Origin of the sequence: Neobacillus sp. C211, from assembly GCF_051842875.1 — a bacterium.
Classification (GTDB): domain Bacteria; phylum Bacillota; class Bacilli; order Bacillales; family Cytobacillaceae; genus Neobacillus.
In genome coordinates, this window is the sequence record NZ_JBPXRO010000003.1 from 229,150 (window position 1) to 333,778 (window position 104,629).

General features: G+C 38.1%; 92 protein-coding genes and 1 other annotated feature (1 of these 93 cut by a window edge). Of the genes, 26 read left to right on the forward strand and 66 right to left on the reverse strand.

Going from position 1 to position 104,629, the window contains the following annotated elements; all coding sequences use genetic code 11:
* Positions 1-185, forward strand: partial view of a hypothetical protein gene (locus tag ACSU6B_RS04735; protein WP_410883165.1) — the 3' portion only. Its footprint begins 166 nt before the window's first position; the window shows 185 of its 351 coding nt (coding positions 167-351); its start codon lies off the left edge, out of view; it ends in the stop codon at positions 183-185.
* Here ACSU6B_RS04735 and ACSU6B_RS04740 read toward each other — a convergent pair.
* Together ACSU6B_RS04740 and ACSU6B_RS04745 are read right to left on the reverse strand one after the other, a co-directional pair.
* A complete protein-coding gene (locus tag ACSU6B_RS04740) occupies positions 182-811 on the reverse strand; it encodes a TVP38/TMEM64 family protein (RefSeq protein ID WP_410883167.1) in 630 nt (209 codons plus the stop codon). The two genes, ACSU6B_RS04735 and ACSU6B_RS04740, sit on opposite strands and share 4 nt — an antisense overlap.
* 110 nt (positions 812-921) lie before the next feature.
* Positions 922-1,695 (reverse strand): C40 family peptidase, encoded by a 774-nt coding sequence (locus ACSU6B_RS04745; protein WP_410883169.1) that lies wholly within the window; start codon positions 1,693-1,695, stop codon positions 922-924.
* A 360-nt stretch (positions 1,696-2,055) separates the two neighbouring features.
* On the opposite strand from ACSU6B_RS04745, the gene ACSU6B_RS04750 reads away from it, so the two are divergent.
* Positions 2,056-3,237, forward strand: coding sequence for a TIGR04053 family radical SAM/SPASM domain-containing protein (locus ACSU6B_RS04750; RefSeq protein WP_410883171.1), 1,182 nt, complete (start codon positions 2,056-2,058; stop codon positions 3,235-3,237).
* Between the two features lie 196 nt (positions 3,238-3,433).
* Complete coding sequence (gene corA / locus ACSU6B_RS04755) at positions 3,434-4,384, forward strand: magnesium/cobalt transporter CorA (protein ID WP_410883173.1); 951 nt, start codon at positions 3,434-3,436, stop codon at positions 4,382-4,384.
* Positions 4,385-4,420: 36 nt separating this feature from the next.
* On the opposite strand, the gene ACSU6B_RS04760 is transcribed toward corA, so the two are convergent.
* The gene (locus ACSU6B_RS04760; protein WP_410883175.1) at positions 4,421-4,732 is read right to left on the reverse strand and encodes a hypothetical protein; all 312 of its coding nucleotides are present in this window, start codon (positions 4,730-4,732) and stop codon (positions 4,421-4,423) included.
* 219 nt (positions 4,733-4,951) lie between these two features.
* On the opposite strand from ACSU6B_RS04760, the gene ACSU6B_RS04765 reads away from it, so the two are divergent.
* Entirely contained in the window at positions 4,952-6,001 is a 1,050-nt protein-coding gene (locus ACSU6B_RS04765; protein ID WP_410883177.1) for a M42 family metallopeptidase, read from the forward strand.
* Between the two features lie 130 nt (positions 6,002-6,131).
* Positions 6,132-6,347 carry a twin-arginine translocase TatA/TatE family subunit gene (locus ACSU6B_RS04770; protein ID WP_215012873.1) on the forward strand — a complete coding sequence of 72 codons (216 nt, stop codon included), beginning with the start codon at positions 6,132-6,134 and terminating at the stop codon, positions 6,345-6,347.
* A 363-nt stretch (positions 6,348-6,710) separates the two neighbouring features.
* Here the strand turns inward: ACSU6B_RS04770 and ACSU6B_RS04775 are convergent, their stop codons facing one another.
* The 7 genes from ACSU6B_RS04775 to hmpA form a co-directional block, all read right to left on the reverse strand.
* Complete coding sequence (locus tag ACSU6B_RS04775) at positions 6,711-7,274, reverse strand: hypothetical protein (protein WP_215003254.1); 564 nt, start codon at positions 7,272-7,274, stop codon at positions 6,711-6,713.
* 332 nt (positions 7,275-7,606) lie between these two features.
* Complete coding sequence (locus ACSU6B_RS04780; protein ID WP_410883180.1) at positions 7,607-7,975, reverse strand: glyoxalase; 369 nt, start codon at positions 7,973-7,975, stop codon at positions 7,607-7,609.
* A 160-nt stretch (positions 7,976-8,135) separates the two neighbouring features.
* Positions 8,136-9,116 (reverse strand): ABC transporter permease, encoded by a 981-nt coding sequence (locus ACSU6B_RS04785; protein WP_410883182.1) that lies wholly within the window; start codon positions 9,114-9,116, stop codon positions 8,136-8,138.
* A complete protein-coding gene (locus ACSU6B_RS04790) occupies positions 9,109-10,023 on the reverse strand; it encodes an ABC transporter ATP-binding protein (RefSeq protein WP_410883184.1) in 915 nt (304 codons plus the stop codon). The genes ACSU6B_RS04785 and ACSU6B_RS04790 overlap by 8 nt, the downstream gene beginning before the upstream one ends.
* A gap of 13 nt (positions 10,024-10,036) precedes the next feature.
* Complete coding sequence (locus ACSU6B_RS04795) at positions 10,037-10,810, reverse strand: SGNH/GDSL hydrolase family protein (protein WP_410883186.1); 774 nt, start codon at positions 10,808-10,810, stop codon at positions 10,037-10,039.
* Between the two features lie 188 nt (positions 10,811-10,998).
* Positions 10,999-11,607: a DedA family protein gene (locus ACSU6B_RS04800; protein ID WP_410883188.1), complete on the reverse strand. Its 609-nt coding sequence runs from the start codon at positions 11,605-11,607 to the stop codon at positions 10,999-11,001.
* A 190-nt stretch (positions 11,608-11,797) separates the two neighbouring features.
* Positions 11,798-13,012, reverse strand: coding sequence for an NO-inducible flavohemoprotein (gene hmpA / locus ACSU6B_RS04805; protein ID WP_410883190.1), 1,215 nt, complete (start codon positions 13,010-13,012; stop codon positions 11,798-11,800).
* Between the two features lie 304 nt (positions 13,013-13,316).
* Between hmpA and ACSU6B_RS04810 the strand changes: the two genes are divergently transcribed.
* The 3 genes from ACSU6B_RS04810 to ACSU6B_RS04820 all read left to right on the forward strand — a co-directional run bounded on the left by ACSU6B_RS04810 (position 13,317) and on the right by ACSU6B_RS04820 (position 16,250).
* Positions 13,317-14,165 carry a DegV family protein gene (locus ACSU6B_RS04810; RefSeq protein ID WP_410883192.1) on the forward strand — a complete coding sequence of 283 codons (849 nt, stop codon included), beginning with the start codon at positions 13,317-13,319 and terminating at the stop codon, positions 14,163-14,165.
* On the forward strand, positions 14,165-14,752 hold the full coding sequence (locus ACSU6B_RS04815; protein WP_410883194.1) for a YdcF family protein: 588 nt from the start codon (positions 14,165-14,167) through the stop codon (positions 14,750-14,752). The genes ACSU6B_RS04810 and ACSU6B_RS04815 overlap by 1 nt, the downstream gene beginning before the upstream one ends.
* A gap of 169 nt (positions 14,753-14,921) precedes the next feature.
* A complete protein-coding gene (locus tag ACSU6B_RS04820; RefSeq protein ID WP_410883196.1) occupies positions 14,922-16,250 on the forward strand; it encodes an IS3 family transposase in 1,329 nt (442 codons plus the stop codon).
* A 70-nt stretch (positions 16,251-16,320) separates the two neighbouring features.
* Here ACSU6B_RS04820 and ACSU6B_RS04825 read toward each other — a convergent pair whose 3' ends face one another.
* Complete coding sequence (locus tag ACSU6B_RS04825; RefSeq protein ID WP_410883198.1) at positions 16,321-16,887, reverse strand: GNAT family N-acetyltransferase; 567 nt, start codon at positions 16,885-16,887, stop codon at positions 16,321-16,323.
* A 325-nt stretch (positions 16,888-17,212) separates the two neighbouring features.
* Positions 17,213-18,643, reverse strand: coding sequence for a proline--tRNA ligase (gene proS, locus ACSU6B_RS04830; RefSeq protein ID WP_410883200.1), 1,431 nt, complete (start codon positions 18,641-18,643; stop codon positions 17,213-17,215).
* A gap of 78 nt (positions 18,644-18,721) precedes the next feature.
* Positions 18,722-18,938: a binding site (T-box leader), on the reverse strand.
* A 153-nt stretch (positions 18,939-19,091) separates the two neighbouring features.
* Here proS and ACSU6B_RS04835 point away from each other — a divergent pair.
* Both ACSU6B_RS04835 and ACSU6B_RS04840 read left to right on the forward strand, forming a co-directional pair.
* Positions 19,092-19,223 (forward strand): hypothetical protein, encoded by a 132-nt coding sequence (locus tag ACSU6B_RS04835; RefSeq protein ID WP_282599713.1) that lies wholly within the window; start codon positions 19,092-19,094, stop codon positions 19,221-19,223.
* Positions 19,224-19,389: 166 nt separating this feature from the next.
* Positions 19,390-20,283 (forward strand): cupredoxin domain-containing protein, encoded by an 894-nt coding sequence (locus tag ACSU6B_RS04840; protein ID WP_410883202.1) that lies wholly within the window; start codon positions 19,390-19,392, stop codon positions 20,281-20,283.
* A gap of 60 nt (positions 20,284-20,343) precedes the next feature.
* Here the strand turns inward: ACSU6B_RS04840 and ACSU6B_RS04845 are convergent, their stop codons facing one another.
* From ACSU6B_RS04845 to ACSU6B_RS04855, 3 genes are all read right to left on the reverse strand, one after another.
* Positions 20,344-21,606, reverse strand: coding sequence for a sensor histidine kinase (locus tag ACSU6B_RS04845; protein WP_410883204.1), 1,263 nt, complete (start codon positions 21,604-21,606; stop codon positions 20,344-20,346).
* 9 nt (positions 21,607-21,615) lie between these two features.
* On the reverse strand, positions 21,616-22,287 hold the full coding sequence (locus ACSU6B_RS04850) for a response regulator transcription factor (protein ID WP_410883206.1): 672 nt from the start codon (positions 22,285-22,287) through the stop codon (positions 21,616-21,618).
* A 127-nt stretch (positions 22,288-22,414) separates the two neighbouring features.
* On the reverse strand, positions 22,415-23,380 hold the full coding sequence (locus ACSU6B_RS04855) for an efflux RND transporter periplasmic adaptor subunit (protein ID WP_410883208.1): 966 nt from the start codon (positions 23,378-23,380) through the stop codon (positions 22,415-22,417).
* Positions 23,381-23,622: 242 nt separating this feature from the next.
* Between ACSU6B_RS04855 and ACSU6B_RS04860 the strand changes: the two genes are divergently transcribed.
* From ACSU6B_RS04860 to ACSU6B_RS04870, 3 genes are all read left to right on the forward strand, one after another.
* Entirely contained in the window at positions 23,623-24,084 is a 462-nt protein-coding gene (locus ACSU6B_RS04860) for a MarR family winged helix-turn-helix transcriptional regulator (protein WP_410883210.1), read from the forward strand.
* Positions 24,085-24,088: 4 nt separating this feature from the next.
* The gene (locus ACSU6B_RS04865; RefSeq protein ID WP_410883212.1) at positions 24,089-27,229 is read left to right on the forward strand and encodes an MMPL family transporter; all 3,141 of its coding nucleotides are present in this window, start codon (positions 24,089-24,091) and stop codon (positions 27,227-27,229) included.
* Positions 27,230-27,420: 191 nt separating this feature from the next.
* Positions 27,421-28,905 carry a TerD family protein gene (locus tag ACSU6B_RS04870; protein WP_410883214.1) on the forward strand — a complete coding sequence of 495 codons (1,485 nt, stop codon included), beginning with the start codon at positions 27,421-27,423 and terminating at the stop codon, positions 28,903-28,905.
* Between the two features lie 44 nt (positions 28,906-28,949).
* Here ACSU6B_RS04870 and selB read toward each other — a convergent pair whose 3' ends face one another.
* Positions 28,950-30,806, reverse strand: coding sequence for a selenocysteine-specific translation elongation factor (gene selB / locus ACSU6B_RS04875; RefSeq protein ID WP_410883336.1), 1,857 nt, complete (start codon positions 30,804-30,806; stop codon positions 28,950-28,952).
* 407 nt (positions 30,807-31,213) lie between these two features.
* Here selB and ACSU6B_RS04880 point away from each other — a divergent pair, with 407 nt between their 5' ends.
* The 4 genes from ACSU6B_RS04880 to ACSU6B_RS04895 all read left to right on the forward strand — a co-directional run bounded on the left by ACSU6B_RS04880 (position 31,214) and on the right by ACSU6B_RS04895 (position 35,402).
* Complete coding sequence (locus tag ACSU6B_RS04880) at positions 31,214-32,518, forward strand: Nramp family divalent metal transporter (RefSeq protein ID WP_215003285.1); 1,305 nt, start codon at positions 31,214-31,216, stop codon at positions 32,516-32,518.
* A 230-nt stretch (positions 32,519-32,748) separates the two neighbouring features.
* Entirely contained in the window at positions 32,749-33,195 is a 447-nt protein-coding gene (locus ACSU6B_RS04885; protein ID WP_215003287.1) for a hypothetical protein, read from the forward strand.
* Between the two features lie 199 nt (positions 33,196-33,394).
* The gene (locus ACSU6B_RS04890; RefSeq protein WP_410883216.1) at positions 33,395-35,050 is read left to right on the forward strand and encodes an FAD-binding dehydrogenase; all 1,656 of its coding nucleotides are present in this window, start codon (positions 33,395-33,397) and stop codon (positions 35,048-35,050) included.
* A gap of 34 nt (positions 35,051-35,084) precedes the next feature.
* Positions 35,085-35,402, forward strand: a complete 318-nt coding sequence (locus ACSU6B_RS04895) for a putative quinol monooxygenase (protein ID WP_410883218.1) — start codon at positions 35,085-35,087, stop codon at positions 35,400-35,402.
* 105 nt (positions 35,403-35,507) lie between these two features.
* On the opposite strand, the gene ACSU6B_RS04900 is transcribed toward ACSU6B_RS04895, so the two are convergent.
* The 5 genes from ACSU6B_RS04900 to ACSU6B_RS04920 all read right to left on the reverse strand — a co-directional run bounded on the left by ACSU6B_RS04900 (position 35,508) and on the right by ACSU6B_RS04920 (position 42,762).
* Positions 35,508-38,645 (reverse strand): AAA family ATPase, encoded by a 3,138-nt coding sequence (locus ACSU6B_RS04900; RefSeq protein ID WP_410883220.1) that lies wholly within the window; start codon positions 38,643-38,645, stop codon positions 35,508-35,510.
* On the reverse strand, positions 38,642-39,787 hold the full coding sequence (locus ACSU6B_RS04905) for an exonuclease SbcCD subunit D (protein WP_410883222.1): 1,146 nt from the start codon (positions 39,785-39,787) through the stop codon (positions 38,642-38,644). Before ACSU6B_RS04905 ends, ACSU6B_RS04900 begins: the two co-directional genes overlap by 4 nt.
* A 199-nt stretch (positions 39,788-39,986) precedes the next feature.
* Entirely contained in the window at positions 39,987-40,187 is a 201-nt protein-coding gene (locus ACSU6B_RS04910; protein WP_007083969.1) for a cold-shock protein, read from the reverse strand.
* Between the two features lie 451 nt (positions 40,188-40,638).
* Positions 40,639-40,992, reverse strand: a complete 354-nt coding sequence (locus ACSU6B_RS04915) for an ArsR/SmtB family transcription factor (RefSeq protein WP_088086799.1) — start codon at positions 40,990-40,992, stop codon at positions 40,639-40,641.
* 21 nt (positions 40,993-41,013) lie between these two features.
* The gene (locus ACSU6B_RS04920; RefSeq protein ID WP_410883225.1) at positions 41,014-42,762 is read right to left on the reverse strand and encodes a SulP family inorganic anion transporter; all 1,749 of its coding nucleotides are present in this window, start codon (positions 42,760-42,762) and stop codon (positions 41,014-41,016) included.
* 1,230 nt (positions 42,763-43,992) lie between these two features.
* On the opposite strand from ACSU6B_RS04920, the gene ACSU6B_RS04925 reads away from it, so the two are divergent.
* Positions 43,993-44,787 carry a TIGR00266 family protein gene (locus tag ACSU6B_RS04925; protein ID WP_410883227.1) on the forward strand — a complete coding sequence of 265 codons (795 nt, stop codon included), beginning with the start codon at positions 43,993-43,995 and terminating at the stop codon, positions 44,785-44,787.
* A 58-nt stretch (positions 44,788-44,845) separates the two neighbouring features.
* On the opposite strand, the gene ACSU6B_RS04930 is transcribed toward ACSU6B_RS04925, so the two are convergent.
* The 7 genes from ACSU6B_RS04930 to ACSU6B_RS04960 all read right to left on the reverse strand — a co-directional run bounded on the left by ACSU6B_RS04930 (position 44,846) and on the right by ACSU6B_RS04960 (position 51,240).
* Positions 44,846-45,838, reverse strand: a complete 993-nt coding sequence (locus ACSU6B_RS04930) for a hypothetical protein (protein ID WP_410883229.1) — start codon at positions 45,836-45,838, stop codon at positions 44,846-44,848.
* Positions 45,835-46,710, reverse strand: coding sequence for an ABC transporter permease subunit (locus ACSU6B_RS04935; protein WP_215003297.1), 876 nt, complete (start codon positions 46,708-46,710; stop codon positions 45,835-45,837). Before ACSU6B_RS04935 ends, ACSU6B_RS04930 begins: the two co-directional genes overlap by 4 nt.
* A gap of 146 nt (positions 46,711-46,856) precedes the next feature.
* Complete coding sequence (locus ACSU6B_RS04940; RefSeq protein WP_410883231.1) at positions 46,857-48,320, reverse strand: DUF4153 domain-containing protein; 1,464 nt, start codon at positions 48,318-48,320, stop codon at positions 46,857-46,859.
* Between the two features lie 71 nt (positions 48,321-48,391).
* On the reverse strand, positions 48,392-49,027 hold the full coding sequence (locus ACSU6B_RS04945; protein ID WP_410883233.1) for an HAAS signaling domain-containing protein: 636 nt from the start codon (positions 49,025-49,027) through the stop codon (positions 48,392-48,394).
* Entirely contained in the window at positions 49,008-49,355 is a 348-nt protein-coding gene (locus ACSU6B_RS04950) for a PadR family transcriptional regulator (RefSeq protein WP_410883235.1), read from the reverse strand. Before ACSU6B_RS04950 ends, ACSU6B_RS04945 begins: the two co-directional genes overlap by 20 nt.
* A 118-nt stretch (positions 49,356-49,473) precedes the next feature.
* A complete protein-coding gene (locus ACSU6B_RS04955) occupies positions 49,474-49,647 on the reverse strand; it encodes a hypothetical protein (RefSeq protein ID WP_410883237.1) in 174 nt (57 codons plus the stop codon).
* Positions 49,648-49,797: 150 nt separating this feature from the next.
* Complete coding sequence (locus tag ACSU6B_RS04960) at positions 49,798-51,240, reverse strand: amino acid permease (protein WP_410883239.1); 1,443 nt, start codon at positions 51,238-51,240, stop codon at positions 49,798-49,800.
* A 498-nt stretch (positions 51,241-51,738) separates the two neighbouring features.
* Between ACSU6B_RS04960 and ACSU6B_RS04965 the strand changes: the two genes are divergently transcribed.
* Positions 51,739-53,157 (forward strand): sigma-54 interaction domain-containing protein, encoded by a 1,419-nt coding sequence (locus tag ACSU6B_RS04965; RefSeq protein WP_410883241.1) that lies wholly within the window; start codon positions 51,739-51,741, stop codon positions 53,155-53,157.
* A 575-nt stretch (positions 53,158-53,732) separates the two neighbouring features.
* Here ACSU6B_RS04965 and ACSU6B_RS04970 read toward each other — a convergent pair.
* Positions 53,733-54,764, reverse strand: a complete 1,032-nt coding sequence (locus tag ACSU6B_RS04970) for a VanW family protein (protein WP_410883243.1) — start codon at positions 54,762-54,764, stop codon at positions 53,733-53,735.
* A gap of 361 nt (positions 54,765-55,125) precedes the next feature.
* Between ACSU6B_RS04970 and ACSU6B_RS04975 the strand changes: the two genes are divergently transcribed.
* Complete coding sequence (locus ACSU6B_RS04975) at positions 55,126-56,292, forward strand: polysaccharide deacetylase family protein (protein ID WP_410883245.1); 1,167 nt, start codon at positions 55,126-55,128, stop codon at positions 56,290-56,292.
* A gap of 87 nt (positions 56,293-56,379) precedes the next feature.
* On the opposite strand, the gene aspA is transcribed toward ACSU6B_RS04975, so the two are convergent.
* Together aspA and ACSU6B_RS04985 are read right to left on the reverse strand one after the other, a co-directional pair.
* The gene (aspA, locus tag ACSU6B_RS04980; protein ID WP_410883247.1) at positions 56,380-57,798 is read right to left on the reverse strand and encodes an aspartate ammonia-lyase; all 1,419 of its coding nucleotides are present in this window, start codon (positions 57,796-57,798) and stop codon (positions 56,380-56,382) included.
* 42 nt (positions 57,799-57,840) lie between these two features.
* A complete protein-coding gene (locus ACSU6B_RS04985; protein WP_215003315.1) occupies positions 57,841-58,266 on the reverse strand; it encodes a MarR family winged helix-turn-helix transcriptional regulator in 426 nt (141 codons plus the stop codon).
* A 227-nt stretch (positions 58,267-58,493) separates the two neighbouring features.
* Between ACSU6B_RS04985 and ACSU6B_RS04990 the strand changes: the two genes are divergently transcribed.
* Positions 58,494-59,708 (forward strand): MFS transporter, encoded by a 1,215-nt coding sequence (locus ACSU6B_RS04990; protein WP_410883338.1) that lies wholly within the window; start codon positions 58,494-58,496, stop codon positions 59,706-59,708.
* Between the two features lie 48 nt (positions 59,709-59,756).
* Here the strand turns inward: ACSU6B_RS04990 and ACSU6B_RS04995 are convergent, their stop codons facing one another.
* The 13 genes from ACSU6B_RS04995 to ACSU6B_RS05055 form a co-directional block, all read right to left on the reverse strand.
* The gene (locus ACSU6B_RS04995) at positions 59,757-60,641 is read right to left on the reverse strand and encodes a YitT family protein (protein WP_215009887.1); all 885 of its coding nucleotides are present in this window, start codon (positions 60,639-60,641) and stop codon (positions 59,757-59,759) included.
* Between the two features lie 238 nt (positions 60,642-60,879).
* Positions 60,880-61,605, reverse strand: coding sequence for a sirohydrochlorin chelatase (locus ACSU6B_RS05000; protein ID WP_410883249.1), 726 nt, complete (start codon positions 61,603-61,605; stop codon positions 60,880-60,882).
* Between the two features lie 24 nt (positions 61,606-61,629).
* On the reverse strand, positions 61,630-62,229 hold the full coding sequence (cysC, locus tag ACSU6B_RS05005) for an adenylyl-sulfate kinase (protein ID WP_369448211.1): 600 nt from the start codon (positions 62,227-62,229) through the stop codon (positions 61,630-61,632).
* 16 nt (positions 62,230-62,245) lie between these two features.
* Complete coding sequence (gene sat / locus ACSU6B_RS05010; protein WP_215003324.1) at positions 62,246-63,394, reverse strand: sulfate adenylyltransferase; 1,149 nt, start codon at positions 63,392-63,394, stop codon at positions 62,246-62,248.
* A 5-nt stretch (positions 63,395-63,399) separates the two neighbouring features.
* Positions 63,400-64,497, reverse strand: a complete 1,098-nt coding sequence (locus tag ACSU6B_RS05015; RefSeq protein WP_410883340.1) for an inorganic phosphate transporter — start codon at positions 64,495-64,497, stop codon at positions 63,400-63,402.
* Between the two features lie 8 nt (positions 64,498-64,505).
* On the reverse strand, positions 64,506-65,222 hold the full coding sequence (locus ACSU6B_RS05020; protein ID WP_215009883.1) for a phosphoadenylyl-sulfate reductase: 717 nt from the start codon (positions 65,220-65,222) through the stop codon (positions 64,506-64,508).
* Positions 65,223-65,301: 79 nt separating this feature from the next.
* Entirely contained in the window at positions 65,302-65,457 is a 156-nt protein-coding gene (locus ACSU6B_RS05025; RefSeq protein ID WP_285289242.1) for a YezD family protein, read from the reverse strand.
* A 185-nt stretch (positions 65,458-65,642) separates the two neighbouring features.
* Positions 65,643-66,734, reverse strand: a complete 1,092-nt coding sequence (locus tag ACSU6B_RS05030; RefSeq protein ID WP_410883252.1) for a GerAB/ArcD/ProY family transporter — start codon at positions 66,732-66,734, stop codon at positions 65,643-65,645.
* A 239-nt stretch (positions 66,735-66,973) separates the two neighbouring features.
* Positions 66,974-68,236 (reverse strand): Ger(x)C family spore germination protein, encoded by a 1,263-nt coding sequence (locus tag ACSU6B_RS05035; RefSeq protein WP_410883254.1) that lies wholly within the window; start codon positions 68,234-68,236, stop codon positions 66,974-66,976.
* Complete coding sequence (locus ACSU6B_RS05040; RefSeq protein ID WP_410883255.1) at positions 68,229-69,767, reverse strand: spore germination protein; 1,539 nt, start codon at positions 69,765-69,767, stop codon at positions 68,229-68,231. Before ACSU6B_RS05040 ends, ACSU6B_RS05035 begins: the two co-directional genes overlap by 8 nt.
* Before the next feature lie 57 nt (positions 69,768-69,824).
* Entirely contained in the window at positions 69,825-71,852 is a 2,028-nt protein-coding gene (locus tag ACSU6B_RS05045; RefSeq protein ID WP_410883257.1) for a YhgE/Pip family protein, read from the reverse strand.
* A 136-nt stretch (positions 71,853-71,988) separates the two neighbouring features.
* Positions 71,989-73,941: an LTA synthase family protein gene (locus ACSU6B_RS05050; protein ID WP_410883259.1), complete on the reverse strand. Its 1,953-nt coding sequence runs from the start codon at positions 73,939-73,941 to the stop codon at positions 71,989-71,991.
* A gap of 463 nt (positions 73,942-74,404) precedes the next feature.
* Positions 74,405-77,569: an efflux RND transporter permease subunit gene (locus ACSU6B_RS05055; protein WP_410883261.1), complete on the reverse strand. Its 3,165-nt coding sequence runs from the start codon at positions 77,567-77,569 to the stop codon at positions 74,405-74,407.
* 154 nt (positions 77,570-77,723) lie between these two features.
* Between ACSU6B_RS05055 and ACSU6B_RS05060 the strand changes: the two genes are divergently transcribed.
* Together ACSU6B_RS05060 and ACSU6B_RS05065 are read left to right on the forward strand one after the other, a co-directional pair.
* Positions 77,724-78,584 (forward strand): TetR/AcrR family transcriptional regulator, encoded by an 861-nt coding sequence (locus ACSU6B_RS05060; protein ID WP_410883263.1) that lies wholly within the window; start codon positions 77,724-77,726, stop codon positions 78,582-78,584.
* 121 nt (positions 78,585-78,705) lie between these two features.
* Positions 78,706-80,310 carry an MDR family MFS transporter gene (locus ACSU6B_RS05065; protein ID WP_410883265.1) on the forward strand — a complete coding sequence of 535 codons (1,605 nt, stop codon included), beginning with the start codon at positions 78,706-78,708 and terminating at the stop codon, positions 80,308-80,310.
* A gap of 34 nt (positions 80,311-80,344) precedes the next feature.
* Here the strand turns inward: ACSU6B_RS05065 and splB are convergent, their stop codons facing one another.
* Together splB and ACSU6B_RS05075 are read right to left on the reverse strand one after the other, a co-directional pair.
* Positions 80,345-81,373 (reverse strand): spore photoproduct lyase, encoded by a 1,029-nt coding sequence (splB, locus tag ACSU6B_RS05070; RefSeq protein WP_410883267.1) that lies wholly within the window; start codon positions 81,371-81,373, stop codon positions 80,345-80,347.
* Positions 81,366-81,614 carry a transcriptional regulator SplA domain-containing protein gene (locus ACSU6B_RS05075; protein ID WP_410883270.1) on the reverse strand — a complete coding sequence of 83 codons (249 nt, stop codon included), beginning with the start codon at positions 81,612-81,614 and terminating at the stop codon, positions 81,366-81,368. Before ACSU6B_RS05075 ends, splB begins: the two co-directional genes overlap by 8 nt.
* 189 nt (positions 81,615-81,803) lie before the next feature.
* Between ACSU6B_RS05075 and ACSU6B_RS05080 the strand changes: the two genes are divergently transcribed.
* A complete protein-coding gene (locus ACSU6B_RS05080) occupies positions 81,804-82,148 on the forward strand; it encodes a hypothetical protein (protein ID WP_374103871.1) in 345 nt (114 codons plus the stop codon).
* A gap of 189 nt (positions 82,149-82,337) precedes the next feature.
* On the opposite strand, the gene brnQ is transcribed toward ACSU6B_RS05080, so the two are convergent.
* From brnQ to ACSU6B_RS05155, 15 genes are all read right to left on the reverse strand, one after another.
* Positions 82,338-83,663, reverse strand: coding sequence for a branched-chain amino acid transport system II carrier protein (gene brnQ, locus ACSU6B_RS05085; protein WP_215003351.1), 1,326 nt, complete (start codon positions 83,661-83,663; stop codon positions 82,338-82,340).
* Between the two features lie 147 nt (positions 83,664-83,810).
* A complete protein-coding gene (locus ACSU6B_RS05090) occupies positions 83,811-85,022 on the reverse strand; it encodes a GNAT family N-acetyltransferase (RefSeq protein WP_410883273.1) in 1,212 nt (403 codons plus the stop codon).
* A 171-nt stretch (positions 85,023-85,193) separates the two neighbouring features.
* Positions 85,194-85,964 carry a L,D-transpeptidase family protein gene (locus tag ACSU6B_RS05095; RefSeq protein ID WP_410883275.1) on the reverse strand — a complete coding sequence of 257 codons (771 nt, stop codon included), beginning with the start codon at positions 85,962-85,964 and terminating at the stop codon, positions 85,194-85,196.
* Positions 85,965-86,178: 214 nt separating this feature from the next.
* Positions 86,179-87,027 carry a tryptophan 2,3-dioxygenase gene (kynA, locus tag ACSU6B_RS05100; RefSeq protein WP_410883277.1) on the reverse strand — a complete coding sequence of 283 codons (849 nt, stop codon included), beginning with the start codon at positions 87,025-87,027 and terminating at the stop codon, positions 86,179-86,181.
* A 56-nt stretch (positions 87,028-87,083) separates the two neighbouring features.
* Positions 87,084-88,511 carry an amino acid permease gene (locus ACSU6B_RS05105; protein ID WP_410883279.1) on the reverse strand — a complete coding sequence of 476 codons (1,428 nt, stop codon included), beginning with the start codon at positions 88,509-88,511 and terminating at the stop codon, positions 87,084-87,086.
* A 24-nt stretch (positions 88,512-88,535) separates the two neighbouring features.
* A complete protein-coding gene (gene kynU, locus ACSU6B_RS05110; protein WP_410883281.1) occupies positions 88,536-89,807 on the reverse strand; it encodes a kynureninase in 1,272 nt (423 codons plus the stop codon).
* 49 nt (positions 89,808-89,856) lie between these two features.
* Positions 89,857-90,648, reverse strand: coding sequence for a 2-keto-4-pentenoate hydratase (locus tag ACSU6B_RS05115; RefSeq protein WP_410883283.1), 792 nt, complete (start codon positions 90,646-90,648; stop codon positions 89,857-89,859).
* A 46-nt stretch (positions 90,649-90,694) separates the two neighbouring features.
* Positions 90,695-91,474 carry a 2-keto-4-pentenoate hydratase gene (locus tag ACSU6B_RS05120; protein ID WP_410883285.1) on the reverse strand — a complete coding sequence of 260 codons (780 nt, stop codon included), beginning with the start codon at positions 91,472-91,474 and terminating at the stop codon, positions 90,695-90,697.
* A gap of 71 nt (positions 91,475-91,545) precedes the next feature.
* A complete protein-coding gene (locus ACSU6B_RS05125) occupies positions 91,546-93,012 on the reverse strand; it encodes an aldehyde dehydrogenase (protein WP_410883287.1) in 1,467 nt (488 codons plus the stop codon).
* The gene (locus tag ACSU6B_RS05130) at positions 93,005-93,478 is read right to left on the reverse strand and encodes a RidA family protein (RefSeq protein ID WP_410883342.1); all 474 of its coding nucleotides are present in this window, start codon (positions 93,476-93,478) and stop codon (positions 93,005-93,007) included. The genes ACSU6B_RS05125 and ACSU6B_RS05130 overlap by 8 nt, the downstream gene beginning before the upstream one ends.
* Before the next feature lie 22 nt (positions 93,479-93,500).
* Complete coding sequence (locus ACSU6B_RS05135; RefSeq protein ID WP_410883344.1) at positions 93,501-94,505, reverse strand: amidohydrolase family protein; 1,005 nt, start codon at positions 94,503-94,505, stop codon at positions 93,501-93,503.
* Entirely contained in the window at positions 94,496-95,035 is a 540-nt protein-coding gene (locus ACSU6B_RS05140; RefSeq protein WP_410883289.1) for a 3-hydroxyanthranilate 3,4-dioxygenase, read from the reverse strand. Before ACSU6B_RS05140 ends, ACSU6B_RS05135 begins: the two co-directional genes overlap by 10 nt.
* A 34-nt stretch (positions 95,036-95,069) precedes the next feature.
* On the reverse strand, positions 95,070-95,636 hold the full coding sequence (locus ACSU6B_RS05145; RefSeq protein ID WP_410883291.1) for an NADPH-dependent FMN reductase: 567 nt from the start codon (positions 95,634-95,636) through the stop codon (positions 95,070-95,072).
* A 61-nt stretch (positions 95,637-95,697) separates the two neighbouring features.
* On the reverse strand, positions 95,698-96,222 hold the full coding sequence (locus ACSU6B_RS05150; RefSeq protein WP_410883293.1) for an FAD synthetase: 525 nt from the start codon (positions 96,220-96,222) through the stop codon (positions 95,698-95,700).
* A gap of 32 nt (positions 96,223-96,254) precedes the next feature.
* Complete coding sequence (locus ACSU6B_RS05155; protein ID WP_410883295.1) at positions 96,255-97,733, reverse strand: 4-hydroxyphenylacetate 3-hydroxylase family protein; 1,479 nt, start codon at positions 97,731-97,733, stop codon at positions 96,255-96,257.
* A gap of 379 nt (positions 97,734-98,112) precedes the next feature.
* On the opposite strand from ACSU6B_RS05155, the gene ACSU6B_RS05160 reads away from it, so the two are divergent.
* Together ACSU6B_RS05160 and ACSU6B_RS05165 are read left to right on the forward strand one after the other, a co-directional pair.
* Positions 98,113-98,748: a Crp/Fnr family transcriptional regulator gene (locus ACSU6B_RS05160; RefSeq protein WP_410883297.1), complete on the forward strand. Its 636-nt coding sequence runs from the start codon at positions 98,113-98,115 to the stop codon at positions 98,746-98,748.
* Positions 98,745-99,401, forward strand: coding sequence for a Crp/Fnr family transcriptional regulator (locus ACSU6B_RS05165; RefSeq protein ID WP_410883299.1), 657 nt, complete (start codon positions 98,745-98,747; stop codon positions 99,399-99,401). Before ACSU6B_RS05160 ends, ACSU6B_RS05165 begins: the two co-directional genes overlap by 4 nt.
* 58 nt (positions 99,402-99,459) lie before the next feature.
* On the opposite strand, the gene ACSU6B_RS05170 is transcribed toward ACSU6B_RS05165, so the two are convergent.
* The 5 genes from ACSU6B_RS05170 to ACSU6B_RS05190 form a co-directional block, all read right to left on the reverse strand.
* Positions 99,460-100,383: an AEC family transporter gene (locus tag ACSU6B_RS05170; RefSeq protein ID WP_215003389.1), complete on the reverse strand. Its 924-nt coding sequence runs from the start codon at positions 100,381-100,383 to the stop codon at positions 99,460-99,462.
* 146 nt (positions 100,384-100,529) lie between these two features.
* Positions 100,530-100,679 carry a hypothetical protein gene (locus ACSU6B_RS05175; protein ID WP_179195770.1) on the reverse strand — a complete coding sequence of 50 codons (150 nt, stop codon included), beginning with the start codon at positions 100,677-100,679 and terminating at the stop codon, positions 100,530-100,532.
* Between the two features lie 59 nt (positions 100,680-100,738).
* The gene (locus tag ACSU6B_RS05180) at positions 100,739-102,031 is read right to left on the reverse strand and encodes a CitMHS family transporter (RefSeq protein ID WP_215003391.1); all 1,293 of its coding nucleotides are present in this window, start codon (positions 102,029-102,031) and stop codon (positions 100,739-100,741) included.
* A gap of 191 nt (positions 102,032-102,222) precedes the next feature.
* Positions 102,223-102,906 carry a response regulator gene (locus ACSU6B_RS05185; protein WP_410883302.1) on the reverse strand — a complete coding sequence of 228 codons (684 nt, stop codon included), beginning with the start codon at positions 102,904-102,906 and terminating at the stop codon, positions 102,223-102,225.
* Positions 102,899-104,506: an ATP-binding protein gene (locus tag ACSU6B_RS05190; protein ID WP_410883346.1), complete on the reverse strand. Its 1,608-nt coding sequence runs from the start codon at positions 104,504-104,506 to the stop codon at positions 102,899-102,901. The genes ACSU6B_RS05185 and ACSU6B_RS05190 overlap by 8 nt, the downstream gene beginning before the upstream one ends.
* Positions 104,507-104,629: the final 123 nt, after the last annotated feature.

Here is a 104,629-nt window from a genome sequence, read left to right on the forward strand (position 1 = left end):
ATGCACTTTTATACGATTTAAAAAAAGAAAAAGTTTCTATCGATTGTTTTTTATATTACTCCTCACAGGTGATCGAAGATTTTATTTACAGCTATCCAGCTAAATGGCTTATTTTAAAAAGCTTCTTTAAGAAACTAATCTCCGTTGAGGAACAAAATGATTTAAATATTCAAGAAGTTGTTTAATCAAGAGAATTCTTTGCCTGCTTTCGATAAACAATAACAAAGTTAATCAGGATAATGATGACCATATAGGCGCCGTAAAGTCCGAAAGAATAAAGCTTGTTGTTACTAAATGAAGCACCTGCATACGACAAAAGCAGAATGTTTGGAACTTTTCCGATTATGGATGCGATAAAAAATGTTAGCCATCTGACATGACTTAATCCACAAATGATATTGACAACCGGAGCTGGAATGATAGGAATTAATCGACAGGTTAATATCGCTACAAAGGAATTTCTGTTTAAAAACTCATCGTATTCCTGAACTTTTGGATATTTCATCAGTTTATCCTGGGCAAAATCGCGAAAACCATACCTGGATAAGAAGAAGAAAGCCATCGTCCCAGCCATGGCCCCTGTTAAGGATACAAGCATCCCTTGGGCCGTTCCAAATACGGCTCCGATCATTCCTGCTAAAACTGGAAACGGGATGACAGGAAAAAAGACACATATCGACACTAATAACATACTAATGAAAATCGATAAGGCTCCGCCTTGTTTAACAAGATGCAGTAATTCATCCTTTTGAAAAAAACCAATCGCAATAATTACAAGCAATATCCCTATACTAAAAATTCTTTTATACATCCGACAACTCCATTCACTTCAATTTTTTTATTAGTCTTATCATACTATATTTTTAATTTTGAAAAAATAAAAAGAGCCTTTCAGTGTTGAAAGACCCTTCTACTTATCTATTAAAATGCAGTCCTTGCACCAAGGTACCTTGGTTTCCAGTAGGAATTTGTCATATCTGCAATCGATACACCTTTTGATCCCGCTTGAATGAATTGGTTGTTTCCCAAATAAATCCCTACATGTGTTGGACCTGGAGCGTATGTTTCAAAGAATACCAGATCTCCGGGATTTGGGCTGCTGACAGCCTTCAGTCCAGACCATTGTGTTGCTGCCGTTCGTGGAATGGTTACTCCAACTTTATTAAATACATAACTTGTCATACCACTGCAATCAAAACCTGCCGGCGTATTGCCACCCCATAAATACGGTGTTCCTATGTATTTTTTTGCTTCATCCATCACCAGTTGCGCCTTTGATACTGTTGGTGCAGGTACTGGATTTGATGTACCACCCACAGTTACCTTTAAGACTTGTCCTACATAGATCATATCTGATGTGAGGTTATTCAATGATTTAAGCTGGGCAATGGAAAGTTTGTAGCGCACTGAAATAAGGTAAAGTGTGTCCCCTTTTTGGACCGTATAGGTAGGTGCAACTAGTTCGTGGCTGTGTGGTGCTAATAATGATAGCTTCTGATTTACATAGAGATTATCACTTGTTAGGTGATTCCAAGTTTTCAAGTCTGCAACCGTGACTTTGTTTGCTTGTGAAATCTTCCAAAGTGTATCTCCCGATTGGACAGTATAAATATTTTCATGTGCACTAGCAGAACCAACAAATGTAGAAAACAGGATCCCCGCCGTTGCTGCGAATGATAATAGATGTTTTTTCATCGTAGTACCCTTTCAATTCGTTTGTGTACCTACATCATAAACGAACATTAAGGATGGAATAAACCCCAAGGATATGGCTTACAAGGTAAAAAAATCCAATACTAGCAAAGAAAACCGAAAATATTACAAACACAACTAAGAAACTATCCACTATATATCATGCTTTTCATGGAATCTTACATTATTTATTAATATTTTTGTAACATAAATGTAATACAAAAGAAGTTAATGATCTTTATAGATCTCACATAATTCTCACTAGGATGTAGAAATATTGTAACAATACTCCCATCCACTGTGGGCTGATAAACCTATAATAAACCTATAGTTTATAAATATTAATGAATTTGGGTGATGATTATGCAAGGAATAGGAAAAGGACATCCACATGCTATGGGGCACCCTCATGGAATGAGAAATGTAATAGATTATGATAAAAATCCATTTATCGTTATTTGGGAAGTAACGAGAGCCTGTCAGCTTAAGTGCATTCACTGTCGTGCTGATGCGCAGCTTACTCCAGACCCACGGGAACTTTCACATAAAGAAGGAATCAATTTAATTGATCAAATTTATGAGATGGATAATCCAATGCTCGTTTTTACAGGCGGGGATTGTATGATGAGAGAAGACCTTTATGAACTTGCTGATTATGCAATTAAAAAAGGGATGCGCGTTTCGATGACACCTAGTGCCACAGCGAATGTAACAAAAGAAAAAATGAAACAGTTCAAAGATGTCGGACTCTCACGCTGGGGCTTTAGTTTAGACGGCCCAACACCAGAGATTCATGATCATTTCCGCGGGACCCCTGGATCATTTGATTTAACCGTTGAAAAAATTAAATACTTAAATGAATTAGACATGCCGCTCCAAATCAATACAGTAATCTCTCTTTATAATTATGACTCGCTTGAACAAATGGCAAAACTAGTTGGCGGACTAGGCGCTGTTATGTGGTACATCTTCCTACTTGTACCAACTGGCAGGGGTCAAATGAACGCATGTATTTCTCCTGCTGAGCATGAAAAGGTGTTTCGTTGGTTGTATGAATTAAGCAAAACTGCACCATATGATATTAAAACTACCGCAGCACAACATTACCGCAGGGTTGTTTTACAGCAAAAGACGCGCGACCAGTTAATTGAAAAAGGTGAAATTCATTACGAAGACTCGATTACAACTGATTTTGCTTCCATGCATGATGGCTTGAAGCGTGCACCAAAAGGGGTAAATGATGGCAACGGCTTCGCCTTTGTCTCCCATATTGGAGATGTTATGCCAAGTGGATTACTTCCTATTGTCGGTGGTAACATCCGTGATACCCCGCTTGCAGAAATTTATCGTGAGGCAAAAGTATTTAAAGAACTACGTCAACCTGATAACTATAAAGGCAAATGCGGCGTCTGTGAATACAACAAAATGTGCGGCGGTTCCCGCTCACGAACTTATGCCGTAACAGGCAATTATCTGGAAAGTGAACCGTTCTGTGTTTATATACCACAAGCGATGCGGAATAAAGAAACTTCACCAATCGTATAACCATTATTAATTAGTAAAGAGGCATTCTCCTATATAGAATGCCTCCTTTTTCCCTTTAAATCTCTCAATAAATAAATGGACAATAAAGATAGGAAAACTCCTTATATAATTTTGAAAATTGAACAATAAAAGTTATGATAAGGTTATACATAATATCTTTTTATGGAATGATAATCGAACGAACTAAGGAGTTAACATGATTAGAACAATTGCGATATCCCAAACTAACCAATTGAAAATGGATCTTTCCATTGAGGAACTGATAAGAGGAGATTTTCAATGGTATTGGATTGATTTTAATCAGCCATCCACCGAAGAAATCGAATTCCTAAGAACCCCTCTTTCCTTTCACCCACTAGCCATTGAGGATTGTATCCATACTTTACAGCGACCAAAGCTTGATTATTATGAAGATCACACTTTTTTAGTTACACAAGCACTAAATCAACAGATGATTACTCGGGAAGAAATTGATTTCTTTCTTAGCAGGAACTATATAATTACTTTTCATCATAAATTTTCAACTGAAATTGAGGAAGTATGGAAACGTTGTAATTTGTCGACTAACATAGAAACGTGGAATCCATCCCATGTTTTTTACCTTGTACTTGATAAAATGGTTGATAATTATTTCCCACTTGTCTATCAAATTGAAGATCGGTTAAATGAAATTGACGAGAATTCTAAAGGAAGATCCATGGAGGCATTGCTCGAGGATTTATTTGACACTAGACACCACCTCCTATCCTTGAGGCATACCATTACACCGATGCGCGATCTAATTTACAGGATCCTAAATTCTCAGCGAATGACTTCCATACAGAGGAAAAGGGAATACTATTCTGATATTCATGACCATTTATTAAAATTAACAGAGATGATTGAGGCAAACCGTGAACTTACCACAGACATCAGGGATAGTTATATTTCGATAAATTCACATCAAACAAATCATGTAATGAAGGTCCTTACCGTTATTACCACGATTTTCATGCCGCTCACCTTTATTGCAGGTCTATATGGGATGAACTTTCATTATATGCCTGAGTTAACATGGAAATATGGATATTTCGCAACCATTGGGCTGATGATTATCGTAGCGATCGGCATGTCAGTTTGGTTTAAGAAAAAGGGATGGTTTAAATAAAAAGACTAGCTGCCGCTAGTCTTTCTTGACCTCTACTTATTTCCACTCTTCAAAGTCAACTGTTCCCCCTGTTAAATCAATCGTGTTGCGCTCACCCTTATAATAGGTTTTCCCATCTTTTTCAAAAATTAGATTCTCATACGTATAGACCTTTTGTCCGTTTAGAAGATGGATAACCACCTTTGGTCCCGGGTTTTCAATTGGTGCTTCAATTTGAATTGTGTTTTGATAGAAATAACGAAAAACAAAAAAACCGGCGGTCAATACAATACAAGCTAAAATGAAAAAAAATAGACCCTTAAAGGATGATTGCTTCGGCTTAGAGTGGTATAATTCGGCTCTGGTCAACTTTTTCTCCTCCCATTGGTATATATTCAATTAGTTTTTTAAATAGTTAGAATAGTTCCATTCATGCCCATACCGTCATTTTTTATTCCTATTTAAAAAAATTTAATACTTGTTAACCTATGCATCACCCAAGGAAAAGTTGATAATAATCGTATCTAAACACATCATTTTCGTAATTATGTATAATATTAGTGAAAGAAAACGAAAGGGGTATTTGCTTTGTCAACTATAAATCCACAAGAAACGTTAAAATTAATTACTGACTTGGTATCCATTCCAAGCCCATCAGGAAACACAAATGAAGTGATTTCCTTTGTTGAAAATTACCTTGCTGACTTACAAATCAAATCCTATAGAAACCGTAAAGGCGGTTTAATCGCCACAATTGAGGGGAAAGACTCAAGTAAACATCGGATGTTGACGGCCCATGTGGATACTCTTGGTGCGATGGTAAAGGAAGTAAAGTCAAATGGTCGATTGAAAATTGACTTGATTGGCGGATTTAAATATAACTCGATTGAAGGAGAATATTGCCAAATTGAAACCAGCAGCAGCAAAAAATATTCTGGAACCATTTTGATGCACCAAACATCAGTCCATGTTTATAAAGATGCTGGGAAAGCTGAGCGAAACCAGGAAAATATCGAAATTAGAATTGATGAGAAAGTACATACTGCTGAGGAAGTTCGTGCATTGGGAATTGAGGTCGGTGATTTTGTTTCCTTTGACCCACGTGTAGAAGTAACACCAAGCGGATACATTAAATCCCGCCATTTGGACGATAAAGCAAGTGTGGCCATTCTTCTGCAATTAATAAAGAAAATTAAGACTGAAAATATTACCTTACCCTATACAACCCATTTCTTAATTTCTAATAATGAGGAAATCGGATACGGTGGAAACTCTAATATCACCCCTGAAACGGTGGAATATTTAGCGGTCGATATGGGAGCAATGGGCGACGGACAATCGACAGATGAGTATACTGTTTCGATCTGTGTGAAGGATGCAAGTGGACCCTATCATTATGAGTTGAGAAAAAACTTAGTTCGACTAGCAGAAGAAAACAATATCCAATACAAATTAGATATCTATCCTTTTTATGGCTCAGATGCCTCAGCAGCGATCCGCTCTGGTCATGATATTATCCATGGTCTAATCGGACCTGGCATCGATTCATCACATGCATTCGAGCGTACACACGAATCTTCCATTGATAACACGTCCAAACTACTGTATCATTACATTCAATCTGATTTAATCCGATAGGACTATTAAAAGCTGGTGGCGAGTCCACCGGTTTTTTTTTTACAAATTACATTTAGATTTTGAATAATTGATGATAAAAAGGTATAATAGACACTAGTTTAACTAGCATTCATCACTAGGAGATGAAAATATGTTTTCTAATATTGGTGTACCAGGGTTAATTTTGATTTTAATCGTAGCCTTAGTTGTCTTCGGTCCAAACAAGCTGCCTGAAATTGGCCGTGCTTTCGGCAGATCAATTCGCGAATTTAAAAGAGCAACTGATGGAATTGCTGACGATATAAAGGAAGAGATAAAAGAGGAAATCAAAGAGACTAAACAAGAAACAATTAGTTTAAAAAAATAAGTTTTATGACTTCTTGTCGTTAAAAACATCAAAAAAAACATCCCCATCAACTGATTGAAGAGGATGTTTTTTTGAATTATTTTTTAGTAAATGCTTGAAATTGCTTCATTAATTTTTGCCTGGATTTTGGATTACGAAGTAAATATGCAGCACCTAGTGCAACGGTGGTCATCATTAAATTTTTCCTTCTCATTTCAAACCTCCTCGGAATTAATCATTCTTAAATATTCCCTTTAATAAGTTATTTTAACAGCAGTAATTATTGACATCTTGTCGTCATGAAGAGGTTGAATAATTGAAGATTGAACTGTTTAATCAAAGAAAAAACTAATCCCTTTGAATTAGTTTTTCGACAGAAGCTTATTACTTTTTCAGTAATTCTTTGATTTTTTGATTATGCTGTTTTGTGTGATCTAACAGTTGATTTAGAAGTAACACGGCCTGTTTGTTGTCTTTCTTTTCAATGGCATTCCTTAATTCATGGAATGTCCTCCAATGTGACATTTCTTTTCCGCCATGTGCCTGTTTTATAAATTCCTCTTTTGTTAACTTACCTGCATCAAATTGTTTTTTTAGTTCTTCTATTTTCGCCATTTTTTCTTTTTTCCATTGCTCACGTTTTCCAGCATTTTCAGGACTCATCCATTGGTTACTTAGTGTTTTCTTTTCCGCAAGGACTGTTGTCCACTCGCCTTTTTTATCCGGAGTATACTGGTCTACCCATGAAAGAATCATTTTCTCTCTTTCTGCCATCTTTGCTTGCCAATCTTTATGCATCATATGATGCTCTCTGCCCTCTTTACAATCACAAGGTGCTTTTTCCCTTTGCCCCCCATTATTCGTGTCAGGCACCGTTTGGTTTGCTCCAGCCATTCCAGGCACAGACAATAATAATCCTAATGATAAAAGTATCATTTTAAACTTCATAATGATCTCCTTCCGATTCATATAATTAGTAAAATAAACCTTTTTTTAACGGTACGGAATTATCATTCCCAATTGGTCAAAAAAAACTTACCATTTTGACAAATATTTAGTTATAAAACACTTGAGATTTTATTTGTATTATCGTATTCTAAAAACAGAGAGTATATGTGAAATAATTCACAATATAAGAAGAGTGTTTGCTCTATTTCTCCCCCTGCTGGAAATTGAATAGAATCATCCCTAAGAAATTATGCCTTCAATCCCCCAATTTAAGGCATTCAGCCCCAATCCAAATTCTGGAGTGGGGCTGTATTTATATCTCAACGTAATTTCTAGAGCCATTCTAATAATTCAAGTCGATTGCCAAACGGATCATGTAAATGAATTCTGCTCGCTCCTGGAAGTAGATCGTCCTCTGTATATAAAACTCCCTTTTCACGTAGATGACATTTTAATTCCTCGATATTTTCTACCACTAATGCAGGATGTGCTTTTTTAGCTGGCGAAAATGGTTCCTCTACCCCAATGTGAAGTTGAAAGGTCCCGAATCCAAACCAAACCCCGCCGCGTTTCTTTAATTCTGCTGGCTTTTCTACTTCATTTAATCCCAGAATCCCATTGAAAAACTCCCTCGCGGTTTCTTCACAGCCCTTTGGGCCAGCAAGTTGAATATGATCGATCTTTTTTATTGCAAATGACATAGACACTCCTCCATTTGTCAATTATCCTCTATATTTTATTAATTTTATAATATTCTTTCAAGTTTGAACTTTCGTTATTAGGTATAAATAAAAAGACTATTCCCGACGATACGGAAATAGCTTTTTTTCTAGCTCCGGCGCCTAGGGGCTGGAGCTTTTCTTAATAAACATCTCTTCTAGTAAAAACAAAAAATGAAACGAATAAGGCAACTGCCCACCACACAAAGAGGATTTGGATGGAAAATGAAAGATTCATTCCTTCAATTGGAGGTGCTGTTCCTTTCATATAATCGGTTAACCGTAAATTAACCATAAAAAAGTACTTGGCAGATTCCCAGGAGGATACCATGTTCGTTAATATAGCTCCTGAGATTAAGGAGGCAAGCATGACACCCATGCCGGCAGCCGTACTACGAATCAAAACCGACAGCATAAAGGATAAGGTACCGACGACAATAGAGACAAACCAGACCAGTCCAAAGTCCATTAATAAAAATTTCCATTGCCCCATAAGTTTGACTTCTGAAGTATTTAAGCCTGTTTCGGTCACATTAAATCCTGTTAAAATGGGTGCTCCCCAGCCTTTGTATCCAAACACCAACCCAGAAATCAAATAAGAAAGGATTCCTGCGATCGCAATGATTAAAGAAATAGCTAAGCAAAGCGTCAAATATTTACTTAAGAGTACTTTCCATCGTTTGACCGGCCTCGTCAATAGCAGTTTAATTGATCCTAAACTGTGCTCGGATGAAACCAAATCACTGGCAATGACCATGACCATTAATGGAATAAAGAGATCAATCGAGTTTTCTAAGAAAATCCTCATAAACGTTGGTGCACCAGGCTCAGAAGGATTAATATCATGATCCAGATAATATTGTTGCTGCTGCAGGGATATTTGCAGTTGTTTCTTCCATTCATCGGTGATCCGACTGCTGCTCAAACGATTGGTCGTATCAACAATTTGCTGTTGTAAAATTGTTCGCCAATCACTAGTTCCCAATTTTTCTCGTTGTGTTTGAACTTGTTTATATTGTGCATATGTAAATAACATGACTAGAACGCCAATAATGATAGCAATAACAATAAGCCGCTTTTTGGCAATCAGTTTCATCATTTCATTTTGAATCAATTTATTCAATCGTATCACCCCCCGTAAGTTCGAGGAATAAATCTTCCAGGACTGGCATTTTTCGATTCATTTCAGTCACAGCAATTCCTGCTTCGACCAACTGCTTATTCCATAGAGGTATCTTTTGTTCATTAAATTCTGTCAGTATGGTACCATCTTCTGTTACATCAATTTTGGTTAACGAACTTAATACTTCCTTACCCCTCTCAAGCGGATGAACCTGCCAAACGACTCTCTCGCGATTTGCCAGCAGATGATGGACAGTATCCGTTCGTATAATCGTCCCTTTTGAAATAATCGCGACACGGTCACACAAAAGTTGAATTTCACTTAGCAAATGACTGGAAACTAAGACGCTTAAGCCTTCATCCTCTGCAAGAAACCTGATAAATTGTCTCATTTCACGGATTCCTGCCGGATCCAACCCATTGGTTGGCTCATCAAGAATCAGCACTTTTGGTCTCCCTAATAAGGCTTGAGCAATCCCAAGACGTTGTCTCATCCCTAAGGAATAGGTTTTTACCTTATCATGAATTCTTTCTGTTAAACCAACAAGTTCAGTAACCTCTTTAATTCGTTGTTCTCCGATTCCTTCGAGCATTCTGGCAAAATGAAGGAGGTTATTATACCCGGAAAGATAGGGATACAATTCCGGATTCTCGACAATACAACCAAGATTGGTCATTGCTTCTTGAAAATTCTCTTCTATATTCGCGCCACAAATGTGAATGCTGCCGGATGTGGGTTTTATTAATCCAACAAGCATGCGGATCGTCGTTGTTTTCCCTGCTCCATTTGGGCCTAGGAAGCCAAATACCTCTCCTTCCCATAAATCGAAAGTCAATCCCTTGATAATTTCCTTTTTGCCAATTACTTTTTTAAGATTTTTTACAGATAGTGTAATTTTTTTCTCCATCGAATTCCTCTCCTTACCAGGTAAGCAATGAGGCTACCCGTTCGGCAATTAAACGATACCCTTTTGAGTTTGGATGAAACTTGTCGGAATATAAGTAGTCATTCACCTTTAACTCAAACAAGTCGAAGGTTGGTACAAACACGATTTTTGGAAAAGAGGCACTGACTTCTGCACTATCGTAATTCCAGTGGCGGACCACTTTCGACATCTCTTTTCCCTGCTCTAATTCAATAAATGGATTATACAAACCAATGAAAAACACATTGGCATTCGTATTGTTTTTACGTATTTGCTCAAAAACAAACTTCAAATTATCCAGGTATTTCTTCTCAATCGCTGCAATATCATTAGTTTCAAAATCGCTTAAGCCTTGCCCCCCGCGGAACAAGTCGTTTCCGCCAATCGTCACTAGGACAATATCAGCCTTTTGAATTTGGCGCCCTACTTCTGTTTCCTGTACTTGCTTCCTAAGAGATCCAGATCTTTGTCCATTGATGCCAAGATTGGTCAACTGTACCGGACGCTTTGTTTTTCCCTTGATTTCATCAATCAAGACACCCACATATCCTTTTCCTGTTTCATCGCCTGTTCCTCGAGTTAACGAATCACCTAACGCCACGATGGTAAACCCCTTTTTATTCTCCACCTTGGAAACGGTTTTTGCTTCTGGAACCTTTTCTGGTTTTCCAGCATAAAATTCCCCTACCGCCCAGCCAAGCCCGATCAGCCAGAGGAGGCAAAATAATACAGCTATGCCCGTGATCGAACGAATGACATTTTTATTCATTAAATAACATCCTTTCTGGCCATTTCTCTATTTAATTTAAACATAGTTGAGATATGAATCAAACTTTCAAGGACCATCTATCGTATAAAATACATAAAGTTCGAAAATTGTTAAATTCTACAACTATTTTCTCTAAATAAAAATCAAAGGAACCGTTGAGAGGACTCCTTTGATCTTAATTTGTTCTCCTATTTGGTTCCTGTTTCTATAACTACATTCCTTAATTTCCTAATCCCATAAATAATTACAATTAAAATGACAATAACTACGCTAGTTAAACTTAAATATTTCCTGATGAGCTCAAAAAAAACTTCCCATTGAGGACCAAGTATTTTTCCTAAAGAGATAAAACTAGAAACCCAAATCGCTGACCCAAGCCCTGTATACAAGGTATAAACTCTAATTGGTAAATGTGTGATCCCTGAAAAATAACCGATAAAATGCCTAAATACTGGAATAAATAAAGCAATGATTAATACTTTATTGCCATATTTTCTTAACCAGTTTGAAATTGAATTCAAACGATCTGGCTCTAAATGTAGCCGCTTCCCATGCTTTTCAAAAAAATGAATACCAAGCTTACAGCCTACCCAATAGGAAAGCAACATTCCTAGTGTACAACCAGCTGCAGAAGCGAGTATACTTCCAAACCAATTAAGCTTTCCAAGAAAGGATAAAAATCCTGCATATGCCAACATTGCTTCCATTGGAATCGGAAGTGCAAAAATACCTAGAGTAATGGAAAGAAAAAGAACAACATACCCGTACTCGTTCATGATCGTCGTTAAAAAATGCAATAATGTTAGCTCCTTTCCTAAAAGGGATATTTGGCATTGAAATGGCATTCATTCTTATTGGTATTTTAACCAAACTTCTCTAATATAGTTATCGACTTATAGATTTCAAATTTATATTTTTTGAAAGGCTGTACGTAAGTTCACTACAAAAATAAAGCCGACTTCTATTAGAAATCGGCTTGTTTCTCTGTTATTCTTCTAAATTCCCCATAGGACCAAAAAATTCAAAGTGAATTCTTTCTTGATTTACCCCTAATTCTTTTAATGAACGATTAATAGCTTTCATAAATGGAACAGGCCCACAGAAATAAAAATCGGCGTCCTTAGTTGTGATATTTTCTTTCAGCCACTCACGGGTTACATAGCCTTCAACATCAAAGCGATTATTCTTGCGATCCTCTTCTGTTGGTGAATCGTAAAAGAAATAGGAATGTACGTTTTCAAGCTTTGATACCTCTTCTACTTCGTCTCTTAGTGCATGTACATTCCCATTCACAGCTGCATGGACAAATGTTACCTTACGTTCTGGCTGGACTTCAACGACTGTTTTTAACATACTCATCATTGGTGTTAAACCAACGCCGCCACTTAGTAACACAACAGGAGTATTTTTCTCAGTATCAAGAACAAAATCCCCCGCTGGAGCACTTACTTTTAAAATATCTCCTTGGCTCACTCCATTGTGTAAGTAATTAGATACCATGCCGTCTGGGTTTGCAGTTCCCGCTTCGCGTTTAACACTGATTCGGTAATAGTCTTTTCCTGGAGCATCTGAAAGGCTGTATTGACGAATATGTGTGAACTTTTTACCAGCCATTTCTAGCTTGATACTAATATACTGACCAGGGGTAAAAACGGCAATTCCTTTGTTGTCTTCTGGTTTTAAGTAAAACGAGGTAATCACTTCACTCTCAACTACTTTACGGTCAACAATAAAGTTGCGAAAACCCTTCCAACCACCATGTTGATTTTCAGTTTCATCATATAATTCTGCTTCTACACTGATAAAAACATCTGCAATTACATTATACGCTTGGGCCCATGCCTCAATAATCTCGTCTGTTGCTGCATCACCTAATACATCCTTAATCGCTAGCAGTAGATGTTTGCCGACAATCGGGTAATGTTCAGGCAAGATACCAAGGCTTCTATGTTTTTGTGCAATTTGCTTCACTACTGGAAGAATAGCTTCCAGATTATCGATATACATGGCTGCGGCATATACCGTTCCTGCCAAGGCTTTTTGCTGTCTGCCTTGTTTTTGATTAGCATGATTAAATATATTTAATAATTCAGGATGGTTGCCAAACATCAATTGGTAAAATCGAGTTGTAATTTTTTCCCCATGTTTTTCTAAAACAGGTACAGTTGATTTGATTATTTCAATCGTTTTTTGATCTAACATATTAACACTCCCTATATATTTCACTGTTTCCATAGTGATTATATGATATTTAACGCACGAAATAAGTGATTTAAATCACAGACTACTATTTTTAATAATTAGAACTAGGTACTTTTCGTGTTTCTCGCCTAAAAACTTCACAAAGTTTTCATATTTTAACATGACAAATATAACTTGTTGGTTAATATTCCTTCTTGTAATGTTGAATCTAGTTATCAAAAACAAATGGAATAAAACTAACATGTGTAATGATCAATATTTGATCAATAGAAATAAGAGATTTCACTGGAGGAAGAGGATTAACATGAATGCAGCAAAAATTGCATGGATTACTGACACAACGGCTTCGCTAAGCAAAGAGTTTATCGAGCAAAATAATATACATGTAGTTCCACTTAACATTGTAATTAACCAAGAATCCTACAAGGAAACAATAGATATTACACAAAAAGAGTTTTATGAGCGAATGAAACATGAGGATTCGAAATTTCAAACCTCCCAGCCTGCCCTGGGTGATTTTGTGGAACTTTATACAAGGTTAAAGGAAGACTATGACTACGGAATAGCCTTTCATGCTTCCAGTCTCTTATCAGGGACGTTTCAAACTTCAGTAATGGCAGCAGAAATGGCTGATTTTAAACTGTTTCCCATTGACTCCCTGACAGGTTCCTACCCTCTTTCTTTTTTAATAAAAAAAGGGATCGAACTTGTGGAAAAAGGACGTGAGAGCGGTGAGGTTGTCGCAGAATTAAATGCACTACGCGACAATACACGCTTATATTTAGTTCCCTCAAATCTGGACCAACTCAAAAAAAGCGGCAGAGTATCCGGCGGCCAAGCAATACTAGCTTCATTATTTAATATAAAGCCGATTTTAGCGATTGAAGACGGTGGCGCAAAGATTAAAGATAAGGTTCGCACCGAAAAAAGAGCGATTTCATGGTTGATTAATCATTTACAAACAGACTTAGAAACAAAGAATGTTAGAAAAGTTGCTATCGTTCATGCTAATGATATCGAGAGAGCTGCCGTGCTTGAACAATTAGTCAACGAAACATTCCCTGATATCCAAACCGAATTAATGATGCTGATTACTGTGGCAGGTGTGCACACTGGGGTAGGAACGCTTGGACTTTCGTGGGTTTGTGAATAATGAAAAATAAGAAAAAAGTGTTATTGTTGTTGGGAGTTTTTGCGGCCTTAGGTTTAATTTACATTGGCATATTACAAATTAAAATTAGTCAATATAGTCATAAAGAAGTACCTAAAAATGCAGACTATTTGATTGTTCTAGGGGCAAGGGTTAAAGGAACCGTCCCTTCCTTGGCGTTTGCGAGTAGAATAAATACAGCTGCGAAATATTTAAAGAAAAACAAAGATACTCTTGTCATTGCTTCTGGCGGAAAAGGATCTGGTGAAGATATTTCCGAAGCGGAATCCATCAGGAGAGAACTTGTGAATCAAGGAATTAATGAGACTCGGATTATCTTAGAAGATCAATCAACTGATACATATGAAAATATTAATTTTTCGAAAAAGCTTATTCCCGAAGGTGCCAAGATTGGTCTTGTCGTTACAAATAATTTTCATCTCTACCGGGCAGTCTCAATTGCCCGTGATTATGGTCTACAGGTGCAGGGACTCCCCGCAGAAACACCATGGATTGCTGTGGTAAAATCCTATTCCCGTGAATATTTGGCGATTACTAAATTCTATCTTAAAAGATATTTCCTTGATTAATTTCGAGATTTGATATCAAGTGTGAAAGAATTGATCGGTTTTTCATAATAAAAAAGAGTACTGAAATTAATATGGTACCTATAGATAGGACACTTGAAAAAGAGTGTTTTATCTGTAGGTATTTTTTTATATACTTGAATCTTAAAGATATGGGGATTGGGGGACGATCATGAGCAAAACAACATTTTCAGATAAAGAAATAAAAATACTTCAAAAAAATCCAAATGTGCTTCGTGTCAGCAGTTTAGCAATTACCTATTCGGATGATTTTAAAAATAAATTTATGAATGAATATCTGGTAGGTAAACTCCCAAGGCAGATCTTTGAGGAGAATGGTTTTGACATAGACATTATTGGTATGAAGAGGATAGAGACGTCTGCATCTAGGTGGAAAAGAGCATATGAAAAAAATGGGTTAATTGGGCTTTCAGACACACGGAAAACAGAATCCGGCAGGCCCTTAAAGCGAGAACTTTCTCAAGCTGAAATTATTGAGAGGCAGGATGCAAGAATTAAGCTGCTGGAAGGTCAGGTAGAGTTGTTAAAAAAGCTAGAAATGACAGAAAGGAGGCTGCTAAGCAAAAGTCAAAACCTAGAAACGAGTAAGATATTTCAGTTGATTTATGAAACCGTGGAGCAAAATCAGTTTAAACAGATGACAAAGTATTTTTGTAAGCTTTTAGGGGTCTCTCGTTCTGGATATTATAGTTACCTTAAAGCAGCCGATAGCCGATTTGAAAGAGAACAAAAGGACCTAGAAGCGAAAGAGATTATACTGAAAGCGTTTAATCGACGTGGATATAAGAAAGGTTCACGTTCCATCAAAATGATATTGAACAATGAATACGACCATAAAATTAGCAGAAAAAAAATACAAAGAATTATGAACAAGTATCAGATCATTTGCCCCCACAGAAAGTCAAACCCGTATAAAAAAATAGCCAAAGCAACAAAAGAACATCAGGTCGTTCCAAACAAGTTAAATAGAGAATTTAAGCAAGGAATTCCAGGGAAGGTATTATTAACGGATATTACATATTTGCCATTTAACGGACAGAATATGGCCTATTTGTCAGCCATAAAAGATGCCTCCACCAACGAGGTCTTAGCTTATCATGTTTCAGATCGGATCACTTTAGAAATCGCAACAAATACGATCGATAAATTAATGAAAAATAAGAAAACTAATTTACATTCGAAGGCATATATCCATTCGGATCAGGGAAGCCATTATACAAGCCCAAGATATCAAAAATTATTAAAAAAATCTGGTTTAGGCCAGTCTATGTCAAGGCGAGGGAACTGTTGGGACAATGCCCCGATGGAGTCTTTCTTTGGTCATTTAAAGGATGAGGTAGACTATCAATCATGTAAAACATTAGACGAACTAAAGGCGAAAATAAATCATTACATGGTTTACTATAACAATTATCGTTATCAATGGAATTTAGAAAAGATGACCCCTATTCAATATAGGAATCATCTCTTAGCTTCTTAACTCTTTTTTTCATGTGTCCTTGACATGGGTACCAGATTAAATTCAGTACTCTTTTCTAATGCCAAATATCTCAACTATTACTAGTTTTTGCATATACACACGTATCTCTTAAATCTTGGCCATCTGCAGACATTTCATCATTTCTAAAAATGCCTTCTAAGGTAAACCCTAATCGTTCAGGAATGGCCCGACTTTTGATATTTTTTGAGTCACAACGAATTTCAACCCGTTTTGCATTGAGTTCAGTAAAGGCAAATTTCGTTATCACCTCTGCCGCCTCCGTTATATACCCCTTCCCGCTATAGCGCGTATCAATCCAGTAACCTATTTCAACCTTTGGGATATTCCAGTTGATCCTGTGCAATCCAGAAGAACCGATGAATTCTCCTGTTTCTCGATTAAATATATGTAACCTTAAATCCTCGCGGGTTAAAAACTTAGCATATGCCTCACGCATATTTCCTTCTACATCTTCCTCGGTTTGCTCGTGATGGGCCCAAGGCATCCATTCTTTTATTTCATTTAACGAAGACTGCATTGCTTGGTACACCACTTTACCATCTCCGGGCAGAGGCATACGTATTAATAATCTTTCTGTGTAAAATTGATTTGGAAAGTCTAGTAGTATTGGTTTCATAATCTTGCCCTCCTTCTGAATATAAATAATTCGCTACGATCATTGTTCATTCCTTTTTTCAGAAAAAAATATGGAGGAGCCGATTCGCTGATAGAATGGGAATATTCGCTGATTGAATCAATAAATCCGCTGATACCCCGAAAGTCAAATTCGCTCATTATACATTGAAATTCGCCCATTCAACTAATAAATTCGCTCATAAAACCAAGAAATTCGCCCATTCAATCGAAAAATTCGCTCATAAATTTAATTTCCTTCACGGTTGCAGGACAATATAATAAAAAAGACCCTTCCCAACCAGGAAGAGCCCGAAAGTTTGCTTTTTTTAGTATGCTTTTGCCCAATAAACCATTTTATTGGCTTCTTTTCCACAGCATACACATTTGTCAGATACTTTTTCTTGCTCGAATGGCAAACATCTAGATGTTGCCCCAGCATCTTCTTTAATTTTTTCCTCACATGCTAATTCACCGCACCACATGGCCTTGATAAAACCTGGTTTTGCTTCGAGTGATTGCGTTAACTCATCAAGTGTTACAGCAACAGTGGTTCTTTCTTCACGATGAGTAAGTGCTTTATTATATAAATTTGTTTGAATTTCATCTAATAACTCAACAAGCTTCGTTTCTAATTGGTCCAGTGGAACAAACACTTTCTCTAATGTATCGCGTCTTACTAGGACCACTTGCTTGTTTTCGATATCTTTAGGTCCCACCTCAAGACGGACTGGAATACCTTTCATTTCATACTCATTGAACTTCCAGCCTGGCTTTTTATCACTAGCATCGATCCCTACACGTACAACACTTGATAAAGTCTCTTTTAACTCATAGGCAAAATCAAGAACGCCTTCTTTATGCTGAGCAATCGGCACAATCATCACTTGAGTTGGCGCTGCTTTTGGCGGAATCACAAGGCCGCGGTCATCGCCGTGCACCATGATTAAGGCACCGATAATCCTTGTTGTGAAGCCCCAAGAGGTTTGATGCACATATTGGAGCTTTCCTTCTTTGTCTGTATATTGAATGTTAAATGCCTCGGCAAATCCTGTGCCGAAGTGGTGAGATGTACCAGACTGTAATGCTTTTCCATCATGCATTAAGCTTTCTATCGTAAAAGTAGCCTTTGCACCTGCAAACTTTTCCTTTTCCGTTTTTTGTCCTTTTACAACTGGAATCGCAAGGATTTCTTCACAAACTGCGGCATAAACATTTAGCATTTTAATGGTTTCTTCCATGGCCTCTTCGTCAGTTGCATGCGCGGTATGACCTTCCTGCCATAAAAACTCTAATGTCCGTAAGAATGGACGGGTTGTTTTTTCCCAACGGACCACGTTTGCCCATTGGTTATAAAGCTTTGGCAGATCTCTGTAAGAATGGATGATGTTACTATAATGCTCGCAAAAAAGAACTTCTGATGTAGGACGGACAACTAATCGTTCTGCTAATGGTTCAGACCCGCCATGTGTGACCCAGGCCACTTCTGGTGCAAAACCTTCAACATGATCTTTTTCTTTTTGCAGCAAGCTTTCAGGAATAAACAAAGGCATATAAACATTTTCATGCCCCGTTTCTTTTATACGGCGATCCAATTCATTTTTTATATTATCCCATAAAGCATAACCATATGGTCGAATAATCATCGAGCCACGAACACTTGAATAATCAATTAAGTCAGCTTTTGTTACCACATCGGTATACCACTGGGCGAAATCATCGTCCATTGCAGTTACATCTTTTACAAAATCTTTTGCCATGTTTGACACCTCATTAAATTTTTTTAAATAAGTAACGGTCGCTTCCGCTTTTCTACACAAAAAGGCCTTGATCCTCAAAAAAGGGACCAAGGCCTGGCGGTACCACCCTAAATTCATAAAGCAAAAAGCTTTATACACTTTCCATGATAACGGACATTATCCGCATGTATCTTCATATGTATCCGATACAGAACTCAGAGGCAGGTTCAAATGACCGTCTTAAGAAACCTCGCACCATTGGTTTCCTCTCTTGGTAAGACCTTTTCACTTTACTAATCCCCGTCACAGTTTCAATAGTATTTTTGAAAATTATATATTTCATTATAAAAAAAGTCAATTTTTTTTATGGAATATATTGCTGAAGCCAGCAATTTTCCTTCATATTTACTTTAAACGTCTAAAAAAATCAGTTAAAATGCTAGTAATTAGAAAAAATGGGGTGGCTTACTTGGAAAAAGAAAAGGATGATCTCCAACAAGAGGAAGAAGAAAAAGAATTTCTACTTGAATATATTAAGATGCAGAATGAGGCCATGAAAAGAATTTTTAAAAATACCCTTGATAAAGAAAATAAAGAATAAAATCGATCTCCTACTATTCCATATCCTAATTTAACCTCATTAATATTCATAAAACGTTCATATTAATCACTAAAAATACAAATTTGAATGGGTTATTTCCATTTATAATACTCATATGTTGTAAATTATTTAATGAATAAAACATACACATTTGAGGAGACATAAAATGAATATTTTTGCAATTATTTCGGCAATTGTAGTTGCCATTGGTACCGGATATTCCATTTATTCTGTTTACCGTCATAAAAATAAGCTAGCCAATACATCTGGGATTATGATTAGTATGGTCATCGCGGTAATCACAGGGTTACTGACCGGCAGTATCATTGGCATCATTTCCGGTGAGATTTTTCTAGTAGTCGGAGTCAGTATGATTATTGGTTTCGTCGTAGGTTTCTTAGCTGGACACCCCGTTGGGATATTAGCCATCCTTATGGGATCAATTTCTGGGTTAATGGGCGGGATCATTGGAGCTATTCTCGGTGCCTTTCTTCAATTTATTAATCCTACTATTTTACTTGGAATCTTGTTAGGTTTTTATATTTTAATTATCGGATTCGTGATCATGTATATTTTCGTGGAATCGAATAATAAATTATCCCTAGATACACAAGAGCTCTCACCATTTGCGATTATCGCAGGAGGCGTTGTGATAGTATCATTATTTTTATTTATGTATAGCAGTGATATGGTCGAAATTCCGGGTCAAAGTCAAACAACACAAACAGGAACTCAACAAGCTGCATCTAGTCAGAAGGTTCCCAAAACGGAAGTTTATGTGACAAAGGAAAGCAAGCCAATTGTAAAGATGGAAGTAACCACACAGGGGTATACACCTAATGTTATTCGAGTTAAAAAGGGTATACCAGTAGAACTAGAAATTAAAAATCCATTGGATAGTAGTAATTGTATATCCACATTTATGATTCCTGATTTTAATATTAACAATGTCAACCTAAAAACTGGAACAACAAAACTAACCTTTAATCCGGATAAGTCCGGAGAATATACCTTTAGCTGCGGGATGCAAATGTTTAAAGGGACAATTATTGTTGAATAAGAATGCCAAAAGCACACGACAACTTCGTTCGTGTGCTTTGTGTTTAGAAAAAAAGCAAATTCAATATTTTTGGGTTTTTGGAAAAGTAATTTCAATTGTTGTCCCTTTACCAAGGGTGCTTTGCACCTTTGTTTTTCCATGATGTTTCTCAATAATCCACTTGGCAATCGAAAGGCCCAATCCTGTTCCCTCGGCAGCCGTTCTAGCTTTATCGCTTTGATAGAAGCGGTCAAAGATTTTAGCGATATCCATTTCAGGAATACCAATTCCGTTATCTTTTACTTTAAGGAAAATAGACGAATGAGTATGTCCGCAAGCTAGCAGGATCTCTCCTCCTTCCATTGTATATTTCATCGCATTGTCCAATAGTATGACGATTAGTTGATGAATTCTGGCTTTATCACCAAAAAAAGTAACAGGTTCAGCTGCTTCTATCCGCAGTGATTTTTCTTGATACATAACAATTTCTTCGTATTGTTGATGGATTTCTTTTAAAAGTTCATTTAGATGGAACGTTTCCTTTTTCACTTCAATTTGGTCAGAGTCCGATCTCGCCAGTGTCAATAAGTTGGTGACTAATTTGGAAAGTCGCCTGGATTCATTTGAAATCGTTGATACATCAAGAATTTTATCCTGTATTGTTGCAGCGGGAGACCGAAATAGTAAATCCGTTTTTGCTTGTATGACGGCTAATGGGGTTCTTAACTCATGCGAAGCATCGGAAACAAATTCTGTCTGCTTTTGCCAAGCCTTTTTAATCGGTACAAGTGCCTTTCCTGCTAAAAAATAACCAGAAGCAACTGCACAAATGATTCCAACTCCCATACCAATCAGCATTATCAACAAGAGTCTTTCGAGTAATTTTTGTTCAGAGTTTACATTACGGATGAATTGGACAGTGATTTTTCCTAGTTGAGGATGATCCACTTCGAAGGCAATATACCTAAACGAAAAATCTTCTACATCAACATCCTTTAAGGTATTTAATATTTTAGGGCGAATCAGCTTCTCATTATCTTGAAAAATTTCAGAATCACGGTTTTGTTCCAACAAGTGCTGATTATTTTCATCCCAGATTAGGGTCAATATCCGGGGATCTTTCCTGATAAATCTTGGAATAGGCCCCCCATCGTCCTCACGAATTTCACCTGGTCCCTCCGGCTGCTTTTGAAAATGTTCAATCGATTCATAGAGCGATTGGTTTACATCCCTATATAATTTATTCTCTGTGTAAAAATAAATAACGCTTCCGAGTGCGCTGATAAGTACAATAAAGACTAATGAATTTAAAAATGTCAGCTTTATGAGTGTTTGCCGAAACATGAGATGCCCCTATTCTCCGTTCAACATGTAGCCTACGCCACGAATGGTTTTAATATCGATATGATAGCCTGACGGTTCTAATTTTTTACGGAGGTGGTGCATGAATACCTCAACTATAGCGATTGTTGTATCCGAATCAAAGCCCCATACACGGTCATAGATTTGCTCTTTCGTTAGGATTGCGCCTTTATTCTGAATCAGATATTCTAATAACTCATATTGCTTTGCCGTGAGTTTCAACTGCTCACCATCGACGACAATATCTCTTTCCTTCCCTAACAATTCAATGCCGCGAAATTGAATGGTTTGATTGGTTGTTAAGCTGCCGCTTCTTCTTAACAAGGCACGGATTCTGGCTTTCAATTCTGCTGCTTGAAATGGTTTAACTAAATAATCATCTCCACCGCTATCTAAGCCTTTGACACGATCTTCGAGGGAATCTCTTGCAGTAAGGAATAGGACAGGAATCTTTAATCCTTCCTTTCGAATCGTTCGTAAAACTTCGAACCCATCAATCTCTGGAATCATGACATCTAGTACAATCACATCATGGATGTTTTGCATCGCTAAAAATAAGGCATCCTCACCATTGGATGCTTGATCCACTTCAAACTCATCTGATAAAAGCTGAACAATCGATTCCAATAAAGGAAGATTATCCTCCACAACTAATAAGCGCATTTTCGATCTCTCCTAAGTTGGTATCTAAAAATAATTATATAGCAAATAAACCGATCGTAACATAGGACATGTCCGCTGTTTACCTTTCATTTAAAAGAGGTGTTTGGGAAGCTAAAATTACCTCCTGTTAGTTTCCACCTCTACCGCCAAATTGTCCTTGACCTCCAAAGTTCCGGTTCATTCCGCCCACGTTTCCGATTCCACCAAAAACACTGCTTTGGGAATTACTACTTGAATTATTTGACGAACTCGCTTTTGCTAATTGAGGTAATTTTACTGTTTCTCCTTCCGATACTCCTTTTGTTATTTCCACATAATCTTCATTTGCGATGCCTGTTTGAACTGTATTTTTCTCCGTTCCTGAGGTGTTACTATCTGTGCTCTTCGAATTGACTATGACATATTTCTTATTGTTTGATGTGTATACAGCATCAAGTGGAACATAAAGGGCATTAACTTTACTTTCTGTTAAGATTCTTGCTTCCGCACTCATCCCGACTTTAAGTTGATCTGGTTTATTAATAGAAATGGTAACATCAAAAGTAGAGACTCCGTTTGATGATACTCCGTCTTCAGAAATTGCAGATACTTTACCAGTAAATACTTGATCAGGAAACGCATTAATGGTTAGGTCAACTGGCTGATTCTTTTTAATTTTGGATATATCAAGCTCATCAATTTGAACCACGGTTTGTAATTGCTTATAGTTTGTGACATGGGCAACAACTTGTCCATTTGTTACTGGCTCTCCTGCGGAAACTGCGATTGTCGTAATAACCCCAGTGGCGGGCGCTGTTATAGGGTCACTTCCATCTGAAAAAGTAATTAACTCATCTCCTTCGGTTACATTCTCCCCCACAGCTGCAAGTACTTCATCAACTTCATTATTATTAAACGTTGTTTTAATATCTTCACTCGTTACCGCTTGAACTGTCCCCGAACCACTAATGTTGACGTGTAACGTACCTTTTTGAACAACTGCTGTTCTGATTTGCGCTGACACCGTTTGTGTTCCTAACTTTAATGAATCCCATCGATAACCAACGAAAACAACAACGAGTACACTACCTACAATAATTATCCATTTTTTCATCTAAACTTGCTCCTTTTCCGTCCTGAATTCCCCCCAGGAAGCCAAATAATCTAATCTACACCCATTATTATGTTTATTTCTTAACTTTTCCTTAAAAGATAGTAAGTTTTGAGGAAAATATAAATTTGAACAGGTAGTGTCAAGCTTTTTTTGATTGACAGTTATTTTTGTATGTAATATAGTTTAAAGGGTGAATAGTTAAACAGTTTAACTAATTTCAAATCTGACGAGGTGAAAACAGTATGGATAAATACATCATCCAGGAATTAATTGACCGCTATGTGTCTGTTTCATTTCAAGTACACAAAAAAGCGGAGTATTTAATCAAAGGCCAAATTGGTGACGACTTAACCAACGATCAACATTACATATTAAGATATATTCATCAGTCGAAGGAATGCACTTCCACGGAATTGGCCGATGCTTTTGAGGTAAATAAAAGTGCCATCACGGCAATCATCAATCGAATGGCAGACAGAGGATTAATTCAAAGAACCCGCGATGAAAATGACCGCAGAGTTGTTTACTTAACGTTAACAAAGGAAGGAAATGCTCTTTACGAAAACTGCCAAGAAAAAGTTCAGCTTCTTGTTGAATCCATTATTACTCAATTTGAAGAGACCGAAATTACAGCTTTTATCCATACTTACGAGAAATTGGCTCAAATCTTAATCAACAAGAAACAGGAAGAACTGGAGGAATAAACAAGTGAGAGCTATATTAAAAGCAAAATGGTTCATATTAGCAGCTTGGATCGTTGTTATTACCGCACTTTTCATGGTAGCACCGAATATGGAAGCACTTGTACGGGAGAAAGGACAGATTACCGTACCAGAAGGATATTCCTCAACCATCGCAGAAAAAATTCTCTTAGATGTGCAGTCAAGTGAAAACAGCGGAAGTCATCTACAAACAGCCCTTGTATTTCACAGTGATAAAAAGTTAACAAAAGCAGATTTTATAACAGCAGAAAAAGCTGTTCATGAACTTGAAAAGAACAAGGCGAAACTTGGGATTTCCGAAATTTTAACCCATTTTGATCAAGCACAATTGAAAGATCAGCTTGTTTCAAAGGATGGAAAAACCATTCTTGTTTCTCTTAAAGTTAATGTGAATGATCGGGAAGCAAAGGAAATTTCGGATGAATTATATCAAGCGATTGATCAAGTAAAGTTGGACCATTATTATACGGGAAACTGGGTAATCAGTGATGACTTGGTCACCAATTCCCAGGAAGGTTTGAAGAAAACAGAAGGAATAACCGTTGGTTTCATTCTAATTGTCCTCCTTCTAGTATTTAGGTCGGCGATTGCACCAATTATTCCGTTAGTAACAGTTGGTTTCAGTTATCTTACGGCCCAATCCATAGTTTCCCTATTAGTGGATAAGGTTAACTTCCCTCTATCCACTTTTACTCAGATTTTCTTAGTTGCGGTCCTCTTCGGAATTGGAACGGACTATTGTATTTTGCTGCTTAGTCGTTTTAAAGAGGAAATGGCAAAGAATGATAGTGTTACAGAATCCATTGTGGAAACCTATCGGACAGCCGGAAAAACAGTTTTCTTTAGCGGAGTCGCTGTAATGATTGGTTTTGCTTCGATTGGCTTTTCCACCTTCAAGCTTTATCAGTCAGCAGCAGCTGTTGCGGTAGGTGTGGCGATTCTTCTAATCGCACTTGTAACTGTTGTTCCCTTTTTCATGGCTGTGCTTGGCAAAAAACTTTTTTGGCCATCTAAAGGAAAACTTGAACACAGTGAAAGTAAATTTTGGGGCTTGGCCGGGAAATTTGCGCTGGCACGTCCGTTGATTGCTTTTATAATCGTTGGAATTATTTCTGTACCTTTCTTATTTACGTATAAGGATCAATTATCATTTAATTCACTTGAAGAAATCAGCGATGATTTTCCTTCCATAAAAGGATTCAATATCATTTCTGATTCATTTGGTCCTGGTGAATCCATGCCAACCCAAATTGTCATTAAAAACGATGATCAAATGAATACTTCTGATTATATTGCGATTACGGAAAAAATGAGTCAAGAGCTAGAAAAGGTAAATGATGTTGATACCGTTCGTTCTGTGACTAGGCCAACCGGTGAGCCGATTGATGATTTATATCTTTCCAAACAGGTGGCTAATCTTGGTGATGGACTTGGTCAGGGCAATGATGGGATTAAAAAAATAAGTGATGGCTTGAAGGAAGCAGGAAGCCAGATGGCGGCTAATCAGCCTAAAATGCAGGAAGCCACAGCTGGCATCAGTGAATTAATAAATGGAACAAATAAATTAAAAACAGGAATGGGAGACATTCAAGGCGGACTTACTGAAATTGAGAAGGGTCTGAAAGCTGGTTCCGCTGGTTCAACACAGATTAAAGAAGGTTTGGTTCAGATAAAGACAAAATCTGCGGAGGTTTTGGCTGGTAGTAAACAATTGCTTGCCGGCTACCAAAGAGCAAGGTCTGGATTAGCTACTCTTCAAGGTCAATACGAAGATGTAGCGACCAGGTTGGAGACATTGAACAAAACCCTAACTGCTACAAATCAATATTTTACTAATCTTGAAAAACAATATAGTGACATTGGAGAAAATCAAAACTATCAAGCTATCAAAATGACTGTTCAGAGCTCCCAAACGGCAACGAAAGAATTAGCGGGAGGATTGCAGCAATTAAATACTGGCTTAAATGGGGTACAAACAGGAATTCAGTTTGCTAATAGTAAATTTGCAGAAATAACAGGTGGCCAGAAAGCCCTAATTACCGGTATGGAAGGACTGTTAAAAGGAATTTCCGACCTTGAAACAGGATTAGATAAAATGGCCCTAGGGCAAGGAAAAGTCATTGATGGACTTCCGCAATTAACAGATGGACTCTCTGGAATAAATGATGGGCAGAAGCAGCTCCTTACTGGCTTCCAAGACATGGGTGGACAGATCACTCAGCTTTCTGATGGGTTAACGAAAAGTTCTGACGGATTGAATAAAGTTTCGGATGGCCTTAATTCTGCTCAAAATTATCTTTCCGAGGTATCCAAACAGAAGCAGACCGGATTTTATATTCCTCAGGACGTCCTTGACAGCAAAGATTTCGAGCAAGCACTGAATGCCTACATGTCAAACGACAGAAAAGTAATGACGATTGATGTGATCTTTAATAAAAATCCATATTCTAATGTAGCGATTAATCGCGTTCCTGAAATTAAGCAAGCAGTCAAACGTGTTATTAAGGACACTAAACTGGAAAATGCTAAAGTGGCTGTTGGCGGTGTATCGAGTATGCATAACGATCTTGATACTATTTCAAAAGCGGATTATTCAAGAACCGTCGTATTAATGCTTGTCGGGATAAGTATTATCTTAATCATCCTACTGCGTTCACTAATTATGCCCCTTTATCTGATTGGCTCATTAGTCCTAACCTACTATACTTCGATGGCTATTTCGGAAAAGATCTTTGTGAATCTATTAGGATATTCAGGTATTAGTTGGGCAGTTCCCTTCTTTGCCTTTGTTATTTTAGTAGCTTTAGGAATTGACTACAGTATTTTCTTAATGGACCGGTTCAACGAATACCGAAACATGCCGGTTGAAAAAGCAATCCTGATTTCGATGAAAAAAATGGGTACAGTTATTATTTCAGCAGCGATCATCTTGGGAGGAACGTTTGCAGCAATGATGCCATCAGGGGTATTGTCCTTGCTTGAAATTGCTACAATCCTATTAATCGGCTTAGCCTTATACTCACTTGTTGTGCTCCCACTGTTTGTACCTGTTATGGTAAAAACATTCGGCGAGGCCAATTGGTGGCCATTTAGAAAAAATAATGATAGTGCAAATCATATAAACTAATTAATGCATGCTGATCAAATGGATCAGCGTGCTTTTTTATAGCTTTATATATTTTTGAAACTTTTTCACTCTTGTCACGTACATAAAGTGTGGTATAAACAATGAAGAAACTTATCTGTCATGAAATTTTTCCCTTTTTTTAAAATACATTTATAATGTACATATGAAAATAATCAAGAGGAGTGAAAAAAGTGGGTGTTACACTTAGCAAGGGGCAAAAAGTAGATTTAACAAAATCTCACCCTGGACTGCAAAACGTCGTTGTCGGCTTGGGTTGGAACATTAGTCAGCAAGGGTCCAATTTTGATTTAGATGCTTCTGCATTTTTATTAGGCCAAACTGGGAAAGTGAACAGTGACCAGGATTTTGTATTTTATAATAATCCGTCAGGTGGAAATGGTTCCATTATCTATAGCGGTGACAATCGAACTGGTGCAGGAGCTCGGGATGATGAGCAGATCAGGATTGATTTAAACAAGGTTCCTTCCCAAATTCATCGGATTGCTTTTACAATTACGATCCATGATGCGCAAGCGAAACGGCAAAATTTCGGACAAATTTCTGATTCTTATGTGCGTATATTTAATGAGCAAACAAATGAAGAATTATTAAGATTTAACCTTGGACGGGATTTCACGGTTGAAACAGCAATTGTGGCAGCGGAGCTCTACCGTCATAACGGTGAATGGAAGTTTAATGCAATTGCCAGTGGCTTTCAAGGGGGATTAGCTGCTTTATGTGGTAACTTTGGTATTACCGTTGACGACCCACCTGCAAGTGTGCAAACAACGCCGCCTTCTCAGCCAACAAGTTACCCATCAAGCACTAATTCGTATCAACAGAGTAATCCATATCAAACAAGCCAAACAAATCCTAATTCTTATCAACAAAGTAATTCATATCATCAAAACCAATCAAGCTCAAATTCGTATCAGCAGCAGCCCATTCATCTTCAGCCAGAATCATCTTATCAGCAGCAGCCTGCCTACGGATATCCGACACAGTCCTATCCTGCTTCAACAAATTCTCACCAATCGTATGGTGGAGATGATATCATTTGTCCACGCTGCCATTCCTCAAATGTTCGGACAGGAAAGAAAGGGTTCGGTCTTGGTAAAGCAGCAATAGGCGGGTTAATCCTTGGTCCTGTTGGTTTACTAGGTGGTTTTATTGGAAAAAATCAACTAAAGTTCTCATGTAATAGCTGTGGCAACAACTGGTCCCCTTCGCAAACAGATTATGCGGAGTGGGCAAACAATCAAAAGAAAAAAGCACAAGAACTATTTAATCGATATAAAAGCCAGGATGTACTCGAGGCAGTAGTCGCAGCCTGTGCATTAGTGGCGATGGCAGACGGATACTTGGATGCTTCTGAACGCCAGAAAATGACTGAGTTCGTCCATCAAAGTGATGAATTACGAGTGTTTGATACAAATAAGGTCCTCCAAAAATTCAATATGTTTGTTTCTAGAATAGAAAAAGATCGGATGCTTGGTCGTGCCGAGGCATTTCGTGCCCTTGGAAAAATCAGAACCAAGCCAGAAATTGCTCGTCTTGTCGCTCGTTATTGCATCGCCATTGGCTATGCAGATGGAAATTTTGACAACAATGAAAAACAAATGGTTAGCGATATCTGTCGTGAACTCGGCCTAAACCCTACAGAGTTTCTATCATAAAAAGAAAAAAGCCTCTTTCCTATCCAAGGATTGAGGTTTTTTGGCTATTTTTTCCAAATCCGCTTATTTTCCACTCGCTTTGTAAGTCCTAATGCATCTAATTTTTCTAAAAACGGAATCATGTATTTTCGTGACAGTTCAAGAACATCTTTTGCATCCCCGACCTCAAATTCAGAACCTGTATGGCTGCGCAGTTTCTCCACGGCTTGATTAAATATTTCCCCATGATAGGCAAACTGTACATCCAACTGGATAAGAAGTTCTTCCTCTTCAAGAAAGCGTCGTAAATCAGATTCAAGATTGTCAGGAATACCTGCATCAGAAAAATATTCTTTTAGGTTACGAACCTTTAATCCGTCCCTCTGCAATCCATTAATTAGATTTTCAGTCCGCTTCGCCCAGTTTTTTGGTACATGTGGTACAAAACTTGCCAACGAAACAAACTGTCCTTTTCTATTAAAAATGTGATTTGTCATTCCATTTTCCACCACATAATCTAGCAGTGATTTAGGAAATCTTTTTTGCATCGTTTGCAATAGCTCTGCTTTATTGATGCCAATCTTCATCGAATGAAGTTGATGATAATCCTGCAATCTATCAAAGATATCTTCCTCTATCGAATCGATCAACTGCTGGAGTGTATATTCTTTTCCATCATATAAAACAAATTCTGCTTCCGATAAGTGCTCAATTAAGGTAGCTTCATCTAGGGAAGTTCGTTTGATCAACTCATGAAGGGGCAAACTTTTCGCTTCCATTAAAGCAGCAGTAATTCGCTCCTTCGGTGTGCCGACTTTTTTCTTTTCAAGATCATTGATGGTTTGATTGCCGAACCGGTATTTATCTCCGCGTGGGTCAATCACCCACCCCCCGCCAATCGTCTCTTGCGGGCTTGGCCTGCGTAGAATAAAGCGGTCACCTCGTTTTGTAAGAATTTCATCCTCAAGCCTCAGTTGGCAAAGGATTTCACCATTTTCTTCCTTGATTTCATTGCGGTCAAAAAAGACAATCCGCCCCATTACCTCAGCTGTTCCAAGATGAAGCTTAATTGGCATCCGCTGTTTAACCATATGCTCTAGGTCCTCAACCACACGAATAGCAACATCCAAAGTCTTCGTAACAAGGAAATGTTCAGACGATACAAGCACATCTCCCCGTTCTACCTCTTCCTTTGAAACACTTGAAAGGTTAATCGCCGTCCGTTGTCCAGCATAGGCCTTCTCGGCCGGATTATGATGTACTTGAATCTGCCGCGCTCTTACCTCAATACCTTTTGGCATAATCTTAAGTGTTTGTCCCTCTTCGATCGTTCCTTCATAAACAGTACCTCGAACCACAGTCCCCTGACCCTTAACCGTGAATACTTGATCAATCGGCAGACGGAAGGCCCCTTTTGCATCTCGCATTTCTTGTTCTTTTAACATTTTGATGATTAATTCTTTAATTTTTTCAATCCCTTTTTTGGCAAGACTGTCTACTAAAACAACCGGCGCAGCCTCAAAGACGGTCCCAGAAAGTTCCTCCAAAATATCATCTTTCACTAGCTCGATAAATTCTTCTTCTACCCGGTCTATTTTTGAAATAGCGATCAAACCATTTTTAACTCCTAAAAATTTCAAGATATCCAAGTGCTCCCTCGTTTGCGGCATAACACCTTCGTCTGCTGCAACGACAAGTACTACTAGATCTATCCCAGCAACACCAGCTATCATCTGCCTGATAAACCGTTCATGTCCTGGAACATCTATTACAGAAATTTGAATTTCATTATCTTCATATAAAGGCGCAAATCCGAGTTCAATTGAAATTTGACGTTCCTTTTCTTCTTTTAAACGATCTGTATCTACATTAGTTAACGCTTTCGTTAACGACGTTTTCCCATGATCTATATGCCCTGCCATACCAATCGTAAAATATCTTTTTTCCAATTTTACCACCTACTTTATCGTTCTTCCATTCTACTCTAGCCTTTATAGCTCCATTGTTCAAGAGTAGATTTTGCGACATCTACTCTTATCTTTCAATCAAAAAATTTAAAGGAATTTAGGAGTTTCCTTGAAAAAAACTCACGGAAATAACAAAAACCAGAAATTCATCTGATTTTGTTTTTTCACCCGTTCATTTAATGCTAAGAACCGATAAAACACTATTAATAATGATTGAACCTAATTAAAACTTTTTTTAGCAAAAGCTACACAACTTTCCCGAAATTTTGTATAATAAACATATAGTTTTGCACTAATGCAACTTTTATTCATTAGAGAATAAATATTGTACTTATGAAAAATGAAAGAAAAGGTGATATCTTATGAGCCACTCAAATTTACTTGCAGTAGACAAGGCTCAAGCAGCGGAACACCGAACTGTTTCTGCCGCTAGAGATGCCATAAATGGGAAAGTAAAAGGTATACGGGCATTACTACCGTTTCTAGGACCGGCCTTCATTGCTTCCATTGCATATATAGATCCTGGTAATTTTGCAACTAACATCCAAAGCGGTGCCCGTTTTGGTTATAAAATGCTTTGGGTCATCGTATTAGCTAATCTAATGGCCATGCTTTTACAGAACATGTCTGCAAAACTTGGCATTGCCACAGGCAAAAGTCTTCCTGAATTGTGCCGAGAGAATATGCCCAAATGGCTTACCATTATTATGTGGATTGTTTCTGAGTTAGCAGCAATGGCGACTGACCTTGCCGAGTTTTTAGGCGCGACACTTGCATTAAATTTACTCGCGGGCATACCAATGCTGTTTGGAACGATCATAATTGGGGTCGTCACTTACCTTATTTTAATGTTAGAGAAATATGGATTTCGTCCGCTTGAAAAGTTTATTGCAGCATTTGCCGTGCTGATTGGTTTATGTTATTTAGTCGAAACCATCTTTTCCAAACCAAATCTCGCTCAAATAGCCTATCACAGTGTTGTGCCCTGGCTTGGCAATAGCGAGAGCCTGATGCTAGCAGTTGGTGTAATCGGTGCCACAGTTATGCCGCATGCCATTTATTTACATTCAAGCTTAACACAAGGACGAATCGTTCCTCGAAATGATAAAGAAAGAATCAAAATTCAAAAATTTAGCACGAAAGAAATATTTATTGCGATGACTTTAGCAGGCTTTATCAATTTATCAATGATGTACATGGCCGCGTCTGTTTTTAATACTACTGGAAACAGTCAGATTGCCGACATTCAATCAGCCTACCATACGCTAACACCGCTCCTCGGCTCTGCAGCAGCTAGTGTATTTTTGATTTCCTTACTCGCCTCAGGACTATCAAGTTCTGTAGTCGGTACAATGGCCGGCCAAGTTATCATGCAGGGATTTGTAGGCTTTACCATTCCAATTTGGGTCCGCCGTCTAGTAACTATGCTCCCAACAGTCATCATTGTTGCCATGGGGGTCGACCCGACGCGAACACTTGTTATCAGCCAAGTCGTTCTAAGCATTGTGTTACCATTTCCGATAATTGCTTTAATCTACTTTACGCAAAAAAAAGAGTTCATGGGCGTGTTAACGAATAAACGAATCACAACCATTGCTTCCGCTCTTTTTGCGATTATCATTATGGGATTAAATATTTGGCTGGTCGTACAGACGTTTTTGGGCTAATTTATGGATTAATTGTGAGATTTTAGATCCCATAGGTGTTAAACAATAAAATATATTGACGTGTGCATTTGCACACGTCGTTTTTTTCGTTTAAAAAGGGATTATTTTAATTACCAAGTTTTTCTCTTAAGTTATAAATAAACAGGCTAATTTATTAGGACAACATCATTCCATGATACATATAGATGCAGTATAAATATAATTAATTATTTTAAGGGGGAAAATTTTTTATGAATAAAGACATCATGAAATGTTTTATAGGTAAAGTAATCAGAATTGATCGAGGTGGACCAGAATCCAGAATTGGGATGTTACTGGATGCAAGTGACAATCTTATCGTCCTTCTCACGGAAGAAGATGGGGTCGTTTACTTCAAAACATCTCATATTAAAAGTTTTACAGATAATATGAAGGAGCAGATGGAATTCAACATTAAAGTTCCAAAAGATTTCAAGTTTAAAAAAGCTGCTAATTTCCAAGACCTTCTTGACACATTGAAATTAAAATGGATACAAATTAATCGTGGCGGTCCTGAGAAGTTAGAGGGAGTACTCTGTGAGGTAAATAAAGATTTTGTTTTTTTGGTCAATAATGGGGAAATAGTGCGCCTTTCTATGTCCCACATTAAAAGTATTAGTTATGGAGTAAAAATTGAAAAGGCAAAATCCAAAAAATGAAAGATACGTCATTAATAATGATAAGAAGAGGATGAGCCAGATGAATCATTTTCTCATCCTCTTCTTTTGATTTTTCAATTCGTCAATGGATTCTACCTCCAAAATCCTATGTTAGCTATGTTATACTGAATTATATTGATTTTTCAGAAAATAAAACAACTCAATAGATAAGTACCTTTAATTAACCGGGGGGATTCATTTGAAATTTGACGTGATCGTGGTTGGTGCAGGTTTAGCTGGTTTAGTGGCTACGGCTGAACTGGCTGAAGCTGGAACAAAAGTGCTGCTATTAGACCAAGAACCCGAAGTGTCTATCGGTGGACAGGCTTGGTGGTCATTTGGAGGTTTGTTTCTCATCGATTCTCCCGAACAGAGAAGAATAGGTATACGGGATTCGCGGGAGCTTGCCTGGCAGGACTGGTTAGGAGCGGCAGGGTTTGATAGAGAGGATGATGAGGATTATTGGGGTAAAAAGTGGGCAGAAGCCTATGTTGATTTCGCCGCAGGTGAAAAACGTGAATGGCTATCAGGGATGGGCGTTCGTTTTTTCCCTGTTGTCGGCTGGGCAGAGCGTGGCGGATATACTGCTGAAGGCCATGGAAATTCAGTGCCCCGCTTTCATATTGTATGGGGAACCGGTCCCGGCCTGGTTAAGCCATTTGAGGCTAGAGTCAGACAGGCAATGGAGAAAGGTCTTGTCGATTATCGCCCTCGCCATCGAGTGAATGAATTAATAAAGGAAAATGGTGCCGTAAGAGGTGTCGGGGGAGACATACTTGTACCAAGTTCCGCATCACGCGGTGAAGCAAGTTCCCGTGAGGTGATTGGAGATTTTGAGTTTCATTCATCCGTAGTAGTGGTGACAAGCGGCGGTATTGGTGGAAACCATGAGCTTATTAGGAAAAATTGGCCTGAGCGGCTCGGCGATGCGCCTAAAAATATGATTTCCGGAGTACCGGAACATGTGGACGGTAGAATGCTTGGAATAACGGAGAAAGTCGGCGGACGTATCGTCAATCGCGACCGGATGTGGCACTACACCGAAGGTATTAAGAACTGGGACCCCGTTTGGCCGATGCATGGTATCCGTATCCTCCCTGGTCCATCCTCACTTTGGCTCGATGCAAAAGGTAAGCGTTTTCCTGCGCCAAACTTTCCCGGATTTGATACCTTGGGAACCCTTGAAGCAATTATGAAGTCCGGCTACGACTACTCATGGTTCATTTTAACTCAGAAGATTATAGAAAAAGAGTTTGCCTTATCAGGGTCTGAACAAAATCCTGATTTGACAGGAAAAAGTATAAAAAAAGTATTAGCCCGTATTCTTCCCGGGCCCACTGCACCAGTAAAAGCCTTCATGGATAAGGGCGAGGATTTTGTTATTGCGAATACCCTTACAGAACTTGTTGATGGAATGAATCAACTTACAGGTGATAACTTACTAAATTTTTCCGAAATTGAAAGGCAGGTTCTATCTCGAGACCGGGAGATAGAAAATAAATTTACAAAGGATCTGCAAATTACCGCTATGCGGGGAGCCCGAAATTATCTTGGTGACAAACTGATAAGAGTCGCATCCCCACATAGAATTCTCGATCCAAAGATGGGCCCATTAATCGCGGTTCGTTTAAATATTGTCAGTCGAAAAACGCTGGGTGGACTACAGACTGATTTATCAGGCAGAGTCCTCGATGCATCAGGAATTCCTGTTCCAGGACTATACGCAGCTGGAGAGGTTTCAGGGTTTGGCGGAGGTGGAATTCACGGCTATCGCTCGTTGGAAGGAACATTCGTCGGCAGCTGTTTGTTTACAGGAAGACAGGCTGGACGTGCAATTGCTAAAGAATTATCATAATTAAGATGAGAATTTTATTAAAGGAGGTGAAAATATGTCATCATTAGTTTTTATGGCACTTTATCGTCCAAAACCAGGAAATGCAGAGGAATTGAAAGAAGTTCTTAAAGTACATATCCCAACATTAAGAGAAGAAAATTTAATTACTAACAGGGATTTACTAACTCTTCAAGCAGAGGATGGGACGATTATCGAGATCGCTGAATGGGTGTCAACGGAGGCAATTGAAAAAGCACACCATTCGGCTGCTGTCATGGCCGTTTGGGATAAAATTGGTTCCTTAGCAGAATTAACTAGCCTTTCAACACTTGCTGAAGCTCAAGAACGGTTTCCTAATTTTAAGCCTTTATGAGTAATGGATATTTTTAAAGTTCTTAGAAAAACACAAAAAGCAGTGTGATTTCAAACCATTAAAATCACACTGCTTTCAGCTTGGCCATGGAAGGCTACCAATGCATTAATTGGTAAACATAAATTCCGTCCTGCTGCCCGTCTGGTCTGCCATGACCTCTAGTCTGACATCAATTCGTTCTTTTAGTTCTGGAACGTGAGAGATAATTCCAACCAAGCGGCCGCTGCTCTGAATATCCATTAATGCTTCAATTGCCTGATCCAGGGACTCAGGATCCAGCGTACCGAAGCCTTCATCAATGAACATCGTTTCTAACGATACCCCGCCGGCATAATTTTGAACTACATCTGCCAGACCTAGTGCCAGAGATAAAGAAGCTTTAAAGCTTTCCCCACCCGATAATGTTTTGACATGCCGTTCCTGGCCCGTATACTGGTCAAACACGAGCAATTCCAAACCGCTTTGCGTATTACCTTTGGATCGATCGGTTTTTCTCAGCAATTGAAAACGGCCAGAGGTCATTTTTCGTAAGCGACCGTTGGCTTCTCGTAAAATATCATCAAGAAAAGCCGCCAGCACATACCGTTCAAAGGTAATTCGGAAGTTATTTTGACCCTTAGCAATTTCATAAAGATGGCCAATTAACTTGTACCGTTCTTCCAGGACTTTCATCTGTTCATTCAAGCTTTCCACCCGGCTGTAAATTTCTTCGTTGTCCCGTTTTTTTACAAATAAATTTGTGCTTTGATGATTAAGTGCCTCGATTTCGTCAGTAATTTTCACTAACTCTTGCTTTAATCCCTCAATATCAGGTGTTTTCACGTCGATTAACAGTTCAGTAAGTTCTTTCAAACGGTCAGAAACCGAGCGTACTTCTTCACGGTAGCTGCGGATTTCTGCTTCAAGGCTGCGAATCTCTCCTTCTGTCCGTTTGGAAGCAGCATACATACCGTATTTTTCAAAGCCCTGCTCTGAAAGTTTGTTAATGAAGATTTCCCTTTCCGTTTCGAGCTCTTTGTGTTTACTTGCATGGTGTTTCTCTGCATCTAGTAATCTTGCCGTTTCATTGGAAAGTTTTTCTTTCACTGCCTGGAAGCGCTGCTGTGCTTCTTCGAGCTGTTTAATTAGTATTTCTTGGCGGTTCCGGGAGACAGAGACAGCCTTTTCGTATTCCGCTTCCGAGCGAAGATTTTCGGGAATGACTTTCTTCATCCGTGAAAGATTGGTCTTCTTTTCGGTGAATTGCACCGTTAACTCATTCATTTGAGCGGAAACCTGATGGATGGTGTTTTGTACATTAATTTTTTCAATTTCTCTTTTTTCTATTTCCAACCTAACCTTATCAAGCTGTTTAATCTGTTCAGCAAGATTTCCTTGAATCTGAACAAGCTGGTTCCTTGCGGTGTCAGCCTCAATTTTTGCATGAGGTAAATCAGATTCTGTAAAATCTGGCCGATACGTACGTAATTCTTGCAATATTTCAGTTACAGCTGCCCTTTTTGCTGCCTCAGCTGACTGACTTTGGTAAAAAGCAGCTTCATCTGCTGACTTTTCTTTTTCCCATTTGGCAGATTGAGCCTTAGCTGCCTTCATTTCCTCTTCAGTAGGAATACTGTCATCGTGTTGGATGGCAGGTGATGGATGATGCTCTGAACCGCAAACAGGACAGCCTTGACCTGATTGAAGCCCTGCTGCTAATATCGCTGCCTGCCCGTGCATCCATTTTCCCTCTAAATTTTCAACCATTGCTCTGGCATCAGCAAATCTAGCCGTCGTATTTTCATAACGGGCGGTGATCGCCTTTAGATTTTGTTCAGCCTCTTGATGTTTTCCGAGCAGAGTGTCATATTTTTCATAACGGTCAAGTTCAGCCTTTATTTTTTCAATTCTTCCTTCATTTTCTAAATAAGTCAGCTTTCCTTTTTCAATTTCTTCTTTCTGCCGATTAAGGAATCCTATTTGTCCTACTAATTGTTCAAGAAGTTGTTCGGACTGCATATGCTTTTCTTTCGCAGTTTTTAGTTCAGTATCCTTGTTTTGCGTTTCTTTAAGCAATGCGGCAAACGAATAGACATCCTCTTTCATATTTACTAATCGATTCAGCTCATCAAGGGCCGTCTGGCGCTCACCCTCTCGTCCAAGCTCCCGTTGCAGCTGTTGCTCATGCTGTTTTAATAGTCCATCCAATTTTTCCATTTCCATCTGAATCGACTTCAAATTTCCCTCAAGTTGATCAACTTCGCGTTTTAAACGGTGGCACAGCTCCTCCTGCTTTGCTAAAAGGGCAGCCTTTTGTGCAAGTTGAACCTGCTTTTCTTTTTCAATAAATACTTCTTCTTGAGAAACTAGGCTGTCCTTTTGCCCCTTTAATTCCTCTTTCATTTGCAGTTGTTTTAAGATTGCTTCTGCTTCAAAAAGCTGCCCCTTTAGTTTGTCCTGTTCCTGTACCTTTCCTTTTAATTGGTGGTTCAGTTGTTCCAACGCTATACCCATGCCGGAAATTTCTGCTTGTAAAAGCGGCATAATGATCGTGTCATTTACAGAATCCGCATCCAGATACCCACGAAGCTCTTCATTTGTTACCGAATGAATGCGTCGAATTGCTTCATTTCTTGATTGTATCTGGTCTTCAACAGTCCTTTTTAACTCCGTTGCTTCTTCCTTTAACTTATCTTCTACCATTTTATATAACTGGGTATGGAACAGGCGCTGCAGGATCACTTCTTTATCCTTACTATCTGAGGTAAGGAGTTTACGGAATTCGCCCTGCGGAATCATTAATATTTGCCGGAATTGATTCGCATCAATAAGCATAATTTCCTTAATCTTTTCCTCAACATCATTGATTTTAGAAGCCAGCAGCTTCTTCTCGCCATTTTCTGTCCACATATATAACTCAGCTTTGGCACCTATTTGTGTATAGCCATCACCTTTTTCTTTCTTCTTCAACTGCTGAGGTGACCTTGTAATCGAATACGCTTTGTTACGAAGGGAAAAATCAAGTGAAACTTCGGTTAATACCTCATCCTTCGCAAACTGGCTGCGAAGTTCGGGACCATTACGGTCTTCTCCACTCGCTTTTCCATAAATCGCATAACTAATTGCATCAAAAATGGTTGTTTTCCCGGAACCGGTTTTACCAGAAATGACAAACATCGTACGATTGCCCAGGGCGGTAAAGTCGATTTCTTCATTTCCTGCATAAGGGCCGAAAGCTTGCATCGTCAGTTTTAAAGGTTTCATTTCAATCCCTCTTCCCTAAGCACTTTTTCAATTACATCAGTCATTGCCTCTTTTTTATCCAGCGAAAATTCAGAGGTTGTCATCTCTGAGTAAAATTGTTCAAACAACTCAAGTTCCGACTTTTTTTCACTTCGAATAGAAGTGAAAGATTGTTTCTTCTTTAAATCGGTAATATCCAGTTTTCTTTCAAGATGGAGGACGTTCGGATACACTTGACGTAACTTATTAATCGGATCGATTAAAGCACCTTCATCAAGGAGAGTGATTTTCAAATAATCATGGACGGTTTCTTTTTCATAAAAATAAGGGTCAAGTAATTCTTCAAGATGTCCTTCTATTTCACGCATATCATGTTTAGGTTTAAGCGATCGATAACGATGTGTAAAGTTACCTTTTTCATCCATTTCAATAATGGAGATCGACTTTCTTTGTTTTGCTTCCGAGAAGGAATATTTTAAGAGGGAACCAGAATATTTCACTTTGTGATGGTTAATTGCCTCTGGACTGTGTAAGTGACCCAGTGCGGTATAGGAAAACGGTTCGAACAATTCGGCTCCAACACAACCTGAGCCGCCTACGGATAAGACTCGTTCAGAATCCGAGGTTTGTCCACCTAAAACAAAGGCATGTCCAACCAAAACATTGGGCTCGTTTGGGTTTAGGTGTTCCTCCATTTTTCCAATCAGTGCTTTCATCGCTTCTTGATGGGTATGGATCGAATCATCCTGGAGAAGTTGACGGACCATCCCTGGCTCTGCATAAGGAACAAGATAGAAGTTTACTCCGTTTATTTGCACAGGAATGAAGCTTGTTGATAATTTTCCAGAAAGATAAAATTGGCTGTGCTTATACCATGAACTGCCAAAGGAAAGTCTCTCTGCACTATCGTGGTTCCCTGCAATGGCGACAACCGGTGTTTTCAATTCGACATTTATTTTAAAAAGCATTTCATCAAGTAATTCCACGGCATCGGTTGGCGGTACCGAGCGATCATATAAGTCTCCTGCGATGACAACGGCATCGGGCTTTTCTTCAGCAACAATGGCCACAAATTGCTCTAGTACTTCGCGTTGATTCTCTGTCATATAGACCCCATGGACTAATTTTCCTAAATGCCAATCAGCTGTATGGATAAATTTCATCTGCTCACCCCAATTTTTTAATCTGCATCTTTTCCAATACTACTATTATAACAAAATACTTTCAGATATGAGCTTGGAAATGCTAGCAGATTACTGGAACAATGGGTATTTTATACTAGAGGTTATTTGAAGGGAATCTATAAAAATGCAAAAAACAGCCCGGAACTAAAGTACCGGGCTGTTATAATAGATTACAATATTATTTTTTAGTTACGTTAGCAGCTTGTGGTCCACGAGCTCCTTCAACTACTTCGAAAGATACTTCTTGACCTTCTTCTAAAGTTTTGAAACCTTCTGTTTGGATTGCAGAATAATGAACGAATACGTCGTTACCGTCTTCAGCTTCGATGAATCCAAAACCTTTTTCTGAGTTAAACCATTTTACTTTACCGTTTTTCATGAAAAAAAATCCTCCTATTGGCTTATACACTTAAGCCATGTGTAAATTCACCAAATTACAACGTGATAGCTTTACCTTCATTTCCTCATCCAAACATCGGTTAAAACTTTGAACAAGCTTGTAATATAAATCTAATCTCGTGCAACGGCTGATTAAATTTTAGCATTCTAATAGCTTAAATGTCAATAAAGGACAGAGCAAGATAAACCTACATACTTCTACATTCCCCCCTTATTTTCTTCGGAAATTTCGAGTCAAATCGACATCTCTTCAATAGGGACCATTCCATTCAAATGGAAAGATTATTAAACTCAAACTGTGCAACACTTAATTCCTTTAATGATGTCCTTCACAAGTAATTCCAAACCTATATAGGTTAGAGATGGGAAATCCGCAAACAGCTTTTTAACCCCTTTTCACTGAAATATAAGAAAATAAATACCGAAGAAAATTAATTCTTCGGTATTGCTGGCTCTTCCTCATCTTCTTTAAACTTGTCTAGTATTGTGATCGTATCCACGAGATGATTGTTAAATATTTGCCTTGCAACGGCTAACAATTCGATGATCATCGGGTCCTTTAAGGTGTAGATAACTTTGTTGCCCTCTTTCGTTCCAGACACAATATTCTTCGCTCTTAGAATAGTTAACTGCTGTGAAACTGCCGAGCCTTCACTGCCAACAAGGGTTTGAATTTCATTTACATTCTTATCCCCTTCGGCAAGAAGTTCTAAAATACGGATTCTCAAGGGATGCGCTAATGCTTTGAAAAATTCCGCCTTAAATTGTTGCATTTCAAGATTCAAATTGTCCACTCCTATGCTTTTTTAGAAAGTAGCCGTAAGTTTTGCTCTGCTTTCTTCTACTGCCTCCGCAGCTGATAGCTTTTTGCATTCTCTAAATGCGTAATGCTTACAGCCTAGGCACTTATTTTTGTTAATATGCTCAAGTGCATATTGGATGGCTTCACCCGTATGTTCAAAAAAATGTTCCTCGCCGATTATTTGATATAATCCAGTCTTTTTCAAGACATTTTCCGGCTGCTGATTTAAACCCGATATCATAATTATACCATTTTTAGAAAAATGACGAACAATACTTGATAACGTTGCTTCTCCGGTTGTATCCATTAATGGCACTTTACTCATTCGCAACAATAGGATTTTAGGTCGATAATTTATTGTGCTCATGATCGTTTTTTCAAATGTTTCAGCAGCACCGAAAAATAACGGACCCTCCACATTAAATATACTAATTTGTGGACAGTCATTTGTATCAGAGACAATTCCTGTCTCTACCTTTTCGTGTTTATGTTTTCGGTTTGGCAAAGCTTTAGCCGTAACCATTACATCACTCATTCTTTTTGCAAAAAGAATGGCAGACATCACTAAGCCAACCTCAACAGCCATAGTCAAATTTACAAAAACAGTTAATAAAAACGTAACCGTTAAGACAAGCGAATCCGTGGATTTTGTTTTTAAAATATGTGAAAATACTTTTCTTTCACTCATATTCCAAGCGACGACCATCAAGATTGGCGCCATACTTGCTAATGGAATATACGATGCATATGGTGCAAAAAATAGCAGGACTAGCAAGACAACAAACCCATGGATAATGCCAGAAAACGGCGAAATCGCTCCATTTTTAATATTTGTCGCAGTTCGAGCAATCGCACCTGTTGCTGGAATTCCGCCAAATAACGGCGTAATCATATTGGCAATTCCTTGTCCGATTAATTCTTTATTGCTGTTGTGCCTGCTATTGGTCATTCCATCAGCCACTACTGCCGATAACAATGATTCAATACCGCCTAACATTGCAATAATGAATGCAGGTTTTAATAGCCTGATAATCATTTCTAAATTGATGTTCGGAATATGAAGTTCCGGTAGTGTGCTTGGGATTTGACCATAAGCGGTTCCAATCGTCGCAATTTGACTTGGGTAAAATATGGTTGCGATGACCGAGGAAACCACTAAGCCAATCAGCGGGCCTGGAACTTTTGGTGCAACCTTTGGCGTTATAATGACGGTTACTAAACAAATGGCTGCCGTTAGAATACTGAAAATATTTATTGTATCTAAATGAACAAAAATTTCTTGGACATTTTTAATAAATTCCTCGTGTTTCTTTATTCCCACTAAACCTAAGAAACTAGCAACCTGCCCAAAAAATATAGTTACTGCTATCCCTGTTGTAAACCCAATGGTTACTGGTCTAGGAATATATTTAATTAGTGATCCAAGTTTAAATACTCCCATTAATAGCAGAATAATACCGGCCATAAATCCTGCGATGAGGAGATTATCATAGCCGTATGTCATCACAATACCAAATAAAATGGGAATAAACGCTCCAGTTGGTCCGCCTATTTGATACTTCGATCCGCCAAATAAGGAGATAAGAATCCCTGCAACAATCGAAGTATAGATTCCATATTCTGGCTTCACTCCTGAAGCAATAGCAAAAGCCATCCCAAGTGGAATTGCGATTACCCCGACAATCAATCCTGAAAGGAGATCCTTTGGTACACTCCTTAAGGAATAATTATGGAATCTTTTGTCAATAAACATATATATACCCTTCTTATCTTCTTATTTTTGTATATCTGATTATTTGAATATATGGTAATTTAACTAAGATAGCAAGTATTTTGTTTTAAAAAAAGAAAATTTATATTTAATAAAAACTACTTGTTTGATTCACAAGGGCATGTTACAATAGCAAAGCGATGAGCTGAGTTGTGTAAGTCGAGAAACGTTCCTTTTTGGAGCACACTATGTGGAGTGTGGTTTTTCGCCTCAATACGCAAAAGACGTCTGTGTAAACAGGCGTCTTTTTATGCTGTCGAAAAACTTTCGATAGCCTTTTATTTTATTCCTTTCTTTAATAATTCGCTGCGTTAATTTTTTATAATAATAAATATATAGGACTTTCAATTAGTCTGTTGATTTGCGCTCCAGTCGCTTCACTTTCCGCGGGCGTGCCGGGGAGCTTCCTCGGCCCCGTACTCCAGCAGGAGTCTTCGCTCCTTCCTCTCCAATCAACGGTGTATTATTCAATTTAATCTCTTCAACTCATATTAAAAATATGATCTTTTTTAAAAGAATGTCGCTTCTTAAATTCGCTCATAAAAACCCATTATTCGCTCATTGAAACGAAATATTCGCTCATAAAACTCTAAAATTCGCTCATTGAAGGGAAAAAACAATTAATATATCATGAATGTTCTAATGTTTAAGTGTAATTTTACACAAAATATCCTTTTTTATTATCTGCTCATTGATATATAACAACATTATTTTCGAAAACAGCAAAAGAAGATTAAGAATAAGTGTGAAATCAATGTTTAAGCCAAATGAGTTTAGCCAAAGTGAATATGAATATGTGTCTATTGAAGAACTTATACCAGAAGATTTAGTAGGGATAGAAATAGTATGTTGCAATCCATTAGATTAATTTGACTCCCTGTTGATTGGAGCGGAGGGCACTCGACTCCAGCGGGATATAGAGGTCACGGGAGACCCCGCAGGCGCCAAAGCGCCGAGGGAGGCTCCCGGACAAGCGAGTGCCCGGAGCGGAAATCAACAGGCCTATTAGCAAGACCATCAATTAATAAAGATTGGAAGTTTAGATTCGGACAAAATAAAAAATGCCAAGAAAATGACCATTTCTCGACAATATTGAAAGATGTCTGTGTAAACAGGCGTCTTTTTATTTTTATTTTGTTAAAATTAGCACTTTTTTCCTAACTTTTTTATAATATATATAGATTTGCTATTATAAAAAGTGGAGGGAAAAGTATGAATAACCACGAAATAGATTTTAAAATCTATGGAGACGACATGCAGTTTGTTGAAGTAGAGCTCGATCCACAAGAGACAGTTGTTGCTGAAGCAGGAAGCTTTATGATGATGGAAGATGACATACATATGGAGACTATTTTTGGTGATGGCAGCGGCACTAGTGCCGGAAGCGGACTTATGGGTAAGCTGTTCGGCGCTGGTAAACGGGTACTTACCGGTGAAAGCTTGTTCATGACTGCCTTTACCAATAACGGCATCGGCAAAAAACGGGTGTCGTTTGCTTCTCCTTACCCTGGTAAGATTATTCCGATGGACTTAAGCCAATTGGGAGGAAAAATTATCTGCCAAAAGGACGCCTTTCTTGCTGCTGCTAAAGGGGTTCAGGTCGGGATTGAATTCCAACGAAAAATTGGCGCCGGCTTCTTTGGCGGCGAAGGATTTATTATGCAAAAGTTAGAAGGTGATGGGCTCGCTTTTGTTCATGCAGGTGGAACGATTATAAAAAAAGACCTTTTGCCAGGCCAGTCACTGCGCGTGGATACAGGCTGTTTAGTGGCGATGACAAGCAGTGTAAATTATGATATCGAATTTGTAAAAGGAGTTAAAACAGCCATGTTTGGCGGAGAAGGCTTGTTTTTTGCCACACTCCGCGGTCCCGGTTCCGTTTGGATTCAATCCTTGCCATTTAGCCGTCTGGCAAGCCGTGTTTTTGCTGCGGCACCTTCACGTGGCGGGGCAAAAGACGAAGGCAGTATCGCAAGAGGAATTTTTGATATGTTTAATGGTGACTGATATGGAGGCGGGATCAATTGATCCCGCCTTTTTAATTCTAACTACTAATTTACCCAAGCTATAGTTTTTGAACAAACTCAAATTTTTTTGAGGAATGGGATTCCATCTTAGGAACCTTTCCCTTTGTTTCTTTCTTTTTCACAACCCTTGAACCATATAGGCTCTCTTCTAGTTCTTTCTTGATCAAATTCACGATGACTATGACAACAAAAAATCCAACCACGGGACTTAAAATGGACCACGGGGCACGAATAAATTCACTATAATTTTGTCCAATTAATCCTGCCCATTCATTGGAAAGTGTGGCCGGTTTTGGCGGTTCTTCAAACCCTAACACTCCTCCCCGATTTCTCCCACCAAGAAACATTCCAAACAAACCAAGCTGCATTGTAATATGAAGAGTGCTTATAAACTGTTGGACAGTAAATAATAGCCCGTAAGAACGTATATACGGCATCAATTGCTTTCTTACAATATGTAATTTGCCAGCCCCCATTAACTTAGAGCTTTGCACAAAGGAGGTTTTTAATAATCCATCGGTTACATCGGCGGCGAAAATCGTAACCGATGGAAATCCGATAAATACGAGAATAAAAATTTGATAGGTAACAATAGAAGAAATGGCAACATCATTAAAATCACCCACAATCGGTATCATTAAAATTATCGCAATCAGGATTGATGGGATATAACGAAAAGTTAGGAAAAAGTCTTTAACATAAATTTTTAAGAATGGCGCCCATAGTGATAGGAAAATTGCGAATATTCCCCCAAGGATTACTCTTAATAAGGCGACTCCAAATGCCGAGATTAATGTAAATTTTGCACCGTAAAGTAATAGCCAATGCATATCCTCGCCATTCTGATTAGTACCCATTAAATGTTGTGCTGATGGAGGAAACGGTGCCCTGCCAAGTATTTCGCCCTGTTCATTTTTTACCAGTACCTGATGATTGTAATCTTTTGGCCCGTAATAAGGGTACAAAATACTCATTAATAAGAGAATCAAAAGCAACGTGGAGCCAATAATAGTTTTTTTATATTTTCTCATAAACTGACTGCCTCCCTCCCTTTGATTAGCTTTGAAATCAACCATCCCACAGCTTCCATTACCAACAGTGGTATCGATAACATTAGTAAACATATAACGAGGGAAGCAAAATCTCCGCCCATAAAAATAATCTTTAGAAATTGCTGAGTAAACCCATTAATATTAAACAAAAATTCAACTAGATAAATATTGGATAATAATACCCAAATGATCGTCCGCAGCTGCAAGATTAAGAGTGGAAAAATGTTTCGCATGATGTGGACGAGTATGGTTCTAAGTCTGCCCATCCCCTTTGCCCTCGCATAGAGAACATATTGCTGGATTTGTTCCTCATTGATTACATTAATCAGAAACTGCAAGAATAGGAAAAAAGGCAGAAAGGATACAGTCATGATTGGAACAAAATAAGGCTTATGACCAAATATCCCATAGAGTTGTAAAAACTTTAATCCCGTCGTTTTATATAAAGTAATAATAAAAAACTGAAATAAAAAGATTACTAGTAAATCAGGAACAGCTTCGAAAAAATTGATCCCACTTTTCATTCGATTTTTTGCTTTTTCTGGTGAGAGCATAATTATTATTGCCACAATCATAGCAAGGAAGATTATAAAAAAAAGGCTGATCAGTAGAATCGTCATCGTGTACTGATAACTCTCGGCTATTTCTAATTTCTTGAAAAAAGCTATGTATTGATCACCATTAAATTCCACTAAAAATTGAAAATCCGACTTCAGATTGATCCATAGTGTTTTAAAATTAATCATGACATGCTCTTTTCCAATCCCTAAAAAGGAGGGAAGATTAAAAATAAACAGAAAGCCCGCTAGTATTAATCCAATTCTGATAAGAGCCCGAAATAAACGTTTCATTTTATCCCACCCAAAAATTTTATTCTAAAAAAATACAGTTCTTTTCCATTTTTACATTTAATTAGTAATTTTGCAATATTCCTAATTTATTCAGATTAATAAATATCAACAAAAAAGACGATCCGGATCATCGAATCGTCTTCTATTTACTTGTTTATATCCAACTTCTTAAGTTCAGAGAATGCCTGCTCTCGTTTTAGATTATACGATTGCCACGGCAAGCTTTCAGCAAGTGCTTCCTTTTTTCGCTCTAGTAATATTTTTTTTAGTTCAGGTATATTCTTATCTTTTTCATAAAGGTCTATTAAGCCTAAAACCCCTCTATATGACAAGTTATTAAGGTAATGAACATCAATTTTCCCGCTGGTCTCGTAACGGTTCATATTTTCTTTCACGACGATTTTATCCAAGTCAATAACTGTAATCGCTGTATAGTAGATCAATGAAGTAATAAAATAAAAGTGAAATAACGACAGCTTCTCCACCCAAATCTTCACTAGTGTATACGTAAAGATGACGACTAGGAAAATCATAAACGAATGCACCAGCACCCTAGTGAACGTAAACCCGTACGCGTCTTCATACATACTTAACCGTAGGAAGGCGGAACAGAGCATTACAGAGCTCGAAAGGACGAGAATGGTCAGCATGATTTGCGTCGCTCTCCGCATGAAACTTGTTGCACGATTAACAAAGGTTAACACGATTACCGTAATCGATAAATTGATGAGTGTTACAAATAAGAGCTCGAAAAATCCTTTTCTAGCATATTCAGCAAAGGTAAAATCCGCTTGTAATGTTCCACTGAAAAAATACCTGAATTGTACGACCGTAAACAAAAGATAAACGGCATTGATGATGACAAGAACCGTGATTGTTATAATTCCATCCATCTGAATCCGTTGCTCATTTGACTGTTGTTTGATTACGTTCATATGTCTGTTATATAGGATTTGCATAAATCCAAAGAAGGCGGCGGTTAAGATTAGCATAACAATTAGTCTCATAACACGTTCAACAGTAATGACTTGGAACCATTGTGGAATGCCGCCAATTAATTGCTCAAACTGAGAATCTGCCGAAATTAGTAAATTCAATACGACAAAGAGGATTGGCAGTGAAATCGCTATCCCAAGGATTATTTTTTTCCATACTAAAAATTTGTCCTTATTAACACCTTGTTTAAAGCCCTTTCCAAACAAGGCAGCGAAACTAGCATTATATTTTAGTGCTTGGATTAACTTAGTAAATACAAAAGTAACCAAGGTTAGTTTATTCCATTGAAAATTATTCGGACTGGTGATTAACACTAAATGAAAGATAACTAACCCAGGGATCACCAGTATATTTAAAACATAAAATAGCACGTTATTATTTAAAAAATAACTGGCTGATAGCAGCCAAATACAACAAAGAATTAGATAACCCAATCGTTGATGTGAAAATTGAAAGCGTCGATAGCGCCAAATAAACACCGAGTAAAAAACTGAAATAAACACAAAATAGGAGATCCCTATCTGACTGCGAAAGAAAGCTTCTTCACCTAAAATTCCAAGCAATAAACATAAGACTAAAAAGATCCAATCAGATTTAGTAATTTTCATTTCCATCTTCATCCCTCTTTTTGTATAGAAATTCTATATATATAGTTTTACTAGGTAGTTAAGCAAAAAAAAACTGCTTATATCGACGCTTTTCTCCCCCATCGATAGCCAATCCAACTGACCGGGTATAGGATGATGGTAAAAATGATACAAGCTATAATAAATGTTTTGGTTAATAACGGGGCGAACCAAGAATGTGGAATAATATGAAAAACTGTTAGGATCATTAATAGCAAATTAGGAATAAGCGATAGTAAAAACGTTTTTCTAAGGAGCACTCTTCCATTATGCCCAAATCCCTTTCCGATTTCATATCCTAATAAGGCCCAAAAAAACATATACAAAACAGCAATTAAGGTTGGAATCGAGGTTAAGTGATTCCATGTAACCGAAAGCCATTCCCACGGATAGATATTGTGAGCCAAGGTTAGTAAACTGCCTCCTCCAAAAAAAAGAACATTTAAGAGGATAAACACCCATTTCATATTACTTGGAGTGACAGAAAACTCTTCTCTCCACACCTGTGCAATTTCTTTAGGGCTGCCAAGCCGGGATACAATCAGTTCAAAAACCGTATCCTCATCCTGACACTTCGATTCCATTAGAATTTCATCGATATGTGACGCATATTCACGGAGAATCTCCTCTTTATCTAATTGAGTTCCCAGCCCTTTTGCCAGTTGTTCAAGAAACCTATTCTTCGGCCGTTCCATGCTTCGATCTCCCTATCACTTTGTTCATCACTTTAACAAAGTCCTGCCATTCACGTGTTTTTTCACCTAATAATTCCTTTCCAGCCGTGGTTATCTTGTAATATTTTCGTGCTGGTCCCTTTTCCTGCTCCCGCCAATAACACTCAATGTACTCTTGCTTTTCAAGCTTGTGAAGTGCAGGATACAGGGTCCCTTCTTTAACACTTAAGTCATTATCACTGCGCTGTTCAAGCTCTTTCACTAATTCATAGCCATACATATCCCGTTCGTTTAATAATTGGAGCAGGATTAAGGAAGTACTGCCTTTCACTAATTCGCGGTTAAACATTTATTCACCTACCTAGATATATTAGGTACATAGAAATTCTATAACAAAGGAATTGTATTGTAAAGAGCTTATAAAAAAATAGTGGTAATTTTTTAATCACCACTACCTAAAATGAATCCTATTTTACTCTTCCGTTATTTCTCAGAACCTTAATGTTTTGGTCACGTTCTCCACCATCAGATAATTCCTCTGAAAACTCATGTTTTGCTTCGTTCCCAACTAATTCACCTTGCTTGATTGTCTTCGGTGGCAAATTATTATTGGGTGCCGCCTGTTCATTCCATTTTCCCATCTTCATCACCTCGATAAATAGTATTTGAATATTGCTTTAATTTATCCTCCGCATTATATTTAACCATAAAAAAACTGCACCCCTTATTGTTAGATTAGTGTCCAACAATTCGGGTGCAGCTCAATTTTCAAGCGTTTTTAACATGGTAAACTAAATAATCATTTTTTTATTTTCATGCAGTTGTAATTCTTGTTCACCTTCACCATCTTGTTCGCGGTTCTTTTTAATTCTAAAATGATAAATTAAATAACAGGCTGCTACAAACGGAACCCCAAGATACAGAGCCAAACGCTGTTCTGAATCAAACGCTAAACTTGCCAATACAATAACGTTTAAGGTTAAGGCAATGATTGGCAGAGCTGGAAAAAGCGGCGTTTTGAATTTAAGATCCTTTACATTTCCTCCTTCGCGGATGAATTTTCTACGGAAGGCAATTTGTGAAGCTGTGATTGAAATCCAACCGACCTGGGCACCTAATCCTGCGACGGAAAGCAGCCAAACAAATACTGTTTCTTCGGCAAAGAAGCCTGACAGTAAGGATAATAGAGCGATCCCGATCGTCAAAACAAGCGCGTTGATTGGTACTCCTTGTTTATTTACATTTGCAAGGGCAGGACTAGTCATTTTCTCTTTAGACATGGCATACAACATTCGTGTTGCTGCATACAGTCCTGAGTTTGCAACAGAAAGTAACGCCGTCAGAATAACAAAGTTCATAATGTCTGCTGCATATGGGATTCCAATACTATCAAACACGACAACAAATGGACTTTCCACGACTCCAGCTTGTTTCATAGGAATTAAACTGGCTAATACAAATATCGCTAAAACGAAGAAAAATAGCGTTCTCCAAACTGTTTGTTTAATCGATTTCGGAATAGTCTTTTCAGGTTCTTCACTTTCGCCTGCAGCAATCCCGATTAATTCTGTGCCCTGAAACGAAAAGTTAACTGCAATCATTGTAATAATTAAGGCAGAAAAACCATGTGGTAATAAACCATGTGCAGTGAAATTAGAGAAAAACGGTGCTGGTTGTCCACCTTTCAAGTGAATTAAACCAAACATCGCCGCTCCACCAAGGACGATAAAAGCGATAATTGCAAATATTTTAATACTTGAAAACCAAAATTCGGTTTCGCCAAACGCGCGTGCTGAGAGTGCATTCAGTGAGAATAATACAACAGCAAAAATCGCACACCAAATCCAAATTGGGGAGTGAGGAAACCATCTTTGCATGAGCTGTCCTGCAGATAATAACTCCAATGCTACAGTTACAGACCAGCCTAACCAATAAAGCCATCCAAGTGCAAATCCAGTTCCAGGACCAATAAATTTCGTGGTATACGTTTGAAATGAACCAGATACCGGCATGGCAACAGATAATTCACCGAGACATAGCATGGTTAAAAACATGATCAAACCGCCGACAATATAAGAAAGAATAGCACCCGTTGGTCCTGCTTGGCTAATCGTGTAGCCTGAACCTAAGAAAAGACCTGATCCAATTACCCCACCTAATGAGATCATAAATAAATGTCTCGACTTCATCGTTCTTTTTAATTCATGATTTGAATTATTTTCTTGCAAATTCATAAAATATCCCCCTTTTCCCCTTAAGGAATGCGCTTTCAAACCTTTTTAACACAAAATAATAGGATAATTTTCTACCTAAACTGGCAGCTCTACAAATTAAACCTTTTGCATTAGAAATTATACGGAAATAGTAGCCTATTTTCAAGAGCTAAAACTAGCTAATAATTTCTAAATTATCGCTATATTTCAAAATATTAAAATGCAAGTTTCATGCCAAAATTAATATGCCGATTTGTGAGCATTTTTTGAACAAATAGGCAAAATATTTTTGCATGATTAATAAATATTTTGCACCTATACCGCCAAAATAATTTTTCCACAAAAAAGGAAAGAAGATTCACCTAACAAAAGTTACCAAATTGAGAATTAATCTGACAAACGCCAATATTCTTTGCAAATTTTCACGGTTTTTCTACGAAACTGCAAAACTATTTTGCATTATTACGTTTTATTTGGTTAAATAGGTGCATAAGGGATAAAACAAAGGGAATGAATCACATGGAGAAAACTATACAAAACGCCAATTACTTACTTTATGTAAATCGAATGTATAAACGGATTTTGGACGAGGTGGATGTTGGTGTCCATGCCGTAGATGAGACGGGAAAAACGATTATATATAATAAAAAAATGATGCAAATGGAATCGATGGACCTTCATGACGTTATTGATAAAAACCTATTAGATGTGTTTATGTTTAAAGATGATCAATCTAGTACTCTTGTAAAAGCGCTGCACGAAGGAAAAAAAACAAGTAACGTAAAACAAACCTATTTTAACAATAAAGGTCGAGAAATTACGACAATAAACAATACTATCCCAATTTATTCGGAAGAAAAACTCCAAGGAGCAGTTGAAATTGCCAATGATGTTACAAAACTAGAGCGATTAATTAAAGGCAATATGAATAAAGGATCAACCCGATACACGTTTGATAAAATCATCGGAAATAGCCGTGCCATTAAGGAAGTAATCGAATCTGCTAAACGTGCTACCCGAACTTCCTCCTATGTTTTGATTGTCGGAGATACAGGTACAGGGAAAGAACTTTTTGCCCAAAGTATTCACAACGGGAGCGGGCGATTATCTGCACCATTTATTTCTCAAAACTGTGCAGCCCTTCCTGATAATTTAATCGAAAGCCTCCTATTTGGGACAAAGCGTGGTGCCTTCACGGGTGCTGTCGATACCCCCGGATTATTTGAACAGGCCAATGGTGGAACACTTTTGCTAGATGAGATTAATTCATTAAATTTAAATCTTCAGGCAAAGTTACTTCGTGTTCTTCAGGAAAAGACCATTCGGCGAATAGGTGATACGAAGGATACACCTGTTGATGTACGGGTTATTGCCAATATGAATGAAGATCCGATCGATGCTATTGCCAATAATCGGATGCGTAAAGATTTATATTATCGGCTTGGAGTCGTAACTATTTTTGTCCCACCCTTAAAAGATCGCAAGGAAGATATACCATTATTAGTCCAAAACTTTATTGAAAAATACAATGAACTTTTTCAGATGAATGTAAAAGGTTTGTCAGAGGAAGTTAAACAGTCTTTCTTTGAGTATGACTGGCTCGGCAATGTTCGTGAGCTTGAGCATATTATTGAAGCAGCTATGAATATTATGATCGATGAAGAATGGATCATGTACACCCATTTACCCTACCAATATAGAAGCAAAATGCAGATGAAAGAAAGAATGATCCCTCTTTCTACAGTTGATAACTTTATAAAAGAAAATGCAGAGATAGCTGTTCCCTTAAAACAACAAATGGAGTTATTTGAAAAATCTTATATTGACCATGTATTAACTAAAAATAATTTTAATGTTTCTAAGTCAGCCCAACTACTTGGACTAAGTCGGCAAAGTTTACAGTATCGAATGAAGAAATTAAATATTTCTGGGAAATAGGATGTACATGATTTTATAAAGGTGGAGAGCAATGATGCTTTCCACTTTTTTTATTTCCATTGTAAAACCATTCACAAAAATGACTGTATTTACATAAAATTATTATAGAAAAGTATTGAAGTTTGATAAATGGAAAATTGTATATTTCAATCGTTTCCCTATTTGCAATAAAATAATACAAGCATAATAATTCCATTTTTTCTCCATACTAAGAAGAAAAAAGATGAGGTGAATAAAATGGGACTACTCAACTCTTTTAACCAGTGGAAAGAGACTAAATACCAGAATCATGTCTCGAATATGAAAGACCAGGGCAAATGTCCTGATTGTTATGGTCGAGGCTATACCGTGTACCCTTATAATGAATTTGCATACTTTAATTCGTTTGAATGCCCGGGATGTCAAGGCAGTGGTCAATATACAGATTGGGAGGAAATGAGGTAATACCGTAAAACGGTATTCAATTAAAAATAAACAAAAAATCCCTTCCTCAAACCCTTTTTCTCGGTTCAATGAAGGGATTCTGTCTGTCTTTAATGCATCTTTTCATGTGGAAAACTTCACATTCTTACTAGCTAGATACCCTTCTTTACTTGGTCTTGGTAGGCTGTTGATGTCCTTACCTCTACTGTTAGAGACCCATTTCTTACAATTGCCTTTAATATTAAAGGTACACCAGATGTATTTTGAAATCTAAAATCTTTGCCGCCATAGGATACGGTAGCATCTCTTCCTTTTGGCACGTAACCGACCTTTAAGGAATGATGATGTTTTTCTACATAAGTTACAGCTAGTTGATCGATTGCATTATACAAAGTAGAAGAAGTTTGGCAAATGCCTCCGCCATATCCTTCGACTAATTTTCCGTAATTAATCTCTGCTGCTTTTTGGTACCCGTGCCCCGCATCACTTGGGCCAACAGTCGTATTGAATGAGAAATAATCATTCGTTCCAAGGATGACATTATTTATCGCTTCTGCCGATAGTTCAATATTTTTCGTTCTTCCCACAACACCACTATTAAAATAAGTAGTATATGAGGCAATTACCACTTCATCTAAATGGGCCGCGTCTTCGTTTTTATATCCACTCGCATTAATATATAAAGGAATCTCTACATCGCCGCCTTTTTCAGAAGCCAGCATAATCTTTTCAGCCAATTCTTCTTCATCAAGAATTGTTTGAGGTGTTCCTTTGATCACCTGACCATTTCCATCCAGTTTATCAAGAACCATTCGTTTGTCGTACCCAGGTCTCGATTCAGTTCCCCGCGCTAATTCTCTAGTCAATTTAGCAATTTCAACTTTATAATTTTCAGGATTCGTTATATACCCTAAATCCTTCGTATTAAAAGTTTTTACCTTGTCTTTTGTGTTCGGATCAATAATATTTATATATACAGGCCTTGCTTCTTCCAGTTTTCGTTCTTCTTCACGTTTCTTTGTTTCTGCCAGTTTTTTTTCTTCTTGTAAATTTTTCTCTTTTACAATCTTTTGTTGAATTTCTGCTGCCTTTGCCTCTTTTTCTTTTGCGGTTTGTTCCGAACATCCAGTTCCTATTAAACAAACTGCTACTAAAAGTGATATTACCCAATTATGCTTCGCCATTTTATCCTACTTGACCCCTTTTTTTATAGCTCTATGCCCTTTTATAAATAGTTAGACGATACCCAATGTATTTTGTTTCATATGACTCTCCTATTCTATTCCATTTTTATTTACAATTTCCTGCAAAAAAGTTGGAAATAATAATATAAAAATAATAAACAAAATGAAGTTTGTATAAATCGTAGGCTTTTTTTAAAGGTGCGTGGCATCTAAGCCCATTTCCTCATATGGTATAATTAAAGCAGAAATCAATTATATATCAATACCACTTTAGTCCCCTCTTCGACTTCAGCACCAAATTATTCCTTGTACTAAACGATTTCTGCACCCTGGTCAGAACGAAAATAAAGGGGGAATTACCATGACAGAAATCTTAATACTTGTTAGCATTCTTTTATTTTCAGTATCTCTTGTTTTAGGAGTAATTTCACATGCCCATCGAACAAGAGGAAAAGGAATTTATTATACTCTCGCAACAATATGTTTGCTATGCGTTGTTTTCCTGTTGTTTTTTCACGATAGGAACCTGCCTGCCCTTAGGAGTGGAGAAACAGTTGATTCTCCTAAATCAGAAATACCTTCAGGTTCCGGACAAAATAATGGAACCGATTCAGGAAATGAAAATCCACCCGACATTGTAAACCCTCCATCCGAAGAACCTGCAAAAGAGGAACCTAATCAACCTAACCCTACTACTCCCGCACAAATTATTGTGGGTGATAACGAAACAGTTGACTACAAGGTCGTTAAAGGCGATACCTTATTCTCCATCGCCAAACGAGCAAATGTGACTGTAGAAAAAATAAAGCAATGGAACCGTCTCCCCTCCGATGTCATTTATGTGGGTCAAATATTGAAGCTTTATGGGAAGAATGTAGAGCCGGCACAACCTGCAGATCCACCAAAGCAGGATCCCCCACCTACAACAGCTTCATCTGTGATTATTTCAAACGGCAGCCTCCAGCAGAAAAAAATCGCATTAACTTTTGATGCCGGTAGTGATGCAGTGGGCATTGGGATACTCGATGTGTTGAAAAAGCATAATGTCAAAGCCACCTTCTTCCTTACTGGTAAATGGGTTGTGAAATATCCAAACCTCGCCAAAAGAATTGCCGATGAAGGACATGATATAGGTAACCATTCTTATTCCCATCCGGACGCAGTAAAAACGACAGCTAGTGCATTTAAAAAGGATATCATCAAAGCTGAAGAAGCAATCAAGAATGCAACGGGAAAATCACCCCAGCCGTATTTTCGCTTTCCATTCGGATCATATAATTCATCCGCTCTTAAAACAGCTGGCGAAGCTGGGTACCCGTACAGCATCCAGTGGTCACTGGATACGATAGACTGGCAGCAGCCGACTACTGGGGTAATCATCTCCCGGATTAAAACTGGAGCAAGCAACGGTGACATCATCCTCATGCATATCGGCGGAATAAATACGCCGGATGCTGTTAATCAAGTAATCCCATGGCTAAGAGCCCAAGGGTACCAACTGGTTCCATTGAGCGACTTATTACAGTAACAAAAAGGGTGCCTGACTCTCCATTCGTAAATGTTCCGGTGTCAGGCACTCCTTATTTAAAAGAATAATATTTTTGTAAAAAGAACTTTAATCTTTTTCTAAAAGAGCAGCACCTGCGATTCCCGGTTTGGTCATTTCATATATATTCAAAATAAGATCTAATTCTTCTTCGCTTAGGACATCATATTTCAGGCATAATTCACGAACAGACTTGCCAGTTAAAGTTGCTTCTCTAGCGATTCTCGCTGCCACTTCATAACCAAGGTGTGGATTAACCGCTGTAATAATACCTACGCTTTTTTCAACATTCTCTTTTAAGCGAGCCTCATTAGCTTCAATCCCTACAAGACAATGATCCGTAAATGATCGGAATCCGTTGTTCATAATACTAATAGATTGAAGTAGGTTAAAGACTAATACAGGTTCCATGACGTTCAATTCAAGCTGGCCTGCTTCTGAAGCTAGACAAATGGTATGATCGTTTCCAATCACCTGAAAGGCGATTTGATTAATCAGTTCCGGCATTACAGGGTTTACTTTTCCAGGCATGATCGAAGATCCTGGCTGACGGGCTGGAAGGGAAATCTCAGCAAGGCCTGCACGAGGACCTGATGCCATTAACCGAAGGTCATTAGCGATTTTAGACATGTTCATCATACACACCTTTAATGCTGCTGAAACTTCGGTATAAGCATCCGTATTTTGCGTAGCATCAACCAAATGTTCTGCATTGACCAACGGTAATCCACTGATTTCTGTAAGCTGTTTAACCACATCTAGTATATATTTTGGGTCTGCATTTAATCCTGTTCCAACTGCTGTTGCTCCCATGTTCACTTCATATAAATTCCCCCGTGAAAGATGGACCCGTTTAATATCCCGTTCAAGCACTCGAGAGTAAGCCTCAAATTCCTGACCTAATCGAATCGGAACGGCATCCTGAAGATGGGTCCGACCCATTTTAATAACGTTTTCAAATTGCTTAGCTTTATCCTTAAAGACCTTAAGCATATCCTGCATAGTCGCTAGCAATTTTTCAAGTAATCTGAGTGTTGCTATATGAATAGCTGTAGGAAATACATCATTCGTTGATTGCGACATATTAACATGTGTATTGGGACTTAAATGCATATAAGCACCTTTTTCATGACCGAGTAATTCTAGTGCACGGTTGGCAATCACTTCATTAGCGTTCATATTCATTGATGTCCCTGCTCCACCTTGGATCGGGTCAACGATAAACTGATTGTTCCATTTACCTTCAATCATTTCATCAGCTGCTTGGCTAATAACGTTGCCAAGTCCACTATACAGCCTCTTCGTATTCATATTGGCAATTGCAGCCGCTTTTTTGACCATCGCAAGCGCTATTATTAAATCTTCATGAATTCGATAACCTGTAATTGGAAAGTTTTCAACTGCCCTAAGTGTTTGAATACCATAGTAAGCATCTGTTGGTATTTCTTTTTTTCCTAAGAAGTCTTGTTCAATTCTTTTAGTGTCCATAATTATCTTCTCCTACCCTTTATAAAAAACAGTTATAAAAATTTAGGTATTAAATGACTGATTGAATTTTTCCAAAAGTATCCCGAATAATTTGCGTTCCTCATCAGTCCAGTCTTCTAATAGTTCGGTAATTCGCTTCAAACGCGCCTGTTTATAATCGAATAATTCATTTGTACCCTGTTCAGTTAACTGAAGAGTGTAAGCTCTCCCATCCAATGGATCGGGAATTCTATACAAATAACCTTTATGCTCTAAAGCTGCTGCCTGTCTACTGACTGTAGATATATCTAACTTGAATTCCTCCGCCAAAACTTTAACCCCTACTGCCCCCTTCGATTTGATGCGGCGAAGGATTAAATAGGCAGATCTATCAAGATTCCCGAATTTTTTATTGTTCGAAATTGAAGTAGTTCGGCGAATCAGAATTGCTAGTTCAAGTTCGATCATTTCTAATGAATGTTCATCCATTTCTTTCCTTCCTCACTGTCAACCTTATTTCATATAACAAATATGATAACATATGTAGTCTATGATATGTATCTCAACCTTACATTTATTGCAAAAGCACTATTGACGCAGTGGAAATTGATTGTATAATACAATTATATACTTTCATCATACAACTAATTCAAAAGGATGGAAACAAAAATACAGGGGGAAATTAGATGTCACCAAGACCAGAATCTAAATTAACAATGCAGCCACACAAATCGGAGGCACTCGGTAAAAAGGTTGGTTTACTTACCCAGCCAAAAGCAGTTTGGGCTGTTTTTTTTGCAAGTATTATCGCGTTCATGGGGTTGGGTCTTGTTGATCCTATTTTACCGGCAATCGCCGAACAATTAAATGCCACACAAACTGAAGTAACCTTACTATTCACTAGCTATAATGCCGTTATGGCCGTTGCCATGCTTATTACTGGGGTAATCTCAACAAGGCTTGGCATCAAATGGACGTTACTTTCTGGAATCGTAATCATTGCGGTATTTTCGGCACTTGGCGGTATTTCAAATGGTATTTGGACACTCGTTGGGCTTCGAGGCGGCTGGGGCCTTGGAAATGCACTGTTTGTTGCAACGGCTTTATCTGCGATCGTTTCCCTCTCAAATAGTGGAACGGCAAAAGCAATCATTTTATACGAAGCTGCAATTGGACTAGGGATTTCAGTTGGCCCGCTACTTGGCGGTTGGCTTGGCGCGATGTCATGGCGTGGCCCGTTTCTTGGGGTAGCCACCTTGATGGTTATTGCCTTTATTGGCCTTTTCATCCTAATGCCAAAAGCAACTGCTCAAAATGCGGTAAAAGCTCGCACTTCATTATTAGATCCATTTCGCGCTTTAAAGCATCGTTCACTGTTAGTGTTCGGTATTGCAGCTGCCCTTTACAATTTTGGCTTCTTCACCTTGCTGGCATATGCACCTTTCGTTATGGGCTTGGATGAACACGGATTAGGCTTCGTATTTCTTGGCTGGGGTATCCTACTGGCTGTCACCTCTGTATTTATGGCTCCAAAACTTTCCGAATGGTTTGGAACCATAAAATCGATGTGTATGATGTTAATCTTGTTTGCTCTCCTTTTGGTTTCAATGGGTATATGGACATCAACCCAGTGGGTGATCATTGCCGCCGTTATCCTAGCAGGTGCGTTATTAGGAAATAACAATACACTCATCACTACAGCCGTGATGAATGCTGCCCCCGTTGAACGATCAACGGCCTCTGCTGCATATAGCTTCCTCCGTTTTATTGGAGGAGCGATTGCTCCCTTTACTGCCGGAAAACTTGCCGAAATTTATAATCCAAGTGTTCCATTTCTTGTTGGAGCAGGGTTTGTCATCGTTTCGGTCCTTTTTATCTGGGTTAATAATAAACATGTGAAGCATGTAGATGATATTGGTTTAGGCCACTAATACTAGTTGAAGGATCTGTGATTCATTTGCAGATCCTTTTATTTATTGTTAGTGAATATCCTTTTTCTTAAATCGGCCTCCGCGGACTTCTGAAATGTCTGCTATAGCTAAAAAGGCTGTTGGATCAATATCCTCTACAATTGTGGTTAATTTAGATTCTTCCAACCTCGTGATAATACTGAAAATGACCTTCTTGCTATCTCCAGTAAAAGCACCTTGACCCTTAATGTAAGTTACCCCTCTTCCCAGTCGGGCATTGATAGCATTTCCAATTTCTTCTGCTTCATCACTAATAATCCAAACAGATTTGGACTCTTCTAATCCTGCAACAACAGAATCTATCGCTTTAGATGCAATAACATAGGCTAACAAGGAGTACATTGCCCGGTCCCAACTAAACACAAAACCGGCAGCTCCTAAGATAAAGATATTGATAAACATGATGATCTGGCCAACTGAAAATGGGACCTTTTTAGTGATCACAAGTGCCAATATTTCTGTCCCGTCTAACGCTCCGCCATTTCGGATGACGATTCCTACACCCATACCCAGAATCATCCCTCCAAAAACAGTAGCAAGGAGAATATCATCAGTAAAAGCTGGAATCGGGTGGAAAAATGATACAAAAATAGATAAAACGATTATTCCATAAACAGTAGAAAATGCAAAGGTTTTCCCCATCTGTTTATATCCCATATAAACAAAAGGCAAGTTTAATATGAAGATGAAGATCCCTAATTTCCATCCAATTATATGGGCAAGCATAATTGAAATACCTGTAATGCCGCCATCAATAACATGATTAGGAACTAGAAAAATTTCTAACCCGGTAGCCATAAGAATGGCTCCGATTGTAATAGCGATGGTTCGAAGAATAACTTTTCGAAGTGGTAACTTGCGGTGTTGAATTTTTTCATTCATAAGTTCTGTCACATAATCACATCTTTTCGTTAGATTTTACCATTTTATTATCCCCTGCTTTAGCCTCTCTTCTCTTAGATTTATTTATGTAAGAGATATTTACATTTACACCTTTATTATAACATTTATCTTATTAAAAAGTGAACTTCAGTTCATGTTTTGAGATCATTTATATAATTTGATTCCAAAGAAATAGCTAATAATCCATTGGACTATTAGCTAATGTGCATTTACAATAATCAGAGTATTTTTAACATTCTGCAACCCGCTCAATGATGATATCCTCAATGACTCGATGTTTGCTAAGCGAACCTGTGTGGATAATTTGCTGACCTAGATTTTGTCTCATGCTGACCTTTTGATCGACTTCCTTTAAAAGTAGGCCGGAAAATAATAAATAAGGAACAACGATTATTTTTCCAGTTGATTTTTTGGAAATAACCTCAAGACCTACTGGGAACTTGGGCTCAGTAGCAGCCAAATAACAAACAGAAACAAGTTTCGTCCTAAGACGTTCCTGAATCCCTTCAGATATCTGTGCGAAGGCAGTGTGAATGCTCAGGTCACTGCTTCCTCTTCCAACAATTAAAATGGAATCCTCCGAAGATAAATCTACGACGTTGTTCCTAACGAGTTCAGCAATTCCATCGAGAATCCTCCCCTGGACACCAAAAGGATTCCTTATTTTCACTTCGATATTCGGAAACCGCTTCTGAAGAGAAGTCAGTGCTTGAGGAATATCTTCTTTAATGTGACCTGCTGACAACAAGAACAGGGGAATGACTGTAATTTCCGTCGCTCCCCTAATCACACAGCGCCGAAAGCCTTCCTCAATACTTGGTTCGGTCAACTCTAGAAAGCTCATTTCCTGAATTGAAACATCAATTCGTTCCATTACTCTATGTATGAAGGAATTTGCTTCTGCTGCTCCTTCTTTTGAGCGTGTGCCGTGGCCAATGTAAAGAATCCCTCTCATTCTCGCTGCTCCTTTATTCATCATTTAGATAATCTTTTTCTCTCTTAAATAAGCAAAGACTTGTTCCACTGCCTCTTCCACACTTACCTGATCAGAACGGAGGGTGATTTCCGGTTGTTCTGGCGCTTCATAAGGTGAATCGATTCCCGTGAAATCTTTAATTTCGCCACGACGTGCTTTCGCATAGAGTTGCTTGGGATCGCGACGTTCACATTCCTCGATTGGACATTGGACAAAAACTTCAATAAATTCACCGTCTTCAAATAAAGCCCGCACTTGCTCACGATCAGAGCGAAATGGTGAAATAAAGGCGGTGGTCACCACTTTGCCGCTGTCGACAAACAACTTGGCAACTTCGCCAATTCTTCGGATATTTTCAGTTCGGTCATAATCGGAAAAACCAAGATCCTTGTTTAAACCGTGGCGAATATTATCACCATCAAGGACATATTCATTGATCCCCTGACGGAACAATTCGTTCGATACAGCATTTGCGATAGTTGATTTTCCCGATCCTGAGAGTCCCGTAAACCAGAGTACACAGCTTCCGTGACCATTTTTTTCACGCCGAATTTTTTTGGAAATAGATGTTTCATGCCAAGTAATATTCGTTGGTTTAGACATTGATTTATTTTCCTCCTTATACGGTTGCTTTTTCTTTCATTCCCTCGATTAACACTTCAACAACTTCTTTGCGGCTGAAGGTAGCCGGTGGAAGTACTCCTGCTCGCAGCATCTCTCTTACCTTTGTTCCAGAAAGAATCACTCTGTCTTCCTTGCTATGCGGACAAGTTTTATCAGAAGCCATTCCTTCGCATTTATTGCAGTAGAAGCTGTGTTCAAAGAACAAAGGCTTGATACCAAGTTCTTCTTCCGTGAAATTACTGAAAATATGCTGGGCATCGTAAGTTCCGTAATAGTTTCCAACTCCTGCGTGGTCACGACCAACAATAAAATGAGTGCAGCCAAAGTTTTTACGGGCAAGTGCATGGAAAATGGCTTCCCTTGGTCCTGCATATCGCATAGCTGCTGGATACACACCAAGTTGAACTCGTTCGCTAGGATAATAATTCTCAAGTAAAACGCGGTAACTTTTCAAACGGACATCCGCAGGGACATCATCTGACTTTGTTTCGCCTACAAGCGGGTTGACGAACAAGCCATCGACTGTTTCAAGGGCAGCTTTTTGAATGTACTCATGTGCACGATGAATAGGATTTCTTGTTTGGAAACCTACAACAGTCTTCCAGCCCTTTTCTTCAAAAATAGCCCGTGTTTCCTTCGGTTCAAACCACACATCACCGAATACTCCTTTTTCGGCTTTTTTTACGAGTACAACTTCCCCAGCAACGTAAACAGGTCCTCTCTCGTAAAGACGTTTCACACCAGGGTGGGCAAGTTCTTCTGTTTTATATACTTCAAGTGCTTCTTTGTCTAAATCAGGTTCATACCATTCTGAAACCCTAATAACACCATAGACTTCCTTGTTAAATGAAAGTTTGTACTCTTCTCCTTCCACAAGTGTTTCAGCAACACCGTAAGATACGGGTAAGGTTACAGGGATAGACCAGATGGTATTGTCTGCTAAACGCATATTGCTCACGACAGATTCATAGTCTTTTTGTCCAAGAAAGCCCTTTAAAGGACTGAATAATCCGATACCAATTAATTCTAAGTCACTTAATGCAATCGCATCAATTTCAATTTCCTTTTCGATAGTGGTTAGATCGTAATTGGGGTCGAATGCTTGAATAAGTTTTCCTCCATGAGGTTTTGGTAAGTATGACATTTTGATCAACCTTTCTCTACAAATTTTAATTTATTAGATACTTTTGTATTTGGGACTACTACCTTCGAAGGTGTTTTCTTCATTAGGAACATCACACCAAAAACGGAGATTAGAACACCTATCATTGCAATAATTGGATAGAAGTTCTGTTCAATCACCAATTGAATAATGGTGTATGAAAGCACCATCGATAAAACAGGAGAAACAATCCAAACAGTTAGTAGTTGAACCACGATATCCTTTTTTAGGACTGCCTTCCCATATTTAGCATAGCCAATTCCGATTATGGAGGAAGTGGTAATTTGCGTTAATGGGACCGGAATTCCAAAAAGAGAGGCAGCAGTAACAATACTTGCACCAGTACCAGAAATTACACAACCTTCTTCTATCCTGAGAGTCGTTATTTTTTTCCCATTGGTTTCAAGCACTCGGTTTCCGAGAAAGAATGCACCGAGTGCAACGGCTAGACCGCCCCAGATTACCGCATCTCCCTTATGCATTAATCCTGCGGCAACAAGTGGTCCAACTGCATTTGCTACATTATTCATTCCAGCGGAGAAGGCTTCAAACAAGCCCATAAGTACAACAATGATTGCTAATATAGGACCAGCTTTTGACTTATCCATCCATGTTTTAATGAATGGTCGCCTCAACAGTGATGCAGCCAAAATGGCAATAACAAATGCAGCAAAAGGAGTAAGCAGCCAAAACATTGCTATCCACAAAACCTTGCCTACAAAAACCGATTGATAGACTACACCAGCTCCAATAACTGATCCTACTGCCACTTCGCTGGTCGAAAGAGGAATCCCAAAAATGTTGGCAAGGAATAATGATAATGCTGCTGAGGCAAGCACAATCAAGGCAATCGCCGTCGTAAATGTACTGCTAGGGACAATCCCGCTCCCAATAGTCTTTACGACTTCCTCTCCACCTAGCCAAGCACCTAGGAAAACTGCAATGGCACAAAGAGCCAATGCCTTTCTTTTTGCTATTACACCGGCTCCATAGGATATACCCATCGACGCTGCAGCACCACTAGCACCAATATTTACTGCAAAAAATAATCCTATTGAAACCGCAATTATGGTAAGCGTAGGAATGACCTCCTTTACTTAGAGTGCAAACCGCACTCCGTTTTACTGCTGCCCGTCCAACGCCCATCTCGGGAATCACCATTTGTTCCGACGGCCTGTGTACAAGGGAAACAGCCAATACTTGGATAGTTTTGATCATGCAATTGGTTATAAGGGAGGTCTCTTTCCCTGATGTACGACCAAACTTCATCCCACGTCCAATGAATTAATGGACAGATTTTTATATTTTTAAATTTATCATCTTTGTTAACGAATTGCGTATCCTTCCTTGTTGGCGACTGTTCTCTCCGAAGACCTGAAATCCATGCATCTTTTGGAGTCAATGCCTCGCGCAGAGGGATGACCTTTCTGATTTGGCAGCATTGGTTTGGATCACGTTTCCATAATGCCGAGCCATATTCTGCTGCTTGTTGGTCTAAACTCAAATCAGGGGTTTTTCGCTCGATTTGTAACTCTGGAAAACGAGCTTCAATCTTATCAATCACTTCATACGTTTCAGGAAAGTGGAGCCCTGTATCTAAAAAAACAATCTGAGCATCTTTTTTTACCTGATAAATCAAATCGATTAATACAATTGCTTCAGCACCAAAACTAGATGCATAGATAATTTTCCCTTCAGGATAATTGCTATATGCCCACTCTAAAACAGACCTGGCACCCTTTGTCTCATCCTGAATAGAGAAGTTTTCCGAGATTTCACTCCAATTATTATAAGTCACTGTTTTTGTCATCCTCTATGGACCCCCTTTGTCATAATACAAAAGCTGTCTCCCACCCCAAAAAGGTGTAGACCTCCTTAAGTTTTTCTAGTCAGCGAATTTTATTTGATTGAAGACGAACCTTTTCATTTTTCTCAATTTGTACTATTTTTCCATCCTGAACTACTAGTGTAATAGATCCATATTTTAATGTGTCCAGCATACGTTCAATATGTTCCTTTACTTCCTGCCATTCTGAACCTTCCAGATGATTCGCCTCCCTTTAAAACTCATTGAATTGTTAAATTAAGATTAATCCTACCATACGCATAGGAATTGTCAATATAATTTATTATAATATTTAAAAAATCCTAGAGTGTTCCAAAATTAAAAAGAGGCAGACATTCATTCGAATGTCTGCCTAGTCCTATCCAAGGAACTATAGACCAGTTCTTATACCGTTTTTTTCTTTTTCAGCATCATTGTAATGAATAGGAATAGAAGTGGTAGAGCCGCTCCCATTAGAATATTTATGGGGACATATGACTGAAACAGAAATTCATTTATTTCGGAATAGTTCTTGGCGAAAAGTACGGCACCTACACCGATTAACCATCCGAATGGAATGATAAAAGGTTTGTATGTATCGGTTTTGAATATTTGTGCGGTCCCAAGGCACAGCCCATAGAGGAATAAAGAAATACGTATCATTAATCCAACCGTCCAAAAGAGAATCGCAATGGCATCAAAGCGATTGATTACATCGCCTGCTTCAATATACCTTACTTCCGAAAAAGTAGGAAAAGCCATTTTCGCGGCTTCTTCTGGCCCAAATAGTGCTATAGGCCCTGTGATAGGCCCTAAAAAGAAGATCAATGTTAAAAGTGCGCTATAAATCCCTGTTTTCATTAGTTTTTTTGGATTTTGAACATACGGTAAAACCATTCCCATTATTGCAAATTCACCAAACCACCCCATTACGGTGAGCGAGCCCAAAGAAACGGGATATAACCCGTTACCTAAAAAAGGCAGGAGGTTGGTATAATCCTTTTTTTCATTTATGGTTAAGATTACAACAGCCATGGCGAAAATGACCAAAACTGGCAACATCACCTGGTTCAATCTTCCTAATGTTTCAAGACCTTTATGAACGATATAGATTGATAATAGAAGAATCACCGTAATAAATGCCCACATTGGTGTTTCCATCATAATTCTTTTATAAGCCTCCGCGTAGAGTCTTGTTGCCAAACATGCCATGATAAAAAAATAAAACAAATATAGGAGTCCCAGTATTTTCCCAATCCAGGAGAAATGCTGAAAAAGAATTTCAATTAAAGTTAAGCCTGGAAATCGCTGAGAAAGCTTAACCAACGAGACTATTCCAATGAGCCCCAGTGCACTTCCGAATATTCCTGCAATCCACCCATCTTGCTTACTATGTGCCATCACAACCGTCAAAATAATTAAATGCCCGATGATCGTCAAAGAAGTGATCGCTAACATAGAAGCCTGAATATTACTAATTCTTCCCTTTTCAATCATAGGAAATTCCCTCCAATCTACTAAAACGGGCTTATTGTATTAAATAATTTTGATAAGGATGGAAGCTGGAATTCGTATATCAACACACCACCTAAAACAATTGTTAATCCCAGGATACCCATTTGAATAAACATCACTTTTTTCTCCTTCTTTCTCCAGGAAGTATATAGATGAGAAACTGTTGTGATACCTACAAGTATGATAAATAGTAAGAAGAATAAAGTTTTCATTTTTTCCCTCTATTCTGATGTAGTTCCTTTTTGTAAGCCGAATCTTGTTATTGAAAAATCTATGTTTATATCGATGTCTGTATCTTTAAAACCATCCTTTTTCCATGACGAAGCCATTCCCCTCCAATCTTCAGGATATTTCCGTTTAAATTGGTCACCAAAGCCAATGATATCTGTATTCCAGTCATATTTAATCTTTCTAAACAAATCATCTATTTCTTTTCTTACTATTCCTTCAACCTGGCGATTTAGGTTAGCTAAATAATTACTTGAAATAGAAGGAGTTGAACAGGTTATCTCACTGATTTCACCGTCGGCATGAATATCAACATGAAAAGCAATCTTCGAATCATTCTTTTCGGGTGAAATAGAAGTGTTTACCTTTCTTATGATGAGACTAGTGTTCCCTTCACTAGACCCATCTCCACAAGGAGCAATGATCACATCTTTAACTAGGTCTCCTTTAAGCCACAATAAGCCATTCGTCTCCTCATTATTCAAGTATCCAACTAATTTCCCACTTTTAAACACAGCTGTTTCGTTTAAACTTAGTGAAGCCTCTCTACTTTCTTGAGGAATCAGACTTTTCCTACTTTCTTTTCCAATGGGTTCGACTTTTCCTGTTTGAGCTAATTTATCATTCGCAATTGAGGTAGATAGTACCCCTGTATAAGGTTCCATTGAAACACTGCTTAAACCCTCTGAAAATTTACTAATGTCTTTGACCATTGAAGATGTGTCATACCGATTCGTCGCAAACATGCCTCTTATTTCCAAACCAAGTGTTGGCTTTAACTCTGGTTTTGTGGTAATAATATCCTTTGCCTTCCCTTTTGTTACATAAAGTTGCAAATTCGGACGAAAATCATTTTCTCTTTTAAAATAATCTAAACTTTGCTCCAAGTTCTTCTCAGAAGCAAAAGTGTTACCCAAAATAAGTACATTCATGTGTCCAAAATAGAGTCTCTTCGGTATAGTCCTTGCTAATCGTGAAATAGCTTGGACAATGCTTTTACCGGTTGTAGAAATAATATAGGAATTCTCACCTTTTCCATCTGAATTATTTTTTGATGTTAGTGAAAATACTTGGTAAGTCTTTACAATGGATGCAGTGATTTCATATTCTCCTTTTTCATTGATATCAATACCCATGATATCAATAACTGCATTTTCTTCTGCCCCATGTGAGCTCCAGCAGCCTGTTAAAGAAATAAGCAAGAGAGAATTAATAACAATGATTATTAAACATCTAAACTTATTGATATTACTCATCCTTTTTCTCCTTACTGCCTACTGATGATGATGAAGAAGCCTCTCCACTTCGGTGGAAATTGTTGATATTTATACCTGGAATACGCGACTTCATTCCCCACCAAGGAGCCCGAATAAAGACATCCTTCCAGCCCTGATAGATTGCAGGTGATACTGGCGAAAAATAGGGAACACCGAAAGAACGCAGACTGATAACATGGGTTAAACCGAACATCAGACCAACAAGGATACCCATGAATCCAAATAACCCAGCCAAAATAAGCAAGGGAATGCCTAACATTCTAATTATTTGATGAAACGCATAGTTTGGCATAATAAATGATGTTAACGCTGTGATCGAAACAACAATGCTTAAAACTGACCCAATTATTCCAGCCTGCACGGCCGCCTGGCCAATGATAACTAAAGCAAGCGTGATTATTATTGGACTCCCAAACGTTTTAGGCATTCGCAAGCCAGCTTCCCGAATCAGTTCGTAAGTCATGAGCATAAAGATCGCTTCAATTAAAACGGGATATGGAAGACCTTCACGGCTCCCGGCAATTCTCAATAGAAGTGTTGTTTGTAATAAATCGGGATGAAAGGTGGTCAGTGCTACATAAAATGCAGGAAGAATTAAGGTTACAAAAAGCCCCAAAAATCGGACCCAACGAACCATTGTAGCAGCTAGCGAACTATCGTAATAATCCTGACTGGTGTGGAGGAATTCCACAAAAAGGGCAGGTGCTGTCAATACAAAGGGAGACCCATCAATGATAATGGCGACCTTTCCATCAAGTAAGCTCCCACATACTTTATCTGGACGATCAGTATTGTATATGGTTGGGAACGGAGACCGTTTTGAATCTTGGATTAGAGACTCAATATATTGACTATCTAATATTCCATCAATGTCTATTTTGGAAAGCCGGTCTTTTATTTCTTGGACAATTTCCTCACTAGCAATTCCGGCCATATATAAAATGCCTATTTTTGTATTGGTTTGTCGACCCAGGGTTAGAAATTTTACTTTTAATTGTGGAGTTCGTATCCGTTTACGTACAAGCGCGAGGTTTGTGTCTAAATCCTCGATAAAACCCTCACGCGGCCCGCGAACAGTTCGTTCAGTAACAGCCTCCGTTATGGCTCTGCCCGTATATTTAGCCGTTTGCAGCAAATATGCCTGGTCTTCATTATCAATCAATAAAATAGTATTCCCTAATAACAACTGTTCAACGATTGTACTTAAACTATTTGAATGTTTAACATTAATAAATAAAAAATTCTTTTTTATGAAATTTTGATTGGTTTGTTTTGTTCTGACTGTGTGATGTTCATTAATGGTTACGACATGACTTTCGATTTCGGTTAACAATTGAAGGTCGACCATTCCTGGATGGTAGATTAAACATCCTTCAACATTTGAAATGTCCATGTGTTTATATTCGATATCTTCACAGGATTCGAACATGTTCTTAATAGAAGCAATGTTTTCAATTAGTGAGGAAGATAGAAGACTATTCTTAATCAAATTTGGCTGGCCACTTACCACAAGCCCCACCTCCATAACTAATATTGTTTTACTTAGTTATAAAAATATACAACCTATCTAAGGAATAATCTTAGTCGTCCTTGCTTTTTCTGCTGTTTGTTGAATCCGTTTGCTTAATGGTTTTTTTAATATCAGTGCTACAAGAAAACTAATGAATACAAAGACAATTAATGAAAGGATATCTTTAAAAACCACCTCTTTGATCATTCCACCGACCGTTTCACGGAGCATGCTTACCGCATACGTAAACGGCATAAAGGGGTTTAATTTTTGAAAAAAGGAAGAGGTCAAACTAACTGGAAACGTAGCTCCCGAACTAGATATTTGCAGGACTAAGAAAAGGATTGCTAAACCTTTTCCAATATTTCCGAACACCGAACATAAGGAATACGTAATCGTAACAAACACGATACTGATAAAAATGCTTAAAAGTACAAACCAAAGTTTGTCCACAGCATACGTGTGAATTAAAAACAAATCACCCAGAGCTACAATGGCTGCTTGGAAGATGCCGATCGTCACAAATGTTAGCAGCCTCCCTAAATAGATTTGGTAGCTTTTGTATCTATTCTCAGGGTCATCGACATCTACTTTTAATGAAGCAATCAGGAGAGTGGCTCCGACCCATAGAGCCAGCATCGTATAAAAGGGGGTCATCGCCGATCCATAATTCGGGATAGGAAATAACCTTTTCGTTTTCAATAGGATTGGGCTTGATAAAAAGTTACTTTCTTTTTGAGGATCATGTTTAAGAAATTGGATTAAATCATTTATATTCACACTGCCTTCAAACTTACGGATTTTATCGGCCGCACTTCTAATTTTAGTTTCAAATCCTGGTAAGTCATTTCGAGCTAAGTCCGCTGCTTTATGAACAACTTTTACAAGTTCGGGAAGCCTTGTTTGAACAAGGTTCCTTGCTCTTCGAATGTCTTCCTCCACTTTTGGCAAATCATTCCGCACAAAATCAGCCGCCTTATGTAGTTTCTGTTCAACCCTGGGCAAATCATTTTTAAAAAATAAGGCTGCTGAATTTATAACCCGGGTTGCTTCGTCCACTTTCTGTTGAATGCCAGTCCGAGTTTCGTGGATGCTACTATGGATTTTTACTAACTCCTCGTACAATTGGTCTAATTGCTCTTGATTCGCTGTAGTATCCACCTGTTTTGTATCCTTTACGCTATCGATTGCTTGTTTAAGTTTCGTTTCTATCTCATTTAAATTCGAGACTACTTCTGAAATGATATCGGTGGTACGCTGCATATCAGTAAGTTTCCCCTGTAATACGATCACTTTGTCCCCGACATCCTTTAAAAGTGGCAAACTAGCTTCAACCTTTAAGATACTGGTGCCGGCCTGCTGGATTTCGGGTATTCTTTGTTCAAGTTCAATAATTTTCTGTCCCTTTGCTTGTATTTCGGGCAGCCTCTCCTCCAGTTCTATCGCCTTTTTTCCCATTTCCTCAATCTGCGGTAATGCTTTTTCTAATTCAAAGATTTGTTTCTCAACATTATGAATGGAAGGCAATGCTTGCTCAAGCTCAATACCTGCTCTATAAAATACAGAGAATAATTCATTCCCCACCGTTTTAATAAACGCCTGACTAATTTGCGCCGTAACACTCGATGCCCCTGAGTTTGCAATTTTCGGCGCCACGGCATTGATTTTTTCGTTAACAGCGAACTCTATGTTTGGTTTTTGGGGGTTCACTTCTAAAATACTCGTAAGTTTCTTTGAAAAATCCTTTGGGATAATAAGATATGCATAGTAATTCCCTTTCTCTACGCCACGCTGTGCATCGCTCCGATTCACAAAAACCCAACCAAGCTGGTGATTCTTTTTTAGGCTTTTTACAGTATCATTTCCAACATTAAATTTCTTCCCACGAATTTCCGCTCCTTCATCCTCGTTGCTAACAGCCACCCGAATCCCCGATGTATTGCCGTAAGGGTCCCACATCGATTTGATATTAACCCATGCATAGGCAGAAGGCAGAATCATTAGTGCCCCAATTAACAAAACTACAGTTGGAACTCTAAATATATTTCTCCAATCCGTTTGGTAAATATGAAAAATCTTCCCCACTATTTCCCCCACCTTTCACTAGTAGTCCATGATCTTATCTTCCTACTATCTACAGGAAAAGATTCAGGAAATAGAAATGAAATACACAAAGAGGGCTGCCTAAGAATATTTACTTAGGCAGCCCTCTTTGTTTTACTTACTTATTGGGTTCCACATCAGTCGTGGGATTATAGTTATATTTTGAACGGTCAACTGGAATAAACGTTTCAGGTTTGTAGAAACGTAATAAATCTCCATTTACAACTTTATCTGATAGCTTTAATTTATATTCGACGATTTTCTGATCTTTTTTAGCTTCTTCGGTTTTAGCTTTTTCTAATTTCATTCCCGTTTTAGAATCATAGAATTTACCATCAATAGAGGTGATAGTTGAACTTACAAAGCCTCCATCTCTGAAAGGAACTACATCATCATGCTGTTTAGATAATAGGTCTGTTCCAAATTGAACATACTCTTTTGTGTCCGTGCCAAGCAAGTGAAGAAGTGTTGGAAGAAGATCGATTTGACCACCGTACTCGTGGTTTACTCCACCTTCCATTCCTGGTACACGAATAAATAATGGCACGCGCTGTAATCCACTATTTTCAAATGGTGTAATTTCTTTTCCCATTACCTGTGCCATTGCTTTATTATGATTTTCTGAAATTCCATAATGATCACCGTACATGACAATAATCGAATGATCATATAATCCTGATTTTTTCAAGTAGTCAAAGAATTGCTTCAATGCTTCGTCCGCATATCGAGCAGTTTGAAAATACCCATCAACCGATTTATCACCCGTTGTACCTGGTGCAATCGTTGCGTCTTCTTCATTAATCGGGTACGGATAATGATTCGATACGGTAATAAATTTTGTATAGAATGGCTCTGGTAAAGATTCCAAAAGTGGAATCGATTGTTCATAAAATGGCTTATCCATCAGTCCATACTCTGCTAGATCTTTAGAATCTATTTGATAGTAGTTTGAATCAAAGAACTTGTTAAAACCAAATGATTTATAAATTTCGTTACGATTCCAGAAGCTTCCTGAATTCCCGTGAAATACTGCAGACGTATAGCCTTGCTGACCTAGTATTGCGGGAGCAGCTTCATATGTGTTTAAACCTTTTGTCGTATATGCTGACCCTTGTGGTAATCCATATAATGAATTTTCTAACATGAATTCAGCATCAGATGTTTTACCTTGACCTGTTTGATGGAAGAAATTATCAAAGTAAAGCGTATTTTGATCTTTCGTTAATGAATTTAAAAATGGTGTTACTTCTTCCCCATTCAACTTGTAATTAATAAGGAAGTTTTGCATTGATTCAAGATGAAGATAGATTACATTCATTCCTTTTCCAGCACCAAAGTAAGCTGGATTTGGCTTTGCATAATTCGATTTTGTATAGTTAACGACTTCAGTAATATCATCACTGCTCGCCATAACCCTTTGAGCGGATGCTTTCGTACTTTGAACTGCATCATAAATGGTGTAATTGTACATACCTAAATACTTCACAATATAATTACGGTCAAATCCTCTGGTTAATAATTGAGGGCGGTCTGTTTCAGCTAGGGCTAGGTTTGCACTAGAAATCGCAAGAGCCATTGAGAATAATGCTGCGACTTTTCCGCGATTCATGTCATTAGCATCAATTTTCACAAAACGTAAAACAAGTAAGGCAGCCAAAATAATGATATCAATAAAGAATAAGAAATCATACGGTTTTAATAGGGACGTCACACTTCCGCTTACATCGCCAAAATTTTGTGTCTGCGTTAATGTTGGTAGAGTAATAAAATCATTAAAGAAACGGTAAAATATGATATTCGCATATAATAAAATCGATAAAAGAAAATCGATGACAATCAGCCCAATATACTTTTTTCTCCCTTTTAAAAAGAAAGAAAGTCCTAAGAAAAGTAAGGCAGATCCAAGCGGATTGATAAATAATAGAAACTTCTGAAGGGAATTTTCTATCCCTAAGTCAAATTGCGTTAATTGAACGATATATGTCTTCATCCATAGGAAAAATACAGTCAAAAAGAAAAAGCCAACATATTTATTAAAAATACTTTGACCTTTTTGAAATACGTTATTCATATAGCACCTGCCTTGTAGTCTATTATTATATAATTTTAGTCATTATTTTAAATTTAATAGGTAGATACTGTTCCCAATAGTCTATCATCTATATTAGCATTTAAATATGAATAATCCATGAATATTTTAGAAATAATCAAATTCGGCAACATAAGAATATTACTATACTCCATTTTTTTAAAATGTCAAGGTGTCGATAAAAAAATAAGAAACTGACCCTACCGTTAATAATACGTTAACGGAGAATCAGTTTCTATTCATTTTATTTTACTTATTGGTACCGTTAAACTTGCCTGTTGATTTCCGTTCCAGGCGCTTCGTTTTCCGCGGGCGGTCCGGGGAGCCTCCTCGTCGCTGCGCTCCTGCGGGGTCTCCCCTGCCCCGTTCTCCCGCAGGAGTCTTCGCGCCTTCCACTCCAATCAACAGGGTGCCAAAATCAACAATAAGTTTTACCATTGCTTACTTATAAAACTTTTTCTACTTGCTTCTTTTCTTTTCGCTTCATTTTCATTAGTGTTTCATACACAATCGGTACAATTACTAAGGTAAGCAGTGTCGAACTTGTCAGTCCACCGATAACAGTGACACCCAATCCCTTTGAAATAAGTCCACTTCCCTCCATACCGATTGCTAGTGGTATAAGTGCACCTATTGTCGCTATTGCTGTCATAAGAATTGGGCGAACACGTGTCCCGGCTGCCTCCAGAAGGGCTTCTCGTGTCGATAATCCATCATTTTCTTTATGAATGACACGATCAATTAATACGATTGCATTCGTTACAACAATCCCAATTAACATCAAGGCGCCAATCATTGCTGAAACACTTAAGGTTTCGCCAGCGATCAATAATCCTAATAACCCGCCGATAATGGTAAATGGCAACGAGAATAGAATCGCTAGTGGTGCTAAACCTCCACCAAATGTAATAACGAGAACTAGATAAACAATTGCAATGGCTGCAAGCATTGCTAAGCCTAACTGTGTAAAGGATTCAGCAATATCTTTTGATACACCGCCAACAGATATATCCACGGTCGATGGCATTTTTAACGTATCTACTTTCTTTTGAACAGCCTTCGAAACTTTTGATACATCTTTAGTTGTAATTTCTGCACTTACACTTGCATAAATACGACCATCACGCCTTGTAATCGTGTCAGAAGTGTTTCCCACTTTAACGTCGACGACATCCTTAATCGGAACTGTCATACCCATAGGGGATTGAAGCGTTTTATCTGTCAATTCATTAATATCTTCATATTCATCTTTCTCAACCTCTAGATAGACATTCATTTCTTTGCCGTTATTTTCAATTGTTGTCAATACTTGACGTTGGCCATTTCCTGCTAGGCCCATTCCAACCTGTGCTGCAGTAAGTCCTAATTGACTTAACTTTTCCTGATTAGGAACTAATGTGTATTCTTCATACGTATCCGAGATACTCGTTTTCACATTTCTAAGGGATTCGTTTTTCTTAAAAATCTTCGATATATTGTTCACGACTGGTTCAATTTCATCCATATTGTCACCATAGACGTTAAACGTTAGAGCATTCGATGATCCCATGCCAGAAAAATCTTGGCTTGCCCATTCACCTTTATCTTTTCGTTTCTTTAGGTCATTGATAACCTTTTCGGTTTCATGTGAAAAGTTTTTAGTATCTTTGTCATATTCAACAAAAAACATGGCAGAATTACTTTGCCCTGGATTCATTGGATTTTCTCCGCCAACAGAAAACTGAATGGTTTTTACTCCTGCTCTCTGCTCAAAAAATCCCTCTGCTTCGGTTGCTATCCTTTCAACTTCATCCAAAGTTTGACCTGGTGCTGGTTTATAAGTGGCAACAACCATTTTTTGTTCATCAGAAGGAAGGAAACTTACCCCAATGACCGGTACAAGGAACAAGCTGCCAATTAACAGTAAGATAGCTAACCCAAAGGTAATAATTTTATGGTTTAACGACCAATTAAGAACCTTTTTATAATTAGAAGCTAATTTACCAGGTTTATTTGCAACATGCTCTTGTTTTAATGATATCCCTTTTTTAAATAAAGAATGAGCCATCATTGGTACAATTGTAATGGCTACTAAAAGAGAAGCCATTAATGCGAAGACGATTGTTAATGCAAATGGTAAGAACATCTCCCCTACTGGCCCTTTTACCAATCCTAATGGCAGGAATACAGCAATTGTTACAATAGTTGAAGAAAAGATCGGCATAAACATTTCTCTAGTGGCCGCCACAATTAATTCCTTACCACTAAGTGTTTCATTTTTAAGAGACATTCGTCTAAATATATTTTCGATGACAACAATTGAATCATCAATTACTCGACCGATCGCAACTGTCATTGCCCCGAGTGTCATCATATTTAGCGTAATATCCATTTGTTTAAGAAGTAAAATAGCTATTAATATCGATAAAGGAATCGAAATGACTGAAATAATTGTTGTCCGAAAATTTCTCAAGAAAAGCAATATGATAATCATGGCAAAGATTGCACCAAATATCGCTTTATTTAGCATTGTTGCAACCGATTCTTCGATTGGTTTCCCTTGATCAAAAATCGTTGTTACTTTTAACCCATCAATCTTAGCTTCAAAACCACTTAGTTTTTCTTTTACTGCGTTAACAACATCTACAGTATTTGCATCTTGTGCACTAGTAATTTGCACACCGATTGATTCCACACCATTTGTCCTGGAAATAGATTCGGCTTTCCCTACTACTTCAATTGTTGCTATATCTTTAAGGTCTACAGTAGGAATCGAAGGTGGAACCTGTGCTGTTTGATTGCCTTGGCTAACTTGGCCGCTTGTCATACCTTGTTGTACCTGACTTTGTTGACCACCCGTCATTCCTTGCTGCGGTGCACCTGTAGATGGGACTACGGGAATTTTTATTGCTTTTAGGTCATCGATCGATGTCACATTACCATCGACGACAACTGACTTTTGCGTATCTTTAAATGTGTATAAACCTAATGGAAATTTAACGTCTGTAGCTTTAATTAAATTCTTGATTGTTTCTTGGGTTAATCCATAATTCTTTAATTTAGTTTCATCAAATTTCAATTGAACTTCGTCAACTTGCTGCCCTGATATTTGAACGGTTGATACTCCTTCAACACCCTCAAGTTCTGGAATGATCTCCTCTTCAGCTGTTTTTGTTAATCCTGCCAAAGATTGTTCTGAATTTGTAATACTTAAGGACATGACTGGAAAGCTTGAGAAACTCATCCGGGAAACTTTTGGTGCCTTCACTCCATCAGGAAGTTCTAAATTGCTTAATGCTTCTTTTACTTCATTTTGAGCTTTTTCCATATCTTTATCAAAATTGTATTCTATTTGTATAGATGAAGCATTTTGAAACGAAGAGGAACTAACAACAGAAACCCCGTCTAAATTCTCCACTCGTTTTTCAATTGGTTCTGTCACTTTTTCAGCTACTTGTTCTGGCGTCGCACCAGGATATACCGCCAAAACTGAAACAAGTGGTGTGTTGATATTTGGAATAGTTTCGAGTTTCATGTTCATTCCTGAATACAATCCAGCAATTGTAATAATAATGGTTAACAGCCATACGGCAAATTTGTTCTTCAATGAAAACTGAATGATTTTTTTCATACTTCTCTCCTTATTATGCCTTGTTGACATTTTGGTTTGATTGGAATAGGATTGACTATACGGTCACATTAGACATAATAATACTGACCAATCGGTCAGAAGTCAATGATAATAAATTTTTAATATAGGAACATCAATTAATGGAGGGTTTATTTTGACGGAAAAGGAGAAAGTAATCATAAAATCAGGGATGAAGCTTTTTGCTCAAAAAGGTTTTTCCTCTACTTCAATACAAGAAATTGCAACAGAAAGCGGTATTTCTAAAGGAGCTTTCTACCTACATTTTAAGTCAAAGGATGATTTATTACTCGCAATATTGGAATATATATTCGAGACCATCGATTCAAGTCTGTTAGATTTTGAAAACCAGGGTTTATCCCCCCGAGAAAAATTCATCAAGCAACTCACTGCTTTTTTCGGAACCTTTATTGGACATAAAGAGTTTTTAATCATGCTCTCCAAAGAACAAGCCATCCCAAGAAATGAAGAAATTAAGAAACTTTTTTTCAAAAAGCGCTTTGAATCTCATTTATTATATCGTAAAGGATTAGTTTCTATTTATGGACCGGACACGGAAACTTTTTCAATTGATCTTGCGTTAATTCTTGAGGGTTTGTTTAAATCCTATGTAGGGTTATTAATACTCGAACCAAAGGAGTTTGAGATTGAGGAACTATCCCACTTTTTATTGAAAAGGATGGATAGTATTGTAAAAGAGATTACCACAGATAAACCCTTCATAACTGAGCAGAAACTCGGGAAAATATTAAAAAGTTCCAAGCATTGTTTTGAATCTACTAATGTAATTACGATCGTTCAAAAAATGAGAACTGAAATAGAGCAGATGGAAAATAAAGAAGCGTTAGAAATCTCAATTGAGGTCCTTGAAGAGGAGATCACCAAGAAAAGCCCACGTATTCCAGTAATAAAAGGAATGCTTTCAAACTTTAAAGGAATTTCAACACTTGAAAAATACAGGAACGAAATTGCTTCCTTTTATGGTTTTGAGTTATAGAGGAAATGGTACAAATTTCCTCTCGATGCGAAAATTATTGACTGACCGGCCAGTTATAGTGTATATTTTATGACGATATAGTCATTAATCTTTTTATAACATCGAGATAGGAGAAATAATTATGGCGATAGAAGAGAAAAGAATAAATACAAAATTAGTCATAACCGGTTTAATTATCGGTATGTTTTTCAGTGCACTAGAGCAAACAATCGTAGGAACAGCAATGCCTACAATCATCTCTGAGTTAAATGGCTTTACCATATTTGCGTGGGTTACAACAGCCTATATGATTACTTCAACAACAGTGGTTCCAATAGTTGGAAAACTATCTGACCTTTACGGGAGAAGATTCCTCTATTTACTTGGAACCATTATCTTTATTATTGGTTCAGGTCTTTGTGCCACTGCAACATCTATGGAACAACTAGTCATCTATAGAGGCCTTCAGGGTATCGGCGGCGGGATGATTATGCCCCTTTCTCAGACAATCATTGGGGACATCTTTACAGCTGAACAAAGGGCTAAATGGCAAGGGATTTTTGGTGGGTTGTTTGGGCTAAGTTCAGTTATCGGTCCTTTCTTAGGCGGACTTATTGTCGATAGCATTAGTTGGCACTGGATTTTCCTAATTAATGTTCCCTTTGGACTACTTTCCGCTATTTTAATCTTTATGGGATTAAAGCACGAATCAATTGAGAAAAAAGACAAAGTTAATATCGATTATTTAGGGATAATCACCTTAATTCCTGCGATCGTATTATTATTACTTGGTTTAACATTCGGCGGGGATAAATTTGAATGGGCTTCAACCACATCCATCCTAATTTTCGGTGGTTCAATTTTACTGCTTATCATATTCGGATTTATTGAGCGAAAAGCTGCTGAACCTATACTGGACCTTTCATTCTTTAAAAATCGAATTTTTGCAACAATGAATGCATTAGGATTTTTGCTTGGTCTTGGGATGTTTGGAGCGATTATGTTCGTACCTATGTATATGCAAGGTATTCTTGGCGTTTCACCAACCCAGGCTGGATCTACAATGACTCCAATGATGATTGCCATGATCGCTGCCAGTGTTGTTGGCGGTCAGTTGTTATTAAGATTTAGTTTCCGTACAGTACTAACTTCAGGTATGCTTCTTGGTGCTTTAGGATTCTTTTTAATGAGTACAATGGGCATCGATTCAAACGAATTTACTGCTTATGCGTATATGGTGGTTCTTGGCTTAGGTATGGGCTTAGTGATGCCAACATTAATGATTGCTATTCAAAATGAATTTCCAAAATCCCAACTGGGAACTGTTACATCAGCTTCCACCTTCTTTCGCTCCATAGGTGGCACAATTGGGATTACCGTTTTAAATTCTATTATGAATCACACGCTTAAAGGAAAAATGGTTACTGCAGCTAATGATGCTGAAAATCCAATAGCTCACCAAGCATTACAAGCTCTTTCAGAAAAAACGGATTCACTATTTAGTTTACTGCTTAATCCGAGTCTATTAAAAATGCCTGAAGATATCCAAAATAGCGTGATTCATGCTATTCAAATTGCCTGGTCCGATTCTTTTTCTACGGTTTTCTTAACAGGGCTCATCTTTATCGCAGTCGGGGTTTTTGTGGCTCTTGCTGTTGGCAAAGGTCGTATAAAACGAGATGGCGAACTTAATGAAAGCGGCGCAAAACAAGTGACATCGTTTAATCGAGATGCAACTGAATCATAAGATGAAGAGGGATTCAAATTGAATCCCTCTTTTTCTATGTGAAATATTCTATTTTTGCTTGCGGAAAATAGGTGTTAATATATCTGCCAAGAGTATCTTTTATATCTTCTTGCTCTTCATTCGTATAGACGAATTTACCAATCCCGTAACGGCCCCATTTCCATTTCCTTTTTGACTCATCGAGTTCAAGTTTTGTCATCGGGTAATTTTTTTGAATCACACGCTTAGCTGGTTTTGTAAAACGATGCTGAATCATTTCAAAGGTTAAATCCTGTTTAGCTGACTCCGGAAGTTCCGCCTCCAGCTTTTCTAACATTTCTTTATATCCTTCCTTCCATCCCTCGTGTAGATATATCGGGGCAATAATGAAACCTAAAGGAAACCCAGCGCCTGCCACTTTACCTGCTGCCACTATTCTATCGGGCAGTCTTGATGTTCCCGGTTCAAAGTTCTTGATAATATAATCGTCATTGACACTAAAGCGAAAACGAGTTTTTCCATTGTGTTTAGCATCAAGTAAATGGTCCACATGAGCAAATTTAGTTACAAAGCGGAGCTTGCCATATTCAGATTGTCCGAAAAACTCTATCGCCTTTTTTAATGTATGGGTCAAATGGTCAACGCCTACGATATCGGATGTACAGGAGGCTTCAAACCTGGTTGGATTAGGTGCACGTTCTTTCATGTAATTCTCTGCAGCCTCAAAAATATCTTCAAGATTGACATAGGTACGAATATAAGGTTTACTGCCCATAGTTGTCTGTAAATAGCAATAATGGCAATGGCCCATACATCCTGTCACAAACGGGATGGCATATTCTGCAGATGGTTTGGAGGTATCAAACTTTAATGTTTTCCTTACCCCAATGACTAACGTGGATTTGGCGGTGCGGTATTTTTGAAAATCATTATCGCCAGGTAAATTTCTTATTTGATTGTGTGAAGTTGTTTCCCTTATTTCAATGCCCATATGTTCAAATTTGGCAATTAACTCTTTCCCAAGTGGATATTCCAGTGCACTTGGTTCAACGTAAACGAGTTGAGGAACAAAAGGCTTAACCATAATAATCCCCCATCTCTGCCATTCCAAACGCCTCCTGATAAGCAGATTCCGCCTCATTTGCCGACAAATAGACCGCAATTTCATCTGTTAAGGGGTAATAGGTTTCGTAGACAAAAAGTGCTAGTTGATCAGGGTTCTCAGGATTCTGCACAACTGCGGCTTCTTGGATATTGGCTACATCCTGTGCATGCGGGTTCCGAATAATTATATGTACGATTTGTCCTGGTTGGTATGATTCCATTTTTCCACCTAATCCTTTCATATCTAGGTTTTCTATTGATATTATTCACCAGTGGAGATTTTTAAGTGGAAAGAAATATTTCCATTTCCAACGTAGAACCTACAGCTTTAATGAAAGAGCATTGATTGAAGAATAAATTTTGAATCTAAGGGAAATGTAATGATAAGTTTGTAAAATTAAAACTAGGGGATGCTGCCAGTGGCAATTTTTGTGTATCAGACATTTGAGATCAAACAGGATAAATTCCAAGAAGGTATTGAAAATTTAAAGGAACTAAAAACATTCAGAAATGAGAATTATGATCAAAATGTGGAGATTTTAACACCCGTTTCAGGTGAGGATCATACATACGCACTACTTACCAAATATGAAGGCTTAGCTGAAATGGAATTACAAAACAAAAAAATGTTTGAGGATGAGGAATACTTAAAGCTTATTGGAGACTTTTTCCTACAAAATATTGTTCAAGGCAGTATGTATACGCAAATTTATCGTGCTCTTAGTGAGAAGAAAACTGATAAAAAACAATCGTAGATTTTTGTAAAAGAGTGCCGGTTAACTTTCGGTAGTCAATAACCCCTATTGACTATAGTATCCTTCCTTTTTCCTCACTATCAGTCGTCAATAACCTCAATCGGCTCTTTTTCGATTTTTAATATAAGAAAAACACGGCTGTTCACTGCCGTGTTTTTTCTTGTTCATCCTATGAAGAAGATTTAACCGTTATTGTTTTATTCTATCTTCCGAAGAGGTTCCCCTAAACATTCCAAAAAGAAAGCCTACAACTAAACCGATAAGGGCAGGAATAATCCACCCAAGTCCTTCCATGTAAAAAGGAAGAATATCAAGTACCCCACTCCATTTATTTGCAAGGAAAGTTTTATTAATCGTATCTATGATACTAAAAAGGGCAACAAAACTTACAACAAAGATATAAATCTGCGGATATCTTTTGATAAAATCATCGATGAGGCCTAAAAAGATAATTACGATCGCCAACGGGTAGATCATCCCAAGTATCGGAACAGAAATCTGTAATATTTGCGTTAAACCTAAATTTGCAATGGCGGTACTCAGAACAGATAAGATAATAACCCACTTCTTATAATCTATTTTTGGTATGGCATTTGCGAAAAATTGACTGCAGGAAGTAACTAAACCAATGGACACGCAGAAACATGCAATTGTAAAGACTAAGCCTAAAATAAAGGAGCCGCTTTGACCAAATAAGTAAGTCATTACATTAGATAATATTTGTGCTCCATTTTCCGTTTGTCCCAAAGACGAACTTGCCGCCCCTAAATACCCTAATATCAGATAAATCACGGTTAGCAGTAATCCAGCCCCTAATCCTGCGTACATCATGTATAAAGATCTTTTTTTGTTGTCGTGGACACCTTGTGCTTTTAATGTGTTTGATATCACGATACCAAAAGCTAAAGCAGCCAGTGCATCCATAGTTAAATAACCATCTAACACCCCTTGAAATACAGGGTTTGTCTCATAATTTCCCTTCGGTACCGCAAATGAACCTATTGGGTCAATTAAGCTCTTTATAAAAATAATCGTAATTAAAGCCAAAAGAATAGGAGTCAATAATTTCCCGAAAAGATCAATAAGTTTCGACGGAAACATACACAACCATGCCACTAATCCAAAAAAGATGATGCTATACACTAACAAAGAAACAGGGTTGCCTACTAAATGTTCTGGCAAAAAAGGAGCTAACCCCATTTCAAACGCAAGACTCCCTGCACGAGGAATAGCTAGTCCAGGTCCGATAGCGATATAAATCAAAAATGGGAAAATGAAAGCAAAAAAAGGATGAACCCTTTGGTTTAGCTCGTTAAAGCTTCCTGCCTTTGCAACCGCTATAACGCCTAAAATAGGTAGTCCAACAGCTGAAACTATAAAACCAGCAAGAGCTGTCCAAAGATGAGTACCCGCTGATTGCCCCAGAAAAGGTGGAAATATAAGGTTACCTGCACCGAAAAACATTGAAAAAAGCATAAAACTAATAAAGACAATTTGTTTGGCAGAAAAATTCATTAAAAATCTCCTTTGGGATAAAAATATTATTCCATAATAATAAACTATATTTGCCCTTTGTTGGTATATTTATTTTTAACAATTAATAAATAAAAATCCTCTTTCATATTTTTTCGAAAGAGGAAATTAACTGTTTCTTTATCTAATTCAAAAATAATCTGAGAAATATGGAGTCTGTCGTTCAATTAAATTTTCCAATATCTCCACGGTTTGGTCATTGCTGGTTAATCGGCCGATAGCTGCCAAATAGGATGGTCGTTTGTACCCGAGTAACATTGTCGTCAGTGTCTGGATATCAACAGCCACTAGAGGCTGATCCTCACTTTGAGTTAGTTCTCCCTGACCTGTGGCGGAAACATGGAGTGTGAATAACCCCTGGTTCCACTCAAGTAGTGGATCATTAAGCAAAATCGTCAGGTTTATATCTATGCCTGGCTCTCTAAACGGGTATTGATTTATAAACTGTTTAACATCCACAATTCTTGCCATAAAATAGGGTGCGATTGTTTCTTTAATATCTCCGTCTTCCAGCCAAAATGCCAATGGTTCATCCGTATAGATTGCCCCTAAAACTTTTGAAACCATAGAAAAATGGGCACTGATGAAATTCCAGAGTCCAATCCGTGCCTCTTCATTCATATAGACCATTTCTTTTATATGAAGCACATCATGTGAAATCCAGTACAACAAATACCCTTGGGGCTGGTGGGAACTATCATAATAAACAGCTGCTGTTAAATCCTCCAAATCCCATCTCCAATACTCCTCCCAGGCCAAATTATTTCGAATCATAGCGGCATGTCGTTTACGAGAAAAGAGTTTGTAAACCGATTTAATATCAGGATGATCGGTAGTTAGCCGATCAACATAGCCTGTCACTTTTTTTACCTTAGGCAATTGATAGTCTTTGACTTCGAAGGTCATCTTATCGGAAATGATCTCCCAACCTCTTTTCCGGTAAAAAGGTAATGAATATGGATATAAATAGGAAATGGATTGTTTTCTTTCTTTCATATCTGCAAGCGCTTGCCAAATCAACTTATTCATTAATCCCAAATTTGCGTATTCCGGATAGGTGCCTACACCTGTCAAGCCTCCCATCTCAAATGTTCGTCCAAAAATATTTATTTGAAAGGGATAGACAGCTACTTGGGAGATTAATTTTTCACCATCAAACCAACCCAACACATCTGCCTGTTCCAAAACAGGCAGTTTTGCTAATGCTATTTCACGTTCCTCCCAACCCACTGTTTGTAAGTCTTTTTTGGTCACTTGGAACACATAACGCAATAACTCGTTGAACTGCCTCCAATGTTTCGGTTCCACTTTCTCCATCTTGAGCCTGTCCAATCGACTCATACCATTACCTCCAAAAATTTAAAATCTTACTCTATGTAAAGGTTTTTATATTAAATTTGTGTAATTTTCTTCTTTTTCATCCGTTTTATTTTTGGTAATAATAAAGTGTTTTTGTTTTTATTATTATACAAAAAAAGTTGCTCATCAATTGGAGCAACTAGTTTATATTTATTATTTAATTCCAAGCGCTTTTTTCGTGGCTGGCCCCACAACTCCATCCACTGTTAATTTACGGGCCTGTTGAAATTTGCGGACGGCACTATCTGTGTTTGCTCCAAAGACACCATCTACACCTTTCGTACTGTATCCAAGTGAGGTCAGCTTGCGCTGAAGCTCTTGGACGGCAGGACCCCGACTGCCTTTTTTAAGGATTTCTCCACTGGAACTAACAGGAACAGATGGTGCACTAGACCCGCCATTAACTTTATACCCATTGGCTGCCGCAATTGCATTGAAAGATTTCCCTGACGATGTGATGATAACTGTGGTACCTGTTGGCACCTGATTAAACAGCCATTCTACCTCATTATCATACATCCGAATACAGCCGCTGCTTACGTACCCTCCAATGGAGGCTGGATTGTTGTTACCATGAATCGCATATGTTGTCCCCCAAGTTCCACGAGCATTCAAACCAAGCCAGCGGTTACCGAGTGGATTTCGAGGGTCTCCACCTGGTATATGCCCCTTATAGTATGGCCTGTTCTTAATCTTAACTACAATTTTGAACCTGCCCTCTGGTGTATACGATTTTTTTCTCCCTGTTCCTACTTTGAACTGTTTTATAAACTTACCATTTTCAAAGTATGCGAGCCGATTGATAGTCTTGTTAATGATAATAAATTTTCCACTGGAAGCTGCAGAACCTGTCGGGACACCAACAAAAAAACTAGACAACATAAAAAAAGCAAATACAAAAAGAATTAACCACTTTTTTTGCAATCTAACCCCTCCAATACGACATAAATACTCATCCGTGTATCTTATGTCGGAAGGGCTTGTACAAATTACAATTTTGTTAAAGATATTACAATTTGGGCTAAAAGTAGTTTAGTGCCGATTTTTCCCTCTTTACGGGAATCAGAAACACCTATTAATCTTATAAGAAAACCGCAAAACAAGGTTTTGCGGCCTATTGTACCCCATCCTTTTCAATCTAAAGCTTTGTTCTTAAACTCCACAGCTCTGGGAAAAATTGCTGATCTAGGACTCTTTTTAAATAGGTCACACCAGACGACCCACCGGTCCCCTGCTTATGACCAATGATTCTTTCCACCGTACTCATATGATTAAAGCGCCATAATTGCTGTTGATTGCCAATATCTACTAACTTCTCTGCCAACTCGTATAAATCCCAGTATTGATCGACATTTCGATAGACTGTTAGCCATGCTTCTTCGACACTAGCATTCGGCTCATAGTTTTTGGACAAATCCCGATGGCGAACCTCATGATCAATAGGTAAACCACGTGCAACAAGAGCATTTATTGCAGCATCATAAATACTAGGTTGATGAAGAGCGTCCTGCATTTTTTCGTATAACTCTGTTTGGTGCTGATAGACTGCTAGTGTATGAACATTTTTATTTCCTAATGCAAATTCAATCAAACGGTTCTGATAAGACTGGAATCCTGACGATTGACCCAATTTATCCCTAAACTCCAAATACTCAGAAGGCGTCAGCGTCGATAGAACACTCCATGACTGAATTAATTGCTGCTGAATTCTTGAAACACGCGACAGGATTTTGAATGATGGCTCCAAATCGTTGTTTTGAATATACTCAATCGCCGCAGACAATTCATGAATAATCAACTTCATCCATAATTCACTAGCTTGATGGATAACGATAAATAACATTTCATCATGGTGATCTGACTGCCGATGCTGACTGGATAAGATTTTATCAAGATGGAGATAATCCCCGTATGACATCGCTTTTTGAAAATCTGTTTGAATCGTTTTCTCTAGTCCATTATTTGTGTTTTTTTCTTGTGAATTCATTGTATTAGACCTCCATCATTCTATTGTAGTTAAGTTATTTATGAGAATTTACCACGTTAATTTACCTTTTTATTAAGAACAGCATCTGACTCGTTCTTTTCAGGATTGTTTCTTCTTTTATTAAAAATAAAATAGGCTGCAGATAAAAACAGTAACCAAGGAACACCGAATTGTAGCATGATTTTAAAACCTGTAAACCAGGTGGTGATCATTAAACTCAGTAGAAGTACCGCTCCTAATATCGTCAAATATGGAAAACCAACCATTTTAACTGGCAATTTCCGGCCGCCTGCCTTCTCCCACTTTTTTCGGAAAAACAAATGAGAAACAAACACCATAAACCACGTGAATATCGCACCAAACATGGAAATCCCCATCATAAATGCGTATGACGAGTCTGGTAATAATGCATTTACAGCTGCCGCAAGAAAAATACCTAGTGTAGATATAGCAAGAGCACTTAATGGTACACCTTGTTTGCTTAATTTACCTAAAAAGGCTGGTGCATAATTTCCTCGTGATAGTGAAAAGATCATCCGAGTTGAAGCATATAACTGACTGTTCATCGCTGACAGTGCAGCTGTCAAAATAATAAAATTCATAATTCCACTTGCACCTGGGATATTTAAGAGTTCCATAACCTTTACGAAAGGACTTTCCTCCACTCCTGCGGATTTCCACGGAACAATCATTAACATGATGCCAAGAGTAATAATATAAAATGTCGATAAACGGAAAACGGTTGCTTTCAGAGCTTTCGGCACGGCAACATCTGGATCTTTCGCTTCCCCAGCAGTAACTGCGATCAATTCTGTACCCAAAAAGCTAAAAAGTGAAATAAAGATAGCGACCCACATTCCCCACATGCCGAACGGTAAGAAACCTCCGTCATTCACAAAGTTTTCAGGTCCCATATCCGGCTTAGCCGAACCTCCAAGGAAAACGTAGGCTCCAAGGAGAATAAATCCCACGATGGCACTAATTTTGATCATTGAAAACCAATACTCAAATGTTGCAAATGTATTTACACTTGTTGCATTTACATAAATCAAAACAGCTGCGAACAATAATATCCAGACAAACCCAGGCACATCTGGAAACCAGAACTTCATATATACCGCGATTGCACTTACCTCTACCCCAACCGCAAGTACGTTTGCAATCCAATAGGAATAGCGGACAAGATAACCAGCGAACGGGCTAATATACTTCTCAGAAATAGTACCAAACGACCCTGATGTTGGATGGGCAACAGTCATTTCTGATAAACATCCCATTAAAAGTAAGACAATGAAAGCACCAATGGCATAACTGATTAATACACTAGGACCAGCTGTACTAATGGCAAGTCCACTTCCTAGGAAAAGGCCCGTTCCAATCGCACATCCCATAGCTATCATTGTAAGTTGATTTGTTTTTAATTCACGCTTCAAACCATTTTCTGAACCATTTCCATTTTTCAAATGAGTTTTATTGTTCGCCATATAATTCCTCCTCGTTCCATTAGGTTAAGCAACAACTTCTCGTTCATTCTTAAACTTTTCATATTGCTTATCAGTCATAATTTTCTTAAGAATTTGGACCACTTCCCAAACCTCTTTATACGAGGTATAAAGCGCAACTGGCGCAAGACGAATGATGTTTGGAGCACGGAAATCAGGTATGACACCATTTTCTTTCAACGCTTTACAAATACGTGCGGCTTCTTTATGCTCTAAACTTACATGACCACCCCGACGGACATCTTCGACAGGGTTTCCTATTTTTAATCCCATATCAGATAACTCTTGTTCGAGTAGGTCCATTAGAAATTGATTAATTTTAAGTGACTTAGCGCGGATTTTTTCAATCCCTGCTTCTGCAAAAATCTCCAACGCGCCAAGTAAAGGGGCAAGACTCAACACATGTGGTGTCCCGATTTGATAGGCTCCTGCAGAATCAGCCGGTGTTAAAGAATGCTCCATGTCAAATTGTTTCTCTTTTTTGGAACCAAACCAGCCGGCAAGACCAGGGGCTGTGCCAAAGTGTTTAGAATTCACATATAAACCTCCAACACTACCCGGACCACCATTTAAATGTTTATAATTGCACCAATACGCAAAATCTACACCCCATTCACTAAACGAATGCGGAATTGCTCCGATCGAATGACATCCATCAAAACCGATTAATATCCCTCTTCTGTTCGCTTCAGCTGTCAGACGCTTCATATCCAAGATTTGGCCGCTTCGATAGAGTACTGTCGGCAAAATGATAAGCGCAATTTCATCAGTCATCGCTTCGATAATATCTTCTTCCTCTAAAAAGCGACCATCCCGACTTTTTACACGAATAAGATGTGTATCGGGATCAAATCCATGAATACGCAGCTGACTTTGAAGTGCATAAATATCTGATGGAAAGGTTAATTCGTCAGCCAAAATTTTAGTCCTTGTTCCTTCTGGCTTATAAAAAGTAGCAACTAACTGATGCAAATTGACGGTTGTGGACCCGGTTACAATCACTTCATTTGCTGAACCACCTACTAAAGGAGCCATCATCTCTCCTAATTTTTCCGATAAAAAAAACCAAGGGTGGTTCCCACTCATCCAACCATCAATTCCATGCTCTTTCCAATCATTTAAAGACTCCAACAGCGTCCGTTCTGCTCTTTTCGAAAGCAACCCCAATGAATTCCCATCCATATAAATGGAATTCGGCTTTATGTAAAATTCTTCTCGAAATCTGTTCAGTATATCTTCTTGATCCAATTGTTTTGCGTACTCTAAAGTGAAAAGCATATTATTCCTCCTCGAATCTTGTGTCATTTTAATTAGGGCATGAAGGGAACTATGATTTGCAAGAGAATGAGACACTGCCTAGATCTGCAAATTGTGCCAAAATCGTATCACCGGGTTGAAAGCTAATCGCTTCCGTTATCGCACCGCTAAGAACGATATCACCTTTCTTCAATCCCCGCCCAGTTTCTCCGAGCTTGTTTACAGCCCAAGCAACCGCAGCAGCTGGATCTCCTAATACGGCAGCACTGGTCCCAGTTGTTGCAACCTCTGAATTTTTAGACATATATACGCCAATTTCTTTCAGGTTTAGAGCATCCGGCGATACCCATTTGTTCCCTACTATAAATTTGGAGGAAGAACAGTTATCCGCAACGACGTCTACGAGAGTAAACTTGAAATCTAAATAACGGCTATCAATAATTTCGATCGCTGGTGCCACATATTTCGTCACCTTTAAAATATCTTCGGCTGTAACGCTTGTCCCTTGGATGTCTTCATTAATCAAGAAAGCAATTTCCGGTTCTGCTTTGGGATGAATAAAACTGCTAAATTGGACTGGTTCCCATTCAGGTGCAAGCATATCATCCATTAAATACCCGTAGATGGCTTCATGGACACCCATCATCTCTTGCTTTGCCTTACTTGTTAAACCGAGTTTCACTCCAATTCGGCGAAGTCCCTCCTGTTCTTTTTGCTCGATTAATTTTTGTTGTATTTCATAAGCATGCTCAAATGTTAAATCAGGGTAACTAGTGGTGATTTTTTCGACTTCCCGCTTTTCCTTTTCTGCAGCTAATAGGTAGCCTACGATTTCTTGTTCTGTTCCCTGCAATATTGTCATAATGGAACCTCCACTTTTAATAATTTTTATTCGAGAAAAAACTTACTTACTTAAATGTTACAGATACATTACCTAACGGGCCAAAATCTGCTAGTATCGTGTCACCTTCTTTTACTGCAATCGCACCAGAAAGTGCTCCGGGAAGAATTAACTCACCTGCTTTAAGAGTAATCCCAAATTCATGCAATTTATTGGCTAACCATGCGACGGCTTGGGCGGGGTGTCCTAGAGCAGCAGTTCCAGTTCCCGAAGCCATAAGCTCATCATTTTTATAAAGGACCATTCCTTGGGCTCGCAAATCCAAGCCTGCAATCTTGCTCAGCTTTTTCCCAACGACTACTCTTGCTGACGAGCCATTATCTGCCACCGTATCAACCAACTTGATTTTCCAATCTGAAATACGGCTGTCAATAATCTCAATGGTTGGAACTACATATTTTGTTGCCATTAACACATCTAGATAATTCACATTTGGGCCAACCAAGTCTTCTTCCAAAATAAAACCAATTTCCGCCTCAACCTTCGGACTGATAAAATCAGCAATTTTTATCGTTGATTCATCGTCTATTTTCATAGTATCTAAAAGGTGGCCGTAATCAGGTTCATCGACGCCAAGCATTTGCTGCATTGCTTTACTTGTTAGCCCAACCTTTTTCCCAATCACTTTATGTCCTTCTTTTAACTTTTTACCGATGACTTCGAGTTGGATTTGATAGGCATCGCTTACATCCAACTCGGAAAAGCGCTCCGTTAGTGGTGCGACAGAATATTGAAGATTTTCTGCGTCGATTAATTCTTTTGCAATCTTTTCTACTAATAACCCCATTTCTTCCAACACCTTCCTTTTCTATATTAATAGATAAAAAGTGGCCATTCAGCCACCCTTTACTTTTAATCTTATAATTTCATTGTAATCGTCTTGGCCTCCGTGTAAAATTCAAAACTGTGACGTCCGCCTTCCCTACCAATACCACTCGCCTTTGAACCACCAAATGGCGTTCTTAAATCACGATAGTACCAGCAATTGATCCAGAATAAGCCTGAATCGATTTGAGAAGCTACACGATGTGCACGTCTTAAATCATTTGACCAAACGACTCCTGCCAAACCATAAATCGAATCGTTGGCAATTTGAATCGCTTCCTCTTCCGTTTTAAATGGAATGACGACTAATACCGGGCCAAAGATTTCTTCCTGTGCAACTCTCATTTTGTTATTTACATCATAGAGCACGGTTGGCTCGTAAAAGTTTCCTTGTGACAATCCTGCCACACGCTTACCGCCTGCAGCAAGTTTCGCACCTTCAGAAATTCCAATTTGCACATAGTTGTCAACCGTTTCTAAGTGACCTTTTGATATAAGTGCACCCATATCCGTAGTTTCATCCAATGGATCGCCCACTTTGATGTTCTTAGCAGCAGTAACAAATTTTTCTAGGAATTTATCATAAACCGATTCTTGCACCAATAGTCGAGAACCGGCTAAGCAGATTTCCCCTTGATTTCTAAAAATTGCTTCGATTGAGCCTGCGACTGCTTCATCTAAGTCGGCATCCTCAAATACGATATTGGCGGATTTACCACCTAATTCTAATGATACCGGAATTAACTGGGATGCTGCATTTCTCATAACTGTTTTACCAGTGGAACTCTCCCCTACAAAAGAAATCCTGCGAACGTATGGATGAGTGGTCATTGCCGTTCCTACTGTTCCACCTGGACCTGTTAGTATATTCAACACGCCTGGCGGTAATCCTGCTTCGTTGGCAATTTCACCTAACATGACCGCACTGAGTGGTGTATAGGAAGCAGGCTTAACGATCACCGTATTACCAGCAGCTAACGCAGCTGAAACTTTCCAAGTCATTTGCATGAATGGTAAATTCCAAGGAATGATCAAGCTTGTGACACCTGCTGGTGAATATTTGGTATAGCTCATATGCTTGGATTGTTCGTAATGCTCGTGATTAATGTATTTTGCCATTTCTGCAAAGAATCTTAAGTTTGATGCGGCACGCGGGATATCAAAATCTCTGCTTTCTCTAATGGGCTTACCCACATCTAATGTTTCAATTAGCGCTAACTCTTCGACACGTTCCATGACAAGATCTGCCATTCTGCACAAGATCTTTGCTCTTTCTTCGACTGGCATTTTACTCCAAATACCACTATCATAGGTACGCTTTGCGACCTGAATCGCTCTTTCTACATCTTGCTCACTTGCACTAGCGACAGCAGCTAATTTTTGATTCGTGGCTGGATTAGTCGTGTCAAAGGTTTCTCCTGAAATAGCGCTTACATATTCTCCATTAATAAAAAGCTTGGCATCGTTAATTTGAAGTTGTTTTTCTAGGACTTTACTCATCGAGATCACCATTCTCAACTTCTACAATCATCTCAACTTCAACAGCGTTATTGTGTGGCAGCTGGGACATCCCTACTGCTGATCTCGCATGCCTTCCCTTTTCACCAAACACTTCTACCAACAAATCGGAGGATCCATTCATTACTTTAGGATGGTCTTTAAAATCGTGCGTGCTGTTGACCATACCAAGGATTTTAACAATCCTTTTCACTTTGCTAAGGTCACCCAGTTCATTTTTGACTACTGCTAATAGATTAAGCATACATTGTCTTGCTGCTTGATAGCCTACTTCTATCGATACATCTTCACCAAGTTTTCCACGGTATTCATCTGTACCTTGTCCTGATGTGAAAATAAGATTCCCTGTCCGAACACAACTTACATAATTACCAGATGCGGGCCGGAGTGCTGGAAGCTTTAATCCAAGTTCCTCTAATCTCTCCTCTGGGGTGATCACCTTGTCTATCATCTTCTCATCTCATTTCCTATTAAATTAATAAATTAACCGGTATATTTAAAAATCTTAGTGCATTTTCACCTAACATTGCTCTTTTCTGTTCTTCGCTTAGTGTTAAGGTGTCATCAATAATCTTCCCTGGTGGAGTTTCCCGTAGTAAGAATGGGTAATCCGATCCCATGATGACTTGTTCAGCACCAAATTTTTCGACTAAGAATTTAATATTTACAGGGTTATTTACGATTGAATCATAGAAAAATTTCTTGGCATAAAAACTTGGAGGATGCGCCGTGAGCTGCAAATGCGGCCAAACATTCCAACCATGATCAAGTCTAGGGAGAATGTAAGGAAGTGACCCGCCTCCATGAGAAAAACAAATTTTAAGTTTTGGAAATTTCTCAATGACACCTCCTAGAATCAGACTTGCTGCAGCCAATGCTGTTTCACTTGGCATTCCAACCGTATACATTAAGTTATGGGAGGAAAAACGATCTCCTCCCAGTGTTTCCCATGGATGAACAAATATTGGAACATTCCATTTCTCACACATCGCAAAGAAATCAATTAATGATTCATCGTCTAAATTTTTGCCATTAATGTTTGTGCCAATCTCAATCCCTTTTAAGCCAAGTTGATGTATACAGCGGTCTAGTTCACGAATCGCTTCTTCGACATTTTGCAGCGGAACCGTCCCTAAACCAATAAACTTGGTGGGATGCTGGGCTACTGTTTCAGCGATGAAATCATTTTGAAATCTAGCCATAACTACCGCTTCTTCTGTAGGCGCCCAATAGGAAAACGTTACAGGAATTGGCGATAAAACTTGTATATCTACATTTTCTACATCCATATCGTGAATCCTTTTTTCTGGACTCCAAACTTGGTCGGTCACTTCTCGAAAAACCTTCCCAGCCACCATTATATTAGCACCGCAAGAGCAAGTAGGCTGGAGTACTGGCCACTTATCGTTTTGGTACTTTTTCGTAAAGTCTGGAAAATTTTCAGGAATGATATGTGTATGAAAATCTACTCGCATTTCCATTCACTCGCTTCTACGGCCATGATGTGTCCACAGTTCTTACAAGATCGCAATTCTAAATTACTGTTAAATCCATGAATTGCTTCTTTTACCTGCACTTCGATATTCGTTAATTGGACGGAAACTCGGTGCATTTCATGATCACATTCATCACAGAACCAAACAAAATCCTCTAATTCCCCTTCAGCTCTGTCACGTTCAATAACGATTCCAATTGTATCAGCGACCCGATGTGGGGAGTGGGGAACATTTGGAGGGAGATGAAATACTTCTCCTTCTCTCACCGTAATTACTTCTCTTTTACCTTCCCCATTAATAATTTCAACGTAGCAATCACCTTTTAATTGATAAAATATCTCTTCAGATGGGTCCACATGAAAATCACGTCGTTTGTTTGGACCTCCGAGGACCATGAACATTAGTTCAGAATTCTTCCAAACTACTTTATTATTTACTGGCGGCTTAAGTAAATCCTTATTTTCTTCAATAAATCCCCAAAGATTAATTGGTTTTAATGGGTTTGTCATAAAATCTTCTCCTCTCAACTTTAAATACAAAAGCTTATCCATTTATTGTTGCAAATTTTTCCTCTGTTGATTTTAATGCCTCCTGCATGAAGACGACTTCTTTGGCTAACGCAGTAATTCTAGTAAGAACCTCAGAATCGATAATTTCATTTTCTTTATTAAAATGATCATTATTGACATAGACATAACCTGGTGCCACAAAAGCCCGGAAAAATCCTGCGATTGGCTTCAAATGATTTTCAATCACAAGGAAATGCTGGTACGTTCCACCTGTTGCAACAAAACCAATTACTTTGTTGCGAATATCCTGTGGATTAATTAAATCAAATAAATTTTTGAGTGGACCTGCTAATGATCCCTGGAAAATCGGAGTTCCGATAATATAGAAGTCAGCAGAATTAACAATATCGAGAACTTTTTTCGTGTCACCTGTATAGGCTGAAGGATTTCGTCCATCACAGAACTGCACATCATAATCTCTTAAATCCAACAATTCTACTTTAACGTTTGGATTATGTTTCTTGACTTCCTCTAATACCTTTTGAACAACAATACTTGTCTTTGCTCCAATAATTGTGCCTGAAATTCCTAATAACTTCATAGAGTGAACCCCCTTCTAATGCTGAGTAGTTATCACATAAACTCATTTACTTTATTCCAGTTTACATTCCAAGTAATGAATAGGACTGCTGGAAATCTCCCTCTGCAATTAACTGACGGATTCTTGTCGATGAAATAAGTTTTCCGCCCTTACAATAAACTGGGGGAGTGATATTAATATGAAAATACTTTTCTAAAAGATTTACATCCCCAGCTCTGTTTTTTCCAAAATGAAAATCAGAACCAACTGAGATCTCTACCGGGTTAAGCTTAGATAATTCACAAATAAAATCTTCAGGGGGACGGGTGGCATACCATTCATCAAAGCTGGCAACGATGATATAATCCACACCTAACTTCGCTATCCTGCTGACCTTTTCCTGAATTGGTGACAAAATTTGAACTCCCTTAAAAAAATTTCGAGGAGGCGGGTCGAAAGTATATACAACGCTAGGAACTTGATAAACCCGACTCTTTTCCACAGCTTGCTTAATCACGGCTTGATGTCCTTTATGGACTCCATCAAAAGCACCAATGGCAATCACCGAACCAGATAATGTCAAAACTCCATCTTTTAGCGTTTGCATCGTTCACACCTCCTCTTCCTTTTGATTTGCTTTTATAAGCTTGTAACCTCATTTTTTCGATTAAATATTTTCATTGCTTCATCAGCCAGCTCAAAGGAATTCTGCTTTTTGTGGTTGTTATAGAAAATCGCTCTTTTACGAATTGGATCGCCAGTATAATAGCGTTCGTATTGAAGAACTCTTTGTCCAAATGCCTCGCCACATAAATCCCATGCTAGCTTAAAGAGATGAACGCGTTCTTCTGCTGAAACTCCCTCTCTTCCAAGATAATACTTCTCTAGATCCTCTCTTAATTCCGGATTCTCGAAATCGGCATCTGTTGGAGACATTAGTAGGCCACCTGCACCAATGATTTGGATCACTTCAATTGCACGTGGGTACATTTTTGGAAGCAATCCTCGAATTGTTTCTAGTGGTGCATAGGCTGGCATCGCTTCCCCAGTAGCAGTTACTTCATGTTCATACTCTGAAATTCTTAGTAATGCCCTAATTGATTCAACCGATTGGACTAATTCTCCTAAATCATTTTGTACATTTAGGTAGGCATCAACACCGATGGAGTCGGCGATTTTACAAGCCACTTCGGTTGCAAATTGTAGTTTGATTAACCCTCTTACACCAGACTGATGGGCTGGCTGCTGAGCGATTCCTGTTTTCGGATAAAGTAAATTTGCTGCTTCAACATTGTTATACAGGAATACACGATCCCAAGGTACTAAAACATCATTAAAGACTAAGACCGCATCCATTTCTTCGAATCTTGATGCTAATGGGTGGTCATAAACAGAACGCGTCCCATCCTGCATTGCTTCACGGCAGATAATGCGAAGACCTGGAGTATCAAGTGGCAGTGCGAACGCAAGTGCATAGCGCTCATCACCAGGCTTAAATCCAGGAAAAGAATAAACAATTACTTCGTCAGTAATCGGTGCAAGGGTAGCTAACATTTTCGCTCCTCTTACAATTAAGCCATCAGGTGTTTCTTTAACAGCACCTAAATGGGTGAACATATCCTGTTGTTCGTGTGACGATTTACTGCGGTCATTTTGCGGATTAATAATTGCATGAGTTAAAAATAAATCATTATCGCGGATATGCTTATAATACGATCGAATGTTTTTTCCCCATTCTGGATTGTATTTGTCCAAGAACTCTGAATTACTCGCCATGGATGTAACGACCACATTTAAGAAATCAGGAGTCCTTCCCATTAAACCAAACGTCGCTTTGGAAAACTCTTCAAACGTTCTTCTCCGTGCTGCTAAATCTTGATAGCTTTTTGGGACCAAGAATGCATTCGAGATTCTTTCGCCCGTTTCTTCACAAAAATGAGTTATGTCCTCTTGATACTTGGAGTCATGCTGCATATCATATAGTTTTGCAATTTGAAGAATTGGCTGATGAAAAACAGGCTCTTCAAAGATATTTTTCACTTTTTTTCCTGATAACCAAACTTCTGGATTTCGGGATTTTAACGCCTCGATATACTGTGCTCCTGTACGAATTCCCATAAAACATCCTCCTTTTATTTCATATTTTCATTATAAAATTGATTTTGTTGAGTCATTGTAGTCTGATTAACATTTTTTCTAAAAAAATAAAATTTTCATTTTATTGAAACAAATAAAGCAACACACATCATTCTAAATACAAATGATATGAGCTGCTTCTTTTTATATATGCTAGACTTCATCCACCCAATATTGATTTTCTATCTTTAATCTTTTACACTGTTGTTAAGTGGTTAACGCATATACACTTTTTCCTTGCATCCATATGTAAGCGTTAACAATTTAGTGTCACTATTTTATAGCATTTGATTAATTACATATTTCCTAGATTTACAGTTTTATTGTCTTTTTACATACATTTCACTTAGGAGTTGATTAGTTGGCAATCTTGTTTGACAGTGATATTAATTGGGAATCATGCTTGCAGTTTGGTACTAGACAATTCTTCAAAGAGAAATCAGCTATTTACCAGCAAGGGACGCTCGGGGATGGATTTTATTATATCCAAAAGGGATTAATTAAAGTAACGACTACCACTTCGATTGGAAAAGAGCGTTTGTTAAACATCACTATTCCAGGGCAGCTATTAGGAGTTCAAGCGATGGACCGACAGCCACATTTTACTACCGCAACGGCAGTAAATGACTCTATTCTCTATTTTTTCTCATGTGAACATTTTCAAAAATTAATTAAAGCTCAACCTTCTATCCTTAACATTTTTATCAAAACCGTTATTCATAAAATGCACATATTAGCTGATAAAATTTATTTGGACTCTCTCACACCAGAACAGCAACTGTCGGTGATACTACTAAATATTTGTTACGAATTTAAGAATTACGAAGTTCCTCTCACACAACAAGACCTTACAAAATGCACAGGCTTAACGAGAATCACCTTATATAAGATTATAAAACAATGGAAAGCTGAAGAAATTATTGAGAGTCGTGGTAAGAAGTTTTTAATAAAGAAACCTGATGAATTAAAAAAGCTTCTTGGTAAGGTGATAATATGAAAAATCTTCGATATTCGTGGAGCCCCTTTTTAAAATATGGAAAAAAACTAGAGATTGAGGAAAATTCAGTTGTTTACCATCAGGGAAGTGAAGGCAAGGGTTTTTTCTACTTATCTAAGGGTGGGATAAAGATAACCCTTCTCTCACAAGAAGGTGTGGAACGGACGGTGAATTATGTACCAGAAGGAATGCTATTTGGGGAGCACGGTGTGAAAAATGAACCCTATTTAACCTCAGCCACCTCGAGTAGTTCATCTGAGATCTATTTTTTTTCTGATGAGACTTTATTCATGATTTGCGAGGAACATCCTGAGGCAGCGTGTATTTTCACCAACTCACTAATCTATAAATTTAGGATTCTTGCAGAAATTATTTCCTTTCTTAATTCTCCTGTTGAGCAGCAAATGGCCCACTTCCTATTAAAGTTAGTAAGCGAAAATGGTAATTTTTCAATCGACCAAACGTCATTTGCCCGTTACATAGGTACCTCTAGAATAACGGTTAATAAAATACTGAATAAATGGAAAAGCCAACAATGGATCCAAATATCAACCCGTACAATTGACATCCTAGATATTAATCAATTAAAAGCTATCCGAGACTCTGGTGCAATCGACATTTCGAACTTGGATGTATTAATGTTATCTCTATAGATAAAAGAAGCAGGCGCCATAAAGGGTTCCTGCTTCTGTTCCACTAGTCTTCGAACGATTAAAATAATATTGTCGACAAATATACAACCGTAGTCACAGTAATCATGCTTAGTAATGTAGACAATAAGACCACTTGTGCTGCATATTCTGGGTGATTTCCGTATTCTAAAGCGAAAAGAGCACTGTTTCTTGAAGTTGGGAACGAGCTTGCAATAAATAAAGCCTGTGCCGTCGTTCCATCCAATTTTAAAAGTAATATAATGATCATCGCGATGGAGGGAGAAAGTATTAAACGGCCAAAGAGACTTAGAATAAGTGAGATGGAGAATCGATTTATTTTTAAAAAAGCACTTTGTGCACCGAGCGTAACCAGTGCCACAGCCACAAAGGCATTTGAAATATTTTCAATCGGAGTCCACAAGTATTTTGGGATTTTGATAGAAAGTGAATTAAAAACCAAACCTAACAAAAAGGCATAAACAACTGGATTTTTCATAAATACTTTCATTGCTTGTAAACCTTTGTAATTTACTCTTATTGAATTAAACAACCCATATGTATTGGTAAGAAGATTTTGATAAATCATTACCACCACTTGGATGGATAAACCAAGTGGATTATGCTGAAATACAAGTTGACTTACAGGTAACCCAAAATTCCCAGAATTGTTTAGTATCACACTGTTTTTGAAGGTCGAAGATAGTCTATTATCAAATTTGGCTAATCGAGATATGATGGTACTGAAGAAAATAAGACAAAGACTTTGGATTACTAAGAAAGTAAGAATATTTAAGACTGTTTCTCCCTCCATTTTAGTCTGATAAATGTTGACAAAACTTACAGCAGGCATGAGCAAATAGTTATTTAATTTTGATAATGTATTCATATCAAATGTAATTTTTCGATGTAAAAACGCACCAATTCCAATAAGACAAAAAACAGGTAAAATGACATTTAATATGATAAGAAGTAAAACACTCAAAAATTTCCCTCCAATTAAAACCTAATGCAGCGGGACTGCTAGACTGCAGCATATTGATACATAAGAAACCTCCTTGCTTAGTTGGAGTTTCCAACAAAGCAAAGAGGTTACACAGTCTGTTTAATAGTACCTATATACTTGAAAGTTTAAGATATTTTAGTATCGTTATAGTAAATAACCTCTGAGAGAATCTTACAACCTTTTACTTTATTAAAAGCTTCTAAAGCTTCTTTTTCTGTATTATATTCAAACAACGCAGGGATTTTTCCTTCTGAATAGACAGTGAGTATCCACATAATCATTCATCTCCAGTCAAATTATTAAATGATTTTCATGAGAATTCAGCAAATTTTAATTAAAAGGGAAAAATGGACAAAATTATAGCAACAAAAATCATAGCCGCTGTGGATCCACATGCCCATTTAAAGAATGCTCTCTGCAAGTCTCCGAATTCTTCTCCAACCATACCGACTAATAAGTAAGTCGAAGGTACGAGAGGACTTAATAAATGTACTGGCATCCCCATGAGTGACGCTCGTCCAATTGCAGCCGGATCAATTCCATAGACACTTCCTGCTTTGGCAAGTAATGGCAAAACACCGTAATAAAATGCATCGTTGGACATAAAAAATGTTAATGGTGCACTAATAATCGCAGTAATCATAGCAAAATGGGAGCCCAAGGCATCTGGAATATGAGAGATCATCGTAGTTGCCATGGCATCAACCATTTTTGTCCCAGAAAGAATACCTGTAAAAATACCTGCAGCAAAAACCATTGACACAACTGATAGTGCATTATCAGCGTAGTGCATAATCCGTTCTTTTTGTTCATTTAGATTTGGATAATTGATGGTGATCGCAATTGCAAATCCAATCATAAATAATACCGTTGTAGGCAGCATTTCTTGGATTAGTGCAACTAAAAGCAGAATAGTTAGCAGATAGTTTACAAGAATTAATTTGGGACGTTTAAGGAAAGCAGCCTCAGATGTAGCTGCCATCAAAGACAATGTGCTATAATCAATTTCCATAACACCTATCCGTTTACGCTCTTTTCTACCAAGACAGTAGGCCATAAATAATACAAACAACACTCCCCCCACCATACTAGGAATTACCGGAGTAAAAATATCTCCCATCTCTAGATGCAATGCTGTCATTGCTCTAGCTGTTGGTCCTCCCCAAGGAAGAAGGTTCATAACACCTGAAGATGATACAGCGATCCCTGCAAGTACCAATGGTTTCATGCCAATACGTTTATACAAAGGAAGCATGGCAGAAATGGTGATCATATATGTAGTTGTTCCGTCACCATCAAGAGAGATTATTAACGCAAGAACTGCTGTTCCAATCGCTATTTTTACGGGATCCCCTTTTACGAATTTCAAGATTGTCGAAATGATAGGATCAAAAACCCCTGCATCTATCATGATTCCAAAGAAGAGAATCGCAAATAGAATCATGATTCCTGTTGGTGCCACGCTTTTTATACCTTCAAGCGCCATTGGTCCCATTTCTTTTCCGAATCCGCCTATCAATGCAAATACAGCAGGTATCACCATTAGAGCAATCATTGCGGATAAGCGTTTTGTCATAATTAATACCATAAAAATAATAATCATTAAAAATCCTAAAGTTGCCAGCATCTATTCCACCCCTTTTGTTAGTAAATTAATAATAATCTAAATATTCTAAGGTGAAAACGTTTCCAAAATAAAGTTATTATCGTATATTAATCTATATTTTGTTCATATTGTTCACGGTAGAATCCTTTCTGACTACTGGAGTTTCCTTAAATGGTTTACACATTAAAAAAGGATGCCTTTAGGCACCCTTACTAAACAGGATAATATTTTCTTTCCGGCCTCCCGACAATACCATAAACCACCTCCGCTTTTGCTTCCTTAATGGAGGATAGATATTCTAAATATCGGCGTGCAGTAATTCGGGATGCCCCAATTTCCTTTCCCACTTCTTCAGCGGAAAGGCCTTGGTTATTAATCTGAAGTGCGTTTTTCACCTTTCCAAGTGTGATTTCATCAATTCCTTTAGGTAATCCTGTGCCCCTTCCCACCTTTTCAATCTTTTTATTACCAAACAGGAGGTCAACATAATTCTGGTCTACATCTTGTCTGGAAGTTAGGAGCGAGTGTTTTTTTATATATTCTAAAATGACTTCGTCAAATCTTTCCTTATTTACAGGTTTAATCAAATAATTTTCTACTCCGTAGCTTAATGCTTTTTCTAGGAAAACTTTATCGGTCGCTGCTGTGATCATAATTATACAAACCCTTGGAAAACGCTCTCGGATAATTGGGAGTAGATCGGATCCGAGCATATCAGGCATATACACATCGAGAATCAATAAATCAGGGGTTTTCTCCATCAGAATTTGAAGGGTCTGATCACCATTCAATGATTTACCAACAACATCAATTTCATTAAACTTTGTTAAAAATTTCTCATGGATATCGGCAACTCGAAAATCATCTTCAGCTATGGCTACTTTTATCCTAGTCAAGTGTTTGTCTCCTCTCGTATTCCTTTGGAAGGTAAACTGTAAAGACAGTCCCACTTTCCGGGGTACTTTGCACCTCAATCATCCCATTCATATCTAACACTGCCTCCTCAGCATTCGATAGGCCAAATCCCCTAGGCTCAGCTCCTTTTTTAGAAGTATAGCCCCTGTCAAATAGAAGCGGAATTTCTTTTTCAGTAAGTCCCTTCCCATTATCAGCAATCTCAAAAATGATATCGCTACCTATATCAGTAACGAAAAATTTAACTGTCGGAGAATCGAAACCAAAGACAGCTTCGAAGGCATTGTCTATTAAGTTTCCAAGAATGACTATTAGATTGGATAGCTTAAAATGGGATGGCAATGCCTCTAAATAGCTGTCCGATACAACCTCAAACTTAACTTTCTTTTCTGAGGCTTTTCCAAGTTTCCCTAAAAGGATGGCCTGTACTTTCGTATCTTTAATATGGTTAAAAACAATAGAATTCTGAAATTGCAATACCTGTGTTTCCGTTTGAATCATATCGATTGCCTGTTCATATTCTCCTAGCTGAAGAAGACCTAATAACACATATAATTTATTGGAATATTCATGTGTTTGCGCACGCAGATCTTCCGAATATCTATTTACTTCTGATAGGGTGTTTACCATTTGCTCAATTTCTGTTTTATCACGAAACGAAGCAACCACTCCACTTATCCCAGACGCTTCAAAGAGTGGCGTACAGTTGACGATCACTGTTTTATCTTTCCAGACCATTTCTTTATCAACTTGTGGATTTCCCGATTTTAATACCTCATATAAATAGTCAGAAGGAAACAACCCATCTACTTTTAGATGGCGGACAGATCCCTTAATATGTAAAAGTCTTTTGGCGGGTTGATTCATCATCGTTATGTAGCCCTCATTATCTATGGCTAAAATCCCCTCTTTTACTCCATGAAGTACTGCGTTCTTTTCTTTATAAAGTGCGGCAATCTCATAAGGTTCAAGCCCCATTGTATCTTTACGGATATTCCGTCCTAGCAAGATACTACCGATCAGTGAAATCAAAACAGCAAAGAGTGATACAAGAAGTACCTTGGTGACAGTTTTCAAGATTTGCTGATGGATATCTTCAAGCAAAAATCCAACAGAAACGATTCCAATTACCTCTCCCTTTTTGTTGAAAATAGGAGATTTACCTCTAATTGAAGGTCCAAGTGACCCCTTTGCCTTAGATACATAATATTCCTGATTTTTAATGGCCCTTTCGTTATCTCCACCTGTCATTTTCTTCCCGATCAAAGATTTTAAAGGGTGCGAATATCTTATTCCATTTTTGTTTCCTATAACAACGAATTCAGCACCAGTTTCAGTGCGAATCTTTTCGGCGATGGGCTGAATTGTTTTCGATGGGTCACTTGTTTGAAAGGCGGTGATAATGGGCGGTATGAATGAAACCGTTCGAGAGATTTCCAGTGCCAGCCTTCCCTTATTTTCCTCTATTTGTTTACTTTCCATATAGCTGAAAAATGTGGTCAGCAGCAGGATCAACAATAATCCCAGTAATAGGACCAGCCCAAATATTTTGGTCTGGAGTGATATTTTTCTTGTTTTCAGGCTGTTTTCCCCCTCCTTGTTAAACTGTATGGATAACTACAATGTACATTATATCTTATATTAGAAGATTTCTTTGTGGAAGGCCTCCCATTTGAGAAAAAAAGAAACTATCACATGATAGTT

Coding starts and splice junctions, on each gene's coding strand:
- ACSU6B_RS04740 (WP_410883167.1), bottom strand. CDS start 811: ATGTATAAAAGAATTTTTAGTATAGGGATATTGCTTGTAATTATTGCG.
- ACSU6B_RS04745 (WP_410883169.1), bottom strand. CDS start 1,695: ATGAAAAAACATCTATTATCATTCGCAGCAACGGCGGGGATCCTGTTT.
- ACSU6B_RS04750 (WP_410883171.1), top strand. CDS start 2,056: ATGCAAGGAATAGGAAAAGGACATCCACATGCTATGGGGCACCCTCAT.
- corA (WP_410883173.1), top strand. CDS start 3,434: ATGATTAGAACAATTGCGATATCCCAAACTAACCAATTGAAAATGGAT.
- ACSU6B_RS04770 (WP_215012873.1), top strand. CDS start 6,132: ATGTTTTCTAATATTGGTGTACCAGGGTTAATTTTGATTTTAATCGTA.
- ACSU6B_RS04775 (WP_215003254.1), bottom strand. CDS start 7,274: ATGAAGTTTAAAATGATACTTTTATCATTAGGATTATTATTGTCTGTG.
- ACSU6B_RS04780 (WP_410883180.1), bottom strand. CDS start 7,975: ATGTCATTTGCAATAAAAAAGATCGATCATATTCAACTTGCTGGCCCA.
- ACSU6B_RS04790 (WP_410883184.1), bottom strand. CDS start 10,023: ATGGAGAAAAAAATTACACTATCTGTAAAAAATCTTAAAAAAGTAATT.
- ACSU6B_RS04795 (WP_410883186.1), bottom strand. CDS start 10,810: ATGAATAAAAATGTCATTCGTTCGATCACGGGCATAGCTGTATTATTT.
- hmpA (WP_410883190.1), bottom strand. CDS start 13,012: ATGTTAGATCAAAAAACGATTGAAATAATCAAATCAACTGTACCTGTT.
- ACSU6B_RS04810 (WP_410883192.1), top strand. CDS start 13,317: ATGAATGCAGCAAAAATTGCATGGATTACTGACACAACGGCTTCGCTA.
- ACSU6B_RS04815 (WP_410883194.1), top strand. CDS start 14,165: ATGAAAAATAAGAAAAAAGTGTTATTGTTGTTGGGAGTTTTTGCGGCC.
- ACSU6B_RS04820 (WP_410883196.1), top strand. CDS start 14,922: ATGAGCAAAACAACATTTTCAGATAAAGAAATAAAAATACTTCAAAAA.
- ACSU6B_RS04825 (WP_410883198.1), bottom strand. CDS start 16,887: ATGAAACCAATACTACTAGACTTTCCAAATCAATTTTACACAGAAAGA.
- proS (WP_410883200.1), bottom strand. CDS start 18,643: ATGGCAAAAGATTTTGTAAAAGATGTAACTGCAATGGACGATGATTTC.
- ACSU6B_RS04840 (WP_410883202.1), top strand. CDS start 19,390: ATGAATATTTTTGCAATTATTTCGGCAATTGTAGTTGCCATTGGTACC.
- ACSU6B_RS04845 (WP_410883204.1), bottom strand. CDS start 21,606: ATGTTTCGGCAAACACTCATAAAGCTGACATTTTTAAATTCATTAGTC.
- ACSU6B_RS04850 (WP_410883206.1), bottom strand. CDS start 22,287: ATGCGCTTATTAGTTGTGGAGGATAATCTTCCTTTATTGGAATCGATT.
- ACSU6B_RS04855 (WP_410883208.1), bottom strand. CDS start 23,380: ATGAAAAAATGGATAATTATTGTAGGTAGTGTACTCGTTGTTGTTTTC.
- ACSU6B_RS04860 (WP_410883210.1), top strand. CDS start 23,623: ATGGATAAATACATCATCCAGGAATTAATTGACCGCTATGTGTCTGTT.
- selB (WP_410883336.1), bottom strand. CDS start 30,806: ATGGCAGGGCATATAGATCATGGGAAAACGTCGTTAACGAAAGCGTTA.
- ACSU6B_RS04880 (WP_215003285.1), top strand. CDS start 31,214: ATGAGCCACTCAAATTTACTTGCAGTAGACAAGGCTCAAGCAGCGGAA.
- ACSU6B_RS04885 (WP_215003287.1), top strand. CDS start 32,749: ATGAATAAAGACATCATGAAATGTTTTATAGGTAAAGTAATCAGAATT.
- ACSU6B_RS04895 (WP_410883218.1), top strand. CDS start 35,085: ATGTCATCATTAGTTTTTATGGCACTTTATCGTCCAAAACCAGGAAAT.
- ACSU6B_RS04900 (WP_410883220.1), bottom strand. CDS start 38,645: ATGAAACCTTTAAAACTGACGATGCAAGCTTTCGGCCCTTATGCAGGA.
- ACSU6B_RS04905 (WP_410883222.1), bottom strand. CDS start 39,787: ATGAAATTTATCCATACAGCTGATTGGCATTTAGGAAAATTAGTCCAT.
- ACSU6B_RS04910 (WP_007083969.1), bottom strand. CDS start 40,187: ATGAAAAACGGTAAAGTAAAATGGTTTAACTCAGAAAAAGGTTTTGGA.
- ACSU6B_RS04920 (WP_410883225.1), bottom strand. CDS start 42,762: ATGTTTATTGACAAAAGATTCCATAATTATTCCTTAAGGAGTGTACCA.
- ACSU6B_RS04925 (WP_410883227.1), top strand. CDS start 43,993: ATGAATAACCACGAAATAGATTTTAAAATCTATGGAGACGACATGCAG.
- ACSU6B_RS04930 (WP_410883229.1), bottom strand. CDS start 45,838: ATGAGAAAATATAAAAAAACTATTATTGGCTCCACGTTGCTTTTGATT.
- ACSU6B_RS04935 (WP_215003297.1), bottom strand. CDS start 46,710: ATGAAACGTTTATTTCGGGCTCTTATCAGAATTGGATTAATACTAGCG.
- ACSU6B_RS04940 (WP_410883231.1), bottom strand. CDS start 48,320: ATGGAAATGAAAATTACTAAATCTGATTGGATCTTTTTAGTCTTATGT.
- ACSU6B_RS04945 (WP_410883233.1), bottom strand. CDS start 49,027: ATGGAACGGCCGAAGAATAGGTTTCTTGAACAACTGGCAAAAGGGCTG.
- ACSU6B_RS04950 (WP_410883235.1), bottom strand. CDS start 49,355: ATGTTTAACCGCGAATTAGTGAAAGGCAGTACTTCCTTAATCCTGCTC.
- ACSU6B_RS04955 (WP_410883237.1), bottom strand. CDS start 49,647: ATGGGAAAATGGAATGAACAGGCGGCACCCAATAATAATTTGCCACCG.
- ACSU6B_RS04960 (WP_410883239.1), bottom strand. CDS start 51,240: ATGAATTTGCAAGAAAATAATTCAAATCATGAATTAAAAAGAACGATG.
- ACSU6B_RS04965 (WP_410883241.1), top strand. CDS start 51,739: ATGGAGAAAACTATACAAAACGCCAATTACTTACTTTATGTAAATCGA.
- ACSU6B_RS04970 (WP_410883243.1), bottom strand. CDS start 54,764: ATGGCGAAGCATAATTGGGTAATATCACTTTTAGTAGCAGTTTGTTTA.
- ACSU6B_RS04975 (WP_410883245.1), top strand. CDS start 55,126: ATGACAGAAATCTTAATACTTGTTAGCATTCTTTTATTTTCAGTATCT.
- aspA (WP_410883247.1), bottom strand. CDS start 57,798: ATGGACACTAAAAGAATTGAACAAGACTTCTTAGGAAAAAAAGAAATA.
- ACSU6B_RS04985 (WP_215003315.1), bottom strand. CDS start 58,266: ATGGATGAACATTCATTAGAAATGATCGAACTTGAACTAGCAATTCTG.
- ACSU6B_RS04990 (WP_410883338.1), top strand. CDS start 58,494: ATGCAGCCACACAAATCGGAGGCACTCGGTAAAAAGGTTGGTTTACTT.
- ACSU6B_RS05000 (WP_410883249.1), bottom strand. CDS start 61,605: ATGAGAGGGATTCTTTACATTGGCCACGGCACACGCTCAAAAGAAGGA.
- cysC (WP_369448211.1), bottom strand. CDS start 62,229: ATGTCTAAACCAACGAATATTACTTGGCATGAAACATCTATTTCCAAA.
- sat (WP_215003324.1), bottom strand. CDS start 63,394: ATGTCATACTTACCAAAACCTCATGGAGGAAAACTTATTCAAGCATTC.
- ACSU6B_RS05020 (WP_215009883.1), bottom strand. CDS start 65,222: ATGACAAAAACAGTGACTTATAATAATTGGAGTGAAATCTCGGAAAAC.
- ACSU6B_RS05030 (WP_410883252.1), bottom strand. CDS start 66,734: ATGATTGAAAAGGGAAGAATTAGTAATATTCAGGCTTCTATGTTAGCG.
- ACSU6B_RS05035 (WP_410883254.1), bottom strand. CDS start 68,236: ATGAGTAATATCAATAAGTTTAGATGTTTAATAATCATTGTTATTAAT.
- ACSU6B_RS05050 (WP_410883259.1), bottom strand. CDS start 73,941: ATGAATAACGTATTTCAAAAAGGTCAAAGTATTTTTAATAAATATGTT.
- ACSU6B_RS05055 (WP_410883261.1), bottom strand. CDS start 77,569: ATGAAAAAAATCATTCAGTTTTCATTGAAGAACAAATTTGCCGTATGG.
- ACSU6B_RS05065 (WP_410883265.1), top strand. CDS start 78,706: ATGGCGATAGAAGAGAAAAGAATAAATACAAAATTAGTCATAACCGGT.
- splB (WP_410883267.1), bottom strand. CDS start 81,373: ATGGTTAAGCCTTTTGTTCCTCAACTCGTTTACGTTGAACCAAGTGCA.
- ACSU6B_RS05075 (WP_410883270.1), bottom strand. CDS start 81,614: ATGGAATCATACCAACCAGGACAAATCGTACATATAATTATTCGGAAC.
- ACSU6B_RS05080 (WP_374103871.1), top strand. CDS start 81,804: ATGCTGCCAGTGGCAATTTTTGTGTATCAGACATTTGAGATCAAACAG.
- brnQ (WP_215003351.1), bottom strand. CDS start 83,663: ATGAATTTTTCTGCCAAACAAATTGTCTTTATTAGTTTTATGCTTTTT.
- ACSU6B_RS05090 (WP_410883273.1), bottom strand. CDS start 85,022: ATGAGTCGATTGGACAGGCTCAAGATGGAGAAAGTGGAACCGAAACAT.
- kynA (WP_410883277.1), bottom strand. CDS start 87,027: ATGAATTCACAAGAAAAAAACACAAATAATGGACTAGAGAAAACGATT.
- ACSU6B_RS05105 (WP_410883279.1), bottom strand. CDS start 88,511: ATGGCGAACAATAAAACTCATTTGAAAAATGGAAATGGTTCAGAAAAT.
- kynU (WP_410883281.1), bottom strand. CDS start 89,807: ATGCTTTTCACTTTAGAGTACGCAAAACAATTGGATCAAGAAGATATA.
- ACSU6B_RS05115 (WP_410883283.1), bottom strand. CDS start 90,648: ATGACAATATTGCAGGGAACAGAACAAGAAATCGTAGGCTACCTATTA.
- ACSU6B_RS05120 (WP_410883285.1), bottom strand. CDS start 91,474: ATGGGGTTATTAGTAGAAAAGATTGCAAAAGAATTAATCGACGCAGAA.
- ACSU6B_RS05125 (WP_410883287.1), bottom strand. CDS start 93,012: ATGAGTAAAGTCCTAGAAAAACAACTTCAAATTAACGATGCCAAGCTT.
- ACSU6B_RS05135 (WP_410883344.1), bottom strand. CDS start 94,505: ATGCGAGTAGATTTTCATACACATATCATTCCTGAAAATTTTCCAGAC.
- ACSU6B_RS05140 (WP_410883289.1), bottom strand. CDS start 95,035: ATGACAAACCCATTAAAACCAATTAATCTTTGGGGATTTATTGAAGAA.
- ACSU6B_RS05145 (WP_410883291.1), bottom strand. CDS start 95,636: ATGAAGTTATTAGGAATTTCAGGCACAATTATTGGAGCAAAGACAAGT.
- ACSU6B_RS05150 (WP_410883293.1), bottom strand. CDS start 96,222: ATGCAAACGCTAAAAGATGGAGTTTTGACATTATCTGGTTCGGTGATT.
- ACSU6B_RS05155 (WP_410883295.1), bottom strand. CDS start 97,733: ATGGGAATTCGTACAGGAGCACAGTATATCGAGGCGTTAAAATCCCGA.
- ACSU6B_RS05165 (WP_410883299.1), top strand. CDS start 98,745: ATGAAAAATCTTCGATATTCGTGGAGCCCCTTTTTAAAATATGGAAAA.
- ACSU6B_RS05175 (WP_179195770.1), bottom strand. CDS start 100,679: ATGTGGATACTCACTGTCTATTCAGAAGGAAAAATCCCTGCGTTGTTT.
- ACSU6B_RS05180 (WP_215003391.1), bottom strand. CDS start 102,031: ATGCTGGCAACTTTAGGATTTTTAATGATTATTATTTTTATGGTATTA.